This window comes from Pseudomonas peli (genome assembly GCF_900099645.1).
GTDB lineage: Bacteria > Pseudomonadota > Gammaproteobacteria > Pseudomonadales > Pseudomonadaceae > Aquipseudomonas > Aquipseudomonas peli.
Map to the genome: position 1 here is coordinate 188,334 of NZ_FMTL01000002.1, position 111,466 is coordinate 299,799.

111 protein-coding genes, 3 tRNA genes, 1 pseudogene and 2 riboswitches (1 of these 117 running past the window's edge) are annotated in these 111,466 nt (G+C 60.1%); of the genes and pseudogenes, 73 read left to right on the forward strand and 42 right to left on the reverse strand.

The features are described 5' to 3' along the window. The first annotated feature begins 3 nt into the window (after positions 1-3). Positions 4-80 (forward strand) — tRNA-Arg (locus BLO50_RS09580). A gap of 102 nt (positions 81-182) precedes the next feature. On the opposite strand, the gene BLO50_RS09585 is transcribed toward BLO50_RS09580, so the two are convergent. Beyond that, a complete protein-coding gene (locus tag BLO50_RS09585) occupies positions 183-698 on the reverse strand; it encodes a DUF4124 domain-containing protein (RefSeq protein WP_090251809.1) in 516 nt (171 codons plus the stop codon). Positions 699-1,020: 322 nt separating this feature from the next. Here BLO50_RS09585 and mgtE point away from each other — a divergent pair, with 322 nt between their 5' ends. The 4 genes from mgtE (at position 1,021) to BLO50_RS09605 (ending at position 5,828) form a co-directional block, all read left to right on the forward strand. Further along, positions 1,021-2,463, forward strand: coding sequence for a magnesium transporter (gene mgtE / locus BLO50_RS09590; protein ID WP_090251812.1), 1,443 nt, complete (start codon positions 1,021-1,023; stop codon positions 2,461-2,463). A gap of 163 nt (positions 2,464-2,626) precedes the next feature. Next, on the forward strand, positions 2,627-2,878 hold the full coding sequence (locus tag BLO50_RS09595; protein WP_090251814.1) for an OadG family protein: 252 nt from the start codon (positions 2,627-2,629) through the stop codon (positions 2,876-2,878). A 25-nt stretch (positions 2,879-2,903) separates the two neighbouring features. Next, positions 2,904-4,679, forward strand: coding sequence for a sodium-extruding oxaloacetate decarboxylase subunit alpha (gene oadA, locus BLO50_RS09600; protein ID WP_090251817.1), 1,776 nt, complete (start codon positions 2,904-2,906; stop codon positions 4,677-4,679). Between the two features lie 12 nt (positions 4,680-4,691). After that, positions 4,692-5,828: a sodium ion-translocating decarboxylase subunit beta gene (locus tag BLO50_RS09605; RefSeq protein WP_090251820.1), complete on the forward strand. Its 1,137-nt coding sequence runs from the start codon at positions 4,692-4,694 to the stop codon at positions 5,826-5,828. Positions 5,829-5,993: 165 nt separating this feature from the next. Here the strand turns inward: BLO50_RS09605 and BLO50_RS09610 are convergent, their stop codons facing one another. Beyond that, positions 5,994-6,311 carry an Arc family DNA-binding protein gene (locus BLO50_RS09610; protein WP_090251823.1) on the reverse strand — a complete coding sequence of 106 codons (318 nt, stop codon included), beginning with the start codon at positions 6,309-6,311 and terminating at the stop codon, positions 5,994-5,996. Between the two features lie 393 nt (positions 6,312-6,704). Here BLO50_RS09610 and phnC point away from each other — a divergent pair, with 393 nt between their 5' ends. The 14 genes from phnC (at position 6,705) to BLO50_RS09680 (ending at position 18,534) form a co-directional block, all read left to right on the forward strand. After that, the gene (gene phnC / locus BLO50_RS09615; protein ID WP_090251825.1) at positions 6,705-7,541 is read left to right on the forward strand and encodes a phosphonate ABC transporter ATP-binding protein; all 837 of its coding nucleotides are present in this window, start codon (positions 6,705-6,707) and stop codon (positions 7,539-7,541) included. A 56-nt stretch (positions 7,542-7,597) separates the two neighbouring features. Continuing rightward, a complete protein-coding gene (phnD, locus tag BLO50_RS09620; RefSeq protein WP_090251828.1) occupies positions 7,598-8,602 on the forward strand; it encodes a phosphonate ABC transporter substrate-binding protein in 1,005 nt (334 codons plus the stop codon). A 66-nt stretch (positions 8,603-8,668) separates the two neighbouring features. Then, positions 8,669-9,463, forward strand: a complete 795-nt coding sequence (gene phnE / locus BLO50_RS09625) for a phosphonate ABC transporter, permease protein PhnE (protein WP_090251830.1) — start codon at positions 8,669-8,671, stop codon at positions 9,461-9,463. A gap of 36 nt (positions 9,464-9,499) precedes the next feature. After that, positions 9,500-10,204: a phosphonate metabolism transcriptional regulator PhnF gene (gene phnF, locus BLO50_RS09630; protein WP_090251834.1), complete on the forward strand. Its 705-nt coding sequence runs from the start codon at positions 9,500-9,502 to the stop codon at positions 10,202-10,204. A 13-nt stretch (positions 10,205-10,217) separates the two neighbouring features. Further along, on the forward strand, positions 10,218-10,694 hold the full coding sequence (gene phnG / locus BLO50_RS09635) for a phosphonate C-P lyase system protein PhnG (RefSeq protein ID WP_090251837.1): 477 nt from the start codon (positions 10,218-10,220) through the stop codon (positions 10,692-10,694). After that, positions 10,694-11,305: a phosphonate C-P lyase system protein PhnH gene (gene phnH, locus BLO50_RS09640; protein ID WP_090251840.1), complete on the forward strand. Its 612-nt coding sequence runs from the start codon at positions 10,694-10,696 to the stop codon at positions 11,303-11,305. Before phnG ends, phnH begins: the two co-directional genes overlap by 1 nt. Continuing rightward, positions 11,305-12,396 carry a carbon-phosphorus lyase complex subunit gene (locus BLO50_RS09645; RefSeq protein WP_090251843.1) on the forward strand — a complete coding sequence of 364 codons (1,092 nt, stop codon included), beginning with the start codon at positions 11,305-11,307 and terminating at the stop codon, positions 12,394-12,396. Before phnH ends, BLO50_RS09645 begins: the two co-directional genes overlap by 1 nt. Beyond that, positions 12,393-13,271, forward strand: a complete 879-nt coding sequence (locus tag BLO50_RS09650) for an alpha-D-ribose 1-methylphosphonate 5-phosphate C-P-lyase PhnJ (RefSeq protein WP_090251846.1) — start codon at positions 12,393-12,395, stop codon at positions 13,269-13,271. The genes BLO50_RS09645 and BLO50_RS09650 overlap by 4 nt, the downstream gene beginning before the upstream one ends. Then, positions 13,268-14,077, forward strand: a complete 810-nt coding sequence (gene phnK, locus BLO50_RS09655; protein ID WP_090251849.1) for a phosphonate C-P lyase system protein PhnK — start codon at positions 13,268-13,270, stop codon at positions 14,075-14,077. Before BLO50_RS09650 ends, phnK begins: the two co-directional genes overlap by 4 nt. A 52-nt stretch (positions 14,078-14,129) precedes the next feature. Then, positions 14,130-14,843, forward strand: a complete 714-nt coding sequence (gene phnL / locus BLO50_RS09660; RefSeq protein ID WP_090251851.1) for a phosphonate C-P lyase system protein PhnL — start codon at positions 14,130-14,132, stop codon at positions 14,841-14,843. Further along, the gene (locus tag BLO50_RS09665) at positions 14,833-15,978 is read left to right on the forward strand and encodes an alpha-D-ribose 1-methylphosphonate 5-triphosphate diphosphatase (protein ID WP_090251854.1); all 1,146 of its coding nucleotides are present in this window, start codon (positions 14,833-14,835) and stop codon (positions 15,976-15,978) included. The genes phnL and BLO50_RS09665 overlap by 11 nt, the downstream gene beginning before the upstream one ends. Beyond that, positions 15,978-16,562: a phosphonate metabolism protein/1,5-bisphosphokinase (PRPP-forming) PhnN gene (gene phnN / locus BLO50_RS09670; protein WP_090251856.1), complete on the forward strand. Its 585-nt coding sequence runs from the start codon at positions 15,978-15,980 to the stop codon at positions 16,560-16,562. The genes BLO50_RS09665 and phnN overlap by 1 nt, the downstream gene beginning before the upstream one ends. Beyond that, on the forward strand, positions 16,553-17,317 hold the full coding sequence (gene phnP, locus BLO50_RS09675) for a phosphonate metabolism protein PhnP (protein WP_090251860.1): 765 nt from the start codon (positions 16,553-16,555) through the stop codon (positions 17,315-17,317). Before phnN ends, phnP begins: the two co-directional genes overlap by 10 nt. Beyond that, positions 17,314-18,534, forward strand: a complete 1,221-nt coding sequence (locus BLO50_RS09680; protein ID WP_090251862.1) for an MFS transporter — start codon at positions 17,314-17,316, stop codon at positions 18,532-18,534. The genes phnP and BLO50_RS09680 overlap by 4 nt, the downstream gene beginning before the upstream one ends. Before the next feature lie 18 nt (positions 18,535-18,552). On the opposite strand, the gene BLO50_RS09685 is transcribed toward BLO50_RS09680, so the two are convergent. Then, positions 18,553-19,020 carry an Lrp/AsnC family transcriptional regulator gene (locus BLO50_RS09685; RefSeq protein ID WP_090251864.1) on the reverse strand — a complete coding sequence of 156 codons (468 nt, stop codon included), beginning with the start codon at positions 19,018-19,020 and terminating at the stop codon, positions 18,553-18,555. 201 nt (positions 19,021-19,221) lie between these two features. Here BLO50_RS09685 and BLO50_RS09690 point away from each other — a divergent pair, with 201 nt between their 5' ends. Both BLO50_RS09690 and BLO50_RS09695 read left to right on the forward strand, forming a co-directional pair. Then, complete coding sequence (locus BLO50_RS09690; protein WP_090251867.1) at positions 19,222-22,689, forward strand: indolepyruvate ferredoxin oxidoreductase family protein; 3,468 nt, start codon at positions 19,222-19,224, stop codon at positions 22,687-22,689. Between the two features lie 81 nt (positions 22,690-22,770). After that, complete coding sequence (locus BLO50_RS09695; RefSeq protein ID WP_090251870.1) at positions 22,771-23,823, forward strand: Glu/Leu/Phe/Val dehydrogenase dimerization domain-containing protein; 1,053 nt, start codon at positions 22,771-22,773, stop codon at positions 23,821-23,823. 121 nt (positions 23,824-23,944) lie between these two features. On the opposite strand, the gene BLO50_RS09700 is transcribed toward BLO50_RS09695, so the two are convergent. Beyond that, a complete protein-coding gene (locus BLO50_RS09700; protein ID WP_090251872.1) occupies positions 23,945-24,424 on the reverse strand; it encodes a GNAT family N-acetyltransferase in 480 nt (159 codons plus the stop codon). A gap of 145 nt (positions 24,425-24,569) precedes the next feature. On the opposite strand from BLO50_RS09700, the gene BLO50_RS09705 reads away from it, so the two are divergent. After that, positions 24,570-24,644: transfer RNA gene (locus BLO50_RS09705), tRNA-Arg, on the forward strand. A gap of 335 nt (positions 24,645-24,979) precedes the next feature. Then, positions 24,980-26,317 (forward strand): NADP-specific glutamate dehydrogenase, encoded by a 1,338-nt coding sequence (gdhA, locus tag BLO50_RS09710; protein ID WP_090251875.1) that lies wholly within the window; start codon positions 24,980-24,982, stop codon positions 26,315-26,317. 122 nt (positions 26,318-26,439) lie between these two features. Here gdhA and uraH read toward each other — a convergent pair whose 3' ends face one another. After that, entirely contained in the window at positions 26,440-26,850 is a 411-nt protein-coding gene (uraH, locus tag BLO50_RS09715) for a hydroxyisourate hydrolase (RefSeq protein WP_090251877.1), read from the reverse strand. 14 nt (positions 26,851-26,864) lie between these two features. Next, positions 26,865-27,365 (reverse strand): GlcG/HbpS family heme-binding protein, encoded by a 501-nt coding sequence (locus tag BLO50_RS09720; RefSeq protein WP_090251880.1) that lies wholly within the window; start codon positions 27,363-27,365, stop codon positions 26,865-26,867. Positions 27,366-27,512: 147 nt separating this feature from the next. On the opposite strand from BLO50_RS09720, the gene BLO50_RS09725 reads away from it, so the two are divergent. Next, positions 27,513-28,184: a heavy metal response regulator transcription factor gene (locus BLO50_RS09725; RefSeq protein ID WP_090251882.1), complete on the forward strand. Its 672-nt coding sequence runs from the start codon at positions 27,513-27,515 to the stop codon at positions 28,182-28,184. Beyond that, a complete protein-coding gene (locus BLO50_RS09730) occupies positions 28,181-29,551 on the forward strand; it encodes a heavy metal sensor histidine kinase (protein WP_090251884.1) in 1,371 nt (456 codons plus the stop codon). Before BLO50_RS09725 ends, BLO50_RS09730 begins: the two co-directional genes overlap by 4 nt. Before the next feature lie 87 nt (positions 29,552-29,638). Here BLO50_RS09730 and BLO50_RS09735 read toward each other — a convergent pair whose 3' ends face one another. Then, positions 29,639-29,821 carry a hypothetical protein gene (locus BLO50_RS09735; RefSeq protein ID WP_090251887.1) on the reverse strand — a complete coding sequence of 61 codons (183 nt, stop codon included), beginning with the start codon at positions 29,819-29,821 and terminating at the stop codon, positions 29,639-29,641. Positions 29,822-30,340: 519 nt separating this feature from the next. Here BLO50_RS09735 and BLO50_RS09745 point away from each other — a divergent pair. Further along, positions 30,341-30,526 (forward strand): annotated as a pseudogene (locus BLO50_RS09745) (tyrosine-type recombinase/integrase); the annotation flags it as partial. Positions 30,527-30,606: 80 nt separating this feature from the next. On the opposite strand, the gene BLO50_RS09750 reads toward BLO50_RS09745, so the two are convergent. From BLO50_RS09750 to BLO50_RS09770, 5 genes are all read right to left on the reverse strand, one after another. Then, a tRNA-Gly gene (locus BLO50_RS09750) sits at positions 30,607-30,680 on the reverse strand. A gap of 95 nt (positions 30,681-30,775) precedes the next feature. Further along, the gene (locus BLO50_RS09755) at positions 30,776-31,660 is read right to left on the reverse strand and encodes an alpha/beta fold hydrolase (RefSeq protein ID WP_090251894.1); all 885 of its coding nucleotides are present in this window, start codon (positions 31,658-31,660) and stop codon (positions 30,776-30,778) included. A gap of 544 nt (positions 31,661-32,204) precedes the next feature. Beyond that, a complete protein-coding gene (locus BLO50_RS09760; RefSeq protein WP_090251897.1) occupies positions 32,205-32,897 on the reverse strand; it encodes a pseudouridine synthase in 693 nt (230 codons plus the stop codon). 2 nt (positions 32,898-32,899) lie between these two features. After that, a complete protein-coding gene (locus tag BLO50_RS09765; RefSeq protein ID WP_090251900.1) occupies positions 32,900-33,106 on the reverse strand; it encodes a cysteine-rich CWC family protein in 207 nt (68 codons plus the stop codon). Further along, the gene (locus BLO50_RS09770; protein WP_090251902.1) at positions 33,103-34,575 is read right to left on the reverse strand and encodes a sensor domain-containing diguanylate cyclase; all 1,473 of its coding nucleotides are present in this window, start codon (positions 34,573-34,575) and stop codon (positions 33,103-33,105) included. The genes BLO50_RS09765 and BLO50_RS09770 overlap by 4 nt, the downstream gene beginning before the upstream one ends. Positions 34,576-34,802: 227 nt before the next feature. Between BLO50_RS09770 and BLO50_RS09775 the strand changes: the two genes are divergently transcribed. Further along, positions 34,803-35,465 carry a class I SAM-dependent methyltransferase gene (locus BLO50_RS09775; protein ID WP_090251904.1) on the forward strand — a complete coding sequence of 221 codons (663 nt, stop codon included), beginning with the start codon at positions 34,803-34,805 and terminating at the stop codon, positions 35,463-35,465. 4 nt (positions 35,466-35,469) lie between these two features. Here the strand turns inward: BLO50_RS09775 and uca are convergent, their stop codons facing one another. The 7 genes from uca to BLO50_RS09810 all read right to left on the reverse strand — a co-directional run bounded on the left by uca (position 35,470) and on the right by BLO50_RS09810 (position 44,899). Further along, positions 35,470-39,093 (reverse strand): urea carboxylase, encoded by a 3,624-nt coding sequence (gene uca, locus BLO50_RS09780; protein ID WP_090251912.1) that lies wholly within the window; start codon positions 39,091-39,093, stop codon positions 35,470-35,472. Between the two features lie 113 nt (positions 39,094-39,206). Continuing rightward, positions 39,207-39,842 carry an urea amidolyase associated protein UAAP2 gene (locus BLO50_RS09785; protein ID WP_090251914.1) on the reverse strand — a complete coding sequence of 212 codons (636 nt, stop codon included), beginning with the start codon at positions 39,840-39,842 and terminating at the stop codon, positions 39,207-39,209. An 11-nt stretch (positions 39,843-39,853) separates the two neighbouring features. After that, positions 39,854-40,582, reverse strand: coding sequence for an urea amidolyase associated protein UAAP1 (locus tag BLO50_RS09790; protein ID WP_090251917.1), 729 nt, complete (start codon positions 40,580-40,582; stop codon positions 39,854-39,856). A 9-nt stretch (positions 40,583-40,591) separates the two neighbouring features. Continuing rightward, on the reverse strand, positions 40,592-41,515 hold the full coding sequence (locus tag BLO50_RS09795) for an ABC transporter ATP-binding protein (protein WP_090251919.1): 924 nt from the start codon (positions 41,513-41,515) through the stop codon (positions 40,592-40,594). Next, complete coding sequence (locus BLO50_RS09800) at positions 41,512-42,327, reverse strand: ABC transporter permease (RefSeq protein WP_090251922.1); 816 nt, start codon at positions 42,325-42,327, stop codon at positions 41,512-41,514. Before BLO50_RS09800 ends, BLO50_RS09795 begins: the two co-directional genes overlap by 4 nt. Before the next feature lie 72 nt (positions 42,328-42,399). Continuing rightward, positions 42,400-43,467 carry a putative urea ABC transporter substrate-binding protein gene (locus tag BLO50_RS09805; protein ID WP_090251924.1) on the reverse strand — a complete coding sequence of 356 codons (1,068 nt, stop codon included), beginning with the start codon at positions 43,465-43,467 and terminating at the stop codon, positions 42,400-42,402. Between the two features lie 67 nt (positions 43,468-43,534). Further along, a riboswitch (guanidine-I (ykkC/yxkD leader) is annotated at positions 43,535-43,643 on the reverse strand. A 179-nt stretch (positions 43,644-43,822) separates the two neighbouring features. Continuing rightward, on the reverse strand, positions 43,823-44,899 hold the full coding sequence (locus BLO50_RS09810; RefSeq protein ID WP_090251927.1) for a putative urea ABC transporter substrate-binding protein: 1,077 nt from the start codon (positions 44,897-44,899) through the stop codon (positions 43,823-43,825). A 54-nt stretch (positions 44,900-44,953) separates the two neighbouring features. Continuing rightward, a riboswitch (guanidine-I (ykkC/yxkD leader) is annotated at positions 44,954-45,078 on the reverse strand. Between the two features lie 248 nt (positions 45,079-45,326). Here BLO50_RS09810 and BLO50_RS09815 point away from each other — a divergent pair. Beyond that, positions 45,327-45,764 carry a hypothetical protein gene (locus BLO50_RS09815; protein WP_090251929.1) on the forward strand — a complete coding sequence of 146 codons (438 nt, stop codon included), beginning with the start codon at positions 45,327-45,329 and terminating at the stop codon, positions 45,762-45,764. A gap of 18 nt (positions 45,765-45,782) precedes the next feature. Here the strand turns inward: BLO50_RS09815 and BLO50_RS09820 are convergent, their stop codons facing one another. Next, positions 45,783-46,709 carry a LysR family transcriptional regulator gene (locus tag BLO50_RS09820; protein ID WP_090251931.1) on the reverse strand — a complete coding sequence of 309 codons (927 nt, stop codon included), beginning with the start codon at positions 46,707-46,709 and terminating at the stop codon, positions 45,783-45,785. 96 nt (positions 46,710-46,805) lie between these two features. Between BLO50_RS09820 and BLO50_RS09825 the strand changes: the two genes are divergently transcribed. The 3 genes from BLO50_RS09825 (at position 46,806) to BLO50_RS09835 (ending at position 50,128) form a co-directional block, all read left to right on the forward strand. Then, positions 46,806-48,593, forward strand: a complete 1,788-nt coding sequence (locus BLO50_RS09825) for an alkyl/aryl-sulfatase (protein WP_090251933.1) — start codon at positions 46,806-46,808, stop codon at positions 48,591-48,593. A 107-nt stretch (positions 48,594-48,700) separates the two neighbouring features. Then, a complete protein-coding gene (locus tag BLO50_RS09830; protein WP_090251935.1) occupies positions 48,701-48,952 on the forward strand; it encodes a DUF1145 domain-containing protein in 252 nt (83 codons plus the stop codon). Positions 48,953-49,162: 210 nt separating this feature from the next. Next, positions 49,163-50,128 carry an alginate O-acetyltransferase AlgX-related protein gene (locus BLO50_RS09835; RefSeq protein WP_338110959.1) on the forward strand — a complete coding sequence of 322 codons (966 nt, stop codon included), beginning with the start codon at positions 49,163-49,165 and terminating at the stop codon, positions 50,126-50,128. Between the two features lie 73 nt (positions 50,129-50,201). Here the strand turns inward: BLO50_RS09835 and BLO50_RS09840 are convergent, their stop codons facing one another. From BLO50_RS09840 to BLO50_RS09865, 6 genes are all read right to left on the reverse strand, one after another. Further along, complete coding sequence (locus BLO50_RS09840; protein ID WP_090251940.1) at positions 50,202-50,540, reverse strand: tryptophan synthase subunit beta; 339 nt, start codon at positions 50,538-50,540, stop codon at positions 50,202-50,204. A gap of 117 nt (positions 50,541-50,657) precedes the next feature. Next, entirely contained in the window at positions 50,658-51,611 is a 954-nt protein-coding gene (gene mmsB, locus BLO50_RS09845; RefSeq protein WP_143003814.1) for a 3-hydroxyisobutyrate dehydrogenase, read from the reverse strand. Further along, positions 51,583-52,686, reverse strand: coding sequence for an enoyl-CoA hydratase/isomerase family protein (locus BLO50_RS09850; RefSeq protein WP_090251945.1), 1,104 nt, complete (start codon positions 52,684-52,686; stop codon positions 51,583-51,585). The genes mmsB and BLO50_RS09850 overlap by 29 nt, the downstream gene beginning before the upstream one ends. Positions 52,687-52,706: 20 nt before the next feature. Then, positions 52,707-53,525 carry an enoyl-CoA hydratase gene (locus BLO50_RS09855; protein WP_090251948.1) on the reverse strand — a complete coding sequence of 273 codons (819 nt, stop codon included), beginning with the start codon at positions 53,523-53,525 and terminating at the stop codon, positions 52,707-52,709. Positions 53,526-53,641: 116 nt separating this feature from the next. Next, on the reverse strand, positions 53,642-54,808 hold the full coding sequence (locus BLO50_RS09860) for an isobutyryl-CoA dehydrogenase (RefSeq protein ID WP_090251951.1): 1,167 nt from the start codon (positions 54,806-54,808) through the stop codon (positions 53,642-53,644). Positions 54,809-54,881: 73 nt separating this feature from the next. Then, the gene (locus BLO50_RS09865; protein WP_090251953.1) at positions 54,882-56,378 is read right to left on the reverse strand and encodes a CoA-acylating methylmalonate-semialdehyde dehydrogenase; all 1,497 of its coding nucleotides are present in this window, start codon (positions 56,376-56,378) and stop codon (positions 54,882-54,884) included. Between the two features lie 137 nt (positions 56,379-56,515). On the opposite strand from BLO50_RS09865, the gene BLO50_RS09870 reads away from it, so the two are divergent. Beyond that, a complete protein-coding gene (locus tag BLO50_RS09870) occupies positions 56,516-57,397 on the forward strand; it encodes an AraC family transcriptional regulator (protein ID WP_090251955.1) in 882 nt (293 codons plus the stop codon). A gap of 104 nt (positions 57,398-57,501) precedes the next feature. Here the strand turns inward: BLO50_RS09870 and BLO50_RS09875 are convergent, their stop codons facing one another. Beyond that, the gene (locus BLO50_RS09875) at positions 57,502-58,740 is read right to left on the reverse strand and encodes an MFS transporter (protein WP_090251957.1); all 1,239 of its coding nucleotides are present in this window, start codon (positions 58,738-58,740) and stop codon (positions 57,502-57,504) included. Between the two features lie 515 nt (positions 58,741-59,255). Here BLO50_RS09875 and ung point away from each other — a divergent pair. After that, positions 59,256-59,948: a uracil-DNA glycosylase gene (gene ung / locus BLO50_RS09880; RefSeq protein ID WP_090251960.1), complete on the forward strand. Its 693-nt coding sequence runs from the start codon at positions 59,256-59,258 to the stop codon at positions 59,946-59,948. A 7-nt stretch (positions 59,949-59,955) separates the two neighbouring features. Here ung and BLO50_RS09885 read toward each other — a convergent pair whose 3' ends face one another. The 6 genes from BLO50_RS09885 to BLO50_RS09910 form a co-directional block, all read right to left on the reverse strand. After that, positions 59,956-60,825 (reverse strand): DUF6279 family lipoprotein, encoded by an 870-nt coding sequence (locus tag BLO50_RS09885; protein WP_090251963.1) that lies wholly within the window; start codon positions 60,823-60,825, stop codon positions 59,956-59,958. A 147-nt stretch (positions 60,826-60,972) separates the two neighbouring features. Next, positions 60,973-62,004: an AbrB family transcriptional regulator gene (locus tag BLO50_RS09890; protein ID WP_090251966.1), complete on the reverse strand. Its 1,032-nt coding sequence runs from the start codon at positions 62,002-62,004 to the stop codon at positions 60,973-60,975. Beyond that, on the reverse strand, positions 61,997-63,505 hold the full coding sequence (locus BLO50_RS09895; RefSeq protein ID WP_090251969.1) for a tripartite tricarboxylate transporter permease: 1,509 nt from the start codon (positions 63,503-63,505) through the stop codon (positions 61,997-61,999). The genes BLO50_RS09890 and BLO50_RS09895 overlap by 8 nt, the downstream gene beginning before the upstream one ends. Before the next feature lie 2 nt (positions 63,506-63,507). Continuing rightward, on the reverse strand, positions 63,508-63,951 hold the full coding sequence (locus tag BLO50_RS09900; protein ID WP_090251971.1) for a tripartite tricarboxylate transporter TctB family protein: 444 nt from the start codon (positions 63,949-63,951) through the stop codon (positions 63,508-63,510). Between the two features lie 152 nt (positions 63,952-64,103). Further along, positions 64,104-65,081 (reverse strand): Bug family tripartite tricarboxylate transporter substrate binding protein, encoded by a 978-nt coding sequence (locus tag BLO50_RS09905; RefSeq protein ID WP_090251974.1) that lies wholly within the window; start codon positions 65,079-65,081, stop codon positions 64,104-64,106. Positions 65,082-65,110: 29 nt separating this feature from the next. Beyond that, positions 65,111-66,382 (reverse strand): OprD family porin, encoded by a 1,272-nt coding sequence (locus tag BLO50_RS09910; RefSeq protein WP_090251977.1) that lies wholly within the window; start codon positions 66,380-66,382, stop codon positions 65,111-65,113. Between the two features lie 206 nt (positions 66,383-66,588). Between BLO50_RS09910 and BLO50_RS09915 the strand changes: the two genes are divergently transcribed. Both BLO50_RS09915 and BLO50_RS09920 read left to right on the forward strand, forming a co-directional pair. Then, positions 66,589-67,260 (forward strand): response regulator, encoded by a 672-nt coding sequence (locus tag BLO50_RS09915; protein ID WP_090251980.1) that lies wholly within the window; start codon positions 66,589-66,591, stop codon positions 67,258-67,260. Continuing rightward, a complete protein-coding gene (locus BLO50_RS09920; RefSeq protein WP_090251983.1) occupies positions 67,253-68,668 on the forward strand; it encodes a sensor histidine kinase in 1,416 nt (471 codons plus the stop codon). Before BLO50_RS09915 ends, BLO50_RS09920 begins: the two co-directional genes overlap by 8 nt. A gap of 1 nt (position 68,669) precedes the next feature. On the opposite strand, the gene BLO50_RS09925 is transcribed toward BLO50_RS09920, so the two are convergent. The 3 genes from BLO50_RS09925 to ygfZ all read right to left on the reverse strand — a co-directional run bounded on the left by BLO50_RS09925 (position 68,670) and on the right by ygfZ (position 71,328). Further along, positions 68,670-69,431: a substrate-binding periplasmic protein gene (locus BLO50_RS09925; protein ID WP_090251986.1), complete on the reverse strand. Its 762-nt coding sequence runs from the start codon at positions 69,429-69,431 to the stop codon at positions 68,670-68,672. A 69-nt stretch (positions 69,432-69,500) separates the two neighbouring features. After that, the gene (locus BLO50_RS09930) at positions 69,501-70,337 is read right to left on the reverse strand and encodes an HDOD domain-containing protein (RefSeq protein WP_090251989.1); all 837 of its coding nucleotides are present in this window, start codon (positions 70,335-70,337) and stop codon (positions 69,501-69,503) included. A gap of 49 nt (positions 70,338-70,386) precedes the next feature. Next, on the reverse strand, positions 70,387-71,328 hold the full coding sequence (gene ygfZ / locus BLO50_RS09935) for a CAF17-like 4Fe-4S cluster assembly/insertion protein YgfZ (protein ID WP_090251992.1): 942 nt from the start codon (positions 71,326-71,328) through the stop codon (positions 70,387-70,389). Positions 71,329-71,576: 248 nt separating this feature from the next. On the opposite strand from ygfZ, the gene BLO50_RS09940 reads away from it, so the two are divergent. Together BLO50_RS09940 and BLO50_RS09945 are read left to right on the forward strand one after the other, a co-directional pair. Then, positions 71,577-71,831 carry an FAD assembly factor SdhE gene (locus tag BLO50_RS09940; protein ID WP_090251995.1) on the forward strand — a complete coding sequence of 85 codons (255 nt, stop codon included), beginning with the start codon at positions 71,577-71,579 and terminating at the stop codon, positions 71,829-71,831. Then, positions 71,815-72,267, forward strand: a complete 453-nt coding sequence (locus tag BLO50_RS09945) for a protein YgfX (RefSeq protein WP_090251997.1) — start codon at positions 71,815-71,817, stop codon at positions 72,265-72,267. Before BLO50_RS09940 ends, BLO50_RS09945 begins: the two co-directional genes overlap by 17 nt. Here the strand turns inward: BLO50_RS09945 and nadB are convergent. Continuing rightward, complete coding sequence (gene nadB, locus BLO50_RS09950) at positions 72,236-73,852, reverse strand: L-aspartate oxidase (RefSeq protein WP_090252000.1); 1,617 nt, start codon at positions 73,850-73,852, stop codon at positions 72,236-72,238. The two genes, BLO50_RS09945 and nadB, sit on opposite strands and share 32 nt — an antisense overlap. Before the next feature lie 369 nt (positions 73,853-74,221). On the opposite strand from nadB, the gene rpoE reads away from it, so the two are divergent. The 12 genes from rpoE to pdxJ all read left to right on the forward strand — a co-directional run bounded on the left by rpoE (position 74,222) and on the right by pdxJ (position 84,686). Further along, a complete protein-coding gene (gene rpoE / locus BLO50_RS09955; RefSeq protein ID WP_090252003.1) occupies positions 74,222-74,803 on the forward strand; it encodes an RNA polymerase sigma factor RpoE/AlgU in 582 nt (193 codons plus the stop codon). A 31-nt stretch (positions 74,804-74,834) separates the two neighbouring features. Then, a complete protein-coding gene (locus BLO50_RS09960; RefSeq protein WP_090252005.1) occupies positions 74,835-75,428 on the forward strand; it encodes a sigma-E factor negative regulatory protein in 594 nt (197 codons plus the stop codon). A gap of 22 nt (positions 75,429-75,450) precedes the next feature. Further along, complete coding sequence (locus tag BLO50_RS09965) at positions 75,451-76,398, forward strand: MucB/RseB C-terminal domain-containing protein (protein WP_090252008.1); 948 nt, start codon at positions 75,451-75,453, stop codon at positions 76,396-76,398. Continuing rightward, the gene (locus tag BLO50_RS09970; RefSeq protein WP_090252011.1) at positions 76,395-76,850 is read left to right on the forward strand and encodes a SoxR reducing system RseC family protein; all 456 of its coding nucleotides are present in this window, start codon (positions 76,395-76,397) and stop codon (positions 76,848-76,850) included. The genes BLO50_RS09965 and BLO50_RS09970 overlap by 4 nt, the downstream gene beginning before the upstream one ends. A gap of 82 nt (positions 76,851-76,932) precedes the next feature. Beyond that, entirely contained in the window at positions 76,933-78,315 is a 1,383-nt protein-coding gene (locus tag BLO50_RS09975; RefSeq protein ID WP_420875463.1) for a DegQ family serine endoprotease, read from the forward strand. Between the two features lie 148 nt (positions 78,316-78,463). Beyond that, positions 78,464-80,263, forward strand: a complete 1,800-nt coding sequence (gene lepA, locus BLO50_RS09980; protein WP_090252015.1) for a translation elongation factor 4 — start codon at positions 78,464-78,466, stop codon at positions 80,261-80,263. Between the two features lie 6 nt (positions 80,264-80,269). Further along, entirely contained in the window at positions 80,270-81,124 is an 855-nt protein-coding gene (gene lepB / locus BLO50_RS09985; RefSeq protein ID WP_090252018.1) for a signal peptidase I, read from the forward strand. A gap of 103 nt (positions 81,125-81,227) precedes the next feature. Then, complete coding sequence (locus tag BLO50_RS09990) at positions 81,228-81,605, forward strand: DUF4845 domain-containing protein (protein ID WP_090252020.1); 378 nt, start codon at positions 81,228-81,230, stop codon at positions 81,603-81,605. After that, positions 81,602-82,291 (forward strand): ribonuclease III, encoded by a 690-nt coding sequence (gene rnc, locus BLO50_RS09995; RefSeq protein WP_090252023.1) that lies wholly within the window; start codon positions 81,602-81,604, stop codon positions 82,289-82,291. The genes BLO50_RS09990 and rnc overlap by 4 nt, the downstream gene beginning before the upstream one ends. Beyond that, entirely contained in the window at positions 82,284-83,186 is a 903-nt protein-coding gene (gene era / locus BLO50_RS10000) for a GTPase Era (protein WP_090252025.1), read from the forward strand. The genes rnc and era overlap by 8 nt, the downstream gene beginning before the upstream one ends. Before the next feature lie 62 nt (positions 83,187-83,248). After that, positions 83,249-83,947, forward strand: a complete 699-nt coding sequence (gene recO, locus BLO50_RS10005; RefSeq protein WP_090252028.1) for a DNA repair protein RecO — start codon at positions 83,249-83,251, stop codon at positions 83,945-83,947. After that, positions 83,940-84,686, forward strand: coding sequence for a pyridoxine 5'-phosphate synthase (pdxJ, locus tag BLO50_RS10010; protein ID WP_090252031.1), 747 nt, complete (start codon positions 83,940-83,942; stop codon positions 84,684-84,686). Before recO ends, pdxJ begins: the two co-directional genes overlap by 8 nt. 89 nt (positions 84,687-84,775) lie before the next feature. Here the strand turns inward: pdxJ and cmoB are convergent, their stop codons facing one another. From cmoB to BLO50_RS10030, 4 genes are all read right to left on the reverse strand, one after another. After that, entirely contained in the window at positions 84,776-85,744 is a 969-nt protein-coding gene (gene cmoB / locus BLO50_RS10015; protein ID WP_090252033.1) for a tRNA 5-methoxyuridine(34)/uridine 5-oxyacetic acid(34) synthase CmoB, read from the reverse strand. Then, on the reverse strand, positions 85,741-86,517 hold the full coding sequence (gene cmoA, locus BLO50_RS10020) for a carboxy-S-adenosyl-L-methionine synthase CmoA (protein ID WP_090252036.1): 777 nt from the start codon (positions 86,515-86,517) through the stop codon (positions 85,741-85,743). The genes cmoB and cmoA overlap by 4 nt, the downstream gene beginning before the upstream one ends. Positions 86,518-86,586: 69 nt before the next feature. Beyond that, the gene (locus BLO50_RS10025; protein WP_090252039.1) at positions 86,587-87,222 is read right to left on the reverse strand and encodes a lysoplasmalogenase; all 636 of its coding nucleotides are present in this window, start codon (positions 87,220-87,222) and stop codon (positions 86,587-86,589) included. Between the two features lie 283 nt (positions 87,223-87,505). Then, on the reverse strand, positions 87,506-87,901 hold the full coding sequence (locus BLO50_RS10030) for a protease inhibitor I42 family protein (RefSeq protein WP_090252042.1): 396 nt from the start codon (positions 87,899-87,901) through the stop codon (positions 87,506-87,508). 330 nt (positions 87,902-88,231) lie between these two features. On the opposite strand from BLO50_RS10030, the gene BLO50_RS10035 reads away from it, so the two are divergent. From BLO50_RS10035 to BLO50_RS10055, 5 genes are all read left to right on the forward strand, one after another. After that, the gene (locus BLO50_RS10035; protein ID WP_090252044.1) at positions 88,232-88,984 is read left to right on the forward strand and encodes an AraC family transcriptional regulator; all 753 of its coding nucleotides are present in this window, start codon (positions 88,232-88,234) and stop codon (positions 88,982-88,984) included. Positions 88,985-89,161: 177 nt separating this feature from the next. Continuing rightward, on the forward strand, positions 89,162-89,845 hold the full coding sequence (locus tag BLO50_RS10040; RefSeq protein WP_420875456.1) for a methylamine utilization protein: 684 nt from the start codon (positions 89,162-89,164) through the stop codon (positions 89,843-89,845). After that, positions 89,832-92,168: a bifunctional diguanylate cyclase/phosphodiesterase gene (locus BLO50_RS10045; RefSeq protein WP_090252047.1), complete on the forward strand. Its 2,337-nt coding sequence runs from the start codon at positions 89,832-89,834 to the stop codon at positions 92,166-92,168. Before BLO50_RS10040 ends, BLO50_RS10045 begins: the two co-directional genes overlap by 14 nt. A 2-nt stretch (positions 92,169-92,170) precedes the next feature. Beyond that, positions 92,171-93,028, forward strand: coding sequence for a DUF3034 family protein (locus tag BLO50_RS10050; protein ID WP_090252051.1), 858 nt, complete (start codon positions 92,171-92,173; stop codon positions 93,026-93,028). Between the two features lie 2 nt (positions 93,029-93,030). Further along, entirely contained in the window at positions 93,031-93,450 is a 420-nt protein-coding gene (locus tag BLO50_RS10055; protein ID WP_090252054.1) for a group I truncated hemoglobin, read from the forward strand. Positions 93,451-93,615: 165 nt separating this feature from the next. Here the strand turns inward: BLO50_RS10055 and BLO50_RS10060 are convergent, their stop codons facing one another. Next, complete coding sequence (locus BLO50_RS10060; protein WP_090252056.1) at positions 93,616-94,473, reverse strand: HDOD domain-containing protein; 858 nt, start codon at positions 94,471-94,473, stop codon at positions 93,616-93,618. Positions 94,474-95,196: 723 nt separating this feature from the next. Between BLO50_RS10060 and putP the strand changes: the two genes are divergently transcribed. The 19 genes from putP to fliR all read left to right on the forward strand — a co-directional run. Continuing rightward, positions 95,197-96,684: a sodium/proline symporter PutP gene (putP, locus tag BLO50_RS10065; RefSeq protein ID WP_090252059.1), complete on the forward strand. Its 1,488-nt coding sequence runs from the start codon at positions 95,197-95,199 to the stop codon at positions 96,682-96,684. 293 nt (positions 96,685-96,977) lie between these two features. Then, complete coding sequence (locus tag BLO50_RS10070; protein ID WP_090252060.1) at positions 96,978-97,199, forward strand: VF530 family protein; 222 nt, start codon at positions 96,978-96,980, stop codon at positions 97,197-97,199. 93 nt (positions 97,200-97,292) lie between these two features. Next, a complete protein-coding gene (gene fliE, locus BLO50_RS10075) occupies positions 97,293-97,622 on the forward strand; it encodes a flagellar hook-basal body complex protein FliE (protein WP_090252062.1) in 330 nt (109 codons plus the stop codon). 15 nt (positions 97,623-97,637) lie between these two features. After that, positions 97,638-99,425: a flagellar basal-body MS-ring/collar protein FliF gene (gene fliF, locus BLO50_RS10080; RefSeq protein ID WP_090252064.1), complete on the forward strand. Its 1,788-nt coding sequence runs from the start codon at positions 97,638-97,640 to the stop codon at positions 99,423-99,425. Beyond that, positions 99,418-100,434 (forward strand): flagellar motor switch protein FliG, encoded by a 1,017-nt coding sequence (gene fliG, locus BLO50_RS10085; protein WP_090252067.1) that lies wholly within the window; start codon positions 99,418-99,420, stop codon positions 100,432-100,434. The genes fliF and fliG overlap by 8 nt, the downstream gene beginning before the upstream one ends. Positions 100,435-100,459: 25 nt before the next feature. Then, on the forward strand, positions 100,460-101,293 hold the full coding sequence (gene fliH, locus BLO50_RS10090; RefSeq protein WP_090252070.1) for a flagellar assembly protein FliH: 834 nt from the start codon (positions 100,460-100,462) through the stop codon (positions 101,291-101,293). Beyond that, on the forward strand, positions 101,283-102,644 hold the full coding sequence (fliI, locus tag BLO50_RS10095) for a flagellar protein export ATPase FliI (protein WP_090252071.1): 1,362 nt from the start codon (positions 101,283-101,285) through the stop codon (positions 102,642-102,644). Before fliH ends, fliI begins: the two co-directional genes overlap by 11 nt. A 3-nt stretch (positions 102,645-102,647) precedes the next feature. Next, complete coding sequence (fliJ, locus tag BLO50_RS10100) at positions 102,648-103,100, forward strand: flagellar export protein FliJ (RefSeq protein ID WP_090252074.1); 453 nt, start codon at positions 102,648-102,650, stop codon at positions 103,098-103,100. A gap of 144 nt (positions 103,101-103,244) precedes the next feature. Continuing rightward, a complete protein-coding gene (locus BLO50_RS10105; RefSeq protein WP_090252075.1) occupies positions 103,245-103,550 on the forward strand; it encodes an STAS domain-containing protein in 306 nt (101 codons plus the stop codon). Between the two features lie 14 nt (positions 103,551-103,564). Next, on the forward strand, positions 103,565-105,259 hold the full coding sequence (locus tag BLO50_RS10110; RefSeq protein WP_090252077.1) for an ATP-binding SpoIIE family protein phosphatase: 1,695 nt from the start codon (positions 103,565-103,567) through the stop codon (positions 105,257-105,259). A 30-nt stretch (positions 105,260-105,289) separates the two neighbouring features. Continuing rightward, positions 105,290-105,643, forward strand: a complete 354-nt coding sequence (locus BLO50_RS10115; RefSeq protein WP_090252079.1) for an Hpt domain-containing protein — start codon at positions 105,290-105,292, stop codon at positions 105,641-105,643. Between the two features lie 118 nt (positions 105,644-105,761). Continuing rightward, positions 105,762-107,012, forward strand: coding sequence for a flagellar hook-length control protein FliK (locus tag BLO50_RS10120; protein ID WP_090252082.1), 1,251 nt, complete (start codon positions 105,762-105,764; stop codon positions 107,010-107,012). A gap of 233 nt (positions 107,013-107,245) precedes the next feature. Then, positions 107,246-107,773, forward strand: a complete 528-nt coding sequence (fliL, locus tag BLO50_RS10125) for a flagellar basal body-associated protein FliL (RefSeq protein ID WP_090252085.1) — start codon at positions 107,246-107,248, stop codon at positions 107,771-107,773. A gap of 13 nt (positions 107,774-107,786) precedes the next feature. Then, complete coding sequence (gene fliM, locus BLO50_RS10130) at positions 107,787-108,758, forward strand: flagellar motor switch protein FliM (RefSeq protein ID WP_090252087.1); 972 nt, start codon at positions 107,787-107,789, stop codon at positions 108,756-108,758. 32 nt (positions 108,759-108,790) lie between these two features. After that, positions 108,791-109,261, forward strand: coding sequence for a flagellar motor switch protein FliN (gene fliN, locus BLO50_RS10135; protein WP_090252089.1), 471 nt, complete (start codon positions 108,791-108,793; stop codon positions 109,259-109,261). 2 nt (positions 109,262-109,263) lie between these two features. Next, positions 109,264-109,695 (forward strand): flagellar biosynthetic protein FliO, encoded by a 432-nt coding sequence (gene fliO / locus BLO50_RS10140; protein WP_090252091.1) that lies wholly within the window; start codon positions 109,264-109,266, stop codon positions 109,693-109,695. Beyond that, the gene (gene fliP / locus BLO50_RS10145) at positions 109,695-110,480 is read left to right on the forward strand and encodes a flagellar type III secretion system pore protein FliP (RefSeq protein WP_090252094.1); all 786 of its coding nucleotides are present in this window, start codon (positions 109,695-109,697) and stop codon (positions 110,478-110,480) included. The genes fliO and fliP overlap by 1 nt, the downstream gene beginning before the upstream one ends. A gap of 2 nt (positions 110,481-110,482) precedes the next feature. Further along, the gene (gene fliQ / locus BLO50_RS10150; protein WP_090252096.1) at positions 110,483-110,752 is read left to right on the forward strand and encodes a flagellar biosynthesis protein FliQ; all 270 of its coding nucleotides are present in this window, start codon (positions 110,483-110,485) and stop codon (positions 110,750-110,752) included. A gap of 1 nt (position 110,753) precedes the next feature. After that, positions 110,754-111,466 carry the 5' portion of a flagellar biosynthetic protein FliR gene (gene fliR / locus BLO50_RS10155; protein WP_090252099.1) on the forward strand. 64 nt of this gene lie beyond the right edge of the window, so only the first 713 of its 777 coding nucleotides appear in the window; the start codon lies at positions 110,754-110,756; its stop codon lies off the right edge, out of view.

Here is a 111,466-nt window from a genome sequence, read left to right on the forward strand (position 1 = left end):
TTTGCACTCATAGCTCAGCTGGATAGAGTACTCGGCTACGAACCGAGCGGTCGGAGGTTCGAATCCTCCTGAGTGCACCAAACAAGAAGGGCCTGCAGCGATGCAGGCCCTTTTTTATTGCGCATGCTTTATGGCTGCCGCCCGGCGGGGTGTCGTTGTACGACGTTAAAAGTGACTGTTGGTCATTTTTTACTCGCCGATTTGCGTTTGGCCTTACCTTTGACGCAGCCGGCTTCATCGAAGCTGACGTTGCGCTTATTGCCTTTCTTACCCTGGTAAACGTATCGCGTTTGGCCGTTCTGTTCGGTGACCTTGTCAGGCTTACCGAGGCTGCTCTCGACGTCGCTGCGGTTCATGCCCAGGCGTATCTGCTGTTTGATGATGGCGGCGCGTCTTTCGCTACTGCTCAGGAGATTGCCGCAGCCGTCCTGCTTCACTCCGATCACTGTCAGCTCATACTCATCTTTCTTCTTGCTCTCGCGGCTGGCCTTGCGCGGTTTGGCTAAAGGCACTGGTTTACCGCTGCCGGGTGTAGGGTTATAGGCCTGTTGCAGGCTTTGGCTGTGTTCGTTGGGGCAACCCTGGCGGGTGAAGGTGACGTGGCCTTTGGCGTCTTCGCAGCGAAATACGGTTGAGCTGAGTGTGGGCAGCGGGCAAAGCAGAATGGCGCAGAAAGCTGCGCAGCGCAGTCCTTGCATGGTGCGTCCTCCGTGACGGTCCATATGCAAGGGTAGTCGATGCCTTTGTCCTCGCCAGGCGTGCCTTTGCCAGTGCCAGGCACGTCGCAGTTACAGATGTGTAAGTGCGCTTAAGTTTGTTGTGCAAGCGCTTGTTCTAGGATTGTTTTTGTCACATGCAAAGCGCCTGGGCGGTGTTATCATTTGCCGCGTCAGCCCCGCCGGGGCTTGTGGAAAACCACCATGGACTTACCCAGTAGTTACTCTGAATCTCGATTGTGCAATCACGTGTTGACTGATTGACCCTCTGTGGCGTGCGCTGCCGCTGGGGGTGGAGCGCGCCATGACTGAAGTAGAAGCAAAAAAACCGCAGGATAGCCTGCAGAACCGCCTGGCTCAGGTGGTTGAGCTGTTGCACCGGCATAAGCTGGTCGAAGACCTGACCCACCGTCAGGAAGGCCAGCACCACGACCGGGTGGAAAACCTGGTGCATCGGCAGAACCTCGCCGAATTGCAACGCAAGCTCGATGAGCTGCACTCCGCCGACGTTGCCCACATCCTTGAAGCCTTGCCGCTTGATGACCGCCTGACTGTCTGGCAACTGGTCAAGGTCGAGCGCGACGGCGACATCCTCCTTGAAGTGTCCGATGCAGTGCGCGAAACACTGCTCGCGGACATGGACGACCACGAAATTCTCGCGGCGGCCAGGGACATGGACGCCGATGAGCTGGCCGATCTGGCCTCCGAGCTGCCGCGCGATGTCGTGCATGAGCTGATGGAAACCCTCGATGCGCAGCAGCGTGAGCGTGTGCGTTCGGCGTTGTCCTACGAGGAAGATCAGGTCGGCGCGCTGATGGACTTTGAGATGGTCACCATCCGCGAAGACGTCAGCCTCGAAGTGGTGTTGCGCTACCTGCGCCGTCTCAAGGAGCTGCCAGGTCACACCGACAAATTGTTTGTGGTCGATTATGACGGCGTGCTCAAGGGCGTGTTGCCGGTTAAGCGCCTGTTGGTCAATGACCCGGAGAAGCTGGTCAGCGAGGTCATGGCCACCGACCCGGTGAGTTTCCACCCGGATGAGGATGGCTACGACGCCGCGCAGGCGTTCGAGCGCTACGACCTGATCTCTACGCCGGTGGTGGACAAGAACGGTAAGCTGATCGGCCGTTTGACCATCGATGAAATGGTCGACCTGATCCGTGAGGAGAGCGAAAGCGAAGTCCTCAATATGGCCGGTCTGCGCGAGGAAGAAGATATATTCGCCTCGGTGTGGAAATCCCTGCGTAACCGTTGGGCCTGGCTGGCGATAAATCTGGTTACTGCCTTTATGGCATCGCGGGTGATCGGCCTGTTCGAAGATTCCATCGAGAAGCTGGTGGCCCTAGCGGCGCTGATGCCGATTGTTGCGGGCATCGGCGGCAACTCGGGTAACCAGACCATCACCATGATCGTGCGCGCCATGGCGCTGGATCAGGTCAGTACCGGCAATACCTCACGGCTGATTCGCAAGGAGCTGGGTGTGGGGCTGGTGAACGGTATCGTCTGGGGTGGGGTGATTGGCGTGGTGGCATACCTGCTCTACGACAGCTGGTCGCTGGGCGTGGTGATGACCGCCGCGATGGTGCTCAACCTGCTGCTGGCGGCGCTGATGGGGGTGTTGATCCCTATGACGCTGGTGCGACTGGGGCGTGATCCGGCCTTGGGCGCCAGTGTGATGATCACAGCGGTCACCGATAGCGGTGGTTTCTTTATCTTCCTGGGCTTGGCCAGTCTGTTTCTGCTCTAGGTCGATGGCGCTTTCTCTACAGAAAATGTCTCATCAGTCGGGTTCGGGTTTGCTTCAAACGCTCGTTTCACGCTAAGGTCTTTCAGCTTTGCCCGGGATCTGTTCCCGGGCGCTCCTATCTAATAATTAATGCAGCTCTTATGAAGCTACTAATGGAGCCAAGATGACCCCTAGTGAACTCCTGCTTGAGGGTGTCGAGCTCATGCTGTTCGGCATGGGCTTCGTATATCTCTTTCTGATTCTATTGGTGCTGATGATCCGCGTGATGTCGTGGGTCATTGAGCGTTTCGCCGAAAAGACGCCCATTCCCGTATCCGTGCCATCGGCAGTCAAGCCGGTCTCTGACGAGCCGAGCGCTGATGTATTAGCCGCTATCCAATCCGCTATTCACCAGCACCGTGCCCGTCGCGGGTGAGTCAGGTTTGACAGGGAGCATCTGTATGACAGCCGTAAAGAAAGCGCTCGGAATTACTGATGTAGTGCTGCGTGACGCCCACCAGTCGATCCTGGCTACCCGTGTGCGTCTGGAAGACATGCTGCCGATCGCGTCCAAGCTGGATCAGGTCGGTTTCTGGTCCGTGGAGTCTTGGGGTGGCGCAACCTTCGATGCGTGCATCCGTTACCTGGGTGAAGACCCGTGGCACCGTATCCGCGAGCTGAAAAAAGCCATGCCCAACACCCGCCAGCAAATGCTGCTGCGCGGGCAGAATCTGCTGGGTTATCGCCATTACGCCGATGATGTGGTGGAAAAATTCGTCGAGCGCGCCGCCTTCAATGGTGTCGATGTGTTCCGCGTGTTTGACGCGATGAACGATCCGCGCAACCTGCAGACCGCTCTCAAGGCCGTCAAGCAGACGGGCAAGCACGCTCAGGGCACCATCTCCTATACCACCAGTCCGGTGCATACACTGGAAATGTGGGTCGACCTGGCCAAGCAGATCGAAGACATGGGCGCCGACTCTGTCGCGATCAAGGACATGGCCGGCATTCTGACGCCCTATACCGCATTTGAGCTGGTGACGCGTCTTAAGGCGACCCTGTCTATACCCGTACATATGCAGTGCCACGCCACGGCAGGGCTGTCATCTGTGGCCATTCTCAAGGCCGTGGAAGCCGGCATCGACAATGTCGACACCGCTATTTCCTCGTTGTCGATGACTTATGGCCATTCGCCGACTGAGTCTGTGGTGGCAATGTTCCAGGGCACTGAGCGCGATACCGGGCTTAACCTGGAGCTGCTCGAAGAAATTGCAGCCTACTTCCGTGAAGTGCGGAAGAAATACGCTAAGTTCGAGGGCAACCTTAAGGGTGTCGACTCGCGGATTCTGGTTGCCCAGGTGCCTGGCGGCATGTTGACCAATATGGAAGGCCAGCTGAAAGAGCAGGGCGCCCAGGACAAGTTCGACGAAGTGCTGGCCGAGATCCCGCGCGTGCGTGAAGACCTCGGCTTTATCCCGCTGGTGACTCCGACCTCGCAGATCGTTGGTACCCAGGCGGTGATCAACGTGCTGACCGGTGAGCGTTACAAGTCGATCACCAAGGAAACCGCCGGCATATTGAAGGGTGAATACGGCGCAGCGCCGGCGCCTTTCAATAAAGAACTGCAGGCGCGGGTGCTGGATGGTGCTGAAGCAGTTACCTGCCGTCCGGCTGATCTGCTTGAAGCAGAGATGGGCAAGCTAACCGCCGAACTCAAGGGCATTGCCAAAGAGAAGGGTATCAAGCTCGCTGCCGACGAAATCGATGACGTGCTGACCTACGCCCTGTTTCCGCAGATCGGCCTGAAGTTTCTGGAAAACCGCGGCAACCCAGCGGCCTTCGAGCCGGCACCGACCGGTAAGGAAGTGCCTGCTCGTGAAGCTGGCAAGCCTGAGGTTTACACCGTTGAAGTGGGCGGCAAGTCCTTCGTGGTGCAAGTCAACGAAGGCGGCGACATCGAAGGGCTCAAGGCTGTTGGTGGTGGCGCTAATTCCTCGGCAGCAGTAGCTGCGCCAGTGGGCGCCGGCGAGCCGCAGAATGCCCCGCTGGCCGGCAACATTTTCAAGGTACTGGTGCAGCCAGGTCATGCCGTGGAAGAAGGGCAGCTGGTGATCATCCTCGAAGCGATGAAGATGGAAACCGAGATCCGTGCGTTCAAGGCCGGCACCATTGCTGCGGTCAACGTCAAAGTGGGTGATGCGGTGGCGGTGGGCGACAGCCTGCTGACCATCGGTTAAGGGAGCGCGGTAATGGATAAGCTCCTCAAGCTTTGGCAGAGCACGGGCCTGTACCACGTCGAGCCGGGTCAGCTGTTTATGATGGCGGTGTGCATCCTGCTGATCTATCTGGCGATCAAGAAGGGCTTTGAGCCGCTTCTGCTGTTGCCGATTGGTTTTGGCGGTCTGCTGGCCAACATCCCGGTAGCCAATATGGCCGAGGGTGCGGGTTTCCTGCACATGATCTACGAGGTGGGTCTGCCCACCAGTATCTTCCCACTGCTGATCTTCCTCGGCGTCGGCGCCATGACCGACTTCGGGCCGATGCTAGCCAACCCCAAGACCTTGCTCTTGGGGGCCGCGGCGCAGTTCGGGATTTTCGGCACCCTGATGGGCGCGTTGGCGCTGACGGCGTTGGGTATTCCGGGGCTTGAGTTCACTCTCAAGGAGGCTGCTTCCATCGCCATCATCGGCGGTGCCGACGGCCCGACCTCGATTTTCGTGACCTCCAAGCTGGCTCCACATCTGCTCGGTCCGATTGCAGTGGCGGCCTATGCTTATATGGCGCTGGTGCCCTTGATTCAGCCGCCGATCATGCGCGCACTGACCACCAAGGAAGAGCGTGCCATCGTGATGCAGCAGCTGCGGCCTGTTGGGCAGGCCGAGAAGATCATCTTCCCGATTGTGCTGTGCTTGCTGATCGGCATGCTACTGCCGGATGCGGCGCCGCTGATCGGCATGTTCGCCCTGGGTAACCTGCTGCGTGAGGCCGGTGTGGTCGAGCGTCTGGCCGATACCTCGCGCAACGCGCTGATCAATATCGTCACCATCTTCCTCGGCCTGACTGTGGGTTCGAAGTTGTCGGCGGATTCCTTCCTGCAGCTGAAAACCCTGGGCATCCTCAGTTTGGGCATGCTGGCGTTCTGCGCCGGTACTGCGGCAGGGGTATTGATGGCCAAGCTGATGAATGTATTCAGCAGCAACAAGATCAACCCGCTGATTGGCTCGGCCGGCGTCTCTGCGGTGCCGATGGCGGCGCGGGTGTCGAACAAAGTTGGGCTGGAAGCCAATCCGCAGAATTTCCTGCTGATGCACGCCATGGGTCCGAACGTGGCTGGGGTGATCGGCTCGGCAGTGGCAGCGGGTGTGCTGCTCAGCTTTGTCGGCTGACTGTCACGCGCAATAAAAAACCGCCTAAGGGCGGTTTTTTATTGCCTACCATCTCTGACGGCCACCTTGCAGGCCGTAGCGGAGCAAGGTTAAAAATGGCTCCCGGCCATTTTTATTGGCAGCAAAAAAACCGGCCTAGGCCGGTTTTTTCTTTATGCAGCGCAATCAGTCTTCTTCGGTAGCCATCTCGGCGTCGTGAGCAATCAATGCCACCAGGGCATTCTGCTGACGGCGTGACAGCTGGCGGAAGCGTTGCAACAACTCACGTTCGTGCAAGGACAGATCTGGGCTGTCCAAGCGCATGTTGAGGTCATCACCCAGAGCGCTTTCCTGGAGCATGCTTTGCTCAAGGCGAGCAATGATCTCCGAGTTCATGCTGCGGTGATGGTTACGTGCGACATCCGCAATGCGTTCGCGCATGCCATCGGGCAGACGAACTACGAATTTGTCAGCGGTACGGCTGGAATAGAGTGCTGGTTTCATAGGGCGCGTACATTAAACCGGTTAGTTTAGGAAAGCGATACTGGCAATGGGCTATAGGATTGTCACCGGTTTGACCGCCTATAGCACTAACCGTTCAGCCAGAAAGCCGCTTAGATCAAGTATGACTCTATAGTCGATTGGTCGGTAAATTGACGCCAATCGCGTGTCGCATTTTGCGGTGAGTAAAGGCGTTATGCCAGCACCAGTCATCAGAAATGCGCCGTGCTGTGCAAAAAGCAAGGAAATTCACCCTCGCGTAGAAAAAACTTCAAGCAATGGTCACGCAAGTGTCACGGCCCATTAATCGGCCTGACACAGGATTTGCCTACCTTGGTCTACACCAGAAGGCGGCTTCACGCCGCGGTGTAACCGCTAATAAAAAGGAGGCATTCCATGAGCGCAGTGATCCGGGTTGAGAGCCTGAACAAAACGTTCGGCCGCAAGCAGGCGCTGTTTGATCTGGCGCTGTCCGTAGAACCCGGTGAAATGGTGGCGCTGATCGGAGCCTCGGGTTCCGGCAAGTCGACCTTGCTGCGTCATGTGGCCGGCCTGGCCTGCTGCGATCGCAGCGGCGGTGGCAGCATTCAAGTGCTGGGCCGTGAAGTGCAGGCCGCAGGCCGGCTGAATGGCGAAGTGCGCCGTCTGCGTGCTGACATCGGTTACATCTTCCAGCAGTTCAATCTGGTCGGTCGTCTCAGCGTGCTGCAGAACGTGCTGCTTGGTTGCCTGGGGCGCATGCCGCGCTGGCGCGGCACCCTCGGCCTGTTCAATGCCGAAGAAAAGCAACGTGCGCTGCAGGCCCTGGCCCGTGTTGGCCTGGCGGATCTGGCGCAGCAGCGCGCCTCGACCCTGTCCGGCGGCCAGCAGCAGCGTGTGGCGATTGCCCGCGCCCTGTGTCAGCGCGCCAAGGTAATCCTGGCCGACGAGCCGATTGCCTCGCTCGACCCCGAGTCTGCGCGCAAGGTCATGCAGATTCTTGCCGACATCAACCGCGAAGACGGCACCACTGTCGTGGTCACCCTGCATCAGGTCGATTACGCCATGCGCTATTGCCAGCGCGCCGTGGCGTTGAAAGCGGGGCGTATTCATTACGACGGCGCCGCCGCCGAGCTGCATGCCAACTTCCTTAACGATCTTTACGGGGCCGAGCTGCTAGACGAGCCGCAAAGCGCTGAGAAACCGCGCCGTGCGCGCAAACCGAAAGTCCCGCTGGCTCTGGCCAAAGCCTGAGCTGCTCCCCTGTTATGCCAACCCCTGTATGTCCATCTGCACTAGGAGTGCTTTGCATGTTCAAACGTATCAGTCGCGTTCTCGCCGCGTCCACGCTGCTGGCCGGTTCGGTTCTGGGCGCCGCCCAGGCCGCTGAGCAGGAAATCAATTTCGGCATCATCTCCACCGAGTCCTCGCAGAACCTGAAAAGCATGTGGGACCCCTTTCTGGCAGACATGAGCCAGCAGACCGGCCTGAAGATCAAAGCCTTCTTCGCCCCTGACTACGCCGGGATCATCCAGGGCATGCGTTTCGACAAAGTCGACATGGCCTGGTACGGCAACAAGGCTGCGATGGAAGCAGTGGATCGTGCCAACGGGCAGATCTTCGCCCAAACCGTCGCGGCCAACGGCACTCAGGGCTATTACAGCCTGATGGTGGCGCACAAGGACAGCCCGATCAATTCGATCGAAGACATGCTGAAAAATGCCAAGACCCTGACCTTCGCCAACGGCGACCCGAACTCCACCTCGGGCTATCTGGTACCGGGCTACTACGTGTTCGCGCAGAACAATGCTGACGCCAACAAGATCTTCAAACGCGCGCTCAACGGCAGCCATGAAGTCAACGCCCTGTCGGTTGCCAACAAGCAGGTCGATGTCGGCACCTTCAACAGCGAAGGCATGGAGCGTCTGCAAGTGACTGCGCCTGACAAGGCCGCTCAGTTGAAAGTGATCTGGACCTCGCCGCTGATCCCGTCCGACCCGATGGTCTGGCGCAAGAACCTGGACGACGCCACCAAGAACAAGCTGCGTGACTTCTTTATGACCTACGGCGACGAGCCGGCCGAGCAGAAAGTCCTGGCTGGTCTGCAGTGGGCCAAGTTCAAGGCGTCCGATGACGATCAGCTGCTGCCGATCCGCCAGCTGGAACTGTTCAAGAAGCGCACCGAAGTGGCCAACAGCGACAAGCTCAACGCTGATGACAAGCAGGCTCAGCTCAAGGAGCTGGATGCCGAGTTGGCCAAGCTGGAAAAGCGCATGGCTGAAATCGCCAAGCAAAGCCCTGCCAGCGCTGGTTAATCGCAGTGCTCGACCCGCCGCCCACGGCGGGTCGTTTTCTTCTGCCGCTTGATTCGAGATGTTGTTATGACCACTTTGACCACCGCACCTACGCCCGACCTGATTGCCAAGCGTTCCTGGCTGCAGCTGATCGGCTGGGGGCTGTTCTTCGTTGTGTTGGCCTGGTCCTGGCAGGGCGCGGAAATGAATCCGCTGGCGCTGATCCGCGACTCCAGCAACATGGCGACATTTGCCGCGGACTTCTTTCCGCCCGATTTCAGCGACTGGGAGCTGTACCTCAAGGAAATGATCGTCACCGTGCAGATCGCCCTGTGGGGCACGGTGCTGGCGATTGTTCTGGCTATTCCGCTGGGCATTCTCTGCTCGGAAAACATCGTGCCGTGGTGGGTCTACCAGCCGATCCGCCGGGTGATGGACGCCTGCCGTTCAATCAATGAAATGGTCTTCGCCATGCTGTTTGTGGTGGCGGTTGGCCTGGGTCCATTCGCCGGGGTGTTGGCGCTGTTTATCGGCACCACCGGGGTGCTGGCCAAACTGTTTGCCGAGGCGGTCGAGGCCATCGATCCCGGCCCGGTTGAGGGCGTACGTGCCACCGGCGCCAGCGCGCTGCAGGAAGTTATCTACGGGGTGATTCCGCAGGTTCTGCCGCTGTGGATTTCCTACTCGCTGTACCGCTTCGAATCCAACGTGCGCTCGGCAACCGTCGTCGGCATGGTCGGCGCCGGTGGCATCGGGGTGATTCTCTGGGAAGCGATTCGCGGCTTCCAGTTCGCCCAGACCTGCGCCCTGCTGATCGTGATCATCCTGGTGGTCAGCCTGCTGGACATCATTTCGCAGCGCCTGCGTAAACAATTTATCTGACGGAGAACGGGCATCTGCGGATGCCCTTAATTAGCCATGCACTTGTCTAGACAACCTGAGCCGCTGTACCGCGAACTGGCTGCCGTGCTGCGCGATGAGCTGCAGCGCATGAGCCCTGGCGATTACCTGCCGGCCGAGGTGCAGTTGGCCGCGCGTTTTGCCGTCAACCGCCACACCCTGCGCCGCGCGGTGGATGAGCTGGTGCTCGAAGGCCGCCTGCTGCGCCAGCAGGGCAAGGGCACACGGGTGTTGGCCAAGCCGCTGATTTATCCGATGCAGGCTGGCAGTGCCTACAGCGCTTCGCTTTCGGCGCTTGGTCACAAGGTCGAAGCGCAGCTGCTAGAAAGCCGCCTGCGCCCGGCCGGTTGCGAGGAGCGTGAGTACCTGCAACTGCCCAGTGGTGCGCAACTGCTGGAGCTGAGCACCCTGCGCCTGATTGAAGGCCAGCCGGTCAGCTTGATTCGGCATGCCTTCAGCACCGAATACGCCGAGCTGCTGGCCGACTACCAGGGCGGCTCGCTGCGCCAGTACCTCAGCCTGCGCGGCCTGCCATTGACCCGCACCTTCAGCCTGATCGGTGCGCGCCTGCCCAGCCGTGATGAGGCCGCGCGGCTGTTGATGCCCAAGCATGCGCCGCTGCTTAGCGTGCAAACCCTTTCCCGCAATCTGGCCGGACGGCCGGTGGAGCTGTCGTTGTCGACCAGCCGCGCCGACCGCTTCCAGTACCAGCTCGCCCTTTGATGGAGGCTCGTTGATGAACCGCGCACGACCGCAAAGCAACCTGCTGCACAGCGATCCGCAGATCGCCATTCGCCAGCGCTGGATGGGTGTACTCGCCCGCGCCGGTGGCCAACTGGCGACCTACGAGTCGGCGTTGAAGGAAGCCGACTACCGCCTGATCCGCGCCCCGGAAATTGGCATGACCCTGGTACGTGGGCGTATGGGCGGCACCGGCAGCCCGTTCAACCTCGGCGAGATGAGCGTGACCCGCTGCGTGGTGCGCCTCGCTGATGGTCGCACCGGTTACAGCTATGTGGCCGGGCGCGACAAGCAGCATGCCGAACTGGCGGCTCTGGCCGACGCGCATTTGCAGGGCAGTGAACAGCCGCACTGGCTAAGCCGGCTGATCGAACCCCTTGCGGCTGCACAGCACGCCCAACAGGCGGCCAAGGCTGCCGAAACCGCCACCACTCAGGTGGAATTTTTTACCTTGGTCAGAGGAGAAGACTGATGAACGCGGCGAATAGCTCGCAATGGCTGCAACCGGCCTTCAATGACCCGGTGCTGGATGCGCAGACCAGCTTTCGCAGCGCCCTCAAGGCGCTGGCTGAGCCAGGCCTGATACAACCGCTTAACCGCGCCCTGGCCCTGGAAAACCTGCAACCGGCTACTTATGCCCTGTGCCTGGCGTTTCTCGATGGCGACACGCCGCTGTGGCTGGCGCCGCGTTTCGACACCCCAGCGATCCGCGCCAACCTGGCCTTTCACTGCGGCTGCCCGATTGTTGCCGAACGCGAACTGGCGCTGTTTGCCCTGCTCGATGAAAGCGAGCTGACGGACCTGTCGGATTTCGACAATGGCAGCGAGCGCTACCCGGACCAGTCCTGCACCCTGCTGATCCAACTCGACGCCCTCAGTAATGGCGCAGCCCTTCGCTGGCGTGGGCCGGGCATCAAGGACGTACGCAGCGTCGAGTTGCCGCTGCCGGCGGTGTTCTGGCAGCAGCGCCAGGCACGCAGTGCGTTTCCCCGTGGCCTGGATGCCTTCTTCGCCGCTGGTGAGCAGGTCATCGGCCTGCCGCGCAGCACCCGTGTGCTGCTCAATGCCGAGGAGGCTGCCTGATGTACGTCGCGGTTAAAGGTGGCGAACGCGCCATCGACAATGCCCATTTACTGCTGGCGAAAAAGCGCCGTGGTGATACTTCCATACCTGAACTCAGTGTCGAGCAGGTGCGCGAGCAGATGCCGCTGGCCGTCGCCCGCGTGATGAGCGAAGGCTCGCTGTACGACCCGCAACTGGCAGCACTGGCGATCAAGCAGGCGGCCGGTGACCTGATGGAGGCGATCTTCCTGCTACGCGCCTACCGCACCACGCTGCCGCGCTTTGGTGTAAGCGCCGCGCTGGACACCACGCAGATGCAGCTGAGCCGGCGCATTTCGGCAACCTTCAAGGACCTGCCCGGCGGCCAGCTGCTCGGCCCGACTTTCGACTACAGCCACCGCCTGCTGGATTTTGCCCTGCTGGCCGAGGGCGAACAGCCGGGGCCGCAGATTGATCCGCAGGCTGAACTGTCGCCGTGCCCACGGGTGCTGGATTTTCTCGCCGACGAAGGCCTGATGGCCCGCGAGGCGGATGACGGCGCCGCCGTGCCGGATATCACCCGCGAGCCGCTGGATTTTCCCGCCAGCCGCGCCCAGCGCCTGCAGGCACTGGCCCGTGGTGATGAAGGCTTCTTATTGGCGCTGGGTTATTCCACCCAGCGCGGCTACGGCCGTAATCACCCCTTTGCCGGGGAGATTCGTATTGGCGAGGTCGAGGTCTGGCTGGAGCCGGAAGAACTCGGCTTTGCCGTGCCGCTGGGCGATATCGAAGTCACCGAGTGCGAGATGGTCAACCAGTTCGTTGGTGAGAGTGCCGAGCAGGCGCAGTTCACCCGTGGCTACGGTCTGGCCTTCGGCTATGCCGAGCGCAAGGCAATGGGCATGGCCCTGGTTGACCGTTCGCTGCGTGCGGGGGAGTACAACGAAGAGGTCGACGGTCCGGCGCAGCAGGAAGAGTTCGTGCTGATGCACTGCGACAACGTCGAGGCCGCCGGCTTCGTCTCGCACCTGAAATTGCCGCACTACGTCGACTTCCAATCCGAGCTGGAGCTGATCCGCAAACTGCGCAAGCAGGCCAGCGAACAGCCCGCCGCCGAGGAGCAACGCGCATGAATGCCCAGGCCCAAACACAGTACGCAACTGAGGTCGGCTACAACTTTGCCTACCTCGATGAGCAAACCAAAAGAATGATCCGCCGTGGCCTGCTCAAGGCTGTCGCGGTTCCCGGTTATCAGGTGCCGTTCGGTGGCCGCGAGATGCCGCTGCCCTATGGCTGGGGCACTGGTGGCATGCAACTGACGGCGGCGATTCTCGGTGCCGATGACGTGCTCAAGGTGATCGACCAAGGCGCAGATGACACCACCAACGCAGTGTCGATCCGCCGCTTTTTTGCCCGCACTGCCGGCGTCAAAACCACCACCCGCACCCCAGAGGCGACAGTGATTCAGACCCGTCACCGGATTCCGGAAACTGCGCTGAGTGGCGATCAGATCATGGTCTATCAGGTGCCGATCCCTGAGCCGCTGCGCTTTATCGAGCCCTCGGAAACCGAAACCCGCACCATGCATGCGCTGGAAGATTACGGCGTGATGCACGTGAAGCTGTACGAGGACATCGCCACCTTCGGCCATATCGCCACCAGCTACGCCTACCCGGTGACGGTGGATGAGCGCTACGTGATGGACCCCTCGCCGATCCCCAAATTCGACAACCCCAAGCTGCACATGAGCCCGGCGCTGATGCTGTTCGGCGCTGGCCGCGAGAAGCGCCTGTATGCAGTGCCGCCGTTTACTCGGGTGGTCAGCCTGGATTTTGCCGATCACCCGTTCGAGATCCAGCGTTGGGACGAATGCTGCGCCTTCTGTGGCAGCCAGGATTCCTACCTCGACGAGCTGATTGTCGACGACGCCGGGACCAAGCGCTTCGTCTGCTCTGACACCGATTACTGCATGCAACGCCGTGACCTTGAAGAGGAGGGCGAGCAATGAGTGCTGCCGAGAAAATGCACCTGCACACCGACACGGCGCAGCCGCTGTTCAGCGTGCGCGATCTGACCCGCTTGTACGGCCTGGAGAAAGGCTGTCAGGGCGTGTCGTTCGATCTGTATCCGGGCGAAGTGCTGGGCATTGTCGGCGAGTCTGGCTCGGGCAAGTCGACCCTGCTTAGCCTGCTTTCCGGGCGCTGCCCGCCGGATCGCGGTTCAGTCAGTTATCGCGATACGGCCGGCAACTGGGTCGATCTATACAGCGCCAGCGAGGCGCAGCGGCGCACGCTGCTGCGTACCGAGTGGGGCTTTGTCGAGCAGAACCCGCGTGACGGGCTGCGCATGGGCGTGTCGGCCGGGGCCAATATCGGCGAGCGGCTGATGGCCCAGGGTGTGCGCCATTACGGCGAACTGCGCGCGGCTGGCATCGACTGGCTGAAACAGGTGGAGATCGACCCGCTGCGCATCGACGACCTGCCGCGCACCTTCTCCGGTGGCATGCAGCAGCGCTTGCAGATCGCCCGAAACCTGGTTTCCAGCCCACGGCTGATCTTTATGGACGAGCCCACCGGCGGCCTCGATGTATCGGTGCAGGCGCGTCTGCTCGACCTGTTGCGCGGCCTGGTGCGCGAGCTGGACCTGGCGGTGGTGATCGTCACCCACGACCTGGCGGTGGCGCGTCTGCTGGCGGACCGGCTGATGGTGATGCGCCGCTCCCATGTGGTCGAGGCCGGTCTCACCGACCAGATTCTCGATGACCCGCAGCATCCCTATTCGCAGTTGCTGGTGTCGTCTGTCCTGCAGCCCTGACGTGTGTGCAGCCCCGATTGCATGCGGGCTGCCGGTCAATATGAGGTCAATCATGAATACGCTTATCGAGGTCTCCGGCCTCAGCAAGACCTTCACCCTGCATCAGCAGCACGGCGTGGTGCTGAATGTGTTGAGCGGGCTGCATTTCAGCGTGCGCGCCGGCGAGTGCCTGGTGCTGCATGGCCAATCCGGTGCCGGCAAGTCAACCTTGCTGCGCACCCTGTACGGCAATTACCTGGCCGCTGGCGGCAGCATTCGCGTGCTGCACAACGGCGAATGGGTCGAGCTGGTCGGTGCCGAACCGCGCCAGGTGCTGGCGGTACGCCGGCAGACCCTGGGCTATGTCAGCCAGTTTCTGCGGGTGATTCCCCGTGTTGCCACCCTGGACGTGGTGATGGAGCCGGCCCTGGCCCGTGGCTGGAGCAAAGCGGATGCCGAGGCTCGGGCGAAAAGCCTGCTCAGCCGCCTGAATATCCCCCAGGCCTTGTGGCAACTCGCCCCCGGCACCTTCTCGGGCGGCGAGCAGCAGCGGGTGAATATTGCCAGCGGCTTTATGGTCGCCTGGCCGTTGATGCTGCTGGATGAACCCACTGCCTCCCTAGACGACGCCAACCGCCAGGTGGTGCTGGAACTGATCGATGAAGCCAAGGCCGCCGGTAGCGCGCTGATCGGCATCTTCCACGACCGCGCCGCCCGTGAGGCGGTGGCGGATCGTTACCTTGATATGAGCGCTGCGGCGCAGCAGGAGTACGTATATGCCGGTTGAACAGATTCTTACCAACGCGCGGATCATCACCGCCGAGCAGGAGTTTGTCGGCACCCTGGTGCTGCGCGACGGGCTGATTGCCCAGGTAGAAGAGGGCGTTAGCGGCTTGCCCCAGGCGCAGAACTTGAACGGTGATTACCTGCTGCCCGGCCTGGTCGAGCTGCACACGGACAACCTGGAAAAATACATGAGCCCTCGGCCGGGGGTGGATTGGCCATCGGCTTCGGCGGTTCTGACCCACGATGCGCAGATCGCTTCGGCGGGCATCACCACGGTGTTCGATGCCCTGGCGATTGGCGACGTCAACCCGCGCGGCAAACGCATGCAGCAACTGCCGGCGATGCTCGAAGCGATTGCTTCAGCCGCAGCGGCCGGGCATATGCGCGCCGATCACCGCCTGCACCTGCGCTGCGAGGTCTGCCATCCGGAGACCCTCGCGGTGTTTCGCGATCTGGTCGAGCATCCGCTGGTACAACTGGTCTCGGTGATGGACCACGCGCCGGGCCAGCGCCAGTTCGCCAAGGAAGACAAATATCGCGAGTACTACATGGGCAAGTACCACCTCAGCGAAGCGGAGATGGAGGCCTTTATCGTCGAGCAAGTGGGTAACTCGCGGCAGTACAGCGACCGTCAGCGCCGCAGCATTGTGGCCGACTGCCAGGCCCGTGGTATTTCTGTGGCCAGCCACGATGACGCCACGCTGGCCCATGTGCAGGAGTCGGCGGGTTTCGGCATGTCCATCGCCGAATTTCCCACCACCCTGGAGGCCGCCAAGGCCAGCCATGAGCTGGGCCTAAAGGTGCTAATGGGCGCGCCGAATATCGTGCGCGGCGGTTCGCACTCCGGCAATATCGCCGCCGCTGAACTGGCTCAGCAGGGTGTGCTGGATATCCTCTCCAGCGACTACTACCCGGCCAGCCTGCTGCAGTCCGCTTTGCTGCTGGCCTGGCAGGACAACGGCTATGATCTGCCGCGAGCGATTGCCACCGTCAGTCGCGTGCCGGCACAGGCGGCGGGGCTGCATGATCGCGGCGAAATCCGCGTCGGCCTGCGTGCCGACCTGGTGCAGGCGCAGGTGCATGCGGGCCAGGCGGTGATCCAGCAAGTCTGGCGACAAGCGAAAAGGGTGTTCTGATGAGTGGCCGGTTGATCTATCTGATGGGGCCTTCGGGATCGGGCAAGGACAGCCTGTTGAATGCCGCGCGCGAGCGCCTGGCTGAACGTGGTTGTCTGATCGCCCGCCGGGTGATCACTCGCTCGGCGGAAGCGGTGGGCGAGGACGCCATCGGTGTGTCGCCGGCCGAGTTCGACCAGCAGGAAGCCGCCGGCGCCTTTGCTCTGAGTTGGCGCGCCAACGGCCTGGCCTATGGCATCCCACGGCAGATCGATGACTGGCTGGCGGCGGGGCAGGACGTGCTGGTGAATGGTTCGCGCGGCTATTTGCTTAAGGCGCGCGAGCGTTATCCCGAACTGCTGGCGATTCTCCTGCAGGTGGATGAAGCGGCCCTACGCCAGCGCCTGCACGCGCGCGGACGGGAAAGCGCGGAGCAGATTGAGGCCCGCCTGGCGCGTAGCCGCGAACTGCAACTTCCTTCTGCCTCGGTGGCAGGGGATAGCGACGAAGGCGAATCGCAATACCTACTCAACAACTCCGGACCACTCGACCAAACCGTCACCCAGTTGCTGCAACTGCTTAGCGATGCGCGCGCATGCGCCTGACCCTGCTCGGCACCGGCGATGCCCGTCAGGTGCCGGTGTACAACTGCAGCTGCGCGGCCTGCGACAGCGCACGTCTGAATCCTGCACGTCGTCGTGGACCCTGTTGCGCGCTGATTGAATGCGGCGCGCAGCGCTGGCTGATCGACTCGGGCCTGAGCGATCTGTGTGAGCGCTTCCCGCCCCATAGCCTGAGCGGCATTCTGCAAACCCATTACCACGCTGATCACGCCCAGGGTTTGCTGCACCTGCGCTGGGGCCAGGGGCTGATTATTCCGGTGCATGGCCCGGATGATCCCGAAGGGTTAGCCGACCTGTACAAACACCCCGGTATTCTCGATTTCAGCCAGCCGTTTGCCGCCTTCGAGCGGCGGCAGCTGGGTGAGTTAAGCGTGACGGCGCTGCCGCTTAATCACTCGAAACCGACATTTGGTTATCTACTGCAAGGCTTAACGGCGAGTGGTGAACAGCGGCGTATCGCCTATCTGACAGACACCCTCGGCGTGCCGGACGCCAGCGCCGAGGTGCTGCGCCAGCAGCCGCTGGATCTGCTGGTGTTGGACTGCTCCACCGCGCCGCAACCCATCGCCCCGCGCAACCACAACGACCTGACCCGCGCGCTGGAAGTGGCCCTGCAGTTGCAACCGAGAGAAACCGTGCTGACCCATATCGGCCATAGCTTCGACGCCTGGCTGCTGGAACACCCCGATGCCTTGCCTGCGGGGGTTAGCCTGGCCTGCGATGGGCGAGTGTTATGAACGCTCGTCGCGTGACACTGCTTCTATGCGGCGCGGAAACCCTGGGCATGGCCGGTTTTGCCCTGTTCGCCGCCTTGCTGCCGGATTTTCAGGCGCTGTGGGGGCTGAGTAATACCCAGGCGGGCTGGATCGGTGGCGGGTTCTTTCTCGGCTATATGGTCGCGGTGCCGATCCTCACCGGGCTCACCGACAAATACGATGCGCGGCTGATCTACCTGGCGGCGATGCTGCTGACGGCGGCGGCCAATGCGGGATTTGTCTTTGCCGATGACTTTTGGTCGGCTCTGGCCTGGCGCGTGCTGGCGGGCGTCGGTTTGGCGGGCACCTACATGCCGGGGCTCAAGGCGTTGTCCGAACGGATCGACGGGCCGGCGCAGTCGCGCGCGGTGGCGTTCTATACGGCGAGCTTCGGCTTGGGCACGGCGCTGTCGTTTATTCTCGCCGGCGAGTTGGCCAAGTTCGGCGGTTGGCAGTTGCCGACGCTGCTCAGTGGCGTTTGCGCGTTGCTGGCCTGGGCTATGGTCTATTGGGGCTTGCAGCCAAAAGCGGTGGTGCAGCATGCGCCGCGCAAGCTGCTGGACCTTGCCCCGCTGAAAAGCCGCGCGGTAGCGGCTTACTGCCTGGCGTATGCGGTGCATAACCTTGAGCTGTTTGCCCTGCGCGCCTGGGTGGTGGCTTTTGTCGTGTTTTCCGGGCAATTGCAGGGCAGCGATCCCTGGCTGTCGGGCACCTGGGTGGCGATGCTGGTGACCCTGATCGGCATGCCCGCGAGCATCTTCGGCAACGAGCTGGCGCTGCGTTTCGGCCGCCAGCGCTGGCTGATCGCAGTGATGCTCAGCTCGGCCTTGCTGGCGCTGTTTATCGGCCTGAGTGCAGCCTTGCCGTTCTGGCTGATGCTGGTGCTGGTGCTGCTCTACAGCATCGCCGTCACCGCCGATTCGTCATCGCTGACAGCAGGGTTGATCGAAGTCGCGCCCGCCAGCCACCGGGGTACGGCCATGGCGCTGTATTCCTGCACCGGCTTTAGCGGCGCCTTCCTCGGCCCGCTGCTGTTTGGCATCAGCCTAGATGTGCTGGGTGACAAGAGTCTAATCGGCTGGTGGGCCGCGTTTGCCCTGATGGGCCTGCTATTGCTGCTCGGCCCGCTGGCATTGTGGTGGGCGGGCAAAGCACAGTCGGAACGCACCCTGCGCCAGCCGCGTGCGGAGGCGGCTTAGGTAAGGCGATCTCACGCCTTAATCCAGCGGCAACTCGGTGGTGCGTTTGACCTCGCTCATGGCGATATGCGAGTGCGCTTCGTGCACATGCGGGCGTTGCAGCAGGTGGTCGCGTAGGAAGCGTTCGTAGCTGGCGATGTCCTTGGCCACCACCTTGAGTAGGTAATCCGAGCCGCCGGCCATGGTGAAACACTCCAGCACCTCGGGGTAACCGACCACCGCCTGCTCGAATTCTTCCAGGTTGCTGCGCCCGTGCGCCGACAGTTTGATATCGACAAACACGGTGATGCTAAAGCCCAGTTGCTTGTGGCTGAGCAGGGCCACCTTGCGCTCGATAATGCCGTCTTCCTGCATGCGGTGAATCCGCCGCCAGCAGGGCGATTGCGACAATTCCACCTTTTCGGCGATCTCGGCGGCGGAGAGGTCGGCATTGTGCTGCAGCAGGCGGAGAATTTTCCGATCAATGGGGCTGAGCAAGTCCTGCATGATTGTTCCTTAATTTTTGTATTTATTGGAAGGGTCATGCGCAGTATTGGCTTTTCATCCCGAAAATAGAAAGAAAATCTCCGTACTGCTCAGTCATATTCTTGGCCGTACACCTTGTGGGGTGATCCCGCACTAGGCTTAACAAGGGTGGCATTCACCGTTGCCAACCCAGCTCTCGATAAAAATAACAGGAGCACCACCATGTCTCTGGCCGAGATCCGCCTGGATGACAAGTACCGCCTTGCTACCGGTCACCTCTACCTGACCGGCACCCAGGCCCTGACCCGCCTGCCCATGCTGCAGAAGCAACGCGACGCAGCTCATGGCCTGAATACCGCGTGCTTTATTTCCGGCTACCGTGGCTCGCCCCTGGGCAACCTCGACAAGAGCCTGTGGGACGCCAAGCAGTACCTCAAAGAAAATCACATCCACTTCCAGCCGGGCGTCAACGAAGAGTTGGCCGCCACTTCGGTGTGGGGCAGCCAGCAGACCAGCCTGTTCCCCGGCGCGCGCTACGACGGCGTGTTCGCTATGTGGTACGGCAAGGGTCCGGGTGTGGACCGTTGCGGTGATGTGTTCAAGCATGGCAACTCGGCCGGCGTTTCCGAGCATGGCGGCGTGCTGCTGCTGGCTGGCGACGACCATGGCTGCAAGTCTTCGAGTATCGCCAACCAGAGCGAGCATGCGTTTATCGCCGCCTCGATCCCGGTGCTTAATCCGGCCAACGTTCAGGAAATTCTCGATTACGGCATCATCGGCTGGGAGCTGTCGCGCTACAGCGGTTGCTGGGTGGCGCTGAAAACCATCGCCGAGAACGTCGATTCCTCCGCCGTGGTGGATGTCGACCCGCTGCGCATGCAGGTGAAGATTCCCGAGGACTTCCAGCTGCCGGACGACGGTGTGTATATCCGCTGGCCGGACCCGCCCCTGGCCCAGGAAGCGCGCCTCAACACCTACAAAATTTACGCCGCCCGCGCTTTTGCGCTGGCCAACAACCTCAACCAGATCAAGCTCGATTCGCCCAACCCGCGCTTAGGCATTATCACCACCGGCAAGTCCTATCTGGATGTGCGTCAGGCTCTGGATGATCTCGGTCTGGATGAAGCGCTGTGCGCCCAGGTGGGCTTGCGTGTCCTCAAGGTCGGTATGAGCTGGCCGCTGGAACCGGTGTCCGTGCATGAGTTCGCCGAGGGCCTGGACGAGATTCTGGTGGTCGAGGAAAAACGCAGCATCATTGAAGACCAACTCACCGGTCAGCTGTACAACTGGCCCGTGGGTAAGCGTCCGGTGGTGGTTGGCGAGTTTGATGAGGCCGGCCATTCGCTGCTGCCGAACCTGTCCGAACTGACCCCGGCGATGATCGCCCGCGCCATCGCCAAGCGCCTCGCGCCGATCTACAGCAGCCCACAGATTGAAGAGCGTCTGGCCTTTCTCGCGGCCAAGGAAGCATCGCTGGCCGCGCCCAAACACATCACCGTACGCACCCCGCACTTCTGCTCCGGCTGCCCGCATAACACCTCGACCAAACTACCGGAAGGCAGCCGCGCCCAGGGTGGTATCGGTTGCCACTACATGACCCAGTGGATGGACCGCAATACCGACACCTTTACTCAGATGGGCGGCGAGGGCGCGACCTGGATCGGCCAGGCGCCGTTTACCGACACCCCGCATATCTTCCAAAACCTGGGTGACGGCACCTACTTCCACTCCGGCCAGCTGGCCCTGCGCGCGTCGGTCGCCGCCGGGGTGAATATCACCTACAAAATTCTTTACAACGACGCGGTGGCCATGACCGGCGGCCAGCCCATCGACGGCGAACTGCGCGTCGATCAACTGAGCCAGCAGGTGTATGCCGAAGGGGTGAAACGCATCGCCCTGGTCACCGACGAGCCGGACAAGTACCCGACCCGCAACACTTTCGCGCCCATCGTTACCTTCCACCATCGCCGTGATCTGGATGCTGTGCAGCGCGAGTTGCGCGAGTTCCAGGGCTGCTCGGTGATCATCTATGACCAGACCTGCGCCACCGAGAAGCGCCGTCGGCGCAAGCGCGGCAAGCTGGTCGACCCGCAGAAGCGCGCCTTTATCAACTCGGCAGTGTGCGAAGGCTGTGGCGATTGCAGCGTCAAGTCCAACTGCCTGTCAGTGCTGCCGCTGGAAACCGAGCTGGGGCGCAAGCGCGAGATCGACCAGAACTCCTGCAACAAGGATTTCAGCTGCGTTGAAGGCTTCTGCCCAAGCTTTGTCACTGTGCACGGCGGCAGCCTGCGCAAGCCGGAAGCAGTGGGCTTGAGCGCGCTGTTTATCGCCTTGCCAGAACCCAAGCAGCCGACTCTGGAGCGGCCGTGGAATATCCTACTGCCGGGTGTCGGCGGCAGCGGCGTAACCACAGTCGGCGCATTGCTCGGCATGGCCGCGCATATCGAAGGCAAGGGCTGCAGCGTGCTTGATCAGGCTGGCCTGGCGCAGAAATTCGGCCCGGTGATTACTCATATCCGGGTTGCCGCCAAACAGGACGACATCTTCGCCGTGCGCATCGCCGCCGGGGAAACCGACCTGCTGCTGGGCTGCGATCTGGTGGTGTCGGCCAGCGAAGAGGCTTTGGCCAAGCTGAATGACAAGATCGCCCATGCGGTGGTCAACAGCCATGAAGCGGCCACCGCTGAATTCACCCGCAACCCCGATGCTCAGGTGCCTGGCGCGGCCATGCGCGAAGCGCTGATCGAAGCAGTGGGTGCGAGCAAAACCCACTTTGTCGATGCCAGCCGCCTGGCTACCCGCCTGCTCGGCGACAGTATCGCCACCAACCTGTTTATGCTCGGTTTCGCGTATCAGAAGGGCCTGGTGCCGGTATCCGCCGAAGCCATCAACAAGGCCATCGAGCTTAACGGCGTGGCCGTGCAGCTCAATCAGCAGGCCTTCCTCTGGGGCCGTCGTGCGGCCCATGACGCGGTCGCCGTGGAACGTCTGGCCAAGCCGGAAGTTATCGAAGCGCCGCATTGCCAGACCCTGGAAGACATCATCGCTGACCGCGTTGTACGCCTGACGGCCTACCAGAACGCCGCCTACGCCGAGCGCTACCGCGAGCAGGTGGCGCGGGTGCAGCAAGCCGACAAGAGCGCTGACCAGGCGCTGAGCAAGGCCGTGGCGCGCTACTACTTCAAACTCCTGGCCTACAAGGACGAGTACGAAGTGGCGCGGCTGTACAGCGACGGCAGCTTTATCCGTCAGCTGGAGGCGCAGTTCAGCGGCGATTACCGCCTGGAATTCCACCTGGCACCGTCCTGGCTGAGCAAACCGGACGCCAGCACCGGCGAGCCGCGCAAGCGTCAGTTCGGCGCCTGGATGCTCAAGGCTTTCGGCGTACTGGCCAAGTTCAAGTTTCTGCGTGGCACGCCGCTTGACCTGTTCGGCTACAGCGCTGAGCGCAAGCTGGAGTTGGACCTGATCGACGACTACGAGCAGAACCTGGACTACCTGCTCAAGGAGCTCAACGCCGACAACTACCGCACCGCGCTGGCCCTGGCCGAGCTACCGGAGCAGATCCGCGGCTATGGCCACGTCAAGGAACGCAGCCTGGCCAAGGTGCGCGAGCAGAGCAGCCAGCTCAAAGCGCGCATGCTGGTCAGCGAAATCCAAGCCGTGCAGTTGTTCGAGCCGGCCGCATAACAAACCCCTGACGCTTATAACCTTCACCCTCTCCCTTAACCGGGAGAGGGCGACCTCTTACAACAAAAAAACGAGGCACCTATTTCCGTGTTTTCCCATATCGATTTCGACCACCACGAACAGGTGGTCTACGGCCACGACAAGGCCAGCGGCCTGCGGGCGATTATCGCCATTCACAACAGCAACCTCGGCCCGGCCCTCGGCGGTTGCCGCATGTGGCCCTACGCCAATGACGATGAAGCGCTGCGCGATGTGCTGCGCCTGTCGCGTGGCATGACCTACAAATCGGCTCTGGCCAACCTGCCCCTGGGCGGGGGCAAGGCAGTGATCATCGGTGACCCGCATAAAGGCAAGAGCGCAGCGCTGTTCCAGGCCATGGGCGATTTTGTCGACAGCCTCGGCGGGCGTTATATCACCGCCGCCGACTCCGGCACCGGCGTTGCGGAAATGCAGATCATGGCCGAGCGTACGCGCCACGTATCCGGCGCCGAGCTGCGCGAAGCCTTCGCCGGCGGCACGCGCAATGGCGATCCGTCACCGTCCACCGCTTACGGGGTGTTTATCGGCATCCAGACAGCGGTCAAACACCGCCTGGGGCGTGATGATCTGCAGGGTCTGAAAGTGGCAATCCAAGGGGTAGGGCAGGTGGGCTTCGACCTGGCGCGCCAGCTGAAAGCCGCCGGCGCCGAGCTGTGGGTAACCGATATTGTCGAGGCCAATGTGCGTCGCGCGGTCGAGCAGCTGGGCGCAACCGCTGTGCCGCAGCAGGCGATTTTCGGCCTGGATGTCGATGTATTCGCGCCCTGCGCCATGGGCGGCATTATCAACCAGCAAACCCTGGAAGCCCTGCGCGCACCGATTATCGCCGGGGCCGCCAACAACCAACTGGCCGATGCCAGCCTGGCGGAAACCCTGCGCCGTAATGAGTGCCTGTACGCGCCGGATTACGCGATCAACGCCGGCGGCATTATTGATGTCTGCTACGAACGCACCGGCGGCAGCGCCGCACAGCTCAAAGCGCATATCGAAGGCATCGGCGCGACCCTGGAACAGATCTTCCAACGCGCCGATGCGGCGAGCAAAACCACTGTAGAGATTGCCGATCAGTTGGCCGAAGAACGGTTCGGTCGTTAAAAACAGCGCACTACTGGCAGTTTTTGCAAAACCCGTAGGAGCGGGCCATGCCCGCGATGCTTTCAGGTCAACATCGATTCGCGGGCATGGAACTAGGCGTCCCCCCCGCTCCTACAGCGTCTTAATCCAGCATCAACGCCAGGCTGACGCCATGCAGCTTAAAACCCAGATTTGCATAAAACGCATGGGCGGCCTCACGGCTCTGGCTGCTGGACAGCGCCACCTTGTAACACCCCCAGGCGCGGGCGCGTTCGATGGCTTTGCCCATCAGCGCCTGGCCAATCCCCAGGCCGCGCGCCTCAATATCCACCACCACATCTTCCAGAATCGCCGAGCGGGCAAAATTGTGCGCCAGGTGCTCGATCAGATTGATCGTGCAGGTGCCGAGCAACTTGCCGTCACGCTCGGCCACCAGCACCACACGGCTCACCGGCAGCTCACTCAAGCGCAACGCCAGCAGCTTGGCATCGGCACGCGGCTCATCGGGCGCTAACTGTTGCAGCAAGGCAGCCAGGGCCGATGCATCGTTAACGCTGACCGCACGCAGGTGAAAATCGGCAAAAGGCGAATCCGGCAGATGATGCGAAGCAGCAGGGCGCATGGCGATCTCTTCTCCTTATGACAGCCGGTTGGCAGTCAGTTGGCAGTCAGTTGGCAGTATGGCGCCGAGATGATGGCAGCGGCATGACAAAACCGCCCAGCCTCGCTAAGATGCCGCCCGCTGGTGGCCCGTCTATCCAGCCTCGGTTCCCATAGTTCAATGGATAGAATAAGCCCCTCCTAAGGGCTAGATACTGGTTCGAATCCAGTTGGGAACGCCATTTTTTCTGCCGGTGGTTAACTACCGTCTCCTGCTTTTTCTGCGCTGATCCATCCACGTCCTAATTCTTATCCAGACGCCATGCTCATACTGCCGAGGCGGGCTTGCTGCGCGTTGCATAATGCAAATGCCTTAAAACTGTGCGCTTATCGCCCTGAATATGCGCATTTATTTGCCTGTTTTATCCGCGCAATAGAGCACTAGCTTTATGAGAGCGCACCAAAAAGATTCATTAATGCGACATTTTGCGCTGTTATGGCGCCAGGCTGACTGCTAGAGTGCGGCGCACTTTTCAGTCGATCTGCCCTGTGTTCTGGGCACTGTTTGGGTACCCCTATGAGCGAATCCGTCGAGCTTTTCCTTTCCCGCTTGAAGCAGCGTGACCCTCACCAGCCGGAGTTTCATCAGGCCGTGGAAGAAGTGCTGCGTTCGCTGTGGCCATTCCTCGAAGCCAATCCGCGCTACCTGCAGGCCGGCATTGTTGAGCGTATGGTCGAGCCGGAGCGGGTGGTGCTGTTCCGCGTGTCCTGGGTTGATGACGCAGGGCGGGTGCAGGTCAACCGTGGCTATCGGGTGCAAATGAGCAGCGCTATTGGCCCGTACAAGGGCGGCCTGCGTTTCCACCCCTCGGTTAACCTAGGTGTGCTGAAGTTTCTGGCCTTTGAGCAGGTGTTCAAAAACTCGCTGACCTCGCTGCCAATGGGCGGCGGTAAAGGTGGCTCGGATTTCGACCCGAAGGGCAAAAGCGACAACGAAGTCATGCGCTTCTGCCAGGCCTTTATGAGCGAGCTGTACCGCCATATCGGTGCGGACCTAGATGTGCCCGCCGGGGATATCGGCGTTGGCGGCCGTGAGATCGGCTATATGTTCGGCCAGTACAAACGCCTGGCTAATCAGTTCACTTCGGTGCTGACCGGCAAGGGCATTACCTACGGCGGCAGCCTTATTCGCCCGGAAGCCACCGGCTATGGCTGTGTGTACTTCGCTCAGGAAATGCTCAAACGGATCAACCGCGGCGTTGAAGGCCAGCGCGTGGTTATCTCAGGTTCAGGCAACGTAGCCCAGTACGCGGCGCAGAAGGTTATGGAACTGGGCGGTATGGTGGTGTCCATGTCGGACTCTGAGGGCACTCTGCATACCCCTGATGGCCTGACTGAGGAGCAGTGGCAGCACCTGATGGAGCTGAAAAACGTGCGTCGTGGTCGTCTTAGCGAAATGGCCGCGCACTTCAAACTGAACTTCCTTGCCGGCAAGCGCCCTTGGCAGCTGTCGTGCGACATCGCGCTGCCATGCGCCACACAGAATGAACTGGATGCTGAGGATGCTAAAGCGCTGCTGAGCAACGGCTGCTTCTGCGTGGCCGAAGGGGCGAATATGCCCTCGACCTTGGAAGCGGTGGATCTGTTTATTGACGCGGGCATCTGCTTTGCCCCAGGCAAGGCATCAAACGCTGGTGGCGTGGCCACCAGCGGCCTGGAAATGAGCCAAAACGCCATGCGCCTGAACTGGACTGCTGGCGAAGTGGACGAGCGCTTGCACAGCATCATGCAAAGCATCCACAGCGCCTGTGTGCGTTACGGTGAAGAGAATGGACGAGTCAACTACGTCAAAGGCGCCAACATCGCCGGCTTCGTCAAAGTCGCTGACGCCATGCTGGCGCAGGGTGTGGTCTAACCCGCTTCGATCCTGACACGCTCTACCGCCAACAAAAAATGCCCGCGCAATGCGGGCATTTTTTATTCGCTCTAAGCTAACGCGCCAGCGAGTGCGCGGCGCATTAGCCGGCCTCTGACGGCTTAGTTACCGCGGTAGGTGGAGAAGCCGTAAGGGCTGAGCAGCAACGGAATGTGGTAGTGCGGCACGGTGCCGTCGACTTCGAAGATCACCGGCACTTCCGGGAAGAAGCTCGCTGTAGCGTGCTTCTTGAACCATTCACCTGTCTTGAACGTCACGCGGTAGGTGCCTTTCTCCAGCGCTTTGTCTGCTGGGTACAGGGCGGTAATGCGGCCTTGTTCGTTGGTTGCGCCGCTGTTGAGCATGTTCCAGTTTTTACCGTCCTGTTTTTCCAGGGTCACGTTGACTTCAGGCGAAGGTAGACCGTCTTGCAGGTTCAGCACGTGCACGCTCAGCGGGTTACCAGCTGCCAGGGCCAGGGAGGAAAGGCCGCTGAGGACAGCGCCGGCAAACAGGGTTTTCAGCAGTTTCATGGTGTGACTCCTAATCAGTGAGTGGTGGGTAAAATTTGAGCAATGGCTTTCAGGGCGCAGCCTTCATCGATCTCAGCGCCGCCGGCGCCTGCGACACCGATGGCACCGATGACCTGATTTCCCACCGTCAATGGCACGCCGCCACCGAGCAGCAGCAGCTCATCGAGGGTGTTGAGGTTTTCGGCATCCGGGTTGTTGCGGGCACGTTCAGACAGCAGGCGTGTGGAGGTTTTAGTCGACAGGGCGGTAAAGGCTTTGCGCTGCGCCGCCACGGTGTTGTGCGGGCCGACATTGTCGTCACGCTGCACTGCAACCAGGTTGCCGCCACGGTCGACTACAGCGGCAACGCCGGTACGGCCATCGGCATGGCATGCCGCCAGCGTGGCGCTGAGTAAGTTGTTCGCCAGCGCCAGGGTGACGTCTGGGCGCTGGGCAACTTGTGCGTCAGTGGCCCATGCGGCAGAAGAACCCATGGCCAGTGCAAGTAATGACAAGGTGGCGGTGCGAAGTAACATATCGGTCTCCAGGGTTGGGCTCAGCTGAGCGATGGGTGACCATGCTGCCCAAGCGTCACCGTCAAACGGATTGCGCTTGGATTACCAATTTGTAATGGGAGCGCCGCGCAGAACGGCCTAGGCTATGCGCCTGTGCTGGAGGAAAAGATGCGCATTCTGGTGGTCGAAGACGAAGTAAAAACCGCGGATTACTTGAGCAAAGGCTTAGGTGAGTCGGGGTATCGCGTGGACGTTGCCCTGAATGGTCTGGATGGCCAGCACCTGGTGCAGGAACATGAGTTCGACCTGATCATTCTTGATGTCATGTTGCCCGGTTTGGATGGCTGGCAGCTGCTGCAGATCATTCGGCGCAAGCTGCAAACACCGGTACTGTTTCTCACTGCGCGTGATGCGGTGGAGGACCGTGTCAAAGGGCTGGAACTGGGCGCTGATGATTACTTGGTCAAACCCTTTTCTTACGCCGAGTTACTGGCTCGCGTACGTACCTTGCTGCGTCGTGGGCCGCCGCGTGAGGTTGAGCAGTTTCAAGTGGCGGATCTGCATCTAGACCTGTTACGGCGCAAAGTCACCCGCAATGGTGAACGCGTGACCCTGACCAACAAGGAGTTCTCTCTGCTGCACTTGTTGCTCAGCCGTGAGGGGGAGGTGTTGTCGCGTACCTTGATTGCTTCGCATGTCTGGCAGATGAATTTCGACAGTGACACCAACGTGGTCGATGTGGCCATCCGCCGCCTGCGTGCCAAGGTCGACGACCCATACCAGCTTAAGCTGATCCACACTGTGCGCGGCATGGGGTACATGCTTGAGGCGCAGTCATGAGGCTGTGGCCGCGCGCGTTGAGCGTGCGCCTCGCCGTGATGTTCGCCTTGGTCAGCACGTTGTTATTGGGCCTAATTGGTTTTTCCCTGTACCAATCGCTGCAGCGCGAAATTGCCTGGCGCGATGATCAGGCATTGCTTGGCCGGCTGGAGCGCATGCAGGCCTTGCTTGACGACAGCCAGAGCATTGAGGCCCTGCGTAGCAGGCCGCAGCTCTATGAAAACATGCTGGGTAATCGCGATAGTTTGCTGTGGATTATCGATGACGCCGGGCAGCGGCTGATCGAGATCAACCCAACCTTAATGCCGCTGCCCGTGTTGCCAGCTGCCGAGCGAGCCACCCTAGGCGATAGCCAAAGCAGTGAACTTTTGCGCCTGGCCTGGTTGGATGTCACCCGAGGCGATCGTCGCCTAACCCTGATTGCCGGAAAGCTGCTCAGCGAGCGTGAGCAGATGCTAGCGGCGTATCGCCTCAAACTCTGGTTGGCCTTATCGGTTGGCGCATTCTTAGCGTTTGGGTTCGGCTGGCTGGTCAGCCTGCGTGGTTTGCAGCCGGTGCGACAGCTGGCAATGCGCGCTGCTGCCATTGACGTGCAGCACCTACACCTGCGCCTGGATGAGTTTAAAGATGTCAGCGAATTGCAGGCGCTCAGCAAGGCGTTAAACCTGATGCTCGCGCGTCTTGAAGACGGATTTGCCCAGCTCTCGCGCTTTTCAGAAGACCTTGCCCATGAGATGCGCACTCCGCTGAGTAACCTAATGGGGCACGCGCAGCAAACCCTCGCACGTCCACGTTCAGTGGATGAATACCAGAACTTGCTGGTTTCCAATCTTGAGGAGTACGACCGATTGGCGCGAATGATCGACAGTATGTTGTTTCTCGCGCGTACCGAGCAGGCTGATGCTTCGATCAACCGGCAACTGGTTGACCTGCACGAATTGGTCGAACAGCTCTGCGAGTACTTCGATGGCACAGCACAGGAGTGCGCCATCGAGTTGATTAACAAGGGCAGTGGCACTTTAGTCGCCGACCCGCAGTTAGTCCGTCGCGCCTTGGCTAACCTGTTGGCGAATGCGCTGCGTTACGGCATACCTGACAGTGCTGTCACCATCAGCAGCAGTTTGTGCGATGGAGTCGTTGAGATCAGCGTGCACAACTTCGGTGAACCCATTGCCGCCGAACACCTGCCGCGTCTGTTTGAACGCTTTTATCGCTGCGACCCCTCGCGTAACCAGCCCGATGATTCGGGTGGCCTGGGCTTGGCCATTGTGCGTTCGATCATGCATGCCCATGGCGGTCAGGTTCGTGTTACCAGCGCCCAGGCGGGCACGAGCTTCAGTCTGCTATTTCCGCTGGATAGTGCTTAAGCCACCCAGTAAAAAGCCCCGAAATCTGGTTAGAAGTCGGGGCTTTATGTTTTGAGTTCTTGTGGGGGGGGCTTTGATTTTTAGGGCTTAAACGTTCTCTACAGCAAACGCTGAAGTGATTGGCTCTAGCGCACTACTCGGCAGCTTGTGCGGCGCTTCGATACGTTCTTTTAGCTTTTCGGTGAACTCGACAGCTGAAGCCTGATCCTTGAAGTTAAGCTTTATAGCCCCGGTGTTTACTAACCATTTCTCGCCGTCTTCTATCACCATCTTTGAAATCGAGATTTCTATGCCAGTTCCTCTCGCGAATTGAATCGAACCGTGAGTTTTAGGCAAAAAAAGACCAACAAACGTCGGTCAAATCTTAATTTAGGAGGAGCACCTGATGAGCATCAGGTGACATCATATTCTCTCCAGATTGTTGCACGCGTGTGACGAATTCAGGTCCATTCGTCTGCGGCTCGTTCTCTGCAACCAATCCGTAATAATTGTCTACTACCTTGCCGTCTTCACTCGAGGGCAAGATTTTGAACCGCAACGCACGCAAAACGCTAACCACCATTGCTGAACACAACGAAGACGCAGCCATTGCACTTATGCGCGCTGCGGAACGTACAGGTGATCAAGTCCTTCGGCAGCAGATGCTCAGGGTTATTCATCAGCTGAACGAGGATGCACTTGACCTCAGATCCATCCGTGACGATTCCATCTCGTCATCTCGTAAACTTGCCTGATTAGCCAGCCTTTAAGGCTCATGCCCTGCGCTTGCAGGAACGCCCGCTATCGTTCCTTTCTCATGCCCAGGCTAAGCATGTGCTTCGCCATACCTTCGCTTATCACTTCGTCATCACTGGCGGGAACATCCTGACCCTGCAGAAGGTGTTTGGTCATGCGTCCGCCACCATGACCATGCGCTATACCCATCTGGCACAGGATCACCTGCAGGAAGCTTTGCGCTGCAATCCAATCTTCGACACTTTCTCGATACCGGCCTAGGCCAGAAAGCAAAAAGCCCCGAAATCTTGTTAGAAGTCAGGGCTTTAAAAACTGCGATTTGGAGCGGGCGATGGGAATCGAACCCACAGCTCTAGCTTGGGAAGCTAGGGTATTACCACTATACGACGCCCGCAGCGGGTGCCTTTATACCGGAAGTCTTGGCCGAAATGAAGCCTGCAGCGCGGGTATCTGTGGCTGGGCGCTGCAGGCTTGGGGCATAGCGGTGGTTCATACGGCTATCGCGTGGTGCAGGTCGTGCTGTGGACGGTTGCTGGAGCTGATGCGTGCCGGGGCCTGCAGGAACTTGAGCATGACGGACTGACTCTGCAGCCAGGCCTTCTTGTGCTCCATGTCGAGAAAGTGCCCGGTGTTGTCGATAGTGGCGAACTGGCAGTCACTCAGGTACTTGGCAAACACGCGCACGTCATCCGGAGAGGTGTATTCGTCGTGCTCGCCGTTGATAAACAGCAGCGGGATGTCGATGGCCGCCAGGCATTCCATCTGGCAGTGGTTGTCCATATGCACCACCTGGTTGATGTGCGCGTGCAACTGCAGGTATTCGTGGCTGTCGAGGCTGCTGATATGGCGATGGTTGTAGCGCTTGAACAGGGAGGGTAGGTATTTGCCGATGGTGCTGTTGACCAGCTGGCCGACCTTTTCGCCGTCGATGGCCTGCAAGTGGGTCATGCCTTTTTCCAGGTAATCAAGCATCGGCTCATTCAGCAGGGGCGAGAAGGAGGTGATCACCGCCTTTTCGATACGCGCCGGGCGTTGCGCCAGAGCGAGCATGGCAGCGACGCCACCCCAGGAGAACGACAGCAGGTAGTCGACCTGAAACTGTTCGATCAGCTCCAGCAGGATGGTGGCTTCATCTTCCTTGCTGATCGGTCGGCTATGGCTGTTGTGCGGCTTGGACTGGCCGGCGTAGGGCTGATCGTAAAGCACCACATTGAACTGTGGTTGCAGGTACTTGATGGTTTGCGCAAAGGCGGCGGTGGTGGCCAGCGAGCCGTTGATCAGGATGATGGTCTTGCGCGCGCTGGGGTTGGCATAGAACTCCGTGTGTACCTTGAACGTCCTGTGTATATCGACGACAGCGATGGCTGGCTTCATGTCGTTTCCTCCTGGCGCAAAAATGGGCATGGCAAAACGGCGGTGCCGTTAAGCCGGGCTAAGCAGGACAGTCAGGAAAGCGCCTGGACGTGACAGCAAGATGTCAGGCTGGAGGATTTTATAAGTTATTTATTTTCAATCAGTTAGGGCTGAAATAGAGCATCCGTCCACGACCTTTTGGCAGGTGTGGAGAGGCGTCTTTGACCAGGCAGGAACCCATTTCGCGCAGTGCGCAAGTAACCGAGAGAACGCTTAGATGGCTTTAGTGACTGATAGGTCACGATAAGACCTTATGGTTCTATTTAAGCAACCGCGTTCGGGCTGGCGCAAGTGAATATTGGAATATCGAACAACCGTTTGTCGGTTAGCTAGCTAAGTATGTGACTTGAGCACGAACTGCCTAGAGGGTGCTTACAAAAGTAGCGAGCGATGGTCAGGCAAGGCGAAATCAGCCGAGAAAGCGGAGTGTACGGGTTGTACATGAGCATTTTGAGGCTGATTTCAACGCAGCATGGCCGAGCGCAGTAATTTGTAAGCACCCATCTTAGATGCAGGCGATTTCCGCTGCCGTCAGGGCGCGGTATTGGCCAGGGGCCAGCTGCGGGTCGAGTTGGATGGCGCCCATGCTCAGGCGATGCAGGCCGATGACCTTGTTCTGGAAATGGCCAAACATGCGCTTGACCTGATGGTAGCGGCCTTCGTGCAGGGTCAGCAGGGCGCTATGGCTATCCACGATGACCAGCTCGGCGGGCAGGGTGGTGAGGTCTTCGTAGGCGAAGTACAGGCCGCGGGCGAACACCTCGATGTACTCAGGAGTAATCGGCTGTTCGGTCTCTACGCGGTAGACCTTGCCCAGGTGGCTGCGCGGCTCGGTGAGGCGGCGTGACCACTGGCCGTCGTTGGTGATCAGCAGCAGGCCGCTGGTATTCAGGTCCAGGCGGCCGGCCAGGTGCAGGTCGGCTTTGTCCGGCTCATCGAGCAAATCCAGCACGGTGCGGTGCTGCTCATGCTCGGTGGCACTGACCACGCCGGTGGGTTTGTGCAGCATAAAATAGCGTGCGGCTTTGCCGGCCTGCAGCAGCTCGCTATCAACCTCGATGCGGCTGAACTGGCTGACCTCGCACAAGCCATCGCAAACCACCACGCCGTCCACTTGCACGCGGCCGCTGGCCAGCAGTTGGCGGGCGGCTTGGCGATTGAGCTGGGGCAGGTTGCTGAGAAAGCGGTCGAGGCGCATGGCTAGTCGGCAGACGGTTCAGGCAGACCCTGGGCGCAGCGTGGGCACAGGCAGCTGCGGTTGCGCTGCTCGGGCGGCAGTTTGGCCAGCTGCTCGGCATCGATGGACACGCTAAAACACCAGCACTCGCTCACCGGTGCGTCGGCGCCAGCCTGGGCGCATTGGTTGAGCTGCCCGCAGCAGGGGCAGCGGTTGGTGTCATCACTCACGCGATTTCTTCACACAGGCGGTTGCGGCCGCCCTGTTTGGCCCGGTACAGGGCGCGGTCGGCGCGGGTGATCAGCTGCTCCAGGGATTCATCGGCATGCAGTTGCGCCAGGCCGATGCTGGTGGTGATGCGTAGCTGCGCGCCGTTAAAGCTGATGCAGCTTTGCTCGGTTTGCTGGCGGATTTTTTCACCCAGCTCGCGGGCCTGCTCGGGGGTGGTGTCCTTGAGCAGCAGAATAAATTCCTCGCCACCCCAGCGGCAGATGATGTCGGACTGACGCAGGGTGCTGCGTAGGTCGCTGGCAAAGCGACGCAGCACTTCATCACCGGCCATATGGCCCTGGCTGTCGTTGAGCTGTTTGAAGTTGTCCAGGTCGAGCATCAGGGCGCACAGCGCGCTTGGGCTGCGCCGGGCTTCCTGCACGGCTTGATTGGCTAGCAGGTCAAAGCCACGGCGGTTGGGCAGCTCGGTCAGCAGGTCGGTGGTGGCCAGCGCGCTGATGCGTCGCTGATAGCGGCGCAGCACCAGGCTCACCAGGCTGATGACGATCACAGTGACCACCAGGCAGATCAGCAGATTGAGGTACAGCGACTTGCGGATGCCCGCGACGGCGCCGTCCTCATGCTTGTCGACAAACAGGTACCAGTTCAGCTCGGGGATAAAACGCACATTGAGGAAGTGATCGCGGCCGTGTTCCTGATACTCGAAGTCGCCGCTTTGTGGGTGCGGCAGCTTGGCCTGCAGCTCTTCCAGGCCGGGAATTTCACTGAGCGACTGGCCAACTCGCGCGCCCATCGGCCCGCCGTTGGCACCCGTGAGCACCAGCCGACCATTGGTGTCGACGAAGAACACACTGCGCTCATAGCGCTGCTGGTAGGTGTCGATCAGTTTGACCACTGCATCCACGGTCAGGCCGACGCCGGTGGCGCCGATAAAGCGCTGCTGGTAATCGAACACCTTGTAATTGATAAACACGGTCATGCGGTCGTCGTTGGCCATGTCGACGTCGACATTGATCTCGTATGGGGTCTGCATGTCGCGCACGCGGAAATACCAGTCATCGCGTGGCTCGTCTTCCTGCACCTGCTTGAGCACGCCCTTGGCCTGGTAGTAGGTGTGGGTTTTCTCGGAGACGAAGAAGCTGGTGACCGTGGCGTAATGCTCCTGCACTTCACGCAGGTAGCGGGTGATCTGCTCAGGATCCTTCTCGCCGCTCAACACCCAGTCACGCACGTAGGTGTCGCGGGACATCATCGAAGAAATCAGGATGGGCCGAACCAGGTCCTTCTGGATTTCCGAGTAGACGTTGTCCGAGGTCAGCGGCAGTTCGGTGTTGATGATGCCGGCGCGGATTGAATCCAGAGCGGTGTAGTAACTGGCCAGGGAGGTGGCGAGGAAGCCACAACCGAGCAGAACCAGCAGCAGCGCAATCAAGGACCATTGGCGGGTCAGCGGGGACGGATGAGGCATGCAAGGCTCTGCTGGTTAAATAATCGCCGCATTGTAGCGTTCGGCAACCGCCCGCGCTGCTGAAACATCGGCTCCTGGCTGATTTGCCAGCAGTCATGGTGCTTGCTGCGCCAGGCCTTGAGGACTAAGGTGCGGCAACACGAAGAGTCTCCTTGGTGACCCGTACGCTGCTCGTACGCCTTGCTGATCTGCCCCTGACCGCAGTCCTTTCAGCACACCGAGCCCCCATGCCCAGCGCGCCTGCCAGCTATCGCATCAAATATTCCACCCTGAGCATCGGGCTGGAGGATTTTCACCTGTGCTCGCTGCGCGACAAACAGCAGTTCGCCGATCTCGACGGTTTGGCGGAAAAAGCTGGAATCTCCTCGGCCACCTGGTCGCTGTTCGGTCAGCTGTGGCCGGCTGGTGAAGTGCTGGCGCAAACCCTGAGCGGCATGTCGGTGGATGGGCTGCGTATTCTTGAACTGGGCTGCGGCCTGGGGCTGACCAGCCTGGTGCTGCAGCGCCTGGGGGCGGATATCACCGCCAGTGATTACCACCCGCTGGCGGGCGAGTTTCTGCTGCGCAATGCCGCGCTTAATCAACTGGAACCGGTGCCTTATCAGAGCTGCGACTGGGCCGAGGACTATCAGCAGCTGGGCCTGTTTGATCTGGTGATCGGCAGCGATCTGCTTTACGAGCGCGACCATCCCAGCCTGCTGGCCGGGTTTATCGACCGCCATTGCAACCGCCATGCGGCGGTGCTGATTGTCGACCCGGGCCGCGGCAACAGCGCGCGGTTTTCCCGGCATATGCTGGAGCACGGCTACCTGCAGCTGGCCGATAGCCTGAACCTGCTGGATAACCCAGATGCACCCTTTAAGGGGCGCATCCTCAGTTACCGGCGTTAGCCCCTCAGACTTCTTCTAATACCACTACGCGCTGGCCCGCACGCACCGGCGAGCCTGGCTGCACGCGCACTTCGCGCACCACGCCATCGCGCGGGGCGAGCAGGGGGATTTCCATCTTCATCGACTCAAGAATCACCAGCACATCACCAGCTTTGACCGTGCTGCCGGCTTTTACCTGCACTTGCCAGAGGTTGCCGGCGATATGGCTGTCGATGCTGTGCAGGCCGGCGCCGAGCGGGGCGTCTTCGCCGAGATCGGCGGCCACTTCCTCACTCTCGTAGTGCGCCTGGCCGGAGGCGATCCAGCGCTGGCGTTCGGCGTCGAAGGCCGCGCGTTGTTGGTTACGGAAGGCCTCGATGCCCTCAGCCTCGCGGTCAAGAAAGGTCTGATAATCGGCCAGGGCCAATTCACTGTGCTCGATACGCAAGTCATAGCGGCCCAGGGGGAAGTCACGACGGATACGCAGCAGCTCGTCCGCCGAGACCGGGTAGAAGCGGATCTGGTCGAAAAAGCGCAGCAGCCAGGGCTTACCGTCGAAGGCGGCCACTTCGCGGTAGCGGTTCCACATCTGCAGGGTGCGGCCGACGAACTGGTAACCGCCGGGACCTTCCATGCCGTACACGCACATATAGGCGCCGCCGATGCCCACCGAGTTTTCCGCGGTCCAGGTGCGCGCCGGGTTGTACTTGGTGGTCACCAGGCGATGGCGCGGGTCGAGCGGCGTGGCCACTGGGGCACCGAGGTAGACGTCGCCCAGGCCCATCACCAGATAACTGGCGTCAAAGACCGTTCTGTACACCTCATCCAGATTAGGCAGGTCATTGATGCGGCGGATAAATTCCAGGTTGCTCGGGCACCAGGGCGCGTCTTTGCGCACCGTGGTCATGTATTTCTCGATCGCCAACTGGCAGGCCGGATCGTCCCAGGACAGCGGCAGATGAACGATGCGCGACGGCACGCGCAGGTCCTGTGCGGCGCACACGGCGTCCCATTCGCCGGCGACTATGCCGAGCAGATCGCTAAGGGCCAAAGTTTCCGGCTGGTAATGCACCTGCAGCGAGCGAATGCCTGGGGTGAGGTCGATCACGCCGTTGAGGTTTTTCGCTTCCAGCGCCTGCATCAGCGCATGGCCACGGAAACGCAGCACCAGATCCAGCTCTGCCGCGCCGATTTCCAGCAGCAGATGGGTGTCGCCAGACAGGCGTGCGACCAGACGTTTATCGGCTTCGCCGATATCGAGCACGATGGGGCTTTGTAGCTCGGCTGCACTCGGGGAACTCGGCGGCATATCGGCCCCGGATTGCAGCCGGGCTACCAGGTCACTTGTTTCTGCATTGCTGGCCTTGGCCAATTTCCGCGCGGTGGCGATATCCACCGGCGCAAAGCGCACTTTATCGCCCGCCTTAAGCTGGCCCAGCTGCCAAAGGTCCGCCTCGATAATCGTTACTGGGCAAACAAAGCCGCCCAGGCTGGGACCGTCTGGGCCGAGAATTACCGGCATATCGCCGGTAAAGTCCACCGCGCCGATGGCGTAGGGGTTGTCGTGGATATTCGAGGGGTGCAAGCCGGCTTCGCCGCCGCTATCGCGTACCCATTCCGGCTTGGGGCCGATCAGGCGCACGCCGGTGCGGCTGGAGTTGAAGTGCACTTCCCAGTCGGTGGCGAAAAACGTCTCGATATAGGCCGGAGTGAAGTATTCCGGCGCGCCGTGCGGGCCGTAGATCACGCGAATTTCACGCACTGCGGGCAGGGCGCTACACAGCTCGGCGGGCAGTTGCGCACCGGCTTGAAGGTCGGTCAGCGCGGGGATATGCAGCACGTCACCGGCACGCAGAGCACGGCCGCCATGGCCGCCGAACTGGCCGAGGGTAAAGGTGCTTTTGCTGCCGAGATAATCCGGCACCTGCACGCCGCCGCGCAGGCACAGGTAGCTACGTGCCCCAGCGCCATTGATAGTGCCGAGGCTCAAGGTGCTGCCGGCCTTGATCAGCAGTGCGGTATTCAGTGGCTGCTCAATACCATCGACGCTTAGCGGGATTGGCGCACCAGTGACCGCCACCACTGCATCGGTGTTAAAGCGCAGAGTCGGGCCGCTCATGGTGATTTCCAGGCCGGCGGCATCTGCCTCGTTGCCCAGCAGACGATTGCCCAGGCGCAGGGCGCGGCTATCCATTGGCCCGGATGGCGGTACGCCGACGGCCCAGTAGCCGAGGCGGCCGGGGAAGTCCTGCACGGTGGTCTGGGTGCCGGCGCTCAGCACTTCAAAGGTCGTGGCTTGGTAGTTCAAATTTTCCAGGCAGCGGGTCCAGGGGTTACCGCTGGCGAACGGTGCGTCAGTGAGGATTTGCCGCAAGTATTGGCTATTGGTTTCCACGCCATACAGCAGGGTGTCGGCCAGGGCTTGACCGAGGGTGGCACTGGCGGCTTCTCGGCTATCGGCCCAAGTGATGACCTTGGCGATCATCGGGTCGAAGTAGGGCGGAATTTCGCAACCGGCTTCGACCCAGGTATCGATACGCAGTGCTTTGCCATCGGCCTTGGGGAAGTCCACGGCGGTAAGCAGGCCGGGGCTCGGTTGGAAGTCGCGGCCCGGATCTTCGGCGTACAGGCGCGCTTGAATGGCATGGCCGCTGGGCTTCAGGCCCTGGGCCAGCTCGCTCAGCGGAGCCAGATCGCCGGCCGCCAGTTCGATCATCCAGCGCACCAGGTCGACGCCCCACACCTGTTCGGTAACGCCGTGCTCGACCTGCAGACGGGTGTTCATCTCAAGGAAATAGAAACGCGCTGCCTCGCTGTCGTAGACAAATTCCACTGTGCCTGCGCTGCGGTAGCTGACCGCCTTGGCCAGCTTGATCGCCGCCGCGCACAGCTCCTCGGCCATACCGGCCGGCAGGTTGGGTGCCGGGGTTTCTTCCAGCACCTTTTGGTTACGCCGCTGCACCGAGCAGTCGCGCACGCCGAGGGCCAGCACTTCACCGTGACCGTCGCCAAATACCTGCACTTCCAGGTGGCGGGCGCGTTGTATGTATTTTTCGATAAACACGCCGCTGTCGCTGAAGTTGTTCTGCCCTAGGCGTTTGACCGCCTCGAAGGCGTCGCTCAGCTCGGCGGCGCTGTTGCATACGCGCATACCGATGCCGCCGCCGCCGGCGGTGCTTTTCAGCATCACCGGGTAACCCACCTGTTCGCCCGCGACCAGCGCGGCGTCGAGATTTTCCAGCAACTCGGTGCCTTCAAGCATCGGTACGCCGTGCTGTTTGGCCAGGGCGCGGGCGGTGTGTTTAAGGCCGAATACCCGCAGCTGCTCCGGCGTTGGGCCGACAAAGGCAATACCGGCGGCTTCGCAGGCCTCGGCAAAGGCGGCGTTTTCTGAGAGAAAGCCGTAACCGGGGTGGATGGCCGTGGCGCCGCTCTGTTTGGCCACGGCGAGAATCTTCTCGACCATCAGGTAGGTGTTGGCTGCCGGGCCTTCGCCCAGGCTGTGCGCTTCGTCCGCCTGTTGGATATGCAGGCTGGCGGTGTCGGCTTCGGAGTAGACGGCTACGCCCTGTACATCAAGGGCGCGTAGCGTACGCAGGATGCGGCAGGCGATGGCGCCACGGTTGGCGATCAGCAGTTTGTTGAACATGGCGATGCCCTCGAAAGGGTGGGCGGGCCGTCCCGCGGTATTCGGTCTGCACCACGGTCGTCCGTGGTTGAAAGGCGTTTACTCGCTCTTCGCTCAGGGGCGAAGGGCGGCCATCAATCCCACACCAGCACTTCAGCCGGAGTCGGGTTGTAGCCGTTGCATGGGTTGTTCAGTTGCGGGCAGTTGGAGATCAGTACGATCACGTCCATGTGCGCCTTGAGTTCGACGTATTTGCCGGCGGCGGAGATGCCGTCTTCAAAGGTCAGGCCGCCTTCGGGGGTGACCGGCACGTTCATAAAGAAGTTGATGTTGGCGCTGATGTCGGCCTTGTTCAGACGGCCGTCGTGCAGGCTCGCGCGCAAAAAGTTGTCGCGGCAGCTGTGCATATAGCGCTTGTCCAGGGCGTAGCGAACGGTGTTGCTTTCCTGGGCGCAGGCGCCGCCGAGGGTGTCGTGGCGGCCGCAGGTGTCGGCGCTGATGGTCAGCATCGGCTGGCCCAGGTTGGAATACAGCACGCTGCCGGTAGTCAGGTACACGCGGTTTTGTTTGCGCAGGGTGCGTTGCACGTCATAGCGCTCGCGCGGGTTGGCGGCGCTGTAGAACAGCGTATCGACCGCCTGGTTGCCTTCCAGGTCGAGCAGGCGCAGGGTCTGGCCGGCTTTTACTTCGCAGAGAAAGGGTTCGCCAGCGGCGATGGTGGCGCGGTACACCGCAGCTTCCGGGTGCTTGTCGCTTGAGATAAGAGTCATGCTGGCCGGCCTCAGATATACAGACGTTCGGTGTTATGGAAGCCACGGGCGTTTTCCGGGCGCGAGGTGCGGCACAGCACGCTGATGCCATCGCTCTCGACCTTGTGCCAGCTCAGTTGCAGCGGCTTGGGCGCGTAGTCGGGGCTTGAGTCCATGGGGTGCTGCAGGGCGGTGAGTACCACCAGGGTGTCCATCGGCGCGTACAGCTCGATGTAGTCGCCGGCCTTGGAGTTGCCCGGCTGGAAGTGGAAGCAGCCGTCGCTGTCGACCGTCACCTTGCTGAACAGGTTGAGGCACATCAGCAGGTCTTGCAGATTGAGGTTCCACTTGCCCATTTCCACCAGCAGGTTGTCCACGCCGTTGCGGAAGAAGCCGTTGCGCAGTTGCTGATAGTTGCCGCTGCCGTACTTCTCCTGAACTTCCTCGGCGTTGAGTACGCCGCCGAAGCTGTCATGCCAGCCGCAGGTGTCGGCGGTGATGGCAGCGAGCACACGGCCCATATCCGAATACAGGCAGTGGCCGGCGGTGAGCTTGGCGGTGTGCTGGCATTTGAGGCTGTCGGGCAGGTTGAGCCGCTCACTTTTCTCGGCGGCGTTGAGCAGCAGCAGGCTGGCATTGGCGCCGCCTTCGAGGTCGGTGATGCGCAGCAGCTGGCCGCGTTTGAGGACAAAGGAGGTATGCCCGCCGCCGGGAACGAGTTCCTCGTAGAGGGTGGGGCGCAGGCTTAATGAGGCAGTCATCGGATGCTCCTACAGGGCCGGTTGCAGGTTGCCGGCGATATGCGCGGGCAACGCTTCGACGGCGGCGCGGGTGGCGCGGCGGTCGCTGTTGAGGGGGATGTCGTAGGTGATGCGCGCGCCGAAGGCGTTCGGTGCGTGCGGATCAATGCGGGTCTTGTCGAACACCAGCAGGCGGGTGCCGAGGCTGAAGCCCTCGCTCAGGTCATGGGTGACCATAAATACGGTGAGCTTGGTTTCGTGCCACAGCTCCAGCAACAGGCCGTGCATGTCCTTGCGGATGCCGGGGTCGAGGGCGCCGAAGGGCTCATCGAGCAGCAGCACGCGCGGCTTCATGATCAGCGCCTGGGCGATGGCCAGGCGTTGCTGCATGCCGCCGGAGAGCTGGCTGGGGTATTTGTCCAGGGCGTGGCCGAGGCCGACTTTCTGCAGAATCACCGCCGCCTGTTCGCGGGCGTCGCGCTTGGCGGCGCCAAACAGTCGGCCGAGCAATTTCGAGCGCGGCAACTCCAGGCCGATGGCGACGTTATCCAGCACGCTCAGGTGCGGGAACACCGAATAGCGCTGAAAAACTACGCCACGGCTGCTATCGGGTTCGGCAGCCAGCGGCTCACCGCCGAGCAGAATCTCGCCACGGCTGGCGCGCTCCTGACCGAGCAGCAGGCGCAGAAAGGTCGATTTACCGCAGCCGGAAGCGCCGACCAGGGTGCAGAACTCGCCTTCATTGATGCTCAGGTTCAGGCGTTCCAAAACAACCTGGTCTCCATACTCCTGCCAGACATTCTTCACTTCGATAAAGGCACCTACTGCGCGAGCCGCTGGCTGCGTCGCGCGGTGCTCGCAATCCTCATGGACGAGATGTCCACTCCGGTTGCTGCGCTCCGGGCTTCTTGCCAGTGACTCGCTCGCTACGGTGCCGCTCTTTATGGTTTTCATGCTTTCGCTCCCTCGTACCAGGGGAAGCACACGCGGATGGTCTGGCGCAGGCCCAGGTCCATCAGCCAGGCGAGCAGGGTGATCCACACCACGTAGGGCAGGATCACATCCATGGCCATATAGCGGCGCACGAGGAAGATCCGGTAGCCCAGGCCATCGGTGCTGGCGATGGCCTCGGCGGCAATCAGAAACAGCCAGGCTGAGCCGAGTACCAGGCGCAGGGCGATCAGCAGGCGCGGCAGCAGTTGCGGCAACACCACGCGCAGGATCAGGGTCCAGGTGCTGGCACCGAGGGTTTGCGCCTTGATCAGGATTTCTTGAGGAATTTCGCGGGCGCGCTGTTCCAAATCACGGGCCAGGATCGGGGTGATGCCGATGACGATCAACATCACCTTGGACAACTCGCCGAGGCCGAAGACGATAAACAGGATGGGCAGGATCGCCAGTGGCGGCACCATCGACAGCACCGTCAGCAGCGGCGACAAAGGCGCACCGAACAGCGGAATGATGCCCGCCGCGATACCCAGGCACAGCCCAGCGAGGGCGGCAATGCCGATGCCCATGGCCAGGCGTGTCAGGCTGGCGGCGCTGTCCTGCCAGAACAGGTAGTTGCCGCTGCGTTTGTCCTCGGTAAACGCCAGGCGATCAACCGCCGCGGCCATCTGACTGGCACTGGGCAGCAGTTTGTCGTTGGGGTTATCAGCCAGGCGTTGTGCCGAGCCTGCGAAATAGGCGAACAGCAGCAGGGCGAAGGGCAGCAGGATCAGCAGCAAGCGACCGCTGCGATCCGGGTGGCGGTTGATCAGGCGCATAGAGTGTTCTCGTGTGGCTTGGGCCCACTCCCCCGAACCCTCTCCCGCAAGCGGGAGGGGGTAGGGAAGGCGTTACAGCGTGCCGTCAGCCGCCATCTGCATATAGCTCGGATCAAAGCGCAGTTTGAGGTTGCCCTTGTCACCGGTGACGACGCCTTTGGCGAAGCTCATACCGATGGCATCGGCACTTTGTGCACCTTCGCCGAGCAGGCCGTGGCCAAAGGAGAACTCCGCGACCTTGGTCATGGTGGCCGGTAGTTTCGGGCTGGTGGCGAAGGCCACGGCGTCTTTGGCCGAATAGAACATTTTGGTCGCTGCCAGTTGCGCTTCGTAGCCCGCCAGGTCAGTGCCGGAGGCTTTGGCCATATGCTCGCGCGCGGCCTTGCCAGCCGTGGTGTCGGCACTCATGGTGGCCATGATTTCGTACCAGGCACCGGTCAGCGCTTTGCCGAAGGCCGGGTTGTCCTTGAGGGTGTCGCTGTTGACCACCATCAGGTCGATGATTTCACCGGGGATCTGGCTGGAGTCGAACACCTTGGTGACGTTGGGCGTGGCTTCGATTTCGGCCAGCAGCGGGTTCCAGGTGGTCACGGCGGTGACGTCGCTGGTGGAGAAGGCGGCGACCATGTCGGCGTCGGAGGTGTTGACCACTTTCAGGTCTTTCTCGCTGAGGCCGGCTTTTTCCAAGCCGCGGGCCAGCAGGTAGTGGGACACAGACAGCTCGACCAGGTTGACGTTCTGGCCCTTGAGGTCACCCAGGGTTTTCTTCTCGCCCTTGAGCACGACGCCGTCGTTGCCATTGGAGAAGTCGCCGATGATCAGCGCGGTGCTGTCCACGCCGCCAGCGGCCGGAATGGTCAGGGCATCCATATTGGTCATGGTGCAGCCATCAAACTGGCCGGCGCTGTACTGGTTGATTGACTCGACGTAATCGTTGATCTGCACCACATCAATATTGATGTCGTACTTCTTCGCCCACTTGTCGACGATGCCTTCGGCGGCACCATATTCCCACGGCATCCAGCCGGCGTAGATGGTCCAGCAGACGCTGAAGTCGGATTTCGGCGCCGCGTGGCTATTGACGCTGATGGCAGCGGCCAGGCCGGCGGCGAGTACTGAACACAGACGGGACTTACGCATGGTGGAACCTCCAGTTCGAAAATGGGCGGGCAGGAGTGCGCGGCGGTTTTCCCACGAGTGGGGCGCGTTCTCCCGGGCTTTTATCCCGCCGTGTAACCTCGAAGGAGGTCGCCAACTCTCGGACCAGTCACCCGCAGATCTGTTGATCGCGGATCGGAACCCTAGTCAGCTATTGCAAATTGTGGTGCCGCGATCCCGCCGCAGCGGGTTGTTCCTGCACAGCTTGGTTATTGCGAACATCGTGCCAGCTCAACCAGGCCCCATGGGCTCGCGGGTTTTGCCCGCGCCAGTCCAGGGCTGTGCGCCCTGGCGGTGCGTGTGAGCATCGGCGTGCTGCATTGCAGGGCGCTGCGTGTTACAGGTTTTTCTCGGCAGCCATCTGCATATAGCTGCCATCAAAACGCAGCAGGATGTTGTCGGCATTGCCCAGGCTGCGCTCCCCGCTGAAGGCGATGCCGAGCTTATCCAGACCCTTGCCGTCGTGGCCGAGCAGCTTCTGCTGATCGGCGAACTGGGCGACCCGCTGCATCAGCTCGGGCATCTTGTTGGCGTGGGCAAAAGCCAGCGCATAACGCGGCGAATAGAACGAACGCAGGGTGTCGAGTTGCTGGCTGAAATCCTCTGGCGTGGTGCCGGCGGCGCTGGCCATCTTCGCCCGGGCGGCGCGCCCAGCATCGGTGGGCATGCCCATCAGGCGCTGGGTTTCGAACCAGGCGCCGGTCAGCGCCTTACCCAGCTCCGGGTGGGCAGCGAGGACCTTGCTGTTGACCACGGTGAGGTCGACGATCTCGCCGGGAATCAGGTTGGAGCTGAACACCTGGCTGACCTGGGTCTGCTGCTTGATCTTGGCCAGAATCGGGTTCCAGGTGATCACTGCGTCGCCCTGGCCGCTGAGGAAGGCCTCGGCAATCTGTGTGTCGGACACGTGCTGGATGGTCACATCCTCAGGCTTGAGCAGGGCCCATTCCAGGGCGCGGCTGAGTAGGTAATGCGATACCGAGTTCTCCACCAGCAGCACGGTCTTGCCCTTGAGATCCTTCAGGGTCAGGCCCGGACCTCGTAGCAGAATGGCATCCGCACCGTTGGAGAAGTCGCCGATGATCAGCGCGGTAGAGTCGACGCCTGCGGCAGCTGGGATGGTCAGCGCATCCATATTGGTCATCGAGCAGGCATCGAATTCGCCGGCCGTGTAACGCTCGATCGAGCCGACATAATCCGGCACTTCGCTGACTTCGATACGGATGCCGTACTGATCTGCCCATTTCTTCACGATGCCTTCGCTGGCGGCATAACCCCAGGGCATCCAGCCGGCAAAGATCGACCAGCACAGCTTGAAGGTTTTCGGCTCACTCGCAGCAGTGGCCGGTTGCAGCAGCAGGGCGGCGAGCAGACAGGTGGCAGTCAGGCGGGCGAGCAGGGTGCGTAGCGGCATGGGTAACCTCGGGTCAGTCAGCGGGAACAGGAAAGCGAACAGCAGTGCTGTGCGTTCTCCCGGGCTTTTATCCCGCCGTGTAACCCCTGGCCGTGGCCACTGCGTGAGGTCGTCGACTCTCGGACCAGCCATTCGCTGCAGGCATTGCTCAGCGAACCGGAACCCTAGTCGACCATTGCAGATTGTCTGGCTGCAAGCTGCTTGCCGCCGTACGCATTTCCTTTATGCGTAGAACGCTAAGCGAGGACTGTGCCAGGTTGGTGTGTGTCAGCTGGCACGACGGACAATAGGGCACCGAAATAATTTGTCATGAAATCTGCTAAGCCGGTGCGACGCACTGGATGGAATGGCCTGTTGTCTATTCATTGGGAGCAATCCCTGGCAGCGACAACGGTCGCTGCCGCACCCGCGGTCGAAGGAGGCCGCTATGTCATACAAATCCATGCTGCTGGCGTTGTTGGTTTTGTCTTTGGGCGGTTGTGCGGTCTATGGCGGCGGCAGTGGCTATGGCCACCGTGTTTATGATCGCGGCCATTCGCATACCTATTACCAGGTGCAGCGCTACCCGGTTTATGGGGTGCCGCAGCCGCAGCGCTACAGGGCCTATCACCATGATGGGCGACGCTATGATGATCACCGCCACGCACCGCGTTATTACGTGCCTGCACCGCAGCCGCGCCATTACCAAACGCACCAATATCAGAAGCGCCACGATTACCGCATTGTGCAACCGCACGCTGGCTGGGATGGCCGCCGTGACCATTACCGCAACCAGCAACAGCGTCATGATGCCCAATGGGGTGGAGAACGCCGTGGTGGTGATCGGCGCGATGAGCGTAAGGGTTGGGAGCGGCAGCGCAACTGACCACCCTCTTTAGGCGCGCTACGAATCAGGCTCGCCTTCAAGTTGACGGCCGAAGAGTCGATCTTCGGCCAGTATCTCTCCCCGCATGGCCTGCGCCGCTGGTGACAGGCTATGCCCTGCGCGGCTGATGAGGGCGTAGGCAGATTGCTCGGTCAATGCACCTGCTTCCAGCGGCAGCCGGGCCAGGCGACCTGTCTGGATATCCTCGGCCACCACATCCCAGGGCGCCATGCTCAGCACGTCGCTTTCAGCCACTAGAGTTTTGAGCACCATAAAGTTGTCGCATTGAATGCTCAGCGGCTGCTCGCGCCCGCTGAGTGTACTAAGGCTGCGCGCCACCGCCAGTGGCAGTTGGGTGCCTGCCAAGGGGTAATCGAGTAGATCGTGCATGCGCAGCGTTGTGTGGGCCAGCAGCGGATGGCCGGGGCGACAGAACAGCACCCCGTTGTGGCGCTGCAGTGGTTCGATGCACAGCAGTGGGTCACCGATTAGCTCGCGGCTGTCGGCGACAAACAGCTCCAGGGCGTCATCCAGCAGGCTGCTGCGCAGGTCTAGCCAGTTGCTGATCTGCAGGTTGACCCGCACCCGTGGATAGCGCAACGCTATGCGACCCACTGCACGTGGTATCAGGCGCGCGGCCGGGTAGGGGCCGGCGCCCAGGCGCAGTTCTCCGGTTTGCAGATTACCCAACTGGCTGACGGCGTTTTTCAACGCCTGGCTGCCAGCCAGCAGACGCTGGGCGTGCTCCAGCACCAGTTGGCCGTGGGTGGTCAGGCTGATGCCGCGGCTGTGGCGGTCGACCAGGTTACAACCGAGGCTGCTTTCCAGCGCCTGGATGCTGCGACTCAGGGCGGGCTGGCTGAGGTGCACGGCCTCGGCAGCACGGGCGAAATGGCCGTGTTCGGCGAGGGCGACAAAATGGCGAAGCTGACGAAGGTCATTCATGCGCTGATTGCATCATTTATTGATTTGGAATGCATTGGAATTATTGCTGTTGCTTGGCCACTCTTCCCACACAGCCAATAACAATGAGCGACTCGCATGTTTTTACTGAATCGAACTGCCGCTGTGCTGCTGAGCCTGGCATTACCCCTGGCCAGCCAGGCCGCCCTGCCTGAGGAAGAAATCCGCCCGTCGATCAACCCGGAGCTGGCCGAGCACACCAAACACTTCGCGCAGAAGGTTTACCAGGTGGCCGGCAACGTCTATTCCGCTGTCGGCTGGCAGCTGGGTAACGTGGCGATGATCGAGGCGCCGGAAGGGCTGATCATCATCGACACCGGTGAGTCGGTCAGCGAGTCGCGCAAGATCATGGCCGAGTTCCGCAAGATCAGCGACAAGCCGGTCAAGGCGGTGGTCTATACCCACTTCCACCCGGACCACATCAACGGCGTGAAGGCCTTCGTCAGCGAAGAACAGGTGCGCAGCGGCGAGGTGCAGATCATCGCCCATGACACCCTGCTGGCCAATGTGGTGGCCCAGGGCGCGCTGGTCGGGCCGATTCTCTCGGTGCGTTCCGGCTACAGCTTCGGTGCGGCGCTGCCGGCCAGTGACCATGAACAGATGAACGCCGGGATCGGCCCGTTGGCCAAGGCCGAGGCCTCGACCTTTATCGCCCCGACTCTGACCTTCAAGGACAAACTCGATACGCGCATTGCCGGCCTGGACCTGCAGTTCCTGCATGTGCCCAGCGAAGCGCCGGATGAGATCATTGTCTACCTGCCGGATAACCGCGTGCTGATCAGCGCCGAGGTGGAGCAGGGGCCGACTTTGCCGAATATCCACACCCTGCGCGGCACCAAGTTCCGCGACCCGGTGGTGTGGGTCGACAGTCTGGACAAGCTGCGCGCCTATCAGGCCGAACATATGGTGCCGCTGCACGGCCGCCCAATCAGCGGCCAGCAGCAGGTCGAGGAAGTGCTGCGCATGACCCGCGACGGCATCGCCTATATCCATGATCAGACTGTGCGCTGGATGAACAAGGGCCTGACCCCGGACGAGCTGGTCGAGAAAGTCAAGCTGCCGCCACACCTGGCTGGCTACACGCCTTACCTGCGCGAGTACTACGGCACGGTGAAACACAGCGTGCGGCAGATCTACAATGGCTACCTGGGCTGGTTCCAGGGTGATCCGGTGGCCCTCGACCCGCTGCCGCCAAAAGATAAAGCCGAGCGCCTGATTGCGTTGATGGGCGGGCGGGAAAAACTGCTGCTGGCCGCCGGTGAAGCCTACCTCAAGGGTGATTACCAATGGGCTGCCGAGCTGTCCAGCTTCGCCATTCAGGTGGACAACGAGGACACGCTGGCCCGCGACATCAAGGCCCGCAGCTTCCGTAAGCTGGGCTATGCCAGCATGAACATCAACTGGCGCAACTGGTACCTGATGAGCGCCATGGAGCTGGAAGGCAAGCTGGCCGGTGAGGATGTCCAGCAAATGGCCGTGAGCATGCGCAGCGCCTTTCTCTCGGCGGATATGCTGAAAACCTTTCCTGCGCGAATCTTCCTGCAAAACTGGGTTACCCGGGTCGACCCGGAAAAGGCCAATGATGTCGAGTTGACCCTAGGTTTCAGCTTTCCGGATATCGGCGAGCAGTGGGCGCTGGAAGTGCGGCGCGGTGTAGTGCAGCTGCACCAGGGCATTCCCGAGGGCACCACGCTCAAACTGACCCTCGACAAGGCGTATCTGGACACCGTAATGAGCGGCGAGAATGGTTTGCTCAAGGGCGCCTTGCTGGGCGATGTGCAGGTCGATGGCAGCCTGCTGGAGATCAAGACCTTCCTTGGTTGCTTTGACTTTAGCGATACGCCGATTGCCCTGACCCTTCGTTGAGTGAGGTGGTGTGTGACCCGACCAAAGTGCGGACGCGCTGGCGCCACGATCAAGGCAAACTAATCAGGCTTTTCACCTGGCTTATTTCGCTGATTAAGGAGTGATGGATGCCTGTTCTGATATTCGCCAAAGGCGCGCTGGCCGCGTTCTGGCTGCTAGCGCTGCTCAACCTGCTCTATCCCATGGGCGAGGGCTGGTACCTGGCCGTCAACCTGATTGCCGGCGGCATGTTGCTGGCGCATCTTGGCGAGCTCCTGCTGTTCAAAGCCCGCCTGGTCGGTCAGCCGCAGCCCTGGTTGCAGCGGGTGCAGGTGCTGCTGTTTGGCTTTATTCACCTGCGTGGTTTAGCGCGCGTGTAGATTTCTGGTGTGTGCTGCTCCGTTCAGCGCGGCGTTTGATGACGGCGTGCTGAGCAGAGGAGTCGTGATTGCTCATTTCTTGAATATGTTCGCGCAAAGCCTGTTCTGGCCGCGCATGCAGGTACTTCCTCAGGTCGCCTGCTTTTCGCTCTGGTGGTCATCCTGTAACAGGCATAGCCACTCAGTTGGGAACAGATTTTCGATGGCGCGGTGACCCACCGCATTGCCGAAGAGCTGGCGAATGTGCCGTTTGCCAAACGGGCAGCGGACCTGGAGCGTGCCGCCAGTTGGTTGGCGATTGGTGATACCGGTCCCCGTGTGCGTCAAGGCTGTGCGAACTGGCTGTTTCTGACCGATGAGCTGAAAATTCATCCACATGCCGCTGTAGATGCTGATGCGCGTGCGCAGAAAGTCGCAGCGTTGCAAGAGCAGCTCAGCAAGCGTGGCATTCGTTTGCTGGTAGTGCTGGTGCCGGACAAGAGCCGCATTGCCGCGCAGCAGTTGTGTGCCGTTGAGCGCTCACCACTGTTGGCCAGTCGTGCGCAGGATTGGCAGCGGGTGCTGCAGGCCAAGGGCGTCGAGGTGTTGGATTTGGCTCCGACGCTGCAACCACTCGGCAGCGATGCCTTCCTGCGTACCGACACGCACTGGAGCGAAGCCGGCGCCGAGCGCTCCGCTGCAGCGGTGGCCGAGCGGATAGCCGCACTGGGCGTTAGCCCAACTCCGGCCAAACAGTTTGTGGCCAGTGTTACGGCGCCACAGCCGCGTCCCGGCGATCTGGTGCGTTTGGCTGGGCTCGATTGGTTGCCTGAGAGCCTGCAGCCTGCCATGGAGCAGGTGGCAGTCACCCAGATCAAGGAAGTGCAGGGCGCCGTCGATGAAGCCGCATTGGGCGAGGATGATCTGTTCGGCGACAGCCAACTGCCGAACCTTGCCGTGATTGGCACCTCGTTCTCGCGTAACTCCAACTTCATCCCTTTCCTTGAACGCGCGGTGGGTGCGCGAGTGGGCAACTTTGCCAAGGATGGCGGTGAGTTTTCTGGGGCGGCTAAGGACTATTTCACCAGCCCTGCGTTCAAACAGACGCCGCCTGAGGTGCTGATCTGGGAAATTCCTGAGCGTGATTTGCAGTCACCTTACCGCGACGACATCATGTTGGACGGCCAACCCGGTTGAGAGTATGAGCACTCAAACAAAAGGCCATGCTGCACCGCATGGCCTTTTGCTTTACGGGTTTACTGAAGCGCTGCTAGATGATGCCGCGCTCATCAGCATTGATCAGGCTGTGTAAGCCCCCGAGTGATTCCCTGGCTTGAGAGCGGGTCAGAAGCTTGGTCTGAACCGCTGCCGGAAGATCTGTGATGCGGATGACGCCTTTACTGATCAGCAAATGCACTAAATCGTCCACGACGCGGATCATGTCCAGGTCGCTTTGCTTCAGTTGCATAAGGTTCGATTCAAGGTTCTGGCTGGCAAACCATGCTTGAATCTCGTCTGAGTCGGCCGTCAGGGTGTTGGTCATGCTCTCGAACGGCATCACCTCCACTCGCCGCAGGTGGCCGCTGGCATCCCGCTGGACATAGAACATCGGCATTATCCTTCCCTATGACCCGCCCTCGGCAAGTCCCGCTATTGAGCTTAGCTGGAACGTCGGCCCCGACCAGTTACAAAGCCCTGCTTCCTGCTGTATGCGGTCAATGCCGATTTAGTCGATGAACAACTGCTGCACCACCGAGAAGTCCTGCTTGCCTTTACCTTGCTTGAGCAGCAGGCGATACAGCTGCAATGCCAGTGCGCCCATCGGCGTGCTGCTGCCGCTGGCTTGTGCAGCTTCCTGTGCCAGGCCGAGGTCTTTGGTCATCAGCTCGGCCATAAAGCCGCCGCTGTAGCCTTTGGACGCCGGGGCGTTTTCCATCACGCCGGGCCAGGGGTTGTACTTCTCCAGCGTCCAGTTGCCGCCCGAGCTTTGCCGCATGATCTCGGCCAGAACTCCGGGCTCCAGGCCGTTGGCCACGCCCATGGCCATAGCTTCGGCGGTGGCGATCATCTGCACCGCCAGCACCTGGTTGTTGCACACCTTGGCCACCTGGCCGGCACCGTCGGGGCCGGCGTGGAAGATGTTCTTGCCCATGGCCTCGAAGATCGCTCGGGCTTTTTCCAGCGTGGTTGCCGCGCCGCCGATCATAAAGGTCAGGGTGCCCGCTGCTGCGCCGGCGGTGCCGCCGGACACGGGCGCGTCGAGCAGTTCGATACCGTGCGTGGCCGCCGCTTGATGCACCTTGCGCGCGGATTCCGGGGCGATGGTCGAGCATTCCAACACCAGGCTGCCGGGCTTGAGCACGGCCAGTAGACCGTTATCACCCAGGTACAGGCCTTCGACATGCCGGCTGGCAGGCAGCATGCTGACCACCACATCGGCATCCTGCACCGCATCCAGCGCGCTGCTGGCCGCTTGCGCGCCGTCCTTGGCCAGGTCCTCGACGGCTGCTTGCAGCAGGTCGAAGACCCTCAGGTTGAAGCCGGCCTTGAGCAGGTTGCGCGCCATGGGCAGGCCCATGTGGCCGAGGCCGATAAAAGCGATTGTTGTCATTGTTATGCTCCTGTCGCGCTGAAAAGTGGCCGTTGCCGGGTTACAGGTCTGCCAGTGGGTGGGCGCCATCCCAGGCTGGGGCGAAGTGCGCGTCGATTACCTGCTGCGGAATGCTCGCCACATCCGGCCAGTGCCAGCGTGGCGCGTGGTCCTTATCGATCAGCCGCGCGCGCACGCCTTCGGGGAATTCCGGGTGGCTGCAGCAGTTCAAGCTCATGGCGTATTCCATGCGGAACACCTCGGCTAGGGAAAGCTTCTGGGCGCGCTTGATCTGCTCCCATACCAGGTGCCCGGTCAGCGGGCAGCCGCCGGCCAGGGTCTTGGCGGCGCGGGCCAACAGCAGGTCGCTGTCGCTGTGCAAGGCGCTGATGGCGTGCCAGGCGTAGGGCAGATCGGCGGTATCGAGCAATTCGTCGATGCGCGCGCGGCGCGGCAACCATTGGGCTTCCGGCAGCTCACCTAGGGCCTGGTTTTCCAGCGCTTTGAGCAGGCTATGCAGCTGTTGCAGGCTTTGTTCCTGCCAGTTGAGCTGGGCCAGGCCGTTAAGTAGATCGTCCTGCTGGGTGTCGAGCAGCACGCGGTCGGCCAGGTTCAGATCCAGCGCATCCCTGGCGTTGATGCTGCTGGCGGTCAGGCCGAGAAACAGGCCGAGCTTGCCCGGCAGGCGCGCGAGGAACCAGCTGCCGCCCACATCCGGGTACAGGCCGATATTCACTTCTGGCATGCCCAGGCGGCTGCCTGGGGTGACGATGCGGATACCAGCGCCCTGCATCAGGCCCATACCGCCTCCCAGCACATGGCCGTGGGCCCAGCAGATAAAGGGCTTCGGGTAGGTGTGGATGCGGTGGTCGAGGCGGTATTCGTCAGCAAAGAAGCGTCGCGCCAGGGGCGGGATTTCGCCCGGGTGCTCGCGGCACTGGTGCACCAGCTGCACCACGTCGCCGCCGGCGCAGAAGGCTTTAGGGCCGTTGCCGCGCAGCAGCACGCAGGCGATGCTCGGGTCGTCCGCCCAGGCCTTGAGCTTGGCATCCAGCGCTTCGATCATCGGCAGCGACAAGGCGTTGAGGCTTTTTTCGGCATCCAGGCTGGCGATGCCAATGCGCATACCGTGTTGGGCCGGGCGTTCTTCGAATTGCACATTCATCGTGGTTGTCACCCTGCGGATTATTTATTGCGCCACTGCGGGTCGCGTTTTTCCAGGAAGGCGTTGACCCCTTCGCGGGTGTCGTCGGCGTCGAACAGGTCGACAAAGCGCTCGCGCTCTTCACTTAGCCAGGTATTCGGGCTGCGCTCGCGGGCGCCCTGGATCAGCGGTTTGATGGTGCGCACCGCCACCGGGCTTTGCCGCGCGACCTTGGCCGCCAGCAGCAGGGCGTGGCCACGGGCTTCGCCGCTGTCGACCACCTGCTCGACCAGGCCGATGCGCAGGGCGGTTTCCGCATCAACACGTTCGCCGCAGAGAATCATGCGCTTGGCCCAGCCTTCGCCGATCAGCCAGCTCAGGTGCTGGGTGCCGCCGGCGCAGGGCAGCAGGCCGACGGTGGCTTCCGGCAGGGCCATTTGCGCCTGGCGCTCGGCGATGCGTATATCGCAGGCCAGGGCGCATTCCAGGCCGCCGCCCATGGCGTAGCCGTTGATTGCGGCAATCGATACGCCACGGAAATCGCGCAGCGCCTCGAAGGCCTCGCCGAAGCGTCGGGCCATCTCGCGGGCACGGGCCTTGTCGCCATCGGCAAACAGCTTGAGGTCGGCGCCGGCGCTGAAGAACTTGCCACCCTGGCCGGTAATCACCAGGGCGTAGATGTCATCGTCGCGGTTGAGGTGTTCAACCAGCAGCTTGAGGCCGATCAGCGAGTCGCGGTCCCAGGTGTTGGCCGGCGGCTGGTTGATGGTGATCAGCGCGGTATGGCCGTGCTTTTCCACGGTGAGCTTGTGGGTTAGGTCAAACACGCCGGGGTTGTAGGCTTCGATGGCGTTGCTCATAACGGTCCTCGTCAGGTTGCTCCCCTCGCCCTTTGGGAGAGGGGCTGGGGGAGAGGGCTGCGGGCGACGCCGACCCTCTCCCTAACCCTCTCCCCGAGGGGAGAGGGAATTAAAAGCTACAGCAAGCGATCCAGCATGCCGCCCTGATCCAGCAGGCGGCGGGCGATGATCACCCGCATGATTTCGTTGGTGCCTTCGAGTATCTGGTGCACGCGGCTGTCGCGTACCCAGCGCTCCAGTGGGTAGTCGTTCAGATAGCCGTAACCGCCATGCAGCTGCAGCGCCTCGTTGCACAGGGTGAAGCAGTGATCGGTGGCAAAGCGCTTGGCCATGGCGCAATACAGGCTGGCTTCGCTGTGGCCGTGGTCCAGCTTGTGCGCGGCCAGACGCACCATCTGCCGGCTGGCGGTCAGATCGGTGAGCATGTCGGCCAGCTTGAATTGCAGAGACTGGAAGTCGCTCAGCGGCTTGCCGAACTGCTTGCGTTCTTCCACATAACGCAGCGATTGCTCCAGCGCCGCCTGTGCCGCGCCCAGCGAGCAGCTGGCGATATTGATGCGCCCGCCATCCAGACCCTTCATCGCGTAGACGAAGCCCTGGCCTTCTGGGCCGATGCGATTACCGGCGGGGATACGCACGCCTTCGAAGGTAATCGTGCGAGTAGGCTGGGCGCGCCAGCCCATCTTCAATTCATTGCGTCCGTACTTCACGCCGGGTGCATCGGCCGGCACCAGGAAGCAGGACACACCCTTTGCGCCGCTTTCGTCGCCGGTGCGCGCCATCACGATCAGCACATCGGTGCTGCCCGCGCCGGAGATAAAGCACTTGCTGCCATCCAGTACGTAGTCATCGCCATCACGCTTGGCGCGGGTGCGCAGGTGCGCGGCGTCAGAACCGGCGTCCGGTTCGGTCAGGCAGTAGGAAGCGAGCAATTCGCCGCTGACCAGGCGCGGCAGCCAGGCATCTTTCAGCGCCTGATCGGCGAAGGAGGCGAGCATCCATGAGGCCATGTTGTGGATGGTCAGAAACGCCGTGGTGGCGATGCAGCCGGCCGACAGCTGCTCGAAGATCAGTGAGCTGGTCAGGCGCGACAGGCCCAGGCCGCCATCGTCTTCCTTGATATACAAGGCCAGATAGCCCTGCTCAGCGGCGTGCTTAATCACGTCCACCGGGAAGTGATGGTCGCGGTCCCAGTCGGCAGCATGCGGGGCCAGCTCTTTGGCGGCAAAGGCGCGGGCGCTGTCGACTAGCAGGCGTTGTTCTTCAGTCAGTTCGAAATCCATCAGTGATCCTTAGCGGGGCAGGTAAACCCCGGTGGTTAAGGCCGGGCCAACTCGTGATCAGCCTGGCAGGCCATTATTTAAGCTGAATGGTCATATTGGCGGACGCGCTGACAGCATCCTCATCAAACCAGCGACTGGTCACCGTTTTGGTTTCGGTGAAAAAGCGCACACCCTGTTTGCCGTAGGCGTGCAGATCACCGTAGAACGAACCCTTCCAACCGGTAAAGGAGAAGAACGGCAGCGGCACCGGCACCGGTACGTTGATGCCGACCTGGCCGACTTCCACCGCGTGCTGGTAATGCCGCGCCGCGCCGCCGGAGCGGGTGAAGATTGAGGTGCCGTTGCCGTAGGGGCTGGCGTTGACCAGCTCGATGGCCTCCTCAAGCGTATCGACTTCCATGCACACCAGCACCGGGCCGAAGATTTCCTCGCGGTACAGGCTCATCTTGGCGGTAACGCCGCGAAACAGGGTTGGGCCGACCCAGTTGCCATTGGGGTAACCCTCGACCGCGCAGTGCGAGCCGTCCAGCAGGCACTCGGCGCCCTCCGCTTTACCTTCGGCGATCAGGCGCAGCACGCGCTGTTTTGCCTGCAGGCTGATCAACGGGCCGAAGGCGGCGTGGCCATCGGTCCAGTAGCCGGGTTGCAGGTCGGCCATTTGCGCCTGCAGCTCGTCGATCCACTGCTTCGATTCACCGACAAACACCGCCACGCTGATCGCCATACAACGCTGTCCGGCCGCGCCGCAACTGGCGCCAACCAGGTTGCTCAGCACCTGCTGTTTATTGGCGTCGGGCATGATCACCATATGGTTCTTCGCCCCGGCAAAGGCCTGCACACGCTTCAGGTGCGCGGTGCCCGTACGGTAGATATGCTGACCCACCGGCACTGAGCCGACGAAGGAAATGGCGCGGATATCCGGGTGGGTCAGCAGGCTGTCGACCACTTCGCGGGCGCCGTGCAGCACCTGCAATACGCCCTTGGGCGCGCCGGCTTCGATAAACAGCTCGGCCAAGCGGTTAGGGGTCAGTGGGTCTTGTTCGGACGGCTTGAGAATAAAAGTATTGCCGGCGGCGATGGCCAGGGGAAACATCCACAGCGGAATCATCGCCGGGAAGTTGAACGGTGTGACGCCGACGCATACGCCCAGCGGCTGAATCCAGCTGGCGGTGTCGATGTCGCGGGCCACGTTCTCCATGGTCTCGCCCATCATCAGGCTGGCGATGTTGCAGGCTTGCTCCACCACCTCGATACCGCGCCAGACATCGCCCTTGGCATCGGCCAGGGTCTTGCCGGTTTCGCCAGCGAGAATTTCCGCCAGCTCGTCGTGGTGTTCCTTGAGCAGGTGCTGATAGCGCAGCATCACTCGCGCGCGATCGGAGACTGGCACTTCGCGCCAGGTGAGGAAGGCTGCTTTGGCACTGGCAATCGCTGCTTCGATTTCTTCGGCGGTGGCCTTGGGGGCCAGCGCCAATACTTCCTGGGTCGCCGGGTCGGTGACTTCGATAAATTCACGTGCGCGGCTTTCGCGCCATTCACCGTCGATCAACTGTGGGATTGCCTTGGCCATGCGTTCCTCCGGCGAACCTCAGGATGGGCTCGATTGTTGTTTTGTCCGTGTTATAGCTGCCTTGCTCGGCTTTGTGGATTGACGATCTTGGCCTGCAGATGGACTATCTTGGGATTGAATCAGTAATCAGGATGCCTATGAGCGCGCAGGTCGACACCTCCAACTGGCCACTGCCGGCCAACGGTGTGCGCTTTATCACGCCGCCCAGGCTGCGCCGCCTGCTCGCCCGCAGCCCACTGGCGCAGGGCTGTTATCCGCTAGCTCTGGGCTTCTACCCGCAAGCTCAGGGGCACCGCATGCACCGTCCGCAGCCGGAGGATCACCTGCTGATCTACTGCCGTGCCGGGCAGGGCTGGCTGGAGACAGCGGATGGACGATTAGCTGTCAGTGGTGGCGATCTGCTGCTGTTGCCAAAAGGTGTGATGCACGCCTATGGCGCGGACGTGGACAAGCCCTGGACGCTGTACTGGGTGCATTTTGACGGCGAGTTGGTAACGGACTTTCTCAAACCCCTGGGCAAGGGGCCGCTGTGGCGTATCGGCGTGCAGCCGCGCCTGTTGGCCGAGTTCGATGCCTTGCTCAACCTGCGCAAGCAGGGCTTGAACCTGGCGCACTTCGTTCATGCCGCGCACCAGTTGCAGGTGCTGCTCACCTCACTGGCCGTGCTGCCGGCGCGCACCACCTTGAAATCCGGACGGGTGCTCGATGTGGACGCGGTGCAGGCGGTGATGCGTGCGCATCTACATGACTCGCTCAACCTCGATGAGCTGGCCGCGCAGTTCAAGCTGTCGCGCTTTCACTTCGCCAAAACCTACCGCGCCCTGACCGGACATGCGCCGATTCAGGACTTTATCCAACTGAAAATGGCCCACGCCTGCCGCCTGCTCGATGAAGGCGAGCAGGGCATCCGCCAGGTGGCCGAGCAGCTGGGCTATGACGATGTGTATTACTTCTCGCGGCTGTTTCGCAAAGTGGTCGGCATGGCGCCCAGTCATTACCGGGCGTTGCATCAGGGATAAGTCAGAAGTTTTAGGTGGCAGGCGGCTGCTTTCCGGCCAAGGTGCTGGGTCTTAAATATCAACGCTAAGTGCGAGCCGATAAATTGCCGGTTAGTGGCAAGTCGCTAACTTGCAGTCGGATGGTTTACGCCTAACCCGGCTGATACAGCCGCGGTGGCTTCTGTGGGCAGTTTTAGGGTCAGGATGATGAGTACTGCGCCCACGCCGGCAATGGTTGCATATACCCCAGCAAAGCTGCCGCTGTAATTGGCCAGTAGCCCTGCGCCGTAATTGCCGAGCATGCCGCCAGAGCCTTGCATCACGTTGGCAACGCCAAATATGGATACCGCCATGGCGCTGGACGACGCCAGTTTGGAAACGTAAGCGGGGATAAGGCCGAAAATGGGATAGAAGGCCGTAGAGAACAGCGCCGCTGCGACTAAGGGCCAATGCCATGAGGGAATTACAACGAATATCAGTGCCGCCGTTACCACACAGCCGTAGACCAGCAACATGGCGGCGCGCAGCCCCGTGCGGTCTGAGAGCCAACCGACTGCCAGCCCTGCAAACATGCCAACGAAGCCGATCACGGCCCAGACCTGTGCGCTGTATTGCACGTCAAAACCCAGTTCCGTGCGCAGGTAGGACGAGAGGTAGGTTTGGAACGGAAAGGTGGCAAACCCGATCAAGAAATTCATCGACCAAATCAGCAGCACCCAGGGTTGTATCAGCGCTGAGCGCTTGCTGGGCACTGTCAATTCAAGGGCTGTGGGCGCTACAACCGGCTGCGAGGTTGTGCTGAGCAAACCGCCTTTCTTGAAAACCACCAGCACCAGCAGTGCCATGGCCACGGTGAGCAACCCCACCCACCACCACACGCTGCGCCATTCACCTGGCGCGGCATACAGCGGCACCAGCAGGCTGTTGATCGCAACCCCATAACTGGTTCCGCTGGATACCAGACCCATGGCCAACCCCCGGTAGCGGTAGGCCGTGACCCTAGAGATGACATCGACCATCGGCACAAACACAGTCGCCGCCGTACCCGCCAACAGGGTCAGTAATGCGCCGATCACCAGGATGTTGTTTGACAGCGGAATCAGCAGTAATGCCAAAGCACATACCGCCCCGGAGGCCACGATCATCCAGCCGCCACCGATCTTCGGTGTCAGCCAGACAGCCAGCAGGGCACAGAGTAGAAAGCCCAGCTGCGCCGAAGCGGTGATACTGCCTACGTAGGAGAAATCGAAGCCCAGGGAGGCCTGCATGTCCGGTACGAGCTGAGCAAACAGGTAAATTCCGAAACCATAGGTCGCGGCGACCAGGCTGGTTAGCAACACGACAATCGCAGCATTCAAACGCATGGTCTGCACCCTGTGGGCGGTTGGGATTGATAGCACTCAGGCGCGGGTTGCAACACGACGTGATTGAGGCACACCTATCCACGGATGCACTGCACTTGGCTGTGAGTCCATCTTTAAGTCAGCGTGAGGGGACTATTGATCACGCAGCGCCAGCGGTACTGATTTTTCAGTACGCTGCTGCAGGTGACTCTACTGAGCGGGCAGTTCGGACGACTGATAAAAGCGTCCTAGATATGTTCTATAACGCCATGTCTTTGGCTTTTTGCCGATCAGGAAACGTTCTAAGCGCTGTTCAATTGTCGTAAGCACTTCATGCCGTGCGGCCGTTTTAAGCCGTAGTGGTAAGCCACGGTTTGGGACGCGGCGATCGTGGCCAGTCTCCTGCGTTCCGGTAGGTCGGTTTTTAGCGACAGTATGAAGATGGTGTGCTTGCGGGTTGTTCCGCGCGCTCGCCTTGACTTGCCTAGCCGCCTTCCTTAGCGTGCCGTCTTCGTTGGATTAAGCAGGAATCAGGCATGAGCGCCGCCGATAACGTCAAACTTGAAGCCGGCTGGAAGGCCGCGTTGCATGCTGAGTTCGAGAAGCCCTATATGCGTGAGCTGGGGGATTTTCTGCGCAGCGAGAAGGCCGCAGGCAAGCAGATTTATCCGCCTGGCTCGCTGATCTTCAATGCGCTGAATTCCACGCCGTTGGCGCAGACCAAAGTGGTGATAATCGGCCAGGACCCTTACCACGGCCCTGGGCAGGCCCATGGCTTGTGCTTCTCGGTGCAGCCTGGGGTGAAGACGCCGCCATCGCTGGTGAATATCTATAAAGAGCTCAAGCGCGACCTGAATATTGATATTCCCGACCACGGCAACCTGCAGCATTGGGCGGAGCAGGGTGTGCTGCTGCTCAACACGTCATTGACGGTTGAGCATGGCATCGCCGGCTCCCACGCCAAGATCGGCTGGCAGACCTTTACCGACAAGGTGATCGAGGTGGTTAGCCAGCAGCAGGAGCGTCTGGTGTTTCTGCTCTGGGGCGCTCATGCGCAGAGCAAGGAAAAGCTGATTGATGTCAGCAAGCACCTGGTGCTGAAATCCGTGCACCCTTCGCCGCTGTCGGCGCACCGTGGCTTTATCGGTAACGGCCATTTCAGCCGCACCAACAAGTTCCTCCAGCAGCATGAACTGAGCCCGATCGACTGGCGCTTACCTGCGGCTTAATAGCCGGTTAAGCAGCGTCGCACTGCTGCTCGGCCAGGTCGCGGCGCAGGTCGCGCAGGCGGTGACTCAGACGTTCGCGCTGCGCCTCATCGCTGCTGCTCAACAGCTGGCTGAACAGCGTGGCCAACGCCTGGCGTGAGCGACCATAACTGGCGCGGTACTCGTCGCTGTAGAAGCTCTCGCGTTGCTGCAGCAGGCGAGTTACTCGTTCGGCAAAGTCTGCGCTATCGCGTTCGGCGACCACCTTGCGCAGCTCGGCCTGCCAGAGTTGCCGATTCTCCAGCCACAGGCGATTCTGCCCACCGAGGCTGTTGGCCCAGGTGGCGATATGGTCTGTCTGTGCACTGTTCAGGCGGCCGATCCAGGGCCGTAGACGTTCCTGCATACGCGTCTGGCGTTCGCTGATCTGGGTGGCCAACGGCGGGTCGAGAAAGTCCTGGCGATCTTCCAGGTTGTCTTCATCCATCGCAGCGTAGAGCTCGTTGACCTGCTGCTCGCTCAGACCTTGCAGCAGCTCGATAGCGGTGGGGGTGATCTCGACGCCGATGCGGTTGAGCGCGGCATCGAACTGGGCAAATTGCTCAAGCAACTGAGCGCTATCGGGTTGCGGCTGGGCGAGGATGCTTTCGGTGGTTTGCAGCCAGTCGATATAGCGCGGCAATTCGGCGCTGCAATGCCATTGCAGGTGCGTTTGCAAGCGGGGTTTGAGCCAGGCCTGCTGCTGACTGTCGAGGTTCAGGTAATCGTTCAGCCGCCAGGGCACCAGCCAATCCAGGTTGCGGTACGCCAGGCCGGCACGGCTGCAGGCGCTAATCAGTAGGCTCAGGCAGAGCAACAGCAGCAGGGTTTTCACGGCGGGCCAACGCAGTACGCTCATAAAGGATGCCTCGATGGTGAGGGCCTGAGAGTACCGCCGTCGCCTGCGGCTGGGTGGCTACAGACATATCTGTTAAACAAAAACTGCTGTTTTGCAGGCAAAAAAGAGCCCGCGCAAGGCGGGCTAAACGTGGTCGCTAAAGTGATTTCAGCTGCGTTGCCAAAGCCTGAATAACGGCTCGGCGAGAAACATCACTAGAAACAGCCGCAGCACCTGCAAGGCCGTGACCAGCGCCACCGAGAGGTGCAGGGCTTCTGCGGTCAGGCACAGTTCGGTGATGCCGCCGGGCATCATGCCGAGCATCAGTGCATTCTGGTTTTCCCCGGCCAGCCAGCCCAGGCCTTGGCCCAACGCGGCGGCGGCGAGCATGGCGAGCAGGCAGAACAGCAGAATGCGTGCGAGAAACCCCGGCGCACTGCGAAAGAAATTTCGGTCGAAGTGACAACCTAGGGCGCAGCCAATCAGCCATTGACCGGTCTGGCCGAGGCCATTGGGCAAGCCCAGGTGCAGATCGAAGCTGACACTGGCTACGGCGCAGACAGTCAGCGGGCCGAGCATCCACGGGTTGGGTTGGCCCAAACGTCCCCATAGCCAAGCCAGCAGCGCGCCACCTGGCAGCAGTACCGCCAGCCAGGGCCAACTCACCGCTGCAGGTGCTGGCGGCGCGATGGGCGGCAGGCTCCAGGTGAATATTGCCGGAATCAGCAATACCACCAGCAGCAAGCGCAGGCTGTGGGCGGCGGCCACCTTGGCGGTTTCGGCGTTATGCCGTTGTGCCAGGTTGACCATCTCGCTGGCACCACCCGGCATGCTGGCAAAGAACGCAGTGGCGCGATCCAGGCCGGCGCGGCGCAGCACGACAATACCGATCAGGCTGAGCAGCAGGGTGAGCAGGGCACCGAGCAGAATCACGCCGAAATGGCTGAGCAGTTGGCCGAATACTTCATGGGTGAAATGCAGGCCGATGGCGCTGGACACCAGCCACTGGCCGGTCTTGCGCCCGCCCGGCAGCTCGGTGATCAGCCAGCCGCTGCAGCGCGCAGCAATAACTGCCAGCAGCGAGCCGATGATCCACGGCAAAGGCCAGCCGATCAGGCTGGCCAGATAGCCGCCTAACAGGCCGACCAGGGGTGTGGCCCACCAGCTTTGCCAGCCGGTGAGCGCATGGAGCTTAGGCATTGGCCAGTTGCGCCGCACGGCGCGAACGCCACCAGCGCAGGCCCGGCAGGCCGAGCATCAGCGCGGTGAGTGCCCACAGGCACAGGCTGATCGGGCTGTTCCAGAGGATGCTCAGGTCGCCAGCGGAAATCGACAGGGCGCGGCGCAGGTTGTCTTCCATCAGCTCACCAAGAACGAAGCCGAGGATCAGTGCCGACAGCGGGAAGTCCAGCTTGCGCAGTATGTAGCCGAATACGCCGAGGCCGATCATCAACACCAGGTCGAAGGTGGTGCTGTGCACCGCGTACACGCCGACCATGCTGATCACGGTGATCGCCGGCACTAGCACCCAGTTGGGCACGCTGAGCATGCGGGCGAACAGGCCAACCAGTGGAATGTTCATCACCAGCAGAATCACGTTGCCGATAAACAGCGAGGCGATCAGGCCCCAGACCACGTCCGGTTGCTGTTCGAACAGCAGCGGGCCAGGGGTGATGTTGTACAGCGTCAGTGCGCCGATCATCACAGCGGTGGTGCCAGAACCCGGTACGCCGAGGGTCAGCATGGGGATCAGTGAGCCGCAGGCAGAGGCGTTGTTGGCCGCTTCCGGCGCCGCCAGGCCGCGCAGATCACCGTCGCCGAATTTGCCGTTCGGGCCAGCCATGCGCTTTTCAGTCATATAGGTCATGGCGCTGGCGATGGTTGCACCGGCACCTGGCAGGACGCCGATGACGAAGCCGGCCAGGGAGCTGCGCACCATGGTCCAGAAGGTGAAGCAGAACTCCTTGAAGTTGAACAGCAGGCGGCCGCTGGCCTTCACGGCTTTCTGGCCGTTGTGGGTTTTTTCCAGCATCAGCAGCACTTCACTGACGCTGAAGAAGCCGATTACCACGATAACGAACTGGATGCCGTCCGACAGGCTGACGCTGCCGAAGGTGAAGCGATACACGCCGGTGGTCGAGTCCACCCCAACGGTGGCCAGGGCCAGGCCGATCAAAGCAGCCATCAGGGTTTTAACCGGCTTGTCGCCGACCATACCGCCGAGGCAGGCGATGGCGAAAATCATCAGCACAAAGTACTCGGCAGGGCCGAAGGCCACCGCCCAGTTGGCCAGAATTGGCGCGAACAGCACCACACCGCAGGTGGCGATCATGCTGCCGATAAACGAGCTGACGGCCGACAGCGACAGGGCGATCCCGGCCTTGCCCTGGCGGGCGAGCGGGTAGCCGTCGAGGGTAGTCATCACCGCCGCAGCGTCGCCAGGTACGTTGAGCAGAATCGCCGAGATACGCCCGCCGTATTCACAGCCCAGGTATACGGCAGCGAGCAGGATCAGTGCAGTTTCCGGCGACAGGCCGAGGGCAAAGGCCAGTGGCAGCAGCAGCGCTACGCCATTGATTGGGCCAAGGCCCGGCAACAGGCCGACGATGGTGCCGACAAAGGCACCGAACAAGGCGACCAACAGGTTTTCCGGTCGCGTGGCGACTTCGAAACCTTGCATCAAGAAATTCAGGGTTTCCATTTTCAGCTCTCCACAAAGGCTTCGAACAGGCCGAGGGGCAGCGGCACATCCAGCAGGTAATCAAACAGGCCATAAAGCAGCACACCCATCAGCACGGCGCTGATGGCGCAGGGCAGCGGGCGACCGGTAAACAGCAGGCCAAGGGCGAAGGTGGCCAGCGTGGTGCTGATGACAAAGCCGAGCACTTCAAACAGCACCGCATAGGCCAGCAGCGCCAAGACGCACAGCACAGCGCGTAAGGCCGCGCGGGTATTCAGCGTCTGCTCCAGTAGGCCGGGTTTGAATAACAGCCACAGGCTGCCAGCAGCCATCAGGCTGAGCAGCAGCAACGGATAGGCACGTGGCCCAACCGGATCGTAGGCGAAGGGTGCCTGGAAGCCCCAGGCGATGACGGCGAGAACGGCGCAAAACAGCAGCCAGCTCGCGGCGAACAGGCGAACGTACATGGCGGATTACCTAGTCGATAAAACCAAAGGGGCGGAAGGGCCGTAGGATGGGCATCACGCTGTGATGCCCATGGGGTGTTACAGCGTGGGTTACGCCGCTGCGCGGCTAACCTACGTGGCCCGACCCATCCTGCGATTTGCGGCGCGGCCGCTTACTGCATCAGGCCGAACTCGCCAGCCAGCGCCTTGTACTCCTCAACTTGCTTGAAGACCAAGGCTTTCAGTTCGTCGCCAGTCACTGACAACGGCAGCAGATCGCGCTGTTCACGCAGGGTGGCGAAGTCTTCACGGGCCAGCAGGGTGTCGAACTGCTGTTTCCACCAGTTGTACTGCTCATCAGTCACATCTGGGCCCATGTAGAAGCCGCGTATTACCGGCCAGACGATGTCGTAGCCCTGTTCCTTGGCGGTGGGGATATCGGCCAGTTTGCCGGGTAGACGCTCTTCGGAGAGCACGGCGAGGATGCGTACTTTCTTCGCCGCCAGTTGCGGGGTGACTTCGCCCAGACCGCTGGAGGTGACCTGCACATGGCCGCCGAGCATAGCGGTGAGGGTTTCGCCGCCGCCCTCAAAGGCTACGTAGCGCAGGTTTTTTGGGTCGATACCGGCCAGACGGGCGATCAGCGCGGTCTGCATCCAGTCCTGGCCGCCGATGGTGGCGCCTGCACCGAAGACGATGCTGGTCGGGTCTTTCTTCAAGGCTTTGACCAGATCGTCCAGGCTCTGGTACGGCGAGTCGGCACGCACGGTGATCGCGCCGTAGTCGGTGCCTACCGCAGCCAACCAGCGCACGCCAGTTTCGTCGTAACGGCCGAACTTGCCTTGCGCCAGGTTGAGCAAGGATCCGCTGGAGAACGCGGTGATGGTGCCTGGATCATCAGCACGCTGGGCAATCACCGCGTTGTAAGCCACCGCGCCGACACCGCCGGGCATGTAAGTGACGCGCATCGGTGCTTTCAGCAGGCCGGCGTCTTTCAGGCCGCTTTGCGCCAGTTTGCAGGTCAGGTCAAAGCCGCCGCCGGGCTTGGCCGGGGCGATGCATTCTGGGCGCTTGGGTTCGGCAGCCAGCAGTTGGCCGGCGAAGGCCATGCAAGCGGTGGCCAGGGCGATGCGGGTAAAGGCAGTTTTCATGGGGTATTCCTCTGTTCTCTTATTGTGGATTACCAGATCGGCAGCGTGTAGCCGACGATGACGCGGTTCTCGTCCGCATCGCGGGCGAAGTCGGATTTGAAGCTGGCGTTACGCAGGCGCACGTAGACATCTTTCAGTGGCCCGCTCTGCACCACGTACTTGACCTCGATGTTGCGTTCCCACTCGCCGCCGGTGTCATCAGTGCCGGCGATTTGCGCGTCGCTGCCTTTGATGTAGCGGGTCATAAAGCTCAGGCCGGGGACGCCGAGCTTGCCGAAGTCGTAGTCGTAACGGGCCTGCCAGGAGCGCTCGTCGGCGTTGGCGAAGTCGTTGATCTGTACGAAGTTGACCAGGAACGGGTCGCTGCCATCGATGTAGGCATAACCGGTGTCGCCGCTCATGTCCTGAAAGCCCAGGCCCAGTTTGTGACCGTTGATGCCATAGGTGAGCATGGCGTTGAAGGCGCGGTTGTCGATCTTGCCGGCATTGGAGGCGCCGCTGTCCTTGCTCAGCATCATGCGTACATCAGCGCTGAGGGTGCCGCTGCCCAGCGGTTGGCTGGCGAGCAGGCCGAAGAAGTGCTGGCGGTAGATGTCGTCGAGGTCGGCGAAGTAATAACGCCCGGTCAGGCCTTTGGCGAACTCATAATCGAAGCCCATCAGGTCCAGATGATCCGCCGTGATACCTGCGGCGAAGCGGCGGTTCTTGCTATTGAGGATCAGCTCTTCGGAGTTGGTCGAGGCGCGGTCGATGACTTTATCCAGGCGCCCGCCGGTAAAGGTCAGGCCGTCGAGTTCGCTGGAGGTCAGTAGGCCGCCTTCGAACACCTGCGGTAGCAGGCGGCTGTCGCTGGCCTTGACCACAGGCAACTCTGGCACGTGCGAGCCGTAGCGCAGTTCGGTATTGGAGACCTTGACCTTGGCTGTCAGGCCCAGGCGACCGAATTGGTCCGGGGTGCCGCCATCGTCTTGTACGGGGAGCAGGTCGGTGCCGGTGCGGCCGCCGCCGGAATCCAGTTTGACCCCAACCACACCCAGTGCATCAAGGCCAAAGCCCACGGTGCCTTCGGTGTAGCCGGACTGGACGTCGAGCCAGAAACCTTGGCCCCACTCTTCACGCTTGTTCTGCTGGCTGCTGGTGCCTTCGCGGAAATCACGGTTGAGGTAGATATTGGTGGTGGTCAGGCTGGCTTTGCTGTCAGCCACAAAATCGGCGTGTGCAGCGGGGGCAAGCATGGCGGTAGCGATTGCTAGGCTGAGCAGGTGAGCAGGCGCAAGCGCCTGATGAGATGCAGTCGGCATCCTGTGGTCTCCATTATTGTTTTTGTCACGGCTGCGCACCACTGCGTCAGTCGTTCAGGTCGGTGGATCGAGCCACCTGAAACCGATGCTAGGGGGTCAAGCTTTCACCAAGCTTTCAGTTTGAAAGAAAGTCGTTGGGGCATTCGCAGCGGCCTCTGCGCCGTTACACTGGGCGCATAACAACAAGTTCGTGGAGTGCTATTACCGTGCGAGTCCTACTGGTTGAGGACCATCTGCCCCTGGCTGAAAGCGTGGCCCAGGCCCTGCGTGGCATCGGGCTTAATGTGGATATGCTGCATGACGGTGTGGCGGCCGATCTTGCCCTGAGCAGCGAGGATTATGCCCTGGCGATTCTTGATATCGGCCTGCCACGCCTGGACGGTTTTCAGGTGCTGGCGCGTCTGCGTGAGCGTGGTAATACCCTGCCAGTGCTGATGCTCACCGCCCGTGGTGAGGTGAAGGATCGCGTTCATGGTCTTAATCTGGGTGCCGATGATTACCTGGCCAAACCCTTTGAAGTGAGTGAGCTGGAAGCACGGGTCAAGGCACTGCTGCGCCGTACTGTGCTCGGTGGCGAGCGCCAGCAACGTTGCGGCAGCCTGCTGTATGACCTGGATACCCGGCGCTTTACCCTTGCCGATGCTCTGCTGACCCTGACCTCCCGCGAACAGGCGGTGCTGGAGGCGATGATTGCCCGGCCTGGGCGGGTGATGAGCAAGGAGCAGTTGGCCGCTCAGGTGTTTGGTCTGGATGAAGAGGCCAGCAGTGACGCCATTGAAATTTACGTCCATCGCCTGCGCAAAAAGCTCGAAGGGAGCGGGGTGCGCATCGTCACCTTCCGTGGGCTGGGCTATTTGTTGGAGGCTGTTGGTGACTGAGCATCACCCGCTTGAAAACCACGAACCGGGCAGCCTGCGCGGACGGCTGATCCGCCGCTTGGCGGTGTTGCTGGCGTTGATTCTGCTAGTCAGCAGTCTAAGCGCTTACTGGAGCGCTCGGCATGCCGCCGATACTGCCTACGACCGCACCTTGCTGGCTTCGGCGCGGGCGGTTGCCGACGGCTTGTACACCACAGCCGAGCGCTTGAATGCCAACGTGCCGTATGTGGCACTGGACACCTTTGCCTATGACAGTGCTGGGCGCATCTACTACCAGGTATTAGACGTGCAGGGTGCGCTGGTATCGGGTTATGAAGACCTGCCGCCGCCGCCGGCCCATATCAAACGCACAGAGGATTATCCGGCGTTGGCGCGTTTCTACGATGCCGAGTTTCGTGAGCAGGGTGTGCGAGTGGTCAGCCTGCTGCAGCCGGTCAGTGAGCCGGGCCTTAACGGCGTGGCGGAAATCCGTGTGGCGGAAACCCAGGGTGCGCGTGAGCGCATGGCCCGCGAGCTGTTGCTCGGCACCTTGCTGCGCATGGGCGTGCTGTCGCTGAGTGCGTTGCTGTTGGTGTGGCTGGCGGTAAGCGCTGCGCTGCGCCCTCTGGAAGCCTTGCGCCGCAGTGTGGCGGCGCGCACCAGTGATGATCTGCAGCCGCTGTCGAATCTCGGCATGCCACGTGAACTGCGCCCATTGATCGATGCGCTGAACCAGTTCAATGACCGGCTGCGCAACCTGTTCGAGCGCCAGTCACAATTTATTGCCGATGCCTCCCACGAGCTGCGCACGCCCTTGGCCGCGCTCAAGGCGCGGGTTGAGTTAGGACTGCGCGCGCAGGAGCCTTCGATCTGGCGCAGCACGCTGGAAGAGGCCGCGCTGAACACCGACAAACTGACCCATCTGGCCAATCAGCTGCTTTCGCTAGCACGTATCGAAAGCGGTGCACGGGCCATTGCTGAAGGCGGCGCGCAGCGTATAGATCTCAGCCAGCTGGCGCGTGAACTGGGCATGGCGCTGGCACCACTGGCCCATGCACGAGGGATTGCGCTGGCACTGGAGGCAGAGCAGGCGGTATGGGTCAGTGGCGAGCCGACGCTGCTCAACGAGTTGCTGTGCAACCTGCTGGATAACGCCTTGGCGCATACCGCTGCCGGCGGCAATGTGATCCTGCGGGTATTGCCGACTGGGGTGCTGGAGGTCGAAGACGACGGCCCTGGAATTCCGCCAGAAGAGCATGAGCGGGTGTTTGCGCGCTTCTATAGGCGCAGTAACAAGGGCTCTGGGGCCGGCTTGGGTTTGGCGATTGTCGGTGAGATTTGCCGGGCGCATCAGGCTGAGATCAGCCTGCACCAGGCGCAGCCGCACGGTTTGTTGGTGCGCGTCGAATTTGCCGGCGTAGACGTCTGACTCAAGGAGCGAGGCTGAGTGGCTGCTGAATTTCCAGCAGGTACTGGGTAACCTTGCCGCTTTCGCGCAGTTGTGCCAGGCCTTGGTTGAAGCGGGCGATCAGCTCGGCATTGCCGGGTACTTCCCGCGAGAGCAGCAGGTGCAGGCTGTCGCTGCGTAGGGGCTTGGGGTGAAAGCTCAGTTGTGCGCGCTCGGCTGCGCTGAAGTGCTGATGCAGCATGTCGAAGCCGACCACCTTGTCCATTGGAAACAGATCGACGCGGCCGGCAATCAGTTGGCGAAAGGCGGTTTCATCACTGGTCACTCGATTGACCCGCAATTGTCCGCTGGCTTCGGCCTGCTGAAAGGCCGCGCCATAGTCATAGCCGCGGGTGCCGACCAGGCGTCGACCTTGCAGGTCGCCAATCTGTTGCCAGTCAAAGCTGTAGCCCTTGCGGTGGAACAGGTAGTAACCGCTTTCCACCACCGGGTCGCTGATAAAGAACTTTTCTTCACGCTCACTGCTGTGCAGCCAGACCGCGCTGCCATCGCGTTTGCCGCGCTCGGCCAGTTGCAGCGAGCGTGCCCAGGGGTGGAATTCCCAGGTCACCTCAACTCCCTGCAGGGCAAAGGCTTCGGCGACGATGCGTGATGCGACGCCCTTATGCGGCAGCTGTTCTCCCAGATAAGGCGGCCATTCACCGTTGGTCAGGCGCACAGATTCCGCGGCAGTCAGGCTGCCGCAGAACAAGCTGAATAGAAGGGGTAGCAGCAGTAGGCGCATGAACCGAATGCCAAATACGGGGACTGCGTTCAGTCTAGTTGCATTCGGTTGCATGCGTTTGCAGGGAGGTTACTGAAGCATGCTCATGGCCGCTTCCATGGCGGCGGAAAGGTCTTCGTCTTCGTTCAGGTTCTGGTTTGGATCAAGGCCCAGTTTGGCGAACGCCGGGATCTGGCTCCAGTCCAGTTTGGTGTAGGGATGTTCGCTGCCAATGTAACTCTGCAAGGTAGCGACCTGGACGATATCGACATAGTCGACTTTGGCACTGTCACGGGTGAAGTCCAAGTATTGGCTGGGTACCATGGCAATCAGTTCAGGAAAGTCCCAGGTGCGCAGGATCTTGTCGCCGATGATTGGGTGGATCTGCTCAATCACGTGGTTGAGGCTGATCGAGTCAGCCAGTAGCTCGCTGTGATCTTCGGCGTACGTGAGGATCGGCAGCACACCGATCTGATGCACCAGGCCGGCGAGGGTGGCCTGGTCGGGCAGTAGGCGCGTGTAGTGTTTGCACAGCACGTGGCAGATACCGGCGATTTCCGTGCTTTTGTTCCACACTTCGCGCATTTTGCGGTCAACCACATCGCTGGTGGCCTGGAACATCTGTTCCATGGCTAGGCCCGTGGCCAGGTTGCAGGTGTAATTGATGCCAAGGCGGCCGACGGCCATCTGCAGGTCGGTGATTTCCTTGTTGGTGCGCAGCAACGGGCTGTTCACCACTTTGATGATGCGCGCGGTCAGGGCGGCATCGTTACCAATCACTTTGCTCAGTTGCGGGATGCTGATATCCGGATCTTCGGCTGCCTCGCGGACTTTCAGTGCGACCTCCGGCAGAGTCGGCAGGACCAGCTCATCATTGTCGATGGCCTGGGTCAGTTCCTTTTGGACTTTCTCGGCAAGCTTGCTCATGGGCAATTCTCTTTGGCGTTCAAGCAATAGTGATAAGTGTAGTCAGGGCTTAGCGCTGTATTTCGCGGTCTGAATCCAGTGTATACGGCAAATCGAGCACGCTCAGCGTGCGGCCCTCAGCAGAACCCAGGTGAATAACGCCATTCAGTGCGGCTTCGTCCTGTAACACGGCAAGCAACTCGACGCCGTCTGGGGTGCGTGCGGCCAGTACCACTTCTCCCACGCTGGAGGTGTGCGTTGGTGAGAACAGCAGCGTAGCGGGCTCGGGCACCTGACTGTCATACAGCGCCAGGCGATACAGGCGGCGCTTGAGTTTGCCCAGGTACTGCATGCGCGCGACGATTTCCTGGCCGGTGTAGCAGCCTTTTTTGAAGCTGACGCCGCCTACGGCCTGCAGGTTGATCATCTGTGGGATAAACAGCTCGCGGGTGCTACCCACGACCTGGCCGATGCCCGCACGGACTTGCGCCAGCAGCCAATCATTCAGTGGCGCTTCCGGCAGTTGGCTGGCCACTTGTGCCTGCACGGCTGTGGCCTGGGCAGCGGGTATCCACAGTTCAGCGCGGCCGTCGCTCAAGCGCAGGGCCAGTAAATCATCGCGACGAGCGACGCTGTCGGCGGTCGTTGCGAGCTCTAAACCGAGGCTGCGCAGGATGTCATCGGCACCGTTCAGGCCGATGCGCAGCCAGTCCTGGCTTTCGTCGGTGAGCTTGGATTTGCTGAAAACGGCGTATTTCTTCAGGTCAGTCAGTTGCGCATCCAGCAAATCACTGGCCATTGCCAGCAAATAACCGTCACTCACGCTGAGGATGCGAAAGCTCGATTGCATGCGGCCCTTGGGGGTGCAGCGCGCGCCTAGGCTGGAATAGCTGTCGCTCAGGTAGTTGAGGTTGCAGGTGACTTGACCCTGGAGGAACTTGTTGGCGTCGGGGCCGCGCACGGCGAGGACGCCTTCGTGGCTGAGGATGCAATAAAACGCGGTATCGGCCATGGTGGATTAGGTATCGCTGGATAAAAGTTAGGGGGCTCATCATAGAGCGCCCCTCGCGCCTTGTCAGCGCTTGCGCTTGACTCGTTTCAGGGAATAACAGCCGGCTGGCCGCGTACGGTCAATAGATGTGCATTTCCTCGTATACTGCATGCCGTAATTTGTTGCATGTCATGTATGGCGGCCACCCTTCGGGGTCGTCGCTGTGCGACGCTAAAAATGGTGTTTAGCCATTTTCAAGGAGCTGATCCGTGGTTGAAGAAGTAGAGCTCAATCGTCTTTTCTGGCACAGCCGTCGCGGCATGCTGGAGCTGGATGTGTTGCTGGTGCCGTTTGTTCGCGAGGTCTATCCGCACCTTGATGAGGCTGATCGCGAGCGTTATCGCAAGCTGCTCGAGTGTGAGGACCAGGATATGTTTGGCTGGTTTATGCAGCGCAGCGAGCCTGAAGATGCGGATCTCAAGCTCATGGTTCGGATGATTTTGGACCGTGTTCAGCCCAAGTGATGCCTTCGAGTGTCAGTGGCAGCCTTCTCGGCAGCTACTGGCCTGCTATGCCCTGATTCAGGGGTTGGCGCTGCTCAGTCTGGCGCTGGTGGATATGCCAAGTTGGGGGCGCTTGCTCGGCGTGAGTTTCTGTTTCGCCCACGCTGCCTGGGTAGTGCCAAGGCATTTGCTGTTGAGTGTGCCGCAGGCCTTTCGAGGGCTGCGTTACACGGCTGAGGGTTGGCAGGTGCACTGCATGGCGCAGGGTTGGCAGGCTATTGAGCTGCATCCGGATAGCCTGGCGTTACCGTTGATTGTGTTGTTGCGCTTTCGTCTGGTCGGGCAGCGCAAGGTGCGCTCGGTTTGCATCGCCCGCGACAGTCTGGCGCGGGATCAGCACCGCCGCTTAAGGGTGCGGCTTAAATTCAGTCGCCATAGGTGGGCGGTAGCAGAATAGTGTCCTTGGCTTCAGTCAGTTGATGCGGGTAGTCCAGGGTGTAGTGCAGGCCTCGGCTTTCATGGCGCAGCATGGCTGAGCGGATCATCAGTTCGGCAACTTGCGCCAAGTTACGCAGTTCGATGAGGTCACGGCTGACTTTGTAGTTGCTGTAGAACTCGTGAATTTCATCAAGCAGCAGCCGTACGCGGTGTTCGGCCCTTTGCAGGCGCTTGTTGGTGCGCACGATGCCGACGTAGTCCCACATAAAACGCCGCAGCTCATCCCAGTTGTGCGCAATGATAACGTCTTCGTCTGAGTCGGTTACCTGACTAGCATCCCAGCCGGGAAGGGCGCTTGGCATGCTGACGTGCTCCAGTTGGGCGAGAATGTTCTCGGCCGCTGAGCGGGCGTAGACGAAGCATTCCAGCAGCGAATTGCTGGCCATACGGTTGGCCCCATGCAGGCCGGTAAAGCTGGTTTCGCCAATCGCGTACAAGCCGGGGATATCGGTGCAGCCGCTTTGGTCTACCAGTACGCCGCCGCAGGTGTAGTGCGCCGCCGGTACAACAGGGATCGGTTCTTTGGTGATGTCGATGCCGAAGTCCAGGCAGCGCTCATACACGGTAGGGAAGTGCGATTTCACAAAGTCAGCCGGTTTGTGGCTGATGTCGAGGAATACGCAGTCGATACCCAGGCGCTTCATTTCGTGGTCGATTGCGCGGGCGACGATATCCCGCGGCGCCAGTTCGGCCCGCTCATCGAAGCGCGGCATAAAACGTTCGCCGTTAGGTAGTTTGAGCAGTGCGCCTTCACCGCGCAGCGCTTCGGTGACCAGAAAACTCTTGGCTTTGGGGTGGTACAGGCAGGTCGGGTGGAACTGATTGAATTCCAAGTTGCCGACCCGACAGCCGGCGCGCCAGGCCATGGCAATACCGTCGCCGCAGGCGCCGTCCGGGTTGCTGGTGTAGAGATACACCTTGGCCGCACCGCCCGTGGCAAGAATCACAAAGCGTGCGCTGAAGGTATCGACCTCGCCGCTGGCGCGGTTGAGCACGTAAGCGCCCAGGCAGCGCTGGCCTTCCAGGCCGAGTTTGCGCTCAGTGATCAGGTCAACGGCGACACGTTGCTCCAGCAGTTCGATGTTGCTGCGCTGCCGGGTCTGCTCCAGCAGTGTGTTGAAGATCGCCGCGCCGGTGGCGTCGGCAGCATGGATGATGCGTCGGTGGCTGTGGCCGCCTTCGCGGGTCAAGTGGAATTCGAAACCGCCGTCTTCGCGGGCGTGTTCGTCGTCGCGGGTAAAGGGTACGCCTTGGTCGATCAGCCACTGGATGGCTTCGCGGCTGTGCTCTACGGTAAAGCGCACGGCGTCTTCGCGGCACAGGCCGCCTCCGGCATTGAGGGTGTCTTCGACATGCGACTCGACGGTGTCGGTATCATCCAGCACCGCGGCTACGCCGCCTTGCGCCCAGTATGTCGAGCCGTTGGACAGGTTGCCCTTGCTCAGTACGGCAATGCGCAGGTGCTCAGGCAGCGTGAGTGCCAGCGTCAGGCCGGCGGCACCGCTGCCGATAACCAGAACGTCGTGTTGGTAATGTTGGCTCATGTCCGAATTCCGCGAAAAGCGAGCTCTAGTATATAGAGGGGGTGAGCGTCACAATAGCCAGCTTATGACCAAGTGCGTTACTCGGGAACTTTTTAAGTATTTCGGGTTCCATAGGCGGTTATTTACATGGGAAATCGCCTGTGTCGGACGGCTTTGTAACGGGCCTGAGATTTTGGCCTTGCCGCCGGGTGATCCAGACTACGAGCGCAGCAGTGGAACCCCTTTGCTGCGCTGTTCCGTGCAGGGCTTTTGAGTGTTCTGCAGGAAGCTTGTTTGAAGGAGAGAACTTTTGCGCAATACCCAAGTCTACTTTGGCAGACCGAGTAAAGGGTTGGCGTTTCACTCCTTCAGACCCTATGAGGAGTTTTCATGCTAACCCAGGAAGATGATCAGCAGCTGGTCGAGCGCGTGCAGCGTGGCGACAAGCGGGCGTTTGATCTATTAGTGCTCAAGTATCAGCACAAGATTCTCGGGTTGATCGTGCGTTTTGTGCATGACACCCATGAGGCGCAGGACGTGGCGCAGGAGGCCTTCGTAAAGGCATACCGGGCCCTTGGTAATTTTCGGGGCGACAGTGCGTTCTACACATGGCTGTATCGCATTGCTATCAACACGGCGAAGAACCATCTGGTGTCGCGTGGTCGACGCCCGCCAGACAGTGATGTAAGTGCTGAAGATGCCGAGTTTTATGATGGTGACCATGCCCTCAAAGACATCGAATCGCCGGAGCGCGCATTGTTGCGCGATGAGATCGAAGCCACCGTACACCGCAGTATTGAGCAGTTGCCGGAAGATTTACGTACAGCGCTAACCTTGCGTGAATTTGATGGTCTGAGTTATGAGGACATTGCCAGCGTCATGCAATGTCCAGTCGGCACCGTGCGCTCGCGAATTTTTCGAGCACGTGAAGCCATTGATCGATCCCTGCAGCCGTTGCTGCAGGAAACCTGAGACAGCGGCGTCAGCCAAGAGAGGAACCGCCATGAGTCGTGAAACCCTGCAGGAATCGCTGTCCGCGGTGATGGATAACCAAGCGGATGAACTTGAACTAAGGCGCGTACTAGCAGCCAGTGATGAACCTGAGCTGCGCGCCACCTGGTCGCGTTATCAGCTTGCTCGCGCGGTCATGCACAAAGAGCTGCTTGAGCCGCGTCTGGATATTGCCGCTGCTGTATCCGAGGCCCTGGCTGATGATGTTGCTCCGGTTGCGCAACAAGTACAGCGCGGCTCTTGGCGCACTGTAGGTCGCCTGGCCGTTGCAGCTTCGGTTACCGTGGCAGTGCTTGCGGGTGTGCGTTTTTACAACCAGGACGACATCACCGGTGCCCAGTTGGCGCAGCAATCCAGTCAGCCGGTGTTGAACATTCCTCAGGTCAGTGGGCCGGCAATGCTGGCTGGGTTTAATTCCTCTGATGAACAAGCTCCCCCTGCAGCGAGCGCTGTCGGTCAAGGTCAGCCGGGTTGGCATGAGCAGCGTTTGCCGTCCTACTTACGTCAGCATGCGCAGCAGGCTGCCATGAGTACCAGTGAAGGTGCGCTGCCTTATGCTCGCGCAGCCAGTTTGGAAGGCCGTTAACGGTCTGTTGTTAAGGAATCGCATGCGCTTTATTCCTTTTGGCGTTTTGTTGCTGGGCAGCTGGCTGGCTCTGCCGGCTGCTGCCGATGAAGGCTCTGTGATGCTGCAGCGCTTGGCCGATGCTGAGCGTACTCTGAGTTTTCAGGGCACCTTTGTCTATGAACGCAATGGCAGCTTTTCGACGCACAGCATCTGGCATCAGGCTGGTGAGGGCGTTGCTCTGCGTGAGCGATTGCTGCAGCTGGATGGTTCCGCGCAAGAAGTAGTGCGTGTCGATGGCCAGGTTCAGTGCGCCAGTGGTGCGTTGGCTGACCAGCTGATCGACAGTCAACTATGGCCCGCTCGGGCGTTAAATGCCGAGCAGCTGAGTGAGTGGTATGAGTTGCGTGTGCTCGGTAAGTCCCGTGTGGCTGGGCGAGCGACTGATGTGTTGGCACTGGTGCCGCGCGACCAACATCGCTATGGCATTGAGCTGCACCTGGATCAGCAAACGGGTTTGCCGCTCAAATCCTTGCTGGTGAATGACAAGGGGCAGTTGCTCGAGCGCCTCCAGTTTACTCAACTAGAAACGGACGCCCCCGTACCCTCGAATCTTGAACCCAGTGCCGGGTGTCGCCCTGTGCGTTTGGGTCCTGTGCAGGCTCAGGCGGCTGAAGCGTGGCGCTCTGACTGGCTGCCGCCGGGCTTCAGCTTGAGTTCGGTCACTCAGCGCCGCAGTCCTGCATCCGATGAGCTCGTGGCCTGTCAGGTGTATGGCGATGGTTTGGCGCGTTTTTCCGTGTTTATGGAGCCCTTGCGCGGCGAGGCTGTTGAGGATGTACGTACTCAGCTGGGTCCTACAGTGGCTGTTTCGCGTCGATTGAAGACCCGTGATGGTGACGTGATGGTTACCGTGGTTGGCGAAATTCCGCTGGGCACCGCTGAGCGAGTGGCCTTGTCCATGCGTTCGCTTGGCGAGGTGGCGCAGTGATTGAGGAGCAGGGGCGGGTCGTGGCTGTTGAGCCCGGCGCTGTCTGGGTTGAAACAGTACGCAAAAGCACCTGCTCCAGTTGTTCCGTTAAAGCCGGTTGTGGCCAGAGCTTGCTTGAGCAGCTTGGGGCAAGTGGTCGTCGTGGTTATGTGCGTGCGTTGTCTGATCTGCAGCTGAATATTGGCGATGCGGTGGTTATTGGCGTGCGCGAAGACTTGTTGGTGCGTGGTTCACTGCTGGTTTATCTATTGCCTTTGCTCGGGTTGTTCGCCGCGGCTGTGCTAGCTGAACAGGCAGGCTGGAGCGAGCCTTGGGTAATACTCAGTGCGCTGTTCGGTTTTCTCTTCGCTTGTTGTGCGGTGCGTTGGCGCAGCCGTGTTACGGCCGGTGATCCTGCGTTGCAACCTGTGGTGTTGCGTGCATTGCTTGGTGGTGCCGCCGCTGCGTTCTAAGACTTTTGCTGGCCTGATGGGGAGTTATATGTCGAAGCCTGGTCTGAAATCTTCATTTACCGCGTTATTGGCTGTGCTGCTGATGGGGCATGCGTTTTTTGCTCAGGCGAGCCTGCCGGATTTCACCGAGCTGGTTGAGCAGGCATCACCGGCGGTAGTCAATATCAGCACCCGGCAGAAGATGCCGGATCGCGCGGTGGCTGGCAGTGGCCAGCTCAATGTGCCTGATCTGGAAGGCCTGCCGCCGATGTTTCGCGAGTTTTTCGAGCGTAATATTCCACAGATGCCACGTGCGCCTGGCGGTGGCCGCCAGCGTGAAGCCCAGTCGCTGGGCTCAGGCTTTATCATTTCCGCTGATGGCTACGTGCTGACCAATAACCATGTGATCGCCGATGCCGATGAAATCATCGTGCGCCTGTCTGATCGCAGTGAACTGGAAGCAAAATTGGTTGGTACCGACCCGCGCAGCGATGTTGCGCTTCTCAAGGTTGAGGGCTCTGGCTTGCCAACCGTCAAGTTGGGCAAGTCGGAAGAGTTAAAGGTTGGAGAGTGGGTGTTGGCTATCGGTTCACCCTTTGGCTTCGATCATTCGGTAACTGCCGGGATCGTCAGTGCCAAGGGCCGCAGTCTGCCGAACGAGAGCTATGTGCCGTTTATCCAGACGGATGTGGCGATCAATCCAGGTAACTCCGGCGGCCCACTGTTCAACCTGGCCGGTGAAGTGGTGGGCATCAACTCACAGATTTTCACCCGCTCCGGTGGCTTTATGGGGCTGTCATTTGCCATCCCCATGAGTGTAGCGATGGACGTAGCCGATCAACTGAAGGCTGAAGGTAAGGTCAGTCGCGGCTGGCTGGGTGTGGTGATTCAGGAAGTTAACAAGGATCTGGCTGAGTCATTTGGCCTGGATAAACCGGCTGGTGCGCTGGTGGCGCAGGTGCTGGAAGAAGGGCCGGCTGCCAAAGGCGGCTTGCAGGTCGGCGATGTGATTCTCAGTCTGGACGGTAAGCCGATCATTATGTCTGCTGACTTGCCGCATCTGGTCGGTGCGCTCAAACCGGGTACCAGTGCCGAGCTGGATGTGGTACGCGATGGTGCGCGTAAGAAGCTGAAGTTGAGTATCGGTGCGCTGCCTGAAGACGGTGAGGCCTTGGCGGGTACAGCTGAGCCTGGTGTTGAGCGCAGCAGTAATCGTTTGGGTGTCAAAGTGGTTGAGCTGACTGCTGAGCAACAGAAGAGCCTCGACCTCAAAGGTGGCGTGGCGATTTCTGAGGTCCAGGATGGGCCCGCGGCGCTGATTGGCTTGCGTCCGGGGGATGTAATTACTCACTTGAACAATCAGGCTATTAATTCGGCCAAAACGTTTACCGAGGTGGCGCAGGCACTGCCGAAGAACCGTTCGGTGTCGATGCGTGTGCTGCGTCAGGGACGCGCCAGCTTTATCACCTTCAAATTGGCCGATTAACCAGGCATGCAGGTTACAAAGGGCGACTTCGGTCGCCCTTTTACATCCTACAGTCGTGTGGCCTTGATGACGTGCAAGGTGGCATTCGGGTAGACTTGGCGGCTATTTTCGGCGGGCAGTCGCCTGCGACCTTTTTGAGTGTTGATCCGTGAGTGATTTGAGTCATATCCGCAATTTCTCCATCATCGCCCACATTGACCACGGCAAGTCGACCTTGGCCGACCGGTTTATCCAAATGTGTGGCGGCTTGGCCGACCGTGAAATGGAAGCCCAGGTGCTGGACTCCATGGATCTGGAGCGTGAGCGCGGGATCACCATCAAGGCACACAGCGTTACCCTGTATTACAAGGCTAAAGACGGCATCACCTACCAGCTGAACTTCATCGATACCCCTGGGCATGTCGACTTCACCTATGAAGTCAGCCGCTCTCTGGCTGCTTGCGAAGGCGCGCTGCTGGTGGTCGATGCCGGTCAGGGCGTGGAAGCGCAGTCAGTCGCCAACTGTTACACCGCGATCGAGCAGGGCCTTGAGGTCATGCCGGTACTGAATAAGATCGACTTGCCTCAGGCTGACCCGGACCGGGTCAAGGAAGAAATCGAGAAGATCATCGGCATTGATGCCACTGACGCCGTGACCTGCAGTGCCAAAACAGGTTTGGGTGTTGATGAAGTACTCGAGCGTCTGGTGCACACGATCCCTGCACCGACCGGTGACATTGAGGCGCCATTGCAAGCGCTGATCATCGACTCCTGGTTCGATAACTACCTCGGTGTGGTTTCCCTGGTACGCGTTCGCCATGGTCGAATCAAGAAAGGTGACAAAGTGCTGGTGAAGTCCACCGGCAAGATCCACCTGGTCGATAGCGTTGGCGTGTTTAACCCTAAGCACACCGCCACCGCTGACCTGAAAGCCGGTGAGGTGGGCTTTATTATCGCCAGTATCAAGGATATTCACGGCGCACCGGTGGGGGATACCCTAACCCTGGCCGCCACGCCGAATGTCGAAGTACTGCCTGGTTTCAAACGTATTCAGCCGCAGGTCTATGCCGGGTTATTCCCGGTCAGTTCCGACGATTTCGAAGATTTCCGGGATGCGTTGCAGAAGCTGACCCTGAACGATTCGTCACTGCAATATTCACCTGAAAGCTCAGATGCACTGGGCTTTGGCTTCCGTTGTGGCTTCCTTGGCATGCTGCACATGGAAATCATCCAGGAGCGTCTTGAGCGCGAATACGACCTGGATCTGATCACCACTGCACCGAGTGTGATTTTCGAAGTGGTGCTCAAAACGGGTGAGACGATTTACGTCGATAACCCGTCTAAATTGCCGGATATCTCCTCGGTCGAGGACTTCCGTGAGCCGATCGTACAAGCCACCATTCTTGTGCCGCAGGAGCACCTGGGTAATGTGATTACCCTGTGTATCGAAAAACGCGGTGTGCAGCGCGATATGCAGTTCCTTGGTTCTCAGGTTCAGGTTCGCTATGACCTGCCGATGAACGAAGTGGTGCTCGACTTCTTTGACCGTCTGAAATCCACCAGTCGCGGTTATGCCTCGCTCGACTACCATTTCGACCGCTACCAGTCGGCCAACCTGGTCAAGCTGGATGTGCTGATTAACGGTGACAAGGTTGATGCCCTGGCCCTGATCGTCCACAAGGACAACGCCCACTATAAAGGTCGCGCGTTGACCGAAAAGATGAAAGAGCTGATCCCCCGGCAGATGTTCGATGTGGCCATTCAGGCTGCAATTGGTGGGCAAATCGTTGCGCGGACCACGGTTAAGGCGCTGCGCAAAAACGTATTGGCCAAGTGCTACGGCGGTGACGTCAGCCGTAAACGCAAGCTGCTCGAAAAGCAGAAGGCCGGTAAGAAACGCATGAAGCAAGTGGGTAACGTGGAAATTCCACAGGAAGCCTTCCTTGCAGTGCTCAGGTTGGATAGTTAAGGGCCTATGTCGATCAATTTCCCGCTGTTACTGGTTATCGCCGTTGCCGTTTGTGGCGCGCTGGCGTTGTTTGACCTGATCTTTCTGGCCCCGCGCCGGCGAGCCGCTATCAGCACCTACCACGGTCAGGTCAGTGAGCCTGATGAGGCGGTAGTGGAACGCTTGAACAAAGAGCCTTTACTGGTGGAATACGGCAAGTCGTTCTTCCCGGTGCTGGCCATCGTGCTGGTGCTGCGTTCGTTTCTGGTTGAACCGTTCCAGATTCCTTCTGGCTCGATGAAGCCGACTCTGGAAGTGGGCGATTTCATCCTTGTCAACAAGTTCGCTTATGGTATTCGCCTGCCGGTGTTGGACACCAAGGTCATTGAAGTAGGTCATCCGCAGCGTGGCGATGTGATGGTATTTCGTTACCCGAGCGACCCTAACATCAACTACATCAAGCGTGTGGTTGGGTTGGCCGGTGATCGCATTGCCTACAGCAGCGACAAACGTCTGACTATCAATGGTGAGTTGGTAGCGCAGCAGTTGATTGGCGATGAGCCGGGTAGCCTGGGCAGTGCTAAGTTGTACAACGAAAAACTGGGCAAGGCCGAGCACCAGATTCGTAAAGAAATGCAGCGTTATCGCGTTGAGCCGGGTCGCGAGTGGGTGGTGCCGCAAGGGCATTACTTCATGATGGGGGACAACCGCGATAACTCCAATGACAGCCGTTACTGGAATGATCCGACCATACCCAAGCCGCTACTGGGCATGGTGCCGGACCAAAATATCGTCGGTAAAGCGTTTGCCATCTGGATGAGCTGGCCAGACCCGAAGTCGCGCAACCTGCCCAACTTCTCTCGCGTCGGCCTGATTCACTGACCTGCTGGCTAATTTACGACGCTGTTAAATGCAGCGTTGCGGGCTATATATAGTCTTGCCTCCAGCCGTTAAGGCTTCCATAAAATCGAATTTGGGGACAAACATGAAATCTGCGCATTCGCAAAAGGGAATGTCGATTCTTAGTTGGTTGATGGTGCTCACTGTAGTCGCCTTTTTGGCCAACGCAGCATTCAAGATATTGCCTCACTACCTTGATTATATGTCGATAAGTAAAATTATTATGTCGGTTGAAACTGAAAGGTCTTTACAGATACGAACGATTGGTGATTTCTATAGTCATGTTGATAAGGGTGTGCAGGTCAATAATATTCGTAGCTTGAATATTAGAGATGCCATTAAAGTCAAAGTTGAAAATAACGATTTCAAAGTTCATCTGAAATATGAACAGCGCGAGCCATTGATCGAGAATATCGATCTGGTGGTTCGATTTGATAAAGAATTCCGCGTGCGTATGCCGTGAGTGCGCCGTTAGCCCGTCTCGAGCGACAGCTCGGCTATACATTCAAGGACCAGGAACTGATGATCCTGGCCCTTACCCATCGCAGTTTCGCCGGGCGCAATAACGAGCGTCTGGAGTTTCTCGGCGATGCGATCCTCAACTTTGTCGCGGGTGAAGCGCTGTTTCAGCGCTTCCCGTTAGCGCGCGAAGGGCAGCTTTCGCGCTTGCGCGCGCGCCTAGTTAAAGGCGAAACCCTCGCCATCCTAGCGCGTGGTTTCGATTTGGGTGAGTACCTGCGCTTAGGTTCCGGCGAATTGAAGAGCGGCGGTTTTCGTCGCGAGTCGATTCTTGCCGATGCCCTGGAAGCACTAATTGGCGCTATCTACCTGGATACAGGTATGGAAGCGGCCCGTGAGCGTGTGCTGGCCTGGCTGACCACCGAGTTGGATAGCCTGACCTTGGTCGACACCAACAAGGATCCTAAAACCCGCTTGCAGGAATTTTTGCAATCGCGCGGCTGTGAGTTGCCGCGTTACGAGGTGGTGGATATTCAGGGCGAGCCGCACTGCCGGACATTCGTGGTCGAATGTCAGATAACCTTACTGAATGATAAAACCCTGGGGCAGGGCGCCAGTCGGCGTATCGCTGAGCAGGTAGCGGCTGCTGCCGCGCTGATCGCCTTGGGTGTGGAGAATGGCAATGACTGATACACCTGTTACACGCTGTGGCTATGTCGCCATCGTCGGCCGGCCCAACGTGGGCAAGTCGACGTTGCTCAACCACATTCTCGGGCAGAAGCTGGCAATCACCTCGCGCAAGCCGCAGACCACGCGGCACAACATGCTCGGCATCAAAACCGAGGGTGAAGTGCAGGCGATCTATGTCGACACCCCCGGCCTGCACAAGAACAACGAGAAAGCGCTCAACCGCTACATGAATAAGAATGCTTCGTCGGCGCTGAAGGATGTCGACGTGGTGATCTTCGTTGTCGATCGCACCCGCTGGACCGATGAGGACCAGATGGTCTTGGAGCGTATTCAGTACGTCGAAGGCCCGGTGATTCTGGCGATCAATAAGACCGATCGTATCGAGGACAAGGCAGAGCTGATGCCGCATCTGGAGTGGCTGGCCACCCAGTTGCCGAAGGCTGAAATCGTGCCGGTTTCGGCGCAGCATGGGCATAACCTCGACACCCTGGAAAAACTGGTAGGCGAGCATTTGCCGGAAGGCGTGCACTTCTTCCCGGAAGACCAGGTCACCGACCGCTCCAGCCGTTTCTTCGCTGCTGAGTTGGTGCGCGAGAAGATCATGCGTCAGCTGGGCGCTGAACTGCCGTATCAAATCACTGTGGAAATCGAGGAATTCAAGCGTGACGGGCGCATCCTGCATATCCATGCGTTGATTCTGGTCGAGCGTGATGGTCAGAAAAAAATCATCATTGGCGACAAAGGCGAGCGGATTAAGCGCATTGGCCAGGAAGCGCGCAAGGATATGGAGGTTATGTTCGACTCCAAGATCATGCTTAACCTGTGGGTCAAGGTTAAAAGTGGCTGGTCGGACGACGAGCGCGCACTGCGCTCTCTGGGTTACGACAACATCTAGTGTTGCGCGGGCGAACCTATTCGCCCGTTTCTGCGTTCCGTCACGTTGAGTCACCACCGGCCATGCTTGCAGACAGTCAGCCTGCCTATGTACTGCACAGCCGCGCTTACCGCGAAAGCAGCGCGCTGGTCGACTTTCTCACCCCCAAAGGTCGCTTGCGTGCAGTACTGCGTGGCGCTCGGGGCAAAGCCGGTAGTTTGGCTCGGCCGTTTATTCCGCTGGACGCCGAGTTTCGCGGGCGAGGTGAGCTGAAGAACGTCGGGCGTCTTGAGCCTGCGGGCATTCCCAATTTGTTGACGGGTGAGGCGCTGTTCAGTGGCCTGTACCTCAATGAATTGCTGATTCGCCTGTTACCCGCCGAAGACCCTCATCCCGCTGTGTTCGATCATTACGCCATGACGGTGTTGGCATTGGCAGAAGGTCGCCCGCTGGAACCGCTGTTGCGTTCGTTTGAATGGCGTCTGCTGGACGAGCTGGGCTATGGTTTCGCCTTGAATCTGGACAGCGAAGGTCAGCCCATTGTCGCCAGCGGCCTGTATCGTCTGCACACTGAAGCTGGTTTGGTGCCGATTGGCCAATTGCAGCCCGGTGCTTTTCAAGGTGTTGAACTGCTCGCCATGGCCGAGGCTGACTGGGCCGTGCCAGGCGCTCTTGCTGCGGCCAAACGCTTGATGCGTCAGGCCCTAGCTCCCCATTTAGGCGGCCGACCGCTGGTCAGCCGCGAACTGTTTATGACGCTCAAGGAGCCAAGCCGTGACTGATGCCAATCGTATTCTGCTGGGTGTAAATATTGACCACGTGGCCACTCTGCGTCAGGCCCGTGGCACCCGTTATCCCGACCCGGTCAAGGCCGCGCTGGACGCCGAAGAGGCGGGGGCCGACGGTATCACCGTGCACCTGCGCGAAGACCGCCGGCATATTCAAGAACGTGATGTGCGCTTGCTTAAGGAAGTCATGCAGACGCGCATGAACTTCGAGATGGGCGTGACCGAAGAAATGCTGGCTTTTGCCGAAAGCATCCGTCCCGAACACGTCTGTCTGGTACCGGAAACCCGTCAGGAGCTGACCACCGAAGGCGGCTTGGATGTTGCCGGGCAGGAAGCGCGGATTCGCGCAGCGGTCGAACGCCTAAGCAAGATTGGCTGCGAGGTCTCGCTGTTTATCGACCCGGACCCACTGCAGATTGAGGCGTCCAAGCGGGTCGGCGCGCCGGCCATCGAGCTGCACACCGGTCGTTATGCCGATGCCCATACCCCGGAAGAAGCCGCACGCGAACTGGCGCGGATTCGTGACGGTGTGGCCTGTGGCCTGCAGTATGGCCTGATCGTTAATGCGGGCCACGGCTTGCACTATCACAACGTTGAGCCGGTGGCGGCTATTGCTGGCATTAATGAGCTGAACATCGGTCACGCCCTGGTAGCCCACGCGCTGTTTGTTGGCTTTAAGCAGGCGGTAGTGGAGATGAAACAGTTGATCGTCGCGGCGGCTAATCGCGGTTGAGTGGAGGCGGACATGCCGCAGGCTTGTCCGCCATCTGCACTGGACAAGCTAGCGCCTGTCGACCCTACGTGAGCTTTGATAAGTCCGGTTTACGGTTTGCGGGCGATCAGTACCGCGCGGCTTGGCGCCGGCAGGCCTTCCACGGTGCGGCTATGGTCGGCCGGGTCAAGGAATTCGGGCAGTGACTGAAAGCGCATCCACTCGGTCGAGCGTTGTTCGTCGACTGAAGTGGTGCTGACATCCACGCAGCGCACATCGACGAAGCCGGCGCGGCGCAGCCACAGCTCCAGGGCGGGCACCGAAGGCAGGAACCAGACGTTGCGCATCTGCGCGTAGCGGTCTTCGGGCACGAGCACCTGCTGTGCATCGCCTTCTACCACCAAGGTTTCCAAGACCAGTTCGCCGTCTTTAACTAGGCAGTCCTTGAGGTCGATCAAGTGGTCGATGGGCGAGCGGCGGTGATACAGCACACCCATGGAAAACACGGTGTCGAAGCCTTGTAGTTTGCTCGGCAGTTCCTCGAATGCCAGCGGCAGATGCCAGGCGGGCAGGTCGGGCAGGTAGTTCTTCATCGCCAGGAATTGGCAGAGGAACAGCCAGTTGGGGTCGATGCCGACCACGCTGTCCGCACCGGCGCCAAGCATGCGCCACATGTAGTAGCCGTTGCCGCAGCCGACATCTAGCACCCGCTTGCCCTTGAGGTCGAGGTAGGGCGCGACGCGCTGCCATTTCCAGTCCGAGCGCCATTCCGTGTCGACATGCACGTCAAACAGATGAAACGGCCCCTTGCGCCAGGGAATCAGGCCCTGAAGAGCCGTGGTTAATGCTGCGCGTGTCGAGTCGTCACAGGTTCCGTTGAATCGGAAGCTGTGTAGCAGCTCCAGTTGTTCGACATTCAGAGCCGGCAAGCTCTGCACCGCGCCGTACCAGCGCGCCAGGTCGCCATGGCCGACGGCCAGTTTGGCGTCGATCTGCCCGGGCAGGTCGGCTGACCAGTCTTGCAGTGGAGTGCCGGCAAGGGTTGCTTGCAGGGCGTCGAGGTCGAGGCGGCTGATCATGGCAGGGCAATCATTGAGGCGAAATTAAGACACTGGAACCACGGTACTACCTGGCTAAATCCAGCGGCGAGCAGGCGTTCGCGGTGCTGCTCCAGGCTGTCGGGGAGCATGACTTTCTCGATGGCGCTGCGTTTCTGGGCGATTTCCAGCTCGCTGTAGCCGTTGGCCCGCTTGAAGGCGATATGCAGATCGCCCAGCAGTGCGTGCTGCCCGGCGTCTTCGAATTGCAGTTTTTCCGAGAGGATCATTGCGCCGCCGGGCAGCAGGGCCTGGCGAATTCGCGTGAGCAATTCGAGGCGTTGTTCAGGCTGGATAAATTGCAAGGTGAAGTTCAGTGCCACCAGCGAAGTGGGCTGAAAGCCGAGGCGGAGAATGTCGGCCTCAATCACTTCGACGGGCAGCAACTCTTGAAACATCGAATCCTGCGCATGCAGGTATTCGCGGCAGCGCTCGACCATAGCACTGGAGTTGTCCACGGCGATCACCCGACAATCGTCGATCTGCACATGTCGGCGCAGCGCTTGGGTCACGGCGCCCAGAGAGCTGCCGAGGTCATACAGTACGCTGTGCGGTTGGGCGAACTGGCCAGCGAGCACACCAATGTTCTCGACAATGGTCGGATAACCCGGCACCGAGCGTTTGATCATGTCGGGGAAAACCCGCACCACATCCTCGTTGAACACGAAGTCCGGCACCTGGGCCAGGGGTTGGGCGAAAAGACGGTCGGGCTGTTTGCTCACGATGGCTGCGCACTGGTCAATAAAGCCGGGCATTTTAGCCAAGTGCACCGCATAGCCAAACCTTGATTACCGTTATTGGTCGCAAATCTGCATGGAGACGGCTCAGCGGGCGTGTTTGAAGGCCGACGCCGCAATCGCCCATTGTCCCAGCCAGTAGCTGAGCATGATCGCCACGGGCGCCGCCTCGAAGGGGGCGACAAAGCGGTTGATGCCGATCAGGCTGTCGGACAATACGAACAGCGCGGCACCTACGGCGGCCAGGCGCCTGGAATGGATATTCAGGTCGGGTTGGCCAAGGCGGGCAAGAGCGCGCCAGAGCGTGGCGCTGATCGCCAGGGCGTAACAGGCTACGGGGATCAGCAGCGGGCCCAGGTTGGCGCTGGCGAGGATGGTGAACATCGTTCCGCCAGTGGCCAGCGCAAGAATCAAAGCGAGCCAGGCTGGTTGTTTACAGTCGCTCAGGTAGGCGCGCAGGTAGGCCAGATGGGCCAGCAGGAAGGCGCCTAGGCCGAAAACGAACAGGTCGCCCGGCCAGTCGAGCAGAATATCGCCCGCCAGTGAGCAGAGCAGGCCGAGGCTGATCCAACGTCGATACAGGCCGCTGGGTGCCGTTCTCAACCACAGCAGCAGGGCAATCACTGGAATGCCTTTGCTGAGCAGGCCCAGTTCATTCATGCCGCTGAGCCGTGTATAGAAGAACATCGCAGCACCCAGCAAACCCAGCAGCAGATAACGCATGACCCTTGTCCTTGATACTCGAAAGGTCAGCACTATGGCGCGTCGCGAATTAACTGGCCACGCCGTGGATGCCACTTAGGTCAGCATTTCGCGCCAGTAGCAGCAGGCTGTTGAAAAACTACCTTCGTTGCATCGCCGCGTTAAAAACAGGCTCGTGCGCGAGTCCGATCAAAATGCTCATTTACAGCTCGTAAACTCCGCTTTTCGCCGTTTTGACCAGCCGAAGGCTGTTACTAACGTAGCGCCTTGCGCTGGCTGCCTCGCCTACGTTTTTCAACGCCTGCTAGCGAGCCTTGATCGTGCAGTTGAAGCGCTGGGCGGGCACTACACCGACTTCCCAGGGGCGTTCATAGGTTAGAGCCAATTGGCCTTCGCCTGCTTTGATGACCTCGAAGCGCCAGGTGGAAACCCCGGCGCTGCCGACCAGGCCGGCATCTTCCGGGTTGCTGTAGACCTCCGGGCCGAGGCTTTTCAGCACCTGGGGTGCGGAGTCACGCAGCAGCCAACGGAAACCGGTGGTGGGATTGCTCGGCAGGCGTAGGTTGAATTGCTGGCCAACGTGCAACGACAGCGGGCATTTGCTCTGCTGGTTTTGCTCCAGGGTCACGCTGCTGGGCGTTTGTGCGCAGGCGGCGAGCAGTGCAAGGCTGAGTGCCACTGTCAGGCGGGGGGCAAGCATGGTGAGCTCCTGGCGAATGTCGAGGCTGCCAGCATAGCCGCTAGGTCCGCCCTGCGGGAGTCTGTGCTGAGAACGTCGTCTGCAGTGGCGCGCGCAACTGCTGGAAGAATTGGTCGATCAGCGGTGTGAGCAGGGCAAAGCAATCGTGGCGTGCCAGGCGTACTTTTCGCCTGTCGATCAGCTCATGTTCCAGGCGTTGCAGCACCTGCTATTTCAGGCTTGGCGGACATTGACTGTTTAGGGCGATCAGCACCCATTTGTCGTACAGGCTGCAGTTTTACCGGGCAAAGGGTTAAAGTTGCACCTCTGTTTTTCAGGGTTGCACTTTTCATGTTCAACGCGCGGTTGATGCGTCTTGATGACCAGGCCCACGAACACACTCACGACCATCATCAACTGGTGCTGTCGCTGGCTGGGCGTGCCGAATTTGAAGTCAACGGCCGGGGCGGCGAGGTTTGCCGCATGCGCGCCTGCCTGGTGCCGGGGGATGCCGATCACCAGTTCGCTGGCATGGGTGACAACTGCATGCTGATCATCGATCTGGACGAGCAGGGCACCTCCAGCGAAGACCTGCAGCTGCTGACCCGTCTGTTTGAAACACCACGCTACCCGCAACTGGATGCCGATTTCCAGAACCTGCTGAGCTATGCCGGCGCCGAGCTGGAACGCTATGGCTCCGATCCATTGCTTCCCCGTGCCCTGGGGGGCGTGCTGCTGCGTGCCTTGCACCTGCGCCTGTTTGGCGAGCCCCAGACGCGGCCCATGGGGGCGCTGAATGTGGAGCGGCTCGACAGTTACATCACTCAGCATTTGGCGCGGCGTATCAGTGTGGCTGAGTTGGCGCAGGTGGCCTGTCTCAGCCCCAGTCATTTCCATGCGCAGTTCAAGGACAGCGTCGGTTTGACGCCGCATCAGTACCTGCTGAAAACACGCCTGGATCGGGCTGTACGGCTGTTGCGCGAGAGCGGCCTGCCGCTGATCCGTATCGCGGAAGAGTGCGGTTTCTCCAGCCAGAGCGCGCTGACCACCGCTATGCGCCGCTATCTGGGCCTGACGCCGAAACGCCTGCGTAGCGCCGAATAACTGAGCCCTCGACGGTTATTGGGTAGCACGCTGCATACATTTGCGTGATGGTTACAGTCGACGAAGCGTGAACTTCCGCACATGGGCGGCTAAGCTGTGGCCCACGCAGGTTTTTCCTGTGCCCGGGCAAGGATGCTGCCGGTAGTCAAGTGTGCCCATAAAGTGCGAGTAGTCTTGATGAACAAGCCCCTATACCTGTCCACACTGTCACTGCTCGGCATGCTGCTGTTCAGTACAACGCTGTCCGCTGCCAGTCTGCAAGCCGAGCTGGTGGACAGTGAAGGGCAGCCGCTGGCCAATGCTGTGCTTACCTTGCGCAGCGAGGTTGCACCCGTGGTTGCACCTGCCACGGCGGTGATGGATCAAATCTCGCAGCAATTCGCGCCCAATGTACTGGCTGTGCGAAGCGGTACTGCCGTGTCGTTCCCTAATAGCGACAACATTCGCCATCACGTCTATTCGTTCTCGTTGGCTAAGCGCTTTGAGCTACGCCTCTACCAGGGCACGCCGAGCGAGCCGGTGGTTTTCGATAAGCCCGGTGTGGTGGTGCTTGGTTGCAATATCCACGACTGGATGGTGGGTTATGTCTACGTCACCGACGACCCGTGGTTCGCTGTGAGTGATGCGCAGGGCAAGCTGAACCTGGAGCAGTTGCCGGCAGGGACCTACACCGCCAGCCTGTGGCACCCACAAGCGCCGGATATGTTGCCGCAGGATGCCGGCCAGGTGCAGCTGACAGAGGCCGGTAGCCAGCAGCGCTTTACCCTGTCCATGCAGGCTCCTGGCGGTCAAACCGCTCCGAGTGCGCCGGTCAGCGCTTTTGGTGATGCATTCAAGAAGGCACGCGATGCTGCGCAATAGCTTTCAGGCGCGAATTGCCGGGGTACTGGTACTGCTGCTGTTGGTGGTTGTGGGAGCGCTGTATGTGGCGGTGCAGACTGCCACCAATGCAGCCGTACGCAGCCAGGCACGTGAGCAGTTAGACGTCGGCAGCCTGGTCTTTCAGCAATTACTCGAGGTCCGTGGCCGTCAGTTGCACGACGCGGTGCAGGTGTTGGCGGCGGATTTTGGTTTCAAGGATGCCGTGGCCAGTGGCGACACCGAGACAATTCGCTCGGCGTTGATCAACCATGGCGCGCGGATCAACGCCAGTGCCGTCATGATGTTGGGCCTGGATGGCAACCTTGAGGTCAGCAGTGATCGGCAAATCAGCGGTGAGACTGCCAAGCGCCTCAGCGCGCAGGTGATGCAGCGTCAGCGCGAAGGTGTGCAGATCTTTCTGATGCCGATTGCTGACAAGATCTACTTGCTGGTGCAGGCCACAGTCACCGCGCCGCTGCCAATTGCTCGGGTCATGATGGGCTTTCAGGTCGATGATGCATTTGCCGCCGAATTGCGTGAGTTGACCCACCTGGATTTGACCTTGCGGGCGACCCAGGACGGTGTCGCGGATATCTGGATCAGCACTTTGCAACCCGCGCAAAGTAAGCAGCTGCAAGGCAGCATGTCTGAGTTGGCCAATGATGCAATCAGCCTGATCGGTGAAGAATCGTACTTGAATCAGACCCTGGTGCTGGCCAGTGGTGATGGTTTTGAAGTGCGTGCGCTGTTGCACAAATCCTTGAGTCAGGCGCAAGAGGCGTTTGCTCCACTTGATCAGAAAATTCTACTGATTGCTCTGGCTGCGCTATCCGCTTCGCTTGTGGGGGCCTTATTGCTGGCGCGCTCAGTGTCGCAGCCGGTTCGGCAGTTGGCGGCAGTGGCTGAGCGGGTACGCCAGGGTGATTACCAGGCCAGCCTGGACCTGCAGCGCGGCGACGAGCTAGGGCGTTTGGCCACTGCGTTCAAAGCCATGCAGCAAGGCATTGCCGAACGTGAGCGGCAGCTGGCGCACAATGCGCTGCATGACGCGTTGACGGGCCTGCCCAACCGCACGCTGGCGCTGGAACGCCTGGGCAGTGCCATCACAGCGGGACGACCGACGTCGTTGCTCTACTTGGGGGTGGCGAATTTTCGGGCCGTCAATGAAAGCCTGGGTGCTGAGGGAGGCGACCTGGCGTTGCAGCAATTGAGCCGACGCCTGCAGGTCGTGTTGCGTCCTGGTGATAGTGTGGCGCGGATTATCGGCGATGAATTCCTGCTGCTGCTGGAAAACACCAACAGCGACAGTGCCGTGGGTATTGCCGACAAGGTTCAGCAACTGTTGCTCAAACCGTTGCGCGTCGCCACCCACGATTTCGCCTTGGATTGCCGCATTGGCATAGCCAGTTATCCGGTGGACGGCAACGCCCCTGAAGAGCTGCTGCGCCGGGCGAGCATCGCCATGCAGGATGCGGCTGGCATGCCCAGCCATCTGCAGGTGTATCAACAGGGTCGTGATGATGCGCAGCAGCGGCAGATTCGCCTGATTCGCGATTTGCGGCATGCCCCTGATAAAGCAGAGTTGTTGCTGCACTATCAGCCCAAATTAGACATTGCGGCCGGGCAGGTGCGTCAGGCCGAAGCCCTGCTGCGCTGGCAGCACCCGACGCTGGGCATGGTCTCTCCGGGTGAATTTATCCCGCTGGCCGAACGCACCGGCAGTATCCAGTTGTTGACTGCTTGGGTCATTGAAGAAGTCCTGCGCCAATTACGTGAGTGGGCGGGGCGTGGACTGCGCGTGCAGGTGTCGTTGAATATCTCCACCGACGACCTGATTGACCCTCAGTTGCCGGCGCGGGTCAGTAAGTTGTTGGCCGAGTATCAGGTCCCGGCCGAGCAGCTTATTTTTGAAATCACTGAAAGTGGTGTGATGCTCAATCCCGAGGTCGCGCTGCAAGTGCTGCATGGTTTGCGGGCATGTGGCATCAGCCTGTCGGTGGACGACTTTGGCACGGGCTATTCTTCCCTGGCGCAGCTAAAGCGCATGCCGGTGCAGGAGTTGAAAATTGATCAATCATTTATCCGCGACCTGGACGATGCCAGTGAGGACTCAGTCATCGTGCGTTCGACCATCGAGATGAGCCACAGCCTGGGCCTCAAGGTCGTAGCTGAAGGGGTCGAGTTCGAGCGCAGCCTGCAATTGCTCGGGCGTTGGCAGTGCGACACCGCCCAGGGCTACCTGATCAGTCGTCCACTGGCGGCGCAAGCCTTTGAAACCTGGATGGCGCAGTACGTCCACGCCCCCTCGACGTTGGTGCATTAAATATGACTTACCTGCCACGCTGCATTGTCCTGCTGCTCGGCCTGCTGGCCAATCTGGCCTGTGCCGATGGCCGTTTGTTGGCCACCGGCGGTGCCAGCAGTATTGAAGGCGCCGCCGGTGGCGGGATTACGCCCTGGGCTGTGTTGTCTGGGTATGGTGAGCGCGGCGAGTGGGGCGCGGATGTATTCGCCACGCGGGTAGAGACGGGCGATTACCGTCTGGACGTGGCCGGTGTCGGTGTCGCTTTCGACAACCGTGTTGAATTGTCTTACGCCCGTCAGCGTTTTGATCTGGGTAACCTGGCGCGCGGCCTCAACTTGCCTGAGAACAGCCTGAGTCAGGACATCTTTGGCCTCAAAGTTCGCCTATTCGGTGATTTGATCTACGACCAGTTGCCGCAGGTCTCTCTGGGCATTCAGCACAAGCGCCAGAAGGATTTTTTGATTCCCAGTCTGGTTGGCGCCCAGCGCAGCGAGGACACCGAGGGTTACCTCACGGCCAGCCGGCTGATCCTTGGCGGTGCCTTTGGCTACAACCTGCTGCTCAACGGCGGTATTCGTTACAGCCGAGCCAATGAGCTGGGGCTGTTGGGCTTTGGCGGTGACCGCCGTGATCGTCATTCAGTACTCAAGGAAGGTTCGGTCGCTGTGCTGTTCAATCCGCGTTGGGCGCTTGGGGTCGAATACCGCGAAAAGCCGGATAACCTGAGCTTTGCGGGTGAAAGTGATTGGGCCGACTTGTTTCTGGGCTACTTCCCCAACAAGAATCTCGCCGTGGTGCTGGCGTATGCGCGCCTGGGCGAGATTGCCACACTGGATCATCAGGACGGGGTTTATCTGTCCGTGCAGGGGAGTTTCTAGGCATGCGCAGTGTGCTGTTAGCGATGGTTCTGACCCTGGCGGCCTGCGCTCAGCAGCCGCCCAAAAACGACAGCCTGTACCGTGAGTTGGGTGAGCAGGCCGGGATCACTCGTATCGTTGAAGGCATGCTGCTGAACATTGCTGCTGATCCGCGCATCGTTCGGCACTTTGAAAATATCGATATCGAGCGTCTGCGCGACAAACTGGTGGAGCAGATCTGCGTCGAAGCGGGCGGCCCCTGCACGTACACCGGCGACAGCATGGAAGAGAGCCACAAGGGCCAGAACCTTACGCCGAGCGACTTCAACGCCCTGGTGGAAAACCTGCAGGAGGCCATGAGCGCGCAGAACGTACCCATGCCGGCGCAAAACCGCCTGCTGGCGCGCCTGGCGCCGATGCGTGCGCAGGTGATTGACCGCTAGAGCGTCTTTCGACCACACCTACTACACGGTCGTCCTGCTGTGTAAACGCTGGGCTTGGCAAACACCTCAGCTGCAGTTCAATCGGGAGCCAGTCACGCCGCTACGAGGCTGTTACCGGCTCAATGCGACAGTAGCGTGTACGGTTGCCGGGTTGTGTGGGGGGGATTAACGCAACGTCTGGGCTATCGCCTGAATGTCGGCGCGGTGACTTATCACCAGGCTGAGTTCGCCGTTCTCACCGATAAAATCCTGCGGTGGCATCAGTTTCTGGTAGGCCGCCAGTTCTTGAAGTGAGGGCAGTTCGGCGGTTGGCGTGTGCTCCTTGATGGCGTGATAGAGCGCCAGGTTGACCAGATCCAGCAATTGCAGGCTATGCCCCGGGCTGCATTGCCAGTTGCCGGCGTTGCGAATGATCTCGATGTATTCGTTATGCACCGACCATTTCTTCAGCACGATGATGCCGAGCGATTTGCTGTACTCCTGGCACAGCTTTGAATAGAGCTCGTTAGAGGGTGTTACGCGTTCACTTCTGAACGCTGACAGCACGGCAAGGGTGCCCACCTCGCTGAGCAGGCTGGCGAGCAACGCGTGCTCCGCCGTCACATGGCCCAGCAAGCGTGCCAGCATGGCGCTGATGCTGGCTTTGATGACCAAGCGCTCCCAGGCCTCGACAAATAGCCGTTTGTGCCCCGGGCTGTACAGGGTGAACAGGCTTTTGATGCTGTGCACCATGGTAATTCGGTCAACTTCAGCCATGCCAAGCATGCTGATCACTTCGTGCAGGGTTTTGGGCGGCAGGGTGTGGCGATACAGGGCGCTGGAGGCATGTTTCATCAGCAGGGCGCTTAGGGCGGGATCGCGGCTGATCAGGCGCACCAGGGTGTTTCGGGAAATATTGGGGTCACCCAAGGCGCGACGGATATCGAGGGTAATGGTTGGTAGGCTGGGCAATTGCTCTTCGCCCTGCATTAACTGTGAAACGACACGGCGGTAAATGGAGTAATCGGATGCTTCACTCTGCAACACACACCTCCAACTTGATGAATGCAGTCTAGATGGCTGTCCTGCGTCTGTTGGACATGACGATGGATGGCAGGGCCAGCAGCGCGTGCGTTGCTTTTCTGCTTTAAACGCTATTTGTAGGAAGTTCCCGCTGCTGGAGTTTTTTGCAAAAACTCCAGAGTTTTTTGTAAGAAGCGTTCATGCATCTGCCACTAAATTCCATGCTCGATTTACACGGTGCGCAGGTTTCTGCTCATAGGATGCCCCAGCAAGCCAGCGAGTTTGGGCTAGACCTAACACAGGCAATGAGCAGATAAGGACCATGCATGAGCGCAACAGCCTTCATTGTTAGGTCCTTGTCCGGCCATCTTACTGCGCACTTTGTGGTGAGCAATGCAGCATTTTTACCGGTGTGCAGCGGTTTTCAAACCGGCCAGTGCATGCCGGGTCCCGCCAGGGGTAAGGCGTTGGCGGGCCATTAAAAGGATTTTTACGGGCGACTGTCTTGCGGCATGCGCCCGTTGTTGTATTGGGGCTCCAGAGCCTTTTTACGATCTTGCACGCTAACGCGTTGACAGGCGTTTTTACGCCGCGGCGACGAAGCACAGCCGATCGTAAGCAGGTTCTTTGTGCCTCGGTTGCGGTAAGTAGCTTCACCTGCATAGGCAGGCGTGCAATGCCACGTTGGCAATGGGGGCTAATCCCTGTTGCTGAAATAACAACAATCAAGAGGGGAGCCCCCCAATGACTGCAAATACTCCGATGCTCGTCACCTTTGTGGTGTACATCGCGCTCATGGTGCTGATTGGCCTGTTCGCGTACATGCGCACCAAGAACCTTTCCGATTACATCCTGGGCGGCCGTAGCCTGGGCAGTTTTGTTACCGCCTTGTCGGCGGGGGCATCGGACATGAGCGGCTGGCTGCTGATGGGCTTGCCGGGTGCGGTATACCTGTCCGGTCTGTCCGAGGGCTGGATCGCCATCGGCCTGATTGTCGGTGCTTACCTGAACTGGTTGTTCGTCGCTGGCCGTCTACGCGTGCAGACTGAGCACAACGGTAATGCCCTGACCCTGCCGGATTACTTCACTCACCGCTTCGAAGACAGCAGCCGCGTGCTGCGCATCTTCTCCGCGCTGGTGATTCTGGTGTTCTTCACCATCTACTGCGCCTCCGGTGTTGTGGCCGGTGCCCGCCTGTTTGAAAGCACCTTCGGCATGTCCTACGAGACCGCGCTGTGGGCCGGTGCTGCGGCGACCATCGCCTACACCTTCATCGGTGGTTTCCTGGCGGTGAGCTGGACTGACACCGTGCAGGCCACGCTGATGATCTTCGCCCTTATCCTCACCCCGATTGTGGTGATTATTGCCACCGGCGGTGCTGATGCCACCTTCGCGGCGATCGAACTGAAAGACGCAACCAGCTTCGATATGCTCAAAGGTGCAACCTTTGTCGGCGTGATCTCGCTGATGGCCTGGGGCTTGGGCTACTTCGGTCAGCCGCACATCCTGGCGCGCTTCATGGCCGCTGACTCGGTGAAGTCGATTCCTGCTGCCCGTCGCATCTCCATGACCTGGATGATCCTGTGTCTGGGCGGTGCGGTTGCCGTGGGTTTCTTCGGTATCGCTTACTTCTCCGCCAACCCTGACCTGGCTGGCCCGGTAGCCGAAAACCCTGAGCGCGTGTTTATCGAACTGGCCAAGCTGCTGTTCAATCCATGGATTGCCGGCATCCTGTTGTCCGCCATCCTGGCTGCAGTGATGAGTACCCTGAGCTGCCAGCTGCTGGTGTGCTCGAGTGCCCTGACCGAAGACTTCTACAAGGCCTTCCTGCGTAAGGGTGCCTCGCAGGCTGAGCTGGTATGGGTAGGCCGTGGCATGGTTTTGCTGATCGCGATCGTCGCCATCATGCTGGCCGCCAACCCGGAAAACCGCGTACTGGGTCTGGTGTCCTACGCTTGGGCAGGCTTCGGGGCTGCGTTCGGTCCGGTGGTGATCCTCTCGCTGGTATGGAAGCAGATGACTCGCAACGGCGCGCTGGCCGGCATGCTGGTGGGTGCTCTGACTGTGATCCTGTGGAAGAACTTCCTCGGCCACCTGGGCCTGTACGAAATCATCCCAGGCTTTATCTTCGCCACCATCGCCATTCTGGTGTTCAGCAAGATCGGCAGCGGCCCATCGGCCAGCATGATCAAGCGCTTCGACGAAGCCGAGAAGGAATATCAGTCGGCCTGATAGTTTGAAATACCTGGCAACTGACTGGTCGTTCAGTTGCCCCGCGGGCTTGTTTCGCGGCGATGTGCGTGCGACCCGATAGTGCTTCGCCGGCCCACACCTTTGGTGTGGGCCGGCTTTTTTATGGCGACTTATCCTGAGGCTCACCCTGGCTGACGTTACGGCGCAGGGGCATAGCGGCCTCCAGGTATTTTTTATGCTGATGCCCAATCACGCTGGAGGCTTTCGGTTGTTCACCGGCTTGGCTATGGTGGCGGGGTTTGTCTTAATCGAGCTGTCCGTACAGGTTCTGCATGACTCAATCACCTAAAAATCCGCTACACGGCGTCACCCTTGAAGCCATTCTCACCGCATTAGTGGTTCAGTATGGCTGGGATGGTCTGGCTGAACGGATTGATATCCGTTGCTTCAAGAGTGACCCAAGCATCAAGTCCAGCCTGACTTTTTTACGCAAGACGCCTTGGGCGCGGGAGAAAGTCGAGGCGCTGTATGTCCGTTCGCAAACACGGAAATAGACGCTAAGCCCCAGTTCAAAATTTGGCACCCTTGTTGCAATACCTCTGCAAACGCCGCGAAGCGTCAAAAAACCGCGGCCAGTGGAGGTAGAGATGAGCCAGGGTGTTGAATTCAATCGCTTGATGCTGGAAATGCGGTCCATGCAGGCCGACGCCATGGCGCGTCAGAAGCCTGTCGCCAGCACGCCTGAACCCGGTGCGCCAAGCTTTTCCGAGATGCTTGGGCAGGCGGTGGGCAAGGTCAACGAAACCCAGCAAGCCTCCAACAAACTGGCAACTGCCTTTGAGATGGGCACCAGTGGCGTGGATTTGACGGACGTGATGATCGCGTCGCAGAAAGCCAGCGTTTCCTTTCAAGCCATGACCCAGGTGCGCAACAAGCTGGTTCAGGCTTATCAAGACATTATGCAGATGCCGGTTTAAGGGTAGGGCTGAATCATGGCTGAAGCCGTCGCTGCAAACGTACCTGCCACCACCGGTGGTGATGAGCCGAAGAAACCGCTGTTCGGCCTGACTTTTCTGGAAAACCTCGCCGATATGTCGATGTTGCGCCAGATTGGTCTGTTGGTCGGTCTGGCTGCGAGTGTGGCCATCGGTTTTGCTGTGGTGCTGTGGTCGCAGCAGCCGGATTATCAGCCGCTCTATGGCAGCCTCGACGGCATGGACGCGTCCCAGGTCATGGAGACGTTGTCCGCGGCTGATATCAAATACACCGTGGAACCCAATTCTGGCGCGCTGCTGGTCAAATCAGGCGACCTGGCGCGCGCCCGTATGCGCCTGGCTGCGGCTGGCGTTGCACCGAAAGACAATAGCGTCGGTTTTGAGATTCTCGACCAGGAGCAAGGCCTGGGCACCAGCCAGTTTATGGAAGCCACCCGCTATCGCCGCGGCTTGGAAGGTGAACTGGCGCGTACCGTTTCCAGCTTGAATAACGTTAAAGCGGCCCGTGTACACCTGGCCATCCCGAAGAGCTCGGTGTTTGTGCGTGATGAGCGCAAACCCAGCGCCTCGGTATTGGTTGAGTTGTATTCTGGGCGCGGCCTGGAGCCGAGTCAGGTCATGGCCATTGTCAATCTGGTCGCCAGCAGCGTGCCGGAAATGGACAAGGCCCAGGTCACCGTGGTCGACCAGAAGGGCAATCTGCTGTCGGATATTCAGGAAATGTCTGAGCTGACCATGGCCGGCAAGCAGTTCGATTACAGCCGCCGCATGGAAAGCCTGTTCACTCAGCGCGTGCACAACATCCTGCAACCGGTACTGGGCTCGGGTCGCTACAAGGCCGAAGTCTCGGCGGATGTGGATTTCAGCGCGGTGGAATCCACCTCGGAAATGTTTAACCCGGATCAACCTGCGCTGCGCAGCGAGCAGTCGGTCAACGAACAACGTACCAGCAGCCTGCCGCCGCAAGGTGTCCCCGGCGCGCTGAGCAACCAGCCGCCTGCAGCCGGTGCCGCGCCGCAGCAAGCGGGTGCCGCGGCGCCAGCCGTGCCTGGGCCGATTGCTGCCGGGCAGCCGCTGCTGGATGCCAATGGCGCTCAGATTATCGATCCGGCCACCGGTCTGGCCATGTTGGCGCCGTACCCAGAGGACAAACGCGAGCAGTCCACACGCAACTTCGAGCTGGATCGTTCAATCAGCTACACCAAGCAGCAGCAGGGGCGCTTGCGCCGACTGTCGGTAGCGGTGGTAGTGGACGATCAGGTGAAAGTCGACGCAGCCACGGGCGAAACCACGCGCGTGCCGTGGAGCCGCGATGACCTGGCGCGGTTTACCCGCCTGGTACAGGACTCAGTAGGCTTTGACGCCAGTCGGGGTGACAGCGTCAGCGTGATCAATACGCCGTTCTCCGCCGAACTGGGCGAAGAGATGATTGATATCCCGTTCTACACCCAGCCGTGGTTCTGGGATGTGGTCAAACAAGTCCTCGGCGTGCTGTTTATTCTCATCTTGGTATTTGGTGTGCTGCGCCCTGTCCTCAATAACATCACCAATGGCGGCAAAGGCCAAAGTGACGGCCGTGATGGCGATGTTGAGCTGGGTGAAATGGGCGCGCTGGGTGGTGATCTGGCTGAGGACCGTGTGAGCCTGGGCGGTCCGCAAAGCATCCTCCTGCCAAGCCCGAGTGAGGGGTATGATGCACAACTGAACGCCATCAAGAGCCTGGTCGCCGAAGACCCGGGCCGCGTAGCCCAGGTTGTGAAAGAGTGGATTAACGCCGATGAGTGATAATCGAACCGCCACTAAATTGAGCAAAGTCGACAAGGCCGCGATTCTGCTGCTGTCGCTTGGTGAAACCGACGCCGCCCAGGTGCTGCGTCATCTGGGCCCGAAAGAAGTCCAGCGGGTCGGTGTGGCCATGGCCGGTATGCGCAATATCCAGCGCGAGCAGGTCGAACAGGTGATGGGGGAGTTTGTCGACATCGTCGGTGATCAAACCAGCCTGGGCGTTGGTGCCGATGGTTATATTCGCAAGATGCTCACGCAGGCATTGGGCGAAGATAAAGCGGGCAGCCTGATTGACCGTATTTTGCTCGGCGGCAGCACCAGTGGTCTCGACAGCCTGAAGTGGATGGAGCCGCGCGCCGTGGCTGACGTGATTCGCTACGAACACCCGCAAATTCAGGCCATCGTCGTGGCTTACCTGGACCCCGATCAGGCCGGTGAAGTACTCGGGCATTTCGACCATAAGGTACGCCTGGACATCGTCCTGCGCGTGTCGTCACTGGAAACTGTGCAGCCGGCTGCGCTGAAAGAACTCAACGACATCCTTGAGCGGCAGTTTTCTGGCAGCGCCAATACGTCCCGTGCTGCATTGGGCGGGGTCAAACGTGCGGCGGATATCATGAACTTCCTCGACAGCTCGGTTGAGGGTCAGCTGATGGACTCAATCCGCGAAGTCGACGAAGACCTTTCCAGCCAGATCGAAGACCTGATGTTTGTCTTCGACAACCTGGCCGATGTCGACGACCGGGGTATTCAAGCCCTCATGCGCGAAGTGTCGTCGGATGTGCTGGTGCTGGCGCTCAAAGGTGCTGACGAGGCGATCAAGGAAAAAGTCTTCAAGAACATGTCCAAGCGAGCCGCCGAATTGCTGCGCGACGACTTGGAAGCCAAAGGCCCGGTACGCGTCAGCGACGTGGAAACTGCACAGAAGGAAATTCTCACCATCGCCAGACGCATGGCCGAAGCCGGGGAAATTGTCCTGGGCGGCAAGGGCGGCGAGGAAATGGTTTAACACATGGCTCGCAATGGTTTGACGCATGTCCAGTAAAGAGCCGCCCAGCGAGCTGATTCGCGCCAAGGATCTCAAAGGCGTTGATGTGTGGGCGTTGCCCAGCTTCGACCCGGAAGTGGAAACCCCAGAGCCTGGCGAAGAAGAGCAAGCGAATAACCCGACGGTTGAGGTGGACGATCAGGCGCCGGCTGAGAGTGAAGAGGTGGCCCTTGAAGATGTCAAGCCCTTGACGTTGGATGAGTTGGAGGCAATCCGTCAGGACGCCTACAACGAAGGGTTTGCCACTGGTGAGAAGGATGGTTTCCATGCTGGCCAGCTGAAGGCCAAGCAGGAAGCCGACATTGCGTTGGCCGCCAAACTGGCCAGCATGGAGCAGCTGATGACGCAGCTGTTCGAGCCGATTAGCGCACAGGATCAGCAGCTTGAAGAAGCCATGGTCAGCCTGCTTGGGCAAATGGTGCGCCAGGTGATTCAACGTGAGCTGGTCAGTGATTCGAGTCAGATTCGCCAGGTGCTCAGCGAGGCGCTCAAGTTGCTGCCGATGGGCACCGGTAACATCCGTATTCACGTCAACCCGCAAGACTTCGAAATCATCAAGGCCCTGCGCGAGCGCCACGAAGAAAGCTGGCGAATTCTCGAAGATGCCTCTTTGCTGCCCGGTGGGTGTCGTGTGGAAAGCGAACTCAGCCGTATTGATGCCACGGTGGAAACCCGCTTGAACCAAGCGATCAAACAGCTGTTCGAGCAGCAGCGTGAGCAGGCCGCGCACCCGCTGGAGGCTGACTTGCATACCGATTTGGATGCGCCAGCGGTGGAGGCTGCGCAGATACACAGCCAGGCGAGCCCGGATGCGCCTTGATCGGGTGAGTTTCGCCAAGCGCCTGGCGGGTTACAGCGAGGCCGTGACACTGCCGACTCAGCCGTTGGTCGAGGGTCGCCTGCTGCGTATGGTCGGTTTGACCCTGGAAGCCGAAGGCCTGCGTGCTGCCCTGGGCAGTCGCTGTCTGGTCATCAATGACGACAGCTATCACCCGGTGCAGGTTGAAGCTGAGGTCATGGGCTTTTCCAACGGCAAAATCTTTCTGATGCCGGTCGGCAGCCTGGCGGGCATCGCCCCAGGTGCTCGTGTAGTGCCGCTGCCTGACACCGGACGCTTGCCCATGGGCATGTCGATGCTGGGCCGAGTGCTCGATGGCACGGGTCGCGCGCTTGACGGCAAGGGTGGCATGAAGGCGGAGGATTGGGTGCCGATGGACGGCCCGGCGATCAACCCGCTCAACCGCCACCCGATCAGCGAACCGCTGGATGTCGGCATTCGCTCAATCAACGGCCTGCTGACGGTGGGGCGTGGACAGCGCCTGGGGTTGTTTGCCGGCACCGGTGTGGGTAAGTCGGTACTGCTTGGCATGATGACGCGCTTTACCGAGGCCGACATCATCGTGGTGGGGTTGATTGGTGAGCGGGGCCGTGAAGTAAAAGAATTCATCGACGAGATCCTTGGTCACGAGGGGCTTAAGCGTTCGGTTGTGGTCGCTTCACCGGCGGATGATGCCCCCCTCATGCGCCTGCGAGCGGCGATGTACTGCACGCGTATTGCTGAGTACTTTCGCGATAAAGGCAAAAATGTGCTGTTGCTGATGGACTCGCTGACCCGCTTTGCCCAGGCCCAGCGCGAGATCGCCCTGGCCATTGGTGAGCCGCCGGCAACCAAGGGTTATCCGCCCTCGGTATTTGCCCGCCTGCCCAAGTTGGTCGAACGGGCTGGTAATGCTGAGAAGGGCGGTGGGTCGATTACTGCGTTCTACACGGTGCTCAGTGAGGGCGACGACCAACAGGACCCGATTGCCGACGCCGCCCGTGGTGTGCTCGACGGCCATATCGTGCTGTCGCGCCGACTGGCCGAAGAAGGCCATTACCCGGCCATCGATATCGAAGCCTCGATCAGCCGGGTGATGCCGCAGGTGGTCAGCGCTGAGCACATGCGCCTGGCGCAGCGTTTCAAACAGCTGTGGTCGCGCTATCAGCAGAGCCGCGACCTGATCAGTGTGGGCGCTTATGTGCCGGGCGGTGATGCCGACACCGACCTGGCCATCGCCCGCCAGCCGGCCATGGTCAAATACCTGCGGCAGAACCTGCAGGACAACGAAAGCCTGGAAAGCAGCAGCGCACAGCTGGCTGCGACCTTCAATCCCGCTGCAGCGGGCGCATAATCCATGGCACAAAGCCGCGCCGCGCGACTGGCCCCGGTGGTCGATATGGCCGAGCGTGCCGAGCGCGAGGCTGCTCTGCAATTAGGTCGTTGCCAGGGCCTGCTGCGCCAGGCTGAAGTGCAGTTGGGCGATCTGGAGCGCTACCGCGGAGACTACCAGCAGCAATGGATCAGCGAGGGCCAGCGGGGAGTGTCCGGGCAGTGGCTGATGAACTATCAGCGCTTTCTTACCCAGCTGGAAACCGCCATCGGCCAGCAGCGCACCAGCGTTGACTGGCACCGCAGCAATATGGAAAAGGTGCGAGAGGCCTGGCAGCAGCGCTATGCGCGGTTGGAAGGTTTGCGCAAATTGGTCAAGCGTTATCAGGATGAAGCACGCCTGGCTGAGGACAAGCGTGAGCAGAAACTGCTTGATGAGTTGTCCCAGCGCATATCCGCCCGCGATTCGCAGTCTTAAGCGCGAATTACCCACCTGCAATACATCGACACAGCCTAAACAGTTGCTGCCAGCGCATTGCAATGCTACATCTTGATCATGCATAACCTGCTGCCTGGCCCACTGGTATGTGCGGCCTCGTCTTTTCGCTTATAGGAGTAATTCATGGCCATCACCTCGCTGCCCTCATCCGATGGGCAAGAGCTGACCATTTTGATTCAGGGACGCTTCGATTTCGGTGCGCATCAGGAATTTCGCAATGCCTACGAGCGCGTCAACAGCACCCCGCAACGCTACGTTGTAGACCTTAAAGACACCACTTACCTGGACAGCTCCGCGCTCGGCATGCTGTTGCTGTTGCGTGACCATGCCGGCGGTGACAGTGCGCAAATCCGCCTGCTCAACTGCAACCCGGATGTGCGCAAGATTCTCGCAATCTCGAATTTCGAGCAGCTGTTTAAAATCGCCTGATCGAGGCGCGTGTCATGGCTGAGCGTCTGTCCATCCTGATTGCCGAGGACAACGCGGCTGATCGCATGCTGCTGTCGACCATCGTCAGTCGCCAAGGGCACCGGGTACTGACCGCCAGTAATGGTTTGGAGGCGGTGGCCCTGTTCGAGCAAGAGCGGCCGCAGTTGGTCCTGATGGATGCCTTGATGCCCATCATGGACGGCTTTGAAGCTGCCCGACGGATCAAACAGGTGGCCGGCGAAGAGCTGGTGCCGATCATTTTTCTGACCTCACTGACCGAAGGCGAAGCCCTGGTGCGCTGCCTGGAGGCCGGCGGTGATGACTTTCTTGCTAAACCCTACAACCGGGTCATTCTCGAAGCGAAAATCAAGGCCATGGATCGCTTGCGCCGCCTGCAGGATACGGTGCTGCAGCAGCGTGATCTGATTGCCATGCACAATGAACACCTGCTCACTGAGCAGCGCGTGGCCAAGGCCGTGTTTGACAAGGTGACGCACTCCGGTTGCCTGGATGCACCGAATATCCGCTACCTGCAATCACCTTATGCAGTGTTCAACGGCGATTTGCTGTTGGCTGCGTTCAAACCGTCGGGTGGCATGCATGTGTTGCTGGGGGATTTCACCGGCCACGGTTTGCCCGCAGCAATTGGGGCGATGCCGCTGGCTGAGGTGTTCTATGGCATGACGGCCAAGGGCTATTCCCTCGCTGAAGTGCTACGCGAGATCAATGCCAAGCTCAAACGTATTCTCCCCGTCGGGGTGTTTTGCTGTGCGACGGTGTTGAATATCAGTTTCCAGCGGCAGGTGGTCGAGGTATGGAATGGCGGCCTGCCTGATGGCTATCTGCTGCGTGGCAGTGGCGAGCGTTTGCCGCTGGTGTCGCGGCACTTGCCGTTGGGTGTGCTGGAACCGGCCGCATTCAACGACAAGTATGAGGTCTACCCGCTGGCGCTGGGTGATCGGGTTTTTCTGCTCTCCGATGGTGTGCTGGAGACCTGTAACAAGCTCGGTGAGTTGTTTGGTGAAGAGCGCTTGCTGGAGGTGATCGCCGCTAACCGGCATCTGCCGGCGTTGTTCACTGAAATTCAGCAGGCGCTGACCCATTTCAGTGGTGAGCAGCAGGACGATGTCAGCTTGCTTGAGGTCAGCCTGGTTGATGATGCGGAGTTGAGCCGTCCGCCACTGGCCTTTGCCGATAATGGCCAGAGTCATTCCCTTGATTGGTCGGCCAGCTTCGAGTTTCGCGGTGAAACCCTGCGTCACTTCAACCCGCTGCCGTTCCTCCTGCAATTATTGCTTGAGGTGCAGGGGCTAAGGCCTCAAGGCGGAGCCTTGTTCAGTGTGTTGGCCGAGTTGTATTCCAATGCGCTTGAGCATGGCGTGTTGGGGTTGGACTCAGCACTCAAGGCAAATGCCGAGGGGTTTGCTGAGTACTACCGTCAGCGCAGTGTGCGCCTGGCTGCGCTGACCGACGGATTTGTGCGCTTTCACCTGCAGTTGTTACCTGAAGGCGCAGGAGGGCGCTTGATCGTCCGTGTTGAAGACAGTGGCTCGGGGTTCGATCCTCAACAAGTGCCCGTTGAACCGCGTGACGCACATAGTTTGAGTGGCCGCGGACTGGCCTTGGTCAGGCAACTGAGTGAACGTTGCAGTTGGGGCGACGGCGAACCGGGGGTGCGCGTGGAGTTTTCCTGGTTGCCTGGGGCATAATCCGAGGCACCACGCGAGGGGAGCGAGCCGTTGTCCGATATTCACCTTGATAGCGCAGTATTAGCGGCCTTGCAGGATGTCATGGAAGATGAATATCCGGTGCTGCTGGACACCTTTCTGATTGATTCTGAAGAGCGCCTGCTCGTACTGCGCCAAGCCGAACAGGCGGCCGATGCGCAGAGCTTGCGGTTGGCGGCTCACAGTTTTAAGGGCAGTTGCAGCAACATGGGGGCGCCGATGCTGGCGGGCCTGTGTAAACAGCTGGAAGAGGCTGGGCGTCGCGAACAGTTGGAGCAGGCTCCTGAGCTGGTCGAACAAATTGAGCGTGAGTTTGCCATTGTGCGCATCCTGCTCAAGTCCGAGCGTCAGCGTTATCGGCATTAACTTTGCTGCGCCTGTCTGCTGGCGTTGCTGCAGCTCACCTCGCCCCGTCTGCCAATAAACAAGTTGGCCCGCCCCTTGCAAAACCCTTCGCACGACCAATCCCGAGCGGAGAGTATCCATGTCCGTTGCCCCCGATCTGCTGCTCAAGTCAGCACCTGAAGTAAAGCCCAGAGCTGCTGCATCAAAACCGCCGGAAAAACCCGCGCAGCCCAATAAGAATGAGGCTTCCAGCTTCTCTCAGGTGTATGCCAAAGAGCGGCAGGCTAAAGCGGCTGAACGTAACGACGGGCCTGCAAAGCCGGCACGTGAAAGCAATGTTGATAAAGACGAACCGCAGGATGCACAGGCGCAGGCTGCCGTTGGGCAGGCCGAGGTTGCCGATAGCGGCAAGCCCTTGCCGACTGATCCGGCAAGCGATGGCGCCGTTCTGGATCCGCTTCTGTTGCTTGGTATCACCGGTGAGATGCCCGTAGCCGAGACGGATGACGTGGCGCTTGAAGCCGAACCTGTGCCGCTGATGGTCACCACGGGTAACTTGACCAGCTCCGGCCCGGCGAGCATGACCGAGGCCAGCTTTGATGCTGAGCTGGATGCGCTCAATCAGCTGCCGGCAGTGCGCATGGCCCTGGAAATGGGGGCGAAGGAGAAGCTGCAGGCCGATCAGGCTGGAGCGCCCTCGGTTCAGGCGCAAAACGTCAGTCAAAGCTTGTTGGCCAGTCAGGTGGTACAGGATGAAACCCCGGTCGAGGGGGATAGCCTGGAACTGCCAGAGTTACAGCTTGAAGCCCTCACCGGTAAAAGCCTGGAGGCGTTGAAGGAAGGCACGGCCAATAACGCCCCGGAGAACTTTGTCAGTAAGCTCAATGCCCTGACTCAGGCGATGAACCAACAAGCGACCCAGGCGCGCGCGCCCTTATTGGCTGGCCAACCGGTGGCCATGCAGCAGGGTGGCTGGAGTGAAGCCGTGGTGGATCGGGTGATGGTGATGTCCAGCCAGAACCTCAAGTCGGCTGAGATTCAGCTGGATCCTGCAGAGCTCGGCCGTCTGGAGGTGCGTATCAGCGTCAACCAGGACCAAAGTCAGGTGACGTTCGCCAGTCCACATGCCGGTGTGCGTGAAGCGCTGGATTCGCAGATGCACCGTTTGCGCGAACTGTTTGCCCAGCAGGGTATGAATCAGCCGGACGTGAATGTTTCTGATCAGTCGCTGAACCGCGGTTGGCAAGGGCAGGGGGGCGATGGTGGCAATAGTCGCGGAGGGTCCTCCAGTGAACTGCTGGGCGGGGATGAGGAGCTCCATTCGAGTACGGTCGAGTCGGCTCGCACGTCATCTGTAAGTGCCCGTGGCTTGGTTGATTACTACGCATAGAGCGCTTGCTGCTGTAGTTGCATGGCCCACTGATCTAAACTGCATTTCGCCCGACTCCCCGTGTGTGGGAGTCGGGCGATTTTGTTTGGGCGTACGTTGATCGAATGCCTTGGTCGCATCACCTTTCGGTGCTGCGCCACTCGTACTGAGCAGGTTTGTTGACAGACTGGCATAACACTTGCTCTTAACCCTTTGAAAACGGATAGAACTCCGAATAACGACGGATTATTGGCATGGCTAAGAAAGAAGCAGCACCGGCACCGGCAAATGCCGAGGCGAAACCAGCCGGCAAAATGAAGCTGATCATTATCATCGTTATTGCGGTGTTGCTCGCTGTAGGCCTTTCTGTGGGGGGAACCTGGTTCTTTTTAAGTAAAAAGGACGCAGGGGCTGAAGAAGCCAAGGCAGAAGTCAGCGCCGAACCAGCAGTACCCGTCAAACAGGCCGCAATCTATGAAGAGCTGTCACCGGCCTTTGTCGTGAATTTCAACCACCAAGGCCGCGCCCGCTATATGCAGGTTAGTGTGGCGTTGATGACCCGTGATCAAGTGGCCCTGGATGCGCTCAAGGTGCATATGCCGGTGTTGCGTAACCGCCTGGTGATGCTGTTTTCCGGTCAGGATTTCGGTTCCTTGCTAACCCCGGTCGGTAAAGAAATGCTGCGCCAGCAAGCGACTGCCAGCGTGCAGGAGCTGGCTGAGAAAGAGACCGGCAAAGTCACGGTTGAGCAAGTGTTGTTCACCAACCTCGTGTTGCAGTAATCAGGAGCCATCTATGGCTGTGCAAGACCTGCTTTCCCAGGATGAGATCGATGCCCTGCTGCATGGTGTCGACGACGGCTTGGTTGAAACCGAGGACGAAGCCGAACCGGGAAGCGTCAAGCAATATGACCTGACCAGTCAGGACCGCATTGTCCGTGGGCGTATGCCGACGCTTGAGATGATCAACGAGCGTTTTGCCCGCTATACCCGCATCAGCATGTTCAACCTGCTGCGCCGCTCCGCCGATGTGGCGGTGGGCGGTGTGCAGGTCATGAAATTTGGCGAATACGTGCACTCGCTGTACGTGCCGACCAGCCTCAACCTGGTGAAGATGAAGCCGTTGCGCGGCACCGGTCTGTTTATTCTCGACGCCAAGCTGGTGTTCAAGCTGGTCGACAACTTCTTTGGTGGCGATGGCCGACACGCCAAGATCGAAGGGCGTGAGTTCACCCCCACTGAGTTGCGTGTGGTGCGCATGGTGCTCGATCAGGCCTTTATTGACCTCAAGGAAGCCTGGCACGCGGTTATGGATATCAACTTCGAGTACGTCAACTCGGAAGTGAATCCTGCGCTGGCCAACATCGTCAGTCCCAGTGAAGTGATCGTAGTCTCGACCTTCCATATTGAGTTGGATGGAGGTGGGGGTGACCTGCACATCACCATGCCGTATTCGATGATCGAACCGATCCGCGAGATGCTTGATGCAGGCTTCCAGTCCGATGTGGACGATCAGGACGAGCGCTGGATCAAAGCGCTGCGCGAAGACATTCTTGGCGTCAGCGTGCCCCTGGGCGCGACTGTTGCCCGCCGCCAGCTCAAACTGCGCGACATTCTGCATATGCAGCCCGGTGACGTGATCCCGGTGGAACTGCCGGAAAGCGTGGTGCTGTGCGCCAACGGTGTGCCCTCATTCAAGGTCAAGATGGGGGCGCACAAAGGCAAGCTGGCTTTGCAGGTGCTCGGCCCCATTGAGCGTAACCGCTAAATCCCCTATTCAACGCCAGCCGAGGAAAAACGATGGCAGACGAAAACGAAAACGAAGCCAGCTCGCCCGAGGAGCAGGCACTCGCTGATGAGTGGGCGGCTGCATTGTCTGAAGCCGGCGATGCCGGGCAGGATGATATCGACGCCATGCTTGCCGCCAGCGACCCTGCTCCATCAGCGCCGCGTGCGCCAATGGAAGAGTTCGACAGTGCGCCGAAGATGAACCTGCCGGTGAATCTGGATGGGCCGAATTTGGATGTGATTCTGGATATTCCGGTGTCCATTTCCATGGAGGTCGGCAATACCGATATCACCATCCGTAACCTGCTGCAGCTCAACCAGGGCTCGGTGATCGAGTTGGATCGTCTGGCCGGTGAGCCGCTGGATGTGCTGGTCAACGGCACCCTGATCGCCCACGGCGAAGTGGTGGTGGTGAACGAGAAGTTCGGCATTCGCCTGACTGACGTGATCAGTCCAAGTGAACGCATCAAGAAGCTGCGCTAACCATGCTTAGAACCCTTGTGTTGGGCTTGCTGCTACCGGTTGCGGCCCTGGCTGCCGAACCGGCCGCGCAAGCGGCTGTACCCCTTGCTGGAACAGGTATGGGCGGGCAACTTGTGCAGCTGCTGCTGGGCCTGCTGTTGGTGATCGGTCTGATTTTTCTGCTGGCTTGGCTGATGCGCCGCGTGCAGCAAATCGTGCCGCGGGGTGGCCAGGTCATCAAAGTACTGGCCACCCAGGCGCTGGGGCCGCGTGATCGCCTGGTGCTGGTGCAGGTGGGTAACGAGCAGGTATTGCTGGGTCTGACCCCGGGCACCATCACGTCGTTGCATGTGCTGAAAGAACCGGTGCATATGCCGGATGTTGAACCTGCCTCGACCGAGTTTGCTCAGCGCCTGATGGAGCTGTTGGGTAAAGACCAGAAGGACAAGTCGTGATGCTGCGTTTGCTGCTGATACTGGTTTTTAGCCTGGGTGCGTCACTGGCATTCGCTGCCGATCCACCGACTGCCAGTACCTTGATTCAGTCGGGCAATAACCCGCTGTCGATCCCGGCCATCACCCTGAGTACCGACACGGCTGGTCAGCAGGAGTACTCGGTCAGCCTGCAAATCCTGCTGATCATGACTGCGCTGAGCTTTATTCCAGCGTTTGTCATGCTGATGACCAGCTTTACCCGGATCATCATTGTCTTCTCGATTCTGCGTCAGGCCCTGGGGTTGCAGCAGACACCGTCTAACCAGATCCTGGTTGGTATGGCGCTTTTTTTGACCATGTTTATCATGGCGCCGGTGTTCGATCAGATTAACCGCGAGGCACTGCAGCCCTACCTGAACGAGCAACTGCCTGCGCAGGAAGCGATTCTCAAGGCCGAAGGGCCGATCAAGATTTTTATGCTGTCACAGACCCGTGAAAGCGATCTGGAATTGTTTGTGCGCCTGTCCAAACGCACGGATATCGCCAGTCCGGAAGAGGCGCCGCTGACCATTCTGGTGCCGGCGTTTGTCACGTCCGAGCTGAAAACCGCCTTCCAGATCGGCTTTATGATCTTTATTCCGTTCCTGATCATCGACATGGTGGTGGCCAGTATCTTGATGGCGATGGGGATGATGATGCTCTCGCCGTTAATCATTTCTCTGCCGTTCAAAATCATGCTGTTTGTGTTGATTGATGGCTGGGCGCTGATCATGGGCACCCTGGCTGCCAGCTTTGGAGGCACTTAGCCATGACCCCTGAGGTGGCTGTCGATCTGGTGCGCGATGCCTTGTGGCTTACGGCCATGATTGTGGGGATTCTCGTAGTTCCCAGCCTGATTGTTGGCTTGTTAGTGGCGATGTTTCAGGCGGCGACTCAAATCAACGAGCAGACCTTGAGTTTTTTGCCCAGGCTGTTGGTGATCCTGCTCGTGCTGATTTTTGCGGGCCCCTGGCTGGTGCGTGAGCTGATGGAGTACACCGAGAACCTGATCATGAACATTCCGATGCTGATCGGCTGACATGCTCGAGCTAAGCAACGAGCAGATCGGTGCGTGGGTGGGCAGCTTTCTGCTGCCGCTGTTTCGCATTTCAGCCCTGCTGATGTTTATGCCGATCATTGGTACCCAGCTGGTTTCGGCGCGGGTACGCCTGTACCTGGCCCTGGCTATCTGTGTCGTGATTATGCCGACCTTGCCACCGATGCCAGTGATTGATGCCATTAACCTGCAAGCCTTTATCTGGATTGCCCAGGAAATCCTGATTGGCCTGATGTTCGGGTTTGTCCTGCAACTGTTCTTTCAGGTGTTTGTCATTGCCGGTCAGATTGTGGCCATCCAGATGGGCCTTGGCTTTGCCTCAATGATTGACCCGGCCAATGGGATCTCGGTGCCAGTGATCGGTCAGGTGTTCATGATCTTGGTGACCTTGCTGTTTCTCGCCATGAACGCCCACCTGGTGGTGTTTGAAGTGCTGGCTGAGAGCTTCTTCACCCTGCCAGTAGGCGGTGGTTTTCTGGTGGAAAACTACTGGGAAATTGCCAACAAACTAGGCTGGGTATTGGGGGCGGCTCTGCTTCTGGTATTGCCGGCTATTACCGCGTTGTTGGTAATCAACCTGGCATTCGGGGTAATGACCCGCGCCGCGCCGCAGCTGAATATCTTCTCCATTGGTTTCCCACTGACCCTGGTGTTGGGCATGGTCATCGTATGGATTGGCATGGCCGATATCCTCGC

Coding starts and splice junctions, on each gene's coding strand:
- uca (WP_090251912.1), bottom strand. CDS start 39,093: ATGTTCAACAAACTGCTGATCGCCAACCGTGGCGCCATCGCCTGCCGC.
- phnC (WP_090251825.1), top strand. CDS start 6,705: ATGAGCGCAGTGATCCGGGTTGAGAGCCTGAACAAAACGTTCGGCCGC.
- fliO (WP_090252091.1), top strand. CDS start 109,264: ATGCTTAGAACCCTTGTGTTGGGCTTGCTGCTACCGGTTGCGGCCCTG.
- fliM (WP_090252087.1), top strand. CDS start 107,787: ATGGCTGTGCAAGACCTGCTTTCCCAGGATGAGATCGATGCCCTGCTG.
- fliJ (WP_090252074.1), top strand. CDS start 102,648: ATGGCACAAAGCCGCGCCGCGCGACTGGCCCCGGTGGTCGATATGGCC.
- cmoB (WP_090252033.1), bottom strand. CDS start 85,744: ATGATCAGCCGCCTCGACCTCGACGCCCTGCAAGCAACCCTTGCCGGC.
- BLO50_RS10070 (WP_090252060.1), top strand. CDS start 96,978: ATGACTCAATCACCTAAAAATCCGCTACACGGCGTCACCCTTGAAGCC.
- BLO50_RS09855 (WP_090251948.1), bottom strand. CDS start 53,525: ATGAGCAACGCCATCGAAGCCTACAACCCCGGCGTGTTTGACCTAACC.
- BLO50_RS10025 (WP_090252039.1), bottom strand. CDS start 87,222: ATGCGTTATCTGCTGCTGGGTTTGCTGGGTGCTGCGATGTTCTTCTAT.
- gdhA (WP_090251875.1), top strand. CDS start 24,980: ATGAGCGAATCCGTCGAGCTTTTCCTTTCCCGCTTGAAGCAGCGTGAC.
- BLO50_RS09830 (WP_090251935.1), top strand. CDS start 48,701: ATGCCTGTTCTGATATTCGCCAAAGGCGCGCTGGCCGCGTTCTGGCTG.
- BLO50_RS09825 (WP_090251933.1), top strand. CDS start 46,806: ATGTTTTTACTGAATCGAACTGCCGCTGTGCTGCTGAGCCTGGCATTA.
- era (WP_090252025.1), top strand. CDS start 82,284: ATGACTGATACACCTGTTACACGCTGTGGCTATGTCGCCATCGTCGGC.
- BLO50_RS09795 (WP_090251919.1), bottom strand. CDS start 41,515: ATGAAAACCATAAAGAGCGGCACCGTAGCGAGCGAGTCACTGGCAAGA.
- BLO50_RS09720 (WP_090251880.1), bottom strand. CDS start 27,365: ATGTTACTTCGCACCGCCACCTTGTCATTACTTGCACTGGCCATGGGT.
- BLO50_RS09605 (WP_090251820.1), top strand. CDS start 4,692: ATGGATAAGCTCCTCAAGCTTTGGCAGAGCACGGGCCTGTACCACGTC.
- cmoA (WP_090252036.1), bottom strand. CDS start 86,517: ATGCCCGGCTTTATTGACCAGTGCGCAGCCATCGTGAGCAAACAGCCC.
- phnP (WP_090251860.1), top strand. CDS start 16,553: ATGCGCCTGACCCTGCTCGGCACCGGCGATGCCCGTCAGGTGCCGGTG.
- BLO50_RS10050 (WP_090252051.1), top strand. CDS start 92,171: ATGACTTACCTGCCACGCTGCATTGTCCTGCTGCTCGGCCTGCTGGCC.
- fliE (WP_090252062.1), top strand. CDS start 97,293: ATGAGCCAGGGTGTTGAATTCAATCGCTTGATGCTGGAAATGCGGTCC.
- BLO50_RS10035 (WP_090252044.1), top strand. CDS start 88,232: ATGTTCAACGCGCGGTTGATGCGTCTTGATGACCAGGCCCACGAACAC.
- nadB (WP_090252000.1), bottom strand. CDS start 73,852: ATGAGCCAACATTACCAACACGACGTTCTGGTTATCGGCAGCGGTGCC.
- fliG (WP_090252067.1), top strand. CDS start 99,418: ATGAGTGATAATCGAACCGCCACTAAATTGAGCAAAGTCGACAAGGCC.
- BLO50_RS09930 (WP_090251989.1), bottom strand. CDS start 70,337: ATGAGCAAGCTTGCCGAGAAAGTCCAAAAGGAACTGACCCAGGCCATC.
- fliP (WP_090252094.1), top strand. CDS start 109,695: ATGCTGCGTTTGCTGCTGATACTGGTTTTTAGCCTGGGTGCGTCACTG.
- phnG (WP_090251837.1), top strand. CDS start 10,218: ATGAACCGCGCACGACCGCAAAGCAACCTGCTGCACAGCGATCCGCAG.
- BLO50_RS09850 (WP_090251945.1), bottom strand. CDS start 52,686: ATGAATGTGCAATTCGAAGAACGCCCGGCCCAACACGGTATGCGCATT.
- BLO50_RS09685 (WP_090251864.1), bottom strand. CDS start 19,020: ATGCAGGACTTGCTCAGCCCCATTGATCGGAAAATTCTCCGCCTGCTG.
- BLO50_RS09900 (WP_090251971.1), bottom strand. CDS start 63,951: ATGTACGTTCGCCTGTTCGCCGCGAGCTGGCTGCTGTTTTGCGCCGTT.
- BLO50_RS09870 (WP_090251955.1), top strand. CDS start 56,516: ATGAGCGCGCAGGTCGACACCTCCAACTGGCCACTGCCGGCCAACGGT.
- BLO50_RS09595 (WP_090251814.1), top strand. CDS start 2,627: ATGACCCCTAGTGAACTCCTGCTTGAGGGTGTCGAGCTCATGCTGTTC.
- BLO50_RS09725 (WP_090251882.1), top strand. CDS start 27,513: ATGCGCATTCTGGTGGTCGAAGACGAAGTAAAAACCGCGGATTACTTG.
- BLO50_RS09760 (WP_090251897.1), bottom strand. CDS start 32,897: ATGCGCCTCGACCGCTTTCTCAGCAACCTGCCCCAGCTCAATCGCCAA.
- BLO50_RS09885 (WP_090251963.1), bottom strand. CDS start 60,825: ATGAGCGTACTGCGTTGGCCCGCCGTGAAAACCCTGCTGCTGTTGCTC.
- BLO50_RS09770 (WP_090251902.1), bottom strand. CDS start 34,575: ATGCCTCATCCGTCCCCGCTGACCCGCCAATGGTCCTTGATTGCGCTG.
- phnH (WP_090251840.1), top strand. CDS start 10,694: ATGAACGCGGCGAATAGCTCGCAATGGCTGCAACCGGCCTTCAATGAC.
- phnE (WP_090251830.1), top strand. CDS start 8,669: ATGACCACTTTGACCACCGCACCTACGCCCGACCTGATTGCCAAGCGT.
- BLO50_RS09860 (WP_090251951.1), bottom strand. CDS start 54,808: ATGGATTTCGAACTGACTGAAGAACAACGCCTGCTAGTCGACAGCGCC.
- mgtE (WP_090251812.1), top strand. CDS start 1,021: ATGACTGAAGTAGAAGCAAAAAAACCGCAGGATAGCCTGCAGAACCGC.
- uraH (WP_090251877.1), bottom strand. CDS start 26,850: ATGAAACTGCTGAAAACCCTGTTTGCCGGCGCTGTCCTCAGCGGCCTT.
- BLO50_RS09890 (WP_090251966.1), bottom strand. CDS start 62,004: ATGCCTAAGCTCCATGCGCTCACCGGCTGGCAAAGCTGGTGGGCCACA.
- BLO50_RS09680 (WP_090251862.1), top strand. CDS start 17,314: ATGAACGCTCGTCGCGTGACACTGCTTCTATGCGGCGCGGAAACCCTG.
- BLO50_RS09810 (WP_090251927.1), bottom strand. CDS start 44,899: ATGCCGCTACGCACCCTGCTCGCCCGCCTGACTGCCACCTGTCTGCTC.
- BLO50_RS09905 (WP_090251974.1), bottom strand. CDS start 65,081: ATGAAAACTGCCTTTACCCGCATCGCCCTGGCCACCGCTTGCATGGCC.
- BLO50_RS10030 (WP_090252042.1), bottom strand. CDS start 87,901: ATGCTTGCCCCCCGCCTGACAGTGGCACTCAGCCTTGCACTGCTCGCC.
- BLO50_RS09690 (WP_090251867.1), top strand. CDS start 19,222: ATGTCTCTGGCCGAGATCCGCCTGGATGACAAGTACCGCCTTGCTACC.
- fliL (WP_090252085.1), top strand. CDS start 107,246: ATGGCTAAGAAAGAAGCAGCACCGGCACCGGCAAATGCCGAGGCGAAA.
- BLO50_RS09975 (WP_420875463.1), top strand. CDS start 76,933: ATGGGGCATGCGTTTTTTGCTCAGGCGAGCCTGCCGGATTTCACCGAG.
- BLO50_RS09785 (WP_090251914.1), bottom strand. CDS start 39,842: ATGACTCTTATCTCAAGCGACAAGCACCCGGAAGCTGCGGTGTACCGC.
- BLO50_RS09665 (WP_090251854.1), top strand. CDS start 14,833: ATGCCGGTTGAACAGATTCTTACCAACGCGCGGATCATCACCGCCGAG.
- BLO50_RS09755 (WP_090251894.1), bottom strand. CDS start 31,660: ATGAAGCCAGCCATCGCTGTCGTCGATATACACAGGACGTTCAAGGTA.
- phnD (WP_090251828.1), top strand. CDS start 7,598: ATGTTCAAACGTATCAGTCGCGTTCTCGCCGCGTCCACGCTGCTGGCC.
- BLO50_RS10110 (WP_090252077.1), top strand. CDS start 103,565: ATGGCTGAGCGTCTGTCCATCCTGATTGCCGAGGACAACGCGGCTGAT.
- fliN (WP_090252089.1), top strand. CDS start 108,791: ATGGCAGACGAAAACGAAAACGAAGCCAGCTCGCCCGAGGAGCAGGCA.
- mmsB (WP_143003814.1), bottom strand. CDS start 51,611: ATGGCGCCCACCCACTGGCAGACCTGTAACCCGGCAACGGCCACTTTT.
- BLO50_RS10045 (WP_090252047.1), top strand. CDS start 89,832: ATGCTGCGCAATAGCTTTCAGGCGCGAATTGCCGGGGTACTGGTACTG.
- putP (WP_090252059.1), top strand. CDS start 95,197: ATGACTGCAAATACTCCGATGCTCGTCACCTTTGTGGTGTACATCGCG.
- BLO50_RS09925 (WP_090251986.1), bottom strand. CDS start 69,431: ATGCGCCTACTGCTGCTACCCCTTCTATTCAGCTTGTTCTGCGGCAGC.
- BLO50_RS09960 (WP_090252005.1), top strand. CDS start 74,835: ATGAGTCGTGAAACCCTGCAGGAATCGCTGTCCGCGGTGATGGATAAC.
- ung (WP_090251960.1), top strand. CDS start 59,256: ATGAGCGCCGCCGATAACGTCAAACTTGAAGCCGGCTGGAAGGCCGCG.
- BLO50_RS09800 (WP_090251922.1), bottom strand. CDS start 42,327: ATGCGCCTGATCAACCGCCACCCGGATCGCAGCGGTCGCTTGCTGCTG.
- BLO50_RS09865 (WP_090251953.1), bottom strand. CDS start 56,378: ATGGCCAAGGCAATCCCACAGTTGATCGACGGTGAATGGCGCGAAAGC.
- lepB (WP_090252018.1), top strand. CDS start 80,270: ATGTCGATCAATTTCCCGCTGTTACTGGTTATCGCCGTTGCCGTTTGT.
- BLO50_RS10055 (WP_090252054.1), top strand. CDS start 93,031: ATGCGCAGTGTGCTGTTAGCGATGGTTCTGACCCTGGCGGCCTGCGCT.
- fliF (WP_090252064.1), top strand. CDS start 97,638: ATGGCTGAAGCCGTCGCTGCAAACGTACCTGCCACCACCGGTGGTGAT.
- BLO50_RS09610 (WP_090251823.1), bottom strand. CDS start 6,311: ATGAAACCAGCACTCTATTCCAGCCGTACCGCTGACAAATTCGTAGTT.
- BLO50_RS09840 (WP_090251940.1), bottom strand. CDS start 50,540: ATGTTCTATGTCCAGCGGGATGCCAGCGGCCACCTGCGGCGAGTGGAG.
- BLO50_RS09730 (WP_090251884.1), top strand. CDS start 28,181: ATGAGGCTGTGGCCGCGCGCGTTGAGCGTGCGCCTCGCCGTGATGTTC.
- fliQ (WP_090252096.1), top strand. CDS start 110,483: ATGACCCCTGAGGTGGCTGTCGATCTGGTGCGCGATGCCTTGTGGCTT.
- ygfZ (WP_090251992.1), bottom strand. CDS start 71,328: ATGGCCGATACCGCGTTTTATTGCATCCTCAGCCACGAAGGCGTCCTC.
- BLO50_RS09585 (WP_090251809.1), bottom strand. CDS start 698: ATGCAAGGACTGCGCTGCGCAGCTTTCTGCGCCATTCTGCTTTGCCCG.
- BLO50_RS09645 (WP_090251843.1), top strand. CDS start 11,305: ATGTACGTCGCGGTTAAAGGTGGCGAACGCGCCATCGACAATGCCCAT.
- BLO50_RS09820 (WP_090251931.1), bottom strand. CDS start 46,709: ATGAATGACCTTCGTCAGCTTCGCCATTTTGTCGCCCTCGCCGAACAC.
- BLO50_RS10120 (WP_090252082.1), top strand. CDS start 105,762: ATGTCCGTTGCCCCCGATCTGCTGCTCAAGTCAGCACCTGAAGTAAAG.
- BLO50_RS09965 (WP_090252008.1), top strand. CDS start 75,451: ATGCGCTTTATTCCTTTTGGCGTTTTGTTGCTGGGCAGCTGGCTGGCT.
- BLO50_RS09990 (WP_090252020.1), top strand. CDS start 81,228: ATGAAATCTGCGCATTCGCAAAAGGGAATGTCGATTCTTAGTTGGTTG.
- phnK (WP_090251849.1), top strand. CDS start 13,268: ATGAGTGCTGCCGAGAAAATGCACCTGCACACCGACACGGCGCAGCCG.
- fliI (WP_090252071.1), top strand. CDS start 101,283: ATGCGCCTTGATCGGGTGAGTTTCGCCAAGCGCCTGGCGGGTTACAGC.
- BLO50_RS09910 (WP_090251977.1), bottom strand. CDS start 66,382: ATGCCGACTGCATCTCATCAGGCGCTTGCGCCTGCTCACCTGCTCAGC.
- oadA (WP_090251817.1), top strand. CDS start 2,904: ATGACAGCCGTAAAGAAAGCGCTCGGAATTACTGATGTAGTGCTGCGT.
- BLO50_RS09895 (WP_090251969.1), bottom strand. CDS start 63,505: ATGGAAACCCTGAATTTCTTGATGCAAGGTTTCGAAGTCGCCACGCGA.
- BLO50_RS09815 (WP_090251929.1), top strand. CDS start 45,327: ATGTCATACAAATCCATGCTGCTGGCGTTGTTGGTTTTGTCTTTGGGC.
- BLO50_RS09875 (WP_090251957.1), bottom strand. CDS start 58,740: ATGCGTTTGAATGCTGCGATTGTCGTGTTGCTAACCAGCCTGGTCGCC.
- fliH (WP_090252070.1), top strand. CDS start 100,460: ATGTCCAGTAAAGAGCCGCCCAGCGAGCTGATTCGCGCCAAGGATCTC.
- BLO50_RS09805 (WP_090251924.1), bottom strand. CDS start 43,467: ATGCGTAAGTCCCGTCTGTGTTCAGTACTCGCCGCCGGCCTGGCCGCT.
- BLO50_RS09700 (WP_090251872.1), bottom strand. CDS start 24,424: ATGCGCCCTGCTGCTTCGCATCATCTGCCGGATTCGCCTTTTGCCGAT.
- BLO50_RS10040 (WP_420875456.1), top strand. CDS start 89,162: ATGAACAAGCCCCTATACCTGTCCACACTGTCACTGCTCGGCATGCTG.
- BLO50_RS09650 (WP_090251846.1), top strand. CDS start 12,393: ATGAATGCCCAGGCCCAAACACAGTACGCAACTGAGGTCGGCTACAAC.
- recO (WP_090252028.1), top strand. CDS start 83,249: ATGCTTGCAGACAGTCAGCCTGCCTATGTACTGCACAGCCGCGCTTAC.
- BLO50_RS09790 (WP_090251917.1), bottom strand. CDS start 40,582: ATGACTGCCTCATTAAGCCTGCGCCCCACCCTCTACGAGGAACTCGTT.
- phnL (WP_090251851.1), top strand. CDS start 14,130: ATGAATACGCTTATCGAGGTCTCCGGCCTCAGCAAGACCTTCACCCTG.
- BLO50_RS09775 (WP_090251904.1), top strand. CDS start 34,803: ATGCCCAGCGCGCCTGCCAGCTATCGCATCAAATATTCCACCCTGAGC.
- BLO50_RS10105 (WP_090252075.1), top strand. CDS start 103,245: ATGGCCATCACCTCGCTGCCCTCATCCGATGGGCAAGAGCTGACCATT.
- phnN (WP_090251856.1), top strand. CDS start 15,978: ATGAGTGGCCGGTTGATCTATCTGATGGGGCCTTCGGGATCGGGCAAG.
- phnF (WP_090251834.1), top strand. CDS start 9,500: ATGCACTTGTCTAGACAACCTGAGCCGCTGTACCGCGAACTGGCTGCC.
- BLO50_RS09735 (WP_090251887.1), bottom strand. CDS start 29,821: ATGGTGATAGAAGACGGCGAGAAATGGTTAGTAAACACCGGGGCTATA.
- rpoE (WP_090252003.1), top strand. CDS start 74,222: ATGCTAACCCAGGAAGATGATCAGCAGCTGGTCGAGCGCGTGCAGCGT.